The 115,343-nt window shown below is 37.7% G+C and carries 100 protein-coding genes and 2 tRNA genes (1 of these 102 running past the window's edge); 57 read left to right on the top strand and 45 right to left on the bottom strand.

Going from position 1 to position 115,343, the window contains the following annotated elements; genetic code table 11:
* Nucleotides 1–44 precede the first annotated feature (44 nt).
* A complete protein-coding gene (locus SOM16_RS12450) occupies nucleotides 45–344 on the top strand; it encodes a winged helix-turn-helix transcriptional regulator (RefSeq protein ID WP_341850291.1) in 300 nt (99 codons plus the stop codon).
* Between the two features lie 27 nt (nucleotides 345–371).
* Here the strand turns inward: SOM16_RS12450 and SOM16_RS12445 are convergent, their stop codons facing one another.
* The 3 genes from SOM16_RS12445 to SOM16_RS12435 are packed head-to-tail and all read right to left on the bottom strand — an operon-like array spanning nucleotide 372 to nucleotide 4,175.
* Nucleotides 372–1,355 carry an acyl transferase gene (locus tag SOM16_RS12445; protein ID WP_320464321.1) on the bottom strand — a complete coding sequence of 328 codons (984 nt, stop codon included), beginning with the start codon at nucleotides 1,353–1,355 and terminating at the stop codon, nucleotides 372–374.
* 19 nt (nucleotides 1,356–1,374) lie between these two features.
* Nucleotides 1,375–1,734 (bottom strand): hypothetical protein, encoded by a 360-nt coding sequence (locus SOM16_RS12440; RefSeq protein ID WP_320464320.1) that lies wholly within the window; start codon nucleotides 1,732–1,734, stop codon nucleotides 1,375–1,377.
* Between the two features lie 5 nt (nucleotides 1,735–1,739).
* Nucleotides 1,740–4,175: a penicillin acylase family protein gene (locus SOM16_RS12435; protein ID WP_320464319.1), complete on the bottom strand. Its 2,436-nt coding sequence runs from the start codon at nucleotides 4,173–4,175 to the stop codon at nucleotides 1,740–1,742.
* A gap of 195 nt (nucleotides 4,176–4,370) precedes the next feature.
* On the opposite strand from SOM16_RS12435, the gene SOM16_RS12430 reads away from it, so the two are divergent.
* The 9 genes from SOM16_RS12430 (at nucleotide 4,371) to SOM16_RS12390 (ending at nucleotide 18,392) form a co-directional block, all read left to right on the top strand.
* Entirely contained in the window at nucleotides 4,371–7,304 is a 2,934-nt protein-coding gene (locus tag SOM16_RS12430; protein ID WP_320464318.1) for a TonB-dependent receptor, read from the top strand.
* Nucleotides 7,305–7,447: 143 nt separating this feature from the next.
* Complete coding sequence (locus tag SOM16_RS12425) at nucleotides 7,448–8,074, top strand: hypothetical protein (protein ID WP_320464317.1); 627 nt, start codon at nucleotides 7,448–7,450, stop codon at nucleotides 8,072–8,074.
* A gap of 623 nt (nucleotides 8,075–8,697) precedes the next feature.
* Complete coding sequence (locus tag SOM16_RS12420; protein WP_320464316.1) at nucleotides 8,698–11,160, top strand: glycoside hydrolase family 31 protein; 2,463 nt, start codon at nucleotides 8,698–8,700, stop codon at nucleotides 11,158–11,160.
* A 59-nt stretch (nucleotides 11,161–11,219) separates the two neighbouring features.
* A complete protein-coding gene (glgB, locus tag SOM16_RS12415; protein ID WP_320464315.1) occupies nucleotides 11,220–13,181 on the top strand; it encodes a 1,4-alpha-glucan branching protein GlgB in 1,962 nt (653 codons plus the stop codon).
* Between the two features lie 412 nt (nucleotides 13,182–13,593).
* Nucleotides 13,594–13,926 carry an RNA polymerase sigma factor gene (locus SOM16_RS12410; RefSeq protein WP_320464314.1) on the top strand — a complete coding sequence of 111 codons (333 nt, stop codon included), beginning with the start codon at nucleotides 13,594–13,596 and terminating at the stop codon, nucleotides 13,924–13,926.
* Nucleotides 13,927–14,397: 471 nt separating this feature from the next.
* Nucleotides 14,398–16,413: a hypothetical protein gene (locus tag SOM16_RS12405; RefSeq protein ID WP_320464313.1), complete on the top strand. Its 2,016-nt coding sequence runs from the start codon at nucleotides 14,398–14,400 to the stop codon at nucleotides 16,411–16,413.
* An 8-nt stretch (nucleotides 16,414–16,421) separates the two neighbouring features.
* Nucleotides 16,422–16,886, top strand: a complete 465-nt coding sequence (locus tag SOM16_RS12400) for a DUF4304 domain-containing protein (RefSeq protein WP_320464312.1) — start codon at nucleotides 16,422–16,424, stop codon at nucleotides 16,884–16,886.
* 158 nt (nucleotides 16,887–17,044) lie between these two features.
* Entirely contained in the window at nucleotides 17,045–17,569 is a 525-nt protein-coding gene (locus SOM16_RS12395) for a hypothetical protein (RefSeq protein ID WP_320464311.1), read from the top strand.
* Nucleotides 17,570–17,957: 388 nt separating this feature from the next.
* Entirely contained in the window at nucleotides 17,958–18,392 is a 435-nt protein-coding gene (locus SOM16_RS12390) for a hypothetical protein (RefSeq protein WP_320464310.1), read from the top strand.
* A 701-nt stretch (nucleotides 18,393–19,093) separates the two neighbouring features.
* On the opposite strand, the gene gap is transcribed toward SOM16_RS12390, so the two are convergent.
* The 3 genes from gap to pfkA are packed head-to-tail and all read right to left on the bottom strand — an operon-like array spanning nucleotide 19,094 to nucleotide 21,933.
* Nucleotides 19,094–20,092, bottom strand: coding sequence for a type I glyceraldehyde-3-phosphate dehydrogenase (gene gap / locus SOM16_RS12385; protein WP_154279720.1), 999 nt, complete (start codon nucleotides 20,090–20,092; stop codon nucleotides 19,094–19,096).
* An 8-nt stretch (nucleotides 20,093–20,100) separates the two neighbouring features.
* Complete coding sequence (locus tag SOM16_RS12380) at nucleotides 20,101–20,943, bottom strand: hypothetical protein (protein ID WP_320464309.1); 843 nt, start codon at nucleotides 20,941–20,943, stop codon at nucleotides 20,101–20,103.
* A gap of 3 nt (nucleotides 20,944–20,946) precedes the next feature.
* Complete coding sequence (gene pfkA, locus SOM16_RS12375; RefSeq protein WP_320464308.1) at nucleotides 20,947–21,933, bottom strand: 6-phosphofructokinase; 987 nt, start codon at nucleotides 21,931–21,933, stop codon at nucleotides 20,947–20,949.
* A gap of 109 nt (nucleotides 21,934–22,042) precedes the next feature.
* On the opposite strand from pfkA, the gene SOM16_RS12370 reads away from it, so the two are divergent.
* The gene (locus SOM16_RS12370; RefSeq protein ID WP_154279717.1) at nucleotides 22,043–22,732 is read left to right on the top strand and encodes an NUDIX hydrolase; all 690 of its coding nucleotides are present in this window, start codon (nucleotides 22,043–22,045) and stop codon (nucleotides 22,730–22,732) included.
* Between the two features lie 185 nt (nucleotides 22,733–22,917).
* Here SOM16_RS12370 and SOM16_RS12365 read toward each other — a convergent pair whose 3' ends face one another.
* The gene (locus SOM16_RS12365; RefSeq protein ID WP_320464307.1) at nucleotides 22,918–23,778 is read right to left on the bottom strand and encodes a BadF/BadG/BcrA/BcrD ATPase family protein; all 861 of its coding nucleotides are present in this window, start codon (nucleotides 23,776–23,778) and stop codon (nucleotides 22,918–22,920) included.
* 219 nt (nucleotides 23,779–23,997) lie between these two features.
* On the opposite strand from SOM16_RS12365, the gene SOM16_RS12360 reads away from it, so the two are divergent.
* The 3 genes from SOM16_RS12360 to SOM16_RS12350 all read left to right on the top strand — a co-directional run bounded on the left by SOM16_RS12360 (nucleotide 23,998) and on the right by SOM16_RS12350 (nucleotide 27,257).
* Nucleotides 23,998–25,020, top strand: coding sequence for a GntG family PLP-dependent aldolase (locus SOM16_RS12360; RefSeq protein WP_320464306.1), 1,023 nt, complete (start codon nucleotides 23,998–24,000; stop codon nucleotides 25,018–25,020).
* A gap of 79 nt (nucleotides 25,021–25,099) precedes the next feature.
* Entirely contained in the window at nucleotides 25,100–26,611 is a 1,512-nt protein-coding gene (gene accC / locus SOM16_RS12355; RefSeq protein WP_320464305.1) for an acetyl-CoA carboxylase biotin carboxylase subunit, read from the top strand.
* Nucleotides 26,612–26,672: 61 nt separating this feature from the next.
* A complete protein-coding gene (locus tag SOM16_RS12350) occupies nucleotides 26,673–27,257 on the top strand; it encodes a riboflavin synthase (protein ID WP_320464304.1) in 585 nt (194 codons plus the stop codon).
* Nucleotides 27,258–27,408: 151 nt separating this feature from the next.
* Here the strand turns inward: SOM16_RS12350 and SOM16_RS12345 are convergent, their stop codons facing one another.
* Complete coding sequence (locus SOM16_RS12345) at nucleotides 27,409–27,837, bottom strand: hypothetical protein (RefSeq protein ID WP_320464303.1); 429 nt, start codon at nucleotides 27,835–27,837, stop codon at nucleotides 27,409–27,411.
* A 235-nt stretch (nucleotides 27,838–28,072) separates the two neighbouring features.
* On the opposite strand from SOM16_RS12345, the gene SOM16_RS12340 reads away from it, so the two are divergent.
* Complete coding sequence (locus SOM16_RS12340; RefSeq protein WP_320464302.1) at nucleotides 28,073–28,534, top strand: DUF4268 domain-containing protein; 462 nt, start codon at nucleotides 28,073–28,075, stop codon at nucleotides 28,532–28,534.
* Here the strand turns inward: SOM16_RS12340 and SOM16_RS12335 are convergent.
* Complete coding sequence (locus SOM16_RS12335) at nucleotides 28,531–29,682, bottom strand: tetratricopeptide repeat protein (protein WP_320464301.1); 1,152 nt, start codon at nucleotides 29,680–29,682, stop codon at nucleotides 28,531–28,533. The genes SOM16_RS12340 and SOM16_RS12335 overlap by 4 nt on opposite strands.
* Before the next feature lie 136 nt (nucleotides 29,683–29,818).
* Here SOM16_RS12335 and SOM16_RS12330 point away from each other — a divergent pair, with 136 nt between their 5' ends.
* On the top strand, nucleotides 29,819–30,115 hold the full coding sequence (locus tag SOM16_RS12330; protein WP_320464300.1) for a hypothetical protein: 297 nt from the start codon (nucleotides 29,819–29,821) through the stop codon (nucleotides 30,113–30,115).
* A 21-nt stretch (nucleotides 30,116–30,136) separates the two neighbouring features.
* Nucleotides 30,137–30,727 (top strand): porin family protein, encoded by a 591-nt coding sequence (locus SOM16_RS12325; RefSeq protein ID WP_320464299.1) that lies wholly within the window; start codon nucleotides 30,137–30,139, stop codon nucleotides 30,725–30,727.
* Nucleotides 30,728–30,782: 55 nt separating this feature from the next.
* Here the strand turns inward: SOM16_RS12325 and SOM16_RS12320 are convergent, their stop codons facing one another.
* The 3 genes from SOM16_RS12320 to SOM16_RS12310 form a co-directional block, all read right to left on the bottom strand.
* Nucleotides 30,783–31,709 carry a YihY/virulence factor BrkB family protein gene (locus SOM16_RS12320; RefSeq protein WP_320464298.1) on the bottom strand — a complete coding sequence of 309 codons (927 nt, stop codon included), beginning with the start codon at nucleotides 31,707–31,709 and terminating at the stop codon, nucleotides 30,783–30,785.
* A gap of 65 nt (nucleotides 31,710–31,774) precedes the next feature.
* On the bottom strand, nucleotides 31,775–32,176 hold the full coding sequence (locus tag SOM16_RS12315; RefSeq protein WP_320464297.1) for an META domain-containing protein: 402 nt from the start codon (nucleotides 32,174–32,176) through the stop codon (nucleotides 31,775–31,777).
* Nucleotides 32,177–32,294: 118 nt separating this feature from the next.
* Complete coding sequence (locus tag SOM16_RS12310; RefSeq protein ID WP_320464296.1) at nucleotides 32,295–32,702, bottom strand: DHCW motif cupin fold protein; 408 nt, start codon at nucleotides 32,700–32,702, stop codon at nucleotides 32,295–32,297.
* A 117-nt stretch (nucleotides 32,703–32,819) separates the two neighbouring features.
* Here SOM16_RS12310 and SOM16_RS12305 point away from each other — a divergent pair, with 117 nt between their 5' ends.
* A complete protein-coding gene (locus SOM16_RS12305) occupies nucleotides 32,820–33,608 on the top strand; it encodes a hypothetical protein (protein WP_320464295.1) in 789 nt (262 codons plus the stop codon).
* Between the two features lie 4 nt (nucleotides 33,609–33,612).
* Here the strand turns inward: SOM16_RS12305 and SOM16_RS12300 are convergent, their stop codons facing one another.
* From SOM16_RS12300 to SOM16_RS12280, 5 genes are all read right to left on the bottom strand, one after another.
* Entirely contained in the window at nucleotides 33,613–34,224 is a 612-nt protein-coding gene (locus tag SOM16_RS12300; protein ID WP_320464294.1) for an alpha-ketoglutarate-dependent dioxygenase AlkB family protein, read from the bottom strand.
* Nucleotides 34,200–34,448, bottom strand: a complete 249-nt coding sequence (locus tag SOM16_RS12295; protein WP_320464293.1) for an Ada metal-binding domain-containing protein — start codon at nucleotides 34,446–34,448, stop codon at nucleotides 34,200–34,202. Before SOM16_RS12295 ends, SOM16_RS12300 begins: the two co-directional genes overlap by 25 nt.
* A 2-nt stretch (nucleotides 34,449–34,450) precedes the next feature.
* A complete protein-coding gene (locus SOM16_RS12290) occupies nucleotides 34,451–35,302 on the bottom strand; it encodes a methylated-DNA--[protein]-cysteine S-methyltransferase (protein ID WP_320464292.1) in 852 nt (283 codons plus the stop codon).
* A gap of 82 nt (nucleotides 35,303–35,384) precedes the next feature.
* Nucleotides 35,385–35,741, bottom strand: a complete 357-nt coding sequence (locus SOM16_RS12285; RefSeq protein ID WP_320464291.1) for a hypothetical protein — start codon at nucleotides 35,739–35,741, stop codon at nucleotides 35,385–35,387.
* Between the two features lie 118 nt (nucleotides 35,742–35,859).
* Nucleotides 35,860–36,504 (bottom strand): hypothetical protein, encoded by a 645-nt coding sequence (locus tag SOM16_RS12280; RefSeq protein ID WP_320464290.1) that lies wholly within the window; start codon nucleotides 36,502–36,504, stop codon nucleotides 35,860–35,862.
* Between the two features lie 837 nt (nucleotides 36,505–37,341).
* Between SOM16_RS12280 and SOM16_RS12275 the strand changes: the two genes are divergently transcribed.
* Entirely contained in the window at nucleotides 37,342–37,686 is a 345-nt protein-coding gene (locus SOM16_RS12275) for a single-stranded DNA-binding protein (protein WP_320464289.1), read from the top strand.
* A gap of 63 nt (nucleotides 37,687–37,749) precedes the next feature.
* Here the strand turns inward: SOM16_RS12275 and SOM16_RS12270 are convergent, their stop codons facing one another.
* The 4 genes from SOM16_RS12270 to SOM16_RS12255 all read right to left on the bottom strand — a co-directional run bounded on the left by SOM16_RS12270 (nucleotide 37,750) and on the right by SOM16_RS12255 (nucleotide 43,866).
* Nucleotides 37,750–39,801: a TonB-dependent receptor gene (locus tag SOM16_RS12270; protein ID WP_320464288.1), complete on the bottom strand. Its 2,052-nt coding sequence runs from the start codon at nucleotides 39,799–39,801 to the stop codon at nucleotides 37,750–37,752.
* 78 nt (nucleotides 39,802–39,879) lie between these two features.
* A complete protein-coding gene (locus tag SOM16_RS12265) occupies nucleotides 39,880–41,199 on the bottom strand; it encodes a sorbosone dehydrogenase family protein (protein WP_320464287.1) in 1,320 nt (439 codons plus the stop codon).
* A gap of 124 nt (nucleotides 41,200–41,323) precedes the next feature.
* On the bottom strand, nucleotides 41,324–42,664 hold the full coding sequence (locus tag SOM16_RS12260; RefSeq protein ID WP_320464286.1) for an ankyrin repeat domain-containing protein: 1,341 nt from the start codon (nucleotides 42,662–42,664) through the stop codon (nucleotides 41,324–41,326).
* A gap of 23 nt (nucleotides 42,665–42,687) precedes the next feature.
* Nucleotides 42,688–43,866, bottom strand: a complete 1,179-nt coding sequence (locus tag SOM16_RS12255) for an ankyrin repeat domain-containing protein (protein ID WP_320464285.1) — start codon at nucleotides 43,864–43,866, stop codon at nucleotides 42,688–42,690.
* 353 nt (nucleotides 43,867–44,219) lie between these two features.
* Between SOM16_RS12255 and SOM16_RS12250 the strand changes: the two genes are divergently transcribed.
* Nucleotides 44,220–46,439 (top strand): NADP-dependent isocitrate dehydrogenase, encoded by a 2,220-nt coding sequence (locus SOM16_RS12250; RefSeq protein WP_320464284.1) that lies wholly within the window; start codon nucleotides 44,220–44,222, stop codon nucleotides 46,437–46,439.
* An 84-nt stretch (nucleotides 46,440–46,523) separates the two neighbouring features.
* Here the strand turns inward: SOM16_RS12250 and SOM16_RS12245 are convergent, their stop codons facing one another.
* On the bottom strand, nucleotides 46,524–46,934 hold the full coding sequence (locus SOM16_RS12245; RefSeq protein ID WP_414692256.1) for a transposase: 411 nt from the start codon (nucleotides 46,932–46,934) through the stop codon (nucleotides 46,524–46,526).
* Nucleotides 46,935–47,265: 331 nt separating this feature from the next.
* Between SOM16_RS12245 and SOM16_RS12240 the strand changes: the two genes are divergently transcribed.
* Nucleotides 47,266–47,673, top strand: a complete 408-nt coding sequence (locus SOM16_RS12240) for a hypothetical protein (protein WP_320464283.1) — start codon at nucleotides 47,266–47,268, stop codon at nucleotides 47,671–47,673.
* Nucleotides 47,674–47,733: 60 nt separating this feature from the next.
* On the opposite strand, the gene SOM16_RS12235 is transcribed toward SOM16_RS12240, so the two are convergent.
* Both SOM16_RS12235 and SOM16_RS12230 read right to left on the bottom strand, forming a co-directional pair.
* Nucleotides 47,734–49,554, bottom strand: a complete 1,821-nt coding sequence (locus tag SOM16_RS12235) for a DNA polymerase III subunit gamma/tau (RefSeq protein ID WP_320464282.1) — start codon at nucleotides 49,552–49,554, stop codon at nucleotides 47,734–47,736.
* Between the two features lie 321 nt (nucleotides 49,555–49,875).
* On the bottom strand, nucleotides 49,876–50,748 hold the full coding sequence (locus SOM16_RS12230) for an AraC family transcriptional regulator (protein ID WP_320464281.1): 873 nt from the start codon (nucleotides 50,746–50,748) through the stop codon (nucleotides 49,876–49,878).
* Nucleotides 50,749–50,923: 175 nt separating this feature from the next.
* On the opposite strand from SOM16_RS12230, the gene SOM16_RS12225 reads away from it, so the two are divergent.
* The 4 genes from SOM16_RS12225 (at nucleotide 50,924) to rplI (ending at nucleotide 53,053) form a co-directional block, all read left to right on the top strand.
* Nucleotides 50,924–51,517, top strand: a complete 594-nt coding sequence (locus SOM16_RS12225; protein WP_320464280.1) for a hypothetical protein — start codon at nucleotides 50,924–50,926, stop codon at nucleotides 51,515–51,517.
* A gap of 459 nt (nucleotides 51,518–51,976) precedes the next feature.
* A complete protein-coding gene (rpsF, locus tag SOM16_RS12220; RefSeq protein ID WP_320464279.1) occupies nucleotides 51,977–52,333 on the top strand; it encodes a 30S ribosomal protein S6 in 357 nt (118 codons plus the stop codon).
* Nucleotides 52,333–52,596: a 30S ribosomal protein S18 gene (gene rpsR, locus SOM16_RS12215; RefSeq protein ID WP_010599582.1), complete on the top strand. Its 264-nt coding sequence runs from the start codon at nucleotides 52,333–52,335 to the stop codon at nucleotides 52,594–52,596. The genes rpsF and rpsR overlap by 1 nt, the downstream gene beginning before the upstream one ends.
* Before the next feature lie 13 nt (nucleotides 52,597–52,609).
* Nucleotides 52,610–53,053, top strand: a complete 444-nt coding sequence (gene rplI, locus SOM16_RS12210; RefSeq protein ID WP_320464278.1) for a 50S ribosomal protein L9 — start codon at nucleotides 52,610–52,612, stop codon at nucleotides 53,051–53,053.
* Nucleotides 53,054–53,143: 90 nt separating this feature from the next.
* Here rplI and SOM16_RS12205 read toward each other — a convergent pair whose 3' ends face one another.
* The 3 genes from SOM16_RS12205 to SOM16_RS12195 all read right to left on the bottom strand — a co-directional run bounded on the left by SOM16_RS12205 (nucleotide 53,144) and on the right by SOM16_RS12195 (nucleotide 56,280).
* Nucleotides 53,144–54,499, bottom strand: coding sequence for an ATP-binding protein (locus SOM16_RS12205; protein ID WP_320464277.1), 1,356 nt, complete (start codon nucleotides 54,497–54,499; stop codon nucleotides 53,144–53,146).
* Nucleotides 54,500–54,756: 257 nt separating this feature from the next.
* A complete protein-coding gene (locus tag SOM16_RS12200; protein WP_320464276.1) occupies nucleotides 54,757–55,455 on the bottom strand; it encodes an SDR family oxidoreductase in 699 nt (232 codons plus the stop codon).
* A 42-nt stretch (nucleotides 55,456–55,497) separates the two neighbouring features.
* Nucleotides 55,498–56,280: a DUF1080 domain-containing protein gene (locus SOM16_RS12195; protein WP_320464275.1), complete on the bottom strand. Its 783-nt coding sequence runs from the start codon at nucleotides 56,278–56,280 to the stop codon at nucleotides 55,498–55,500.
* Between the two features lie 56 nt (nucleotides 56,281–56,336).
* Between SOM16_RS12195 and mtgA the strand changes: the two genes are divergently transcribed.
* Nucleotides 56,337–57,059, top strand: coding sequence for a monofunctional biosynthetic peptidoglycan transglycosylase (mtgA, locus tag SOM16_RS12190; protein WP_320464274.1), 723 nt, complete (start codon nucleotides 56,337–56,339; stop codon nucleotides 57,057–57,059).
* 109 nt (nucleotides 57,060–57,168) lie between these two features.
* Here mtgA and SOM16_RS12185 read toward each other — a convergent pair whose 3' ends face one another.
* Entirely contained in the window at nucleotides 57,169–59,589 is a 2,421-nt protein-coding gene (locus SOM16_RS12185) for an AsmA-like C-terminal region-containing protein (RefSeq protein WP_320464273.1), read from the bottom strand.
* A gap of 108 nt (nucleotides 59,590–59,697) precedes the next feature.
* Nucleotides 59,698–60,177 (bottom strand): ABC transporter ATPase, encoded by a 480-nt coding sequence (locus SOM16_RS12180; RefSeq protein WP_320464272.1) that lies wholly within the window; start codon nucleotides 60,175–60,177, stop codon nucleotides 59,698–59,700.
* A gap of 51 nt (nucleotides 60,178–60,228) precedes the next feature.
* Between SOM16_RS12180 and SOM16_RS12175 the strand changes: the two genes are divergently transcribed.
* A complete protein-coding gene (locus SOM16_RS12175; protein ID WP_320464271.1) occupies nucleotides 60,229–60,711 on the top strand; it encodes a hypothetical protein in 483 nt (160 codons plus the stop codon).
* Nucleotides 60,712–60,760: 49 nt separating this feature from the next.
* Here SOM16_RS12175 and SOM16_RS12170 read toward each other — a convergent pair whose 3' ends face one another.
* Both SOM16_RS12170 and SOM16_RS12165 read right to left on the bottom strand, forming a co-directional pair.
* Nucleotides 60,761–61,549, bottom strand: coding sequence for a (Fe-S)-binding protein (locus tag SOM16_RS12170; RefSeq protein WP_320464270.1), 789 nt, complete (start codon nucleotides 61,547–61,549; stop codon nucleotides 60,761–60,763).
* An 89-nt stretch (nucleotides 61,550–61,638) separates the two neighbouring features.
* Nucleotides 61,639–62,934: a (Fe-S)-binding protein gene (locus tag SOM16_RS12165; RefSeq protein WP_320464269.1), complete on the bottom strand. Its 1,296-nt coding sequence runs from the start codon at nucleotides 62,932–62,934 to the stop codon at nucleotides 61,639–61,641.
* A 229-nt stretch (nucleotides 62,935–63,163) separates the two neighbouring features.
* Between SOM16_RS12165 and SOM16_RS12160 the strand changes: the two genes are divergently transcribed.
* From SOM16_RS12160 to SOM16_RS12150, 3 genes are all read left to right on the top strand, one after another.
* Nucleotides 63,164–63,236: transfer RNA gene (locus SOM16_RS12160), tRNA-Phe, on the top strand.
* Nucleotides 63,237–63,360: 124 nt separating this feature from the next.
* Nucleotides 63,361–63,433: transfer RNA gene (locus tag SOM16_RS12155), tRNA-Phe, on the top strand.
* Between the two features lie 388 nt (nucleotides 63,434–63,821).
* Nucleotides 63,822–65,408, top strand: a complete 1,587-nt coding sequence (locus tag SOM16_RS12150; protein WP_320464268.1) for a S41 family peptidase — start codon at nucleotides 63,822–63,824, stop codon at nucleotides 65,406–65,408.
* Between the two features lie 117 nt (nucleotides 65,409–65,525).
* On the opposite strand, the gene SOM16_RS12145 is transcribed toward SOM16_RS12150, so the two are convergent.
* Nucleotides 65,526–66,128 carry a hypothetical protein gene (locus SOM16_RS12145; protein ID WP_320464267.1) on the bottom strand — a complete coding sequence of 201 codons (603 nt, stop codon included), beginning with the start codon at nucleotides 66,126–66,128 and terminating at the stop codon, nucleotides 65,526–65,528.
* A 72-nt stretch (nucleotides 66,129–66,200) separates the two neighbouring features.
* Entirely contained in the window at nucleotides 66,201–66,605 is a 405-nt protein-coding gene (locus tag SOM16_RS12140; protein ID WP_320464266.1) for a hypothetical protein, read from the bottom strand.
* A gap of 98 nt (nucleotides 66,606–66,703) precedes the next feature.
* On the opposite strand from SOM16_RS12140, the gene SOM16_RS12135 reads away from it, so the two are divergent.
* From SOM16_RS12135 to SOM16_RS12095, 9 genes are all read left to right on the top strand, one after another.
* The gene (locus tag SOM16_RS12135; RefSeq protein WP_320464265.1) at nucleotides 66,704–67,186 is read left to right on the top strand and encodes a GNAT family N-acetyltransferase; all 483 of its coding nucleotides are present in this window, start codon (nucleotides 66,704–66,706) and stop codon (nucleotides 67,184–67,186) included.
* 217 nt (nucleotides 67,187–67,403) lie between these two features.
* Nucleotides 67,404–67,871: a nucleoside triphosphate pyrophosphohydrolase family protein gene (locus SOM16_RS12130; RefSeq protein WP_320464264.1), complete on the top strand. Its 468-nt coding sequence runs from the start codon at nucleotides 67,404–67,406 to the stop codon at nucleotides 67,869–67,871.
* Nucleotides 67,872–67,884: 13 nt separating this feature from the next.
* Nucleotides 67,885–68,736 carry an alpha/beta hydrolase gene (locus SOM16_RS12125; protein WP_320464263.1) on the top strand — a complete coding sequence of 284 codons (852 nt, stop codon included), beginning with the start codon at nucleotides 67,885–67,887 and terminating at the stop codon, nucleotides 68,734–68,736.
* A 213-nt stretch (nucleotides 68,737–68,949) separates the two neighbouring features.
* Complete coding sequence (gene rhaT / locus SOM16_RS12120; protein WP_320464262.1) at nucleotides 68,950–70,041, top strand: L-rhamnose/proton symporter RhaT; 1,092 nt, start codon at nucleotides 68,950–68,952, stop codon at nucleotides 70,039–70,041.
* Nucleotides 70,042–70,067: 26 nt separating this feature from the next.
* Nucleotides 70,068–72,188, top strand: coding sequence for a bifunctional aldolase/short-chain dehydrogenase (locus tag SOM16_RS12115; RefSeq protein WP_320464261.1), 2,121 nt, complete (start codon nucleotides 70,068–70,070; stop codon nucleotides 72,186–72,188).
* A 192-nt stretch (nucleotides 72,189–72,380) separates the two neighbouring features.
* Nucleotides 72,381–73,661, top strand: coding sequence for a sugar isomerase (locus SOM16_RS12110; RefSeq protein ID WP_320464260.1), 1,281 nt, complete (start codon nucleotides 72,381–72,383; stop codon nucleotides 73,659–73,661).
* A gap of 17 nt (nucleotides 73,662–73,678) precedes the next feature.
* Nucleotides 73,679–75,058 carry an FGGY-family carbohydrate kinase gene (locus SOM16_RS12105; RefSeq protein ID WP_320464259.1) on the top strand — a complete coding sequence of 460 codons (1,380 nt, stop codon included), beginning with the start codon at nucleotides 73,679–73,681 and terminating at the stop codon, nucleotides 75,056–75,058.
* Between the two features lie 60 nt (nucleotides 75,059–75,118).
* The gene (locus SOM16_RS12100; RefSeq protein WP_320464258.1) at nucleotides 75,119–76,150 is read left to right on the top strand and encodes a GntR family transcriptional regulator; all 1,032 of its coding nucleotides are present in this window, start codon (nucleotides 75,119–75,121) and stop codon (nucleotides 76,148–76,150) included.
* An 89-nt stretch (nucleotides 76,151–76,239) separates the two neighbouring features.
* On the top strand, nucleotides 76,240–79,620 hold the full coding sequence (locus SOM16_RS12095) for a DEAD/DEAH box helicase (protein ID WP_320464257.1): 3,381 nt from the start codon (nucleotides 76,240–76,242) through the stop codon (nucleotides 79,618–79,620).
* Between the two features lie 254 nt (nucleotides 79,621–79,874).
* On the opposite strand, the gene SOM16_RS12090 is transcribed toward SOM16_RS12095, so the two are convergent.
* The 3 genes from SOM16_RS12090 to SOM16_RS12080 all read right to left on the bottom strand — a co-directional run bounded on the left by SOM16_RS12090 (nucleotide 79,875) and on the right by SOM16_RS12080 (nucleotide 83,322).
* Nucleotides 79,875–80,138 carry a hypothetical protein gene (locus SOM16_RS12090; protein ID WP_320464256.1) on the bottom strand — a complete coding sequence of 88 codons (264 nt, stop codon included), beginning with the start codon at nucleotides 80,136–80,138 and terminating at the stop codon, nucleotides 79,875–79,877.
* Between the two features lie 1,755 nt (nucleotides 80,139–81,893).
* The gene (locus tag SOM16_RS12085; RefSeq protein ID WP_320464255.1) at nucleotides 81,894–82,703 is read right to left on the bottom strand and encodes an SDR family oxidoreductase; all 810 of its coding nucleotides are present in this window, start codon (nucleotides 82,701–82,703) and stop codon (nucleotides 81,894–81,896) included.
* Between the two features lie 37 nt (nucleotides 82,704–82,740).
* Entirely contained in the window at nucleotides 82,741–83,322 is a 582-nt protein-coding gene (locus tag SOM16_RS12080; protein ID WP_320464254.1) for a thymidine kinase, read from the bottom strand.
* Between the two features lie 123 nt (nucleotides 83,323–83,445).
* On the opposite strand from SOM16_RS12080, the gene SOM16_RS12075 reads away from it, so the two are divergent.
* Nucleotides 83,446–84,660 (top strand): hypothetical protein, encoded by a 1,215-nt coding sequence (locus SOM16_RS12075; RefSeq protein WP_320464253.1) that lies wholly within the window; start codon nucleotides 83,446–83,448, stop codon nucleotides 84,658–84,660.
* A gap of 163 nt (nucleotides 84,661–84,823) precedes the next feature.
* Here the strand turns inward: SOM16_RS12075 and rodA are convergent, their stop codons facing one another.
* The 7 genes from rodA to purH form a co-directional block, all read right to left on the bottom strand.
* Nucleotides 84,824–86,086 carry a rod shape-determining protein RodA gene (rodA, locus tag SOM16_RS12070; protein ID WP_320464252.1) on the bottom strand — a complete coding sequence of 421 codons (1,263 nt, stop codon included), beginning with the start codon at nucleotides 86,084–86,086 and terminating at the stop codon, nucleotides 84,824–84,826.
* 1 nt (nucleotide 86,087) lies between these two features.
* Complete coding sequence (gene mrdA / locus SOM16_RS12065; RefSeq protein WP_320464251.1) at nucleotides 86,088–88,097, bottom strand: penicillin-binding protein 2; 2,010 nt, start codon at nucleotides 88,095–88,097, stop codon at nucleotides 86,088–86,090.
* The gene (locus SOM16_RS12060; protein WP_320464250.1) at nucleotides 88,097–88,612 is read right to left on the bottom strand and encodes a rod shape-determining protein MreD; all 516 of its coding nucleotides are present in this window, start codon (nucleotides 88,610–88,612) and stop codon (nucleotides 88,097–88,099) included. The genes mrdA and SOM16_RS12060 overlap by 1 nt, the downstream gene beginning before the upstream one ends.
* A complete protein-coding gene (gene mreC / locus SOM16_RS12055; protein WP_320464249.1) occupies nucleotides 88,605–89,444 on the bottom strand; it encodes a rod shape-determining protein MreC in 840 nt (279 codons plus the stop codon). Before mreC ends, SOM16_RS12060 begins: the two co-directional genes overlap by 8 nt.
* 59 nt (nucleotides 89,445–89,503) lie before the next feature.
* A complete protein-coding gene (locus tag SOM16_RS12050) occupies nucleotides 89,504–89,875 on the bottom strand; it encodes a four helix bundle protein (protein WP_320464345.1) in 372 nt (123 codons plus the stop codon).
* A 36-nt stretch (nucleotides 89,876–89,911) separates the two neighbouring features.
* Entirely contained in the window at nucleotides 89,912–90,934 is a 1,023-nt protein-coding gene (locus SOM16_RS12045; RefSeq protein ID WP_010601761.1) for a rod shape-determining protein, read from the bottom strand.
* 240 nt (nucleotides 90,935–91,174) lie between these two features.
* Entirely contained in the window at nucleotides 91,175–92,701 is a 1,527-nt protein-coding gene (gene purH, locus SOM16_RS12040; protein WP_320464248.1) for a bifunctional phosphoribosylaminoimidazolecarboxamide formyltransferase/IMP cyclohydrolase, read from the bottom strand.
* A gap of 384 nt (nucleotides 92,702–93,085) precedes the next feature.
* Here purH and SOM16_RS12035 point away from each other — a divergent pair, with 384 nt between their 5' ends.
* Nucleotides 93,086–93,310 (top strand): hypothetical protein, encoded by a 225-nt coding sequence (locus SOM16_RS12035; protein WP_320464247.1) that lies wholly within the window; start codon nucleotides 93,086–93,088, stop codon nucleotides 93,308–93,310.
* A 95-nt stretch (nucleotides 93,311–93,405) separates the two neighbouring features.
* Here the strand turns inward: SOM16_RS12035 and SOM16_RS12030 are convergent, their stop codons facing one another.
* Nucleotides 93,406–95,457 (bottom strand): tetratricopeptide repeat-containing sensor histidine kinase, encoded by a 2,052-nt coding sequence (locus tag SOM16_RS12030; protein ID WP_320464246.1) that lies wholly within the window; start codon nucleotides 95,455–95,457, stop codon nucleotides 93,406–93,408.
* 218 nt (nucleotides 95,458–95,675) lie between these two features.
* Here SOM16_RS12030 and SOM16_RS12025 point away from each other — a divergent pair, with 218 nt between their 5' ends.
* From SOM16_RS12025 to SOM16_RS12005, 5 genes are all read left to right on the top strand, one after another.
* Complete coding sequence (locus SOM16_RS12025; protein ID WP_320464245.1) at nucleotides 95,676–101,123, top strand: gliding motility-associated C-terminal domain-containing protein; 5,448 nt, start codon at nucleotides 95,676–95,678, stop codon at nucleotides 101,121–101,123.
* A gap of 18 nt (nucleotides 101,124–101,141) precedes the next feature.
* Nucleotides 101,142–102,116, top strand: coding sequence for a type IX secretion system membrane protein PorP/SprF (locus SOM16_RS12020; RefSeq protein WP_320464244.1), 975 nt, complete (start codon nucleotides 101,142–101,144; stop codon nucleotides 102,114–102,116).
* Nucleotides 102,117–102,119: 3 nt separating this feature from the next.
* A complete protein-coding gene (locus SOM16_RS12015; RefSeq protein ID WP_320464243.1) occupies nucleotides 102,120–104,060 on the top strand; it encodes an OmpA family protein in 1,941 nt (646 codons plus the stop codon).
* A gap of 118 nt (nucleotides 104,061–104,178) precedes the next feature.
* A complete protein-coding gene (locus SOM16_RS12010; RefSeq protein WP_320464242.1) occupies nucleotides 104,179–104,343 on the top strand; it encodes a hypothetical protein in 165 nt (54 codons plus the stop codon).
* Nucleotides 104,344–104,644: 301 nt separating this feature from the next.
* A complete protein-coding gene (locus SOM16_RS12005) occupies nucleotides 104,645–105,292 on the top strand; it encodes a response regulator transcription factor (protein WP_320464241.1) in 648 nt (215 codons plus the stop codon).
* Between the two features lie 2 nt (nucleotides 105,293–105,294).
* Here the strand turns inward: SOM16_RS12005 and SOM16_RS12000 are convergent, their stop codons facing one another.
* Nucleotides 105,295–105,873: a phosphoribosylglycinamide formyltransferase gene (locus SOM16_RS12000; RefSeq protein ID WP_320464240.1), complete on the bottom strand. Its 579-nt coding sequence runs from the start codon at nucleotides 105,871–105,873 to the stop codon at nucleotides 105,295–105,297.
* A 242-nt stretch (nucleotides 105,874–106,115) separates the two neighbouring features.
* On the opposite strand from SOM16_RS12000, the gene rpsT reads away from it, so the two are divergent.
* From rpsT to rny, 11 genes are all read left to right on the top strand, one after another.
* Entirely contained in the window at nucleotides 106,116–106,370 is a 255-nt protein-coding gene (gene rpsT / locus SOM16_RS11995) for a 30S ribosomal protein S20 (protein ID WP_010603296.1), read from the top strand.
* 72 nt (nucleotides 106,371–106,442) lie between these two features.
* Nucleotides 106,443–107,141, top strand: coding sequence for a RadC family protein (gene radC, locus SOM16_RS11990; protein WP_320464239.1), 699 nt, complete (start codon nucleotides 106,443–106,445; stop codon nucleotides 107,139–107,141).
* Nucleotides 107,142–107,472: 331 nt separating this feature from the next.
* Nucleotides 107,473–108,309, top strand: coding sequence for an endonuclease/exonuclease/phosphatase family protein (locus tag SOM16_RS11985; RefSeq protein WP_320464238.1), 837 nt, complete (start codon nucleotides 107,473–107,475; stop codon nucleotides 108,307–108,309).
* Nucleotides 108,310–108,320: 11 nt separating this feature from the next.
* On the top strand, nucleotides 108,321–109,073 hold the full coding sequence (locus SOM16_RS11980) for a prolipoprotein diacylglyceryl transferase (protein ID WP_320464237.1): 753 nt from the start codon (nucleotides 108,321–108,323) through the stop codon (nucleotides 109,071–109,073).
* A 6-nt stretch (nucleotides 109,074–109,079) separates the two neighbouring features.
* Nucleotides 109,080–110,474: a radical SAM protein gene (locus SOM16_RS11975; RefSeq protein WP_320464236.1), complete on the top strand. Its 1,395-nt coding sequence runs from the start codon at nucleotides 109,080–109,082 to the stop codon at nucleotides 110,472–110,474.
* Nucleotide 110,475: 1 nt separating this feature from the next.
* Nucleotides 110,476–110,664 carry a hypothetical protein gene (locus SOM16_RS11970; protein ID WP_320464235.1) on the top strand — a complete coding sequence of 63 codons (189 nt, stop codon included), beginning with the start codon at nucleotides 110,476–110,478 and terminating at the stop codon, nucleotides 110,662–110,664.
* Between the two features lies 1 nt (nucleotide 110,665).
* A complete protein-coding gene (locus tag SOM16_RS11965; protein WP_320464234.1) occupies nucleotides 110,666–110,857 on the top strand; it encodes a hypothetical protein in 192 nt (63 codons plus the stop codon).
* A gap of 244 nt (nucleotides 110,858–111,101) precedes the next feature.
* Nucleotides 111,102–113,501 (top strand): phenylalanine--tRNA ligase subunit beta, encoded by a 2,400-nt coding sequence (gene pheT / locus SOM16_RS11960; RefSeq protein ID WP_320464233.1) that lies wholly within the window; start codon nucleotides 111,102–111,104, stop codon nucleotides 113,499–113,501.
* A 31-nt stretch (nucleotides 113,502–113,532) separates the two neighbouring features.
* Nucleotides 113,533–113,823, top strand: coding sequence for a hypothetical protein (locus SOM16_RS11955; RefSeq protein WP_320464232.1), 291 nt, complete (start codon nucleotides 113,533–113,535; stop codon nucleotides 113,821–113,823).
* Between the two features lie 33 nt (nucleotides 113,824–113,856).
* A complete protein-coding gene (locus SOM16_RS11950; protein WP_088302948.1) occupies nucleotides 113,857–114,147 on the top strand; it encodes a cell division protein ZapA in 291 nt (96 codons plus the stop codon).
* A 304-nt stretch (nucleotides 114,148–114,451) separates the two neighbouring features.
* Nucleotides 114,452–115,343, top strand: partial view of a ribonuclease Y gene (rny, locus tag SOM16_RS11945; RefSeq protein WP_320464231.1) — the 5' portion only. Its footprint extends 680 nt past the window's final position; only the first 892 of its 1,572 coding nucleotides appear in the window; its start codon is at nucleotides 114,452–114,454; its stop codon lies beyond the right edge, outside the window.

The following is a 115,343-nucleotide window of genomic DNA, read 5'->3' as shown; positions in this document are numbered from 1 at the left end:
CCTATTCTAAAACTTGTTTCAAATTTTCTGATAATTTTTTAAGAATGTCTTTTCCAATTAACATAGAAAGAATTATTATTCCTAATAAAGGTGGTGCAATAGGTGGTGCAATGGGTGGTGCAATGGGTGGTGCAATAGGTGGTGCAATACTTGAATTAACGGAGAGACAAAATGAAGTACTATCAATAATAGCAGAAGATCCCGCTATTAGCTATAGATTAATCGCCAGGCATTTAAATATTAATGAATCAGCTGTGCTTAAGCACATTAATATTCTGAAAGAGAAAGGCTTTATTGTGCGTAAGGGTGGCACAAGGGGTAAATGGGAGATCTTGATTAACTAACTATTTTCTGAAAAACTTATGGCATAATTACTGCACCAACAAATTACAACCTCTAATATCCGCATTGTCAAATCGACCCAGCACTTCAAAATTCCCATCCGAATTTATTTTGCCCAGATCCTGAGTAGCAATAAACGCGCAAGAATTAACGTTCGCAAGGTCAATTACATTAATTCCACCCGTTTTTCCCTGTGCAATCAATGTTAAAGGGTCATTCGTATCACGAACAAGTATTTTCATCCAGCCCGGGCATTGGAAAACTCCTTCGCCTAAAGAATAGGCCTGAGAAAGTAATTCCGTCATGCCATATTCGCTATGGATCGCTGGCACACCAAATCCTTTGGTAAGTTGCTCATGAAGTTCTTCCCTAACCATTTCCTTGCGTTTTCCTTTCATGCCACCGGTTTCCAGCACAATAAGCTCTGGGAAATGGAGATCGAAATTTTCAATAAAATCCAACAATGCATAGGTAACGCCAATGAGGACTGTTGGCTGATTTTTGTTTTTAAGATCGGTTAACGTATGTAGGAGATCGTCATGATTGTAAAGAAAATATCCGCTTTGCGGGTGGGTACTTTTCTCTATCAAATCATTAACCATGTAAATTAGTGAAGAACCTGATCGTTGTTGGTAGGAGGGAAGTAAGGCTAAAAAACAATAATCAGATACCTTTCCATAAAACTGTTCAAAAGCTTGCAGATAACTTTGTTCATATAAACTCACATCGGTTACATGATGACTACTTTGAACCATCCCTGTTGTGCCCGAACTACTGAAAGTAATTTCTATTGGTTTCTGACTGCTTAAAACGGAATGGGTTTTGAAAAATCCAATTGGCAGAAAAGGGATCTGTTCAATATCCAGCACCTGATTTAAATCAATTTTTAAATGATAAATATATTCTTTGTAGACCTGGCAATTCACTGCCTGAAATTTGAAAGTAGCTAAAGCCTGCGCCTGAAATGCCTTTTCATCGTTAACTGAAAAGATGTTTTTTGATATAGAATTCACCTGGCAAAAGTACGAAGCCTTAAGCTATTTTTTCGTCAGTTTTTTTCGCAAGCATTGCCATTCTGAACTGATAACCACAATAACCACTAATTCCGGCAACAAGGCCACTGATTAATCCGGTAACCAGCAATAAAACCCACCAGACTTTAACGCCTGTCATTACCGCAACGCGGCTGGCAAGCAAATTATCATTTGGTAAACTTTTAAATAAGGAATAACCAATCCACAATAAGAAAATTGCAAAAAAAGATTGCCAGAAGGCAATTTTGCCTGTTTTACCAATAATGCCGCAAGTAGCAAAAGCGACCACGATGATTACCCACCAGGGTGCAATCATTTGTAAAAGGAAACAGATTATAGCGATAACAATGAAAACCATTTTTATTATTTAGAAATTTTTAAACGAGAGATAATTTTACCAGATTCATCATCTGGCGTTTGCATGTAAAACAAATCGTAAAGCTGGCCCTTTGCCCAGGTATCGATCATGTTATCATAAAACTTACTTCCGGGGTTGCCCGATTGGCCGCCTGGATAAACGCCATGCCCTTTAGGGTTTTTTCCAAGTTCAATCACCATTCTCCAGGATGGGCCATTTGTTTCACTTATTGCATTTATCGTACTTTTTGCACCGCCAATCTGCAATACTTTGGAACCAAAACCTGGTATTTTTGCCAAGTGCGGTACATTGGTTTGTTTTACGTTAGACCATCTCCAATCTTTATTTATTGGTCCAAATCTGCGTTCCAAACTGTCGCAACTATATTTAAATGCCTCATTAACTAAATCAGGCAATGTTTCCTGCGGGGTGGTATTTACATTATCATACCATCTTGCGTTTGGCTCTTTCAAAATCATTTCAACTGTGCGGTCTCTGGAAGGATAGCGCATAGGAATACCCTTCATTGTAAATTCATCATCCCAGATATTAAAGGCCAGGCGCTTGGTCCAGATCTCAAAAACACTTGCTGCAATTTCATCCGCATCATAACGTTTATTCCATTTTGTTAAATAATTTAAAGCCTCTCTTTGGGTGGCATTCAAATGATCTGCATTAAGCAGGGGCATCACAGCAGGCAGGAGGTTTTGAGCCAGAATGCTATAGTTATCAGTCTGCATCAGCCTGATGCTATCCATTGTAGCTTTGGTCATGGCACCAAGGCGATCATTAATTCTCTTCCCTCTTTCATAAGGGGCAAACTCCCAGTTGAGGTAGTAAGGATAAGTCTGATCCGTAGAGGATTGATTTGCAGAACTCACAAAACCTCTGGGTGGATTTTTTACAGTAGGGTTTTGAGCAGCCGGAATCCAGCCTTGCCAATCGTAGGCCGGGTCTGTTCCATCTAAAATAAACTTACCCTGATTTTTCCATTTGAGTGGGAATTTGCCATTTGGTGTAATGGCGATATCATTATCTATACTGGCGAAAACAAAATTTTGTGCAGGTGCGGTATAATAGGTTAATGCTTTTCTATAATCATTATAATTTTTGCCACGATTCAGGTAGTAAAAAGTCATGAGTTCGTTAGATTCATCATGGGCAATCCAACGGAGTGCATTACCTACCGGAATATTACCCGCTTTTACAAAGTTTGCTTTTTGCAGATAAACCACCGGGCCCTGGTGCGTGTAATACACCGTATCAATCAAGTCTTTGCTTCCGCGGATTTTAATTACCTCCAGGCGTTTAGTTGTTTTATTCCACTTGTTATTATACCAATATTCATTGTGCGAATTATCCTTAAATTTTACCTGGTAAAAATCAAGCACATCGGCGGCAACATTGGTTACGCCCCAGGCAATTTTCTGGTTGAAGCCAATGATAATTCCTGGTGCACCAGGAAGCGAAACCCCATAGGTATTTACCCCTGGCGCATGTAACTGAATCTGGTACCAGATAGAAGGGAGGCTCAAATCCAAATGTGGATCGTTGGCTAGAATCGGATATCCGGAGGCTGTTTTGCTCCCAGATAATGCCCAGTTATTGCTCCCAATACCTTCTACTTTCTCTTTTGTTCTTACGTCTCCGGTTTGAGATGCGATAAAGCTTTCCGGGGTTTTAGGAATCGGCAGTGGTGAAAAGTTCCATTTCGTGCCTACCGGGATAATCGGATCTTCTTTGTAAGGATAATCGGGAAACAGATCTTTGGTAATTTCCGAACCGAACTTTTTTAAGATATTGGTCATGTAGAATTCATCAGAACCCATCGCTAAAACAGCCGACATTTGTTTTAAGAGCAATGCACATTTTAAAGGAGTCCAGTTTTCTGGCTTAAAATCCAAGATTTTATATTCTATCGGATAGTTGGAATGGGATAAGGTTTTAATGTATGCATTAATTCCCTCCGTATAAGCCAGAATCATTTCCTTAGATTTTGGGTCCACCATCATTCCTTTTAACGACTTTTCTGCGCCGTACACCATGCCCATTCTGCGCTGGTAACGATCACTTTTCCGTGCAGGTTCTGAAACCACTACTTCACTAATTCTACCTGCGGCAAACCGGGTTTGAAAATCCATCTGCCAAAGGCGGTGCATGGCCGTTACATAGCCTTGAGCCAAATAAAGATCATGATCATTCTGGGCAAAAATGTGCGGAATCATCCGATCGTCGAAAACGATTTCAACCTTGTCAATCGCCCCCTTGATCTTCACCTTATGGTTGAACATAAAATGATTATTTTCTGCATTTTGCCAGAAACCCATAAATGGATTCAAAAATTTCAAAACCGGAGGAGCACTTCCAATTTTCGTATTAAAAAGGAAAGCAAGGCTTATGGGTATGATAATGCAGAATAGCGCTTTTAATTTGTTCATCATGGTTTGCAGAAATCTCAAGAGTACTCCGTTAAAGTAAACTGATGATTGATAATGATTGCAAAATACAACAAACTGAATGTCAATCAAAATTATAAATTCAATAGTGAATTATTATGCATACATAATTTGTTTTATTCGAAAAAAGAGTTTAAGTTTAGGTAACTAATACTACAAACAACCAAATTACAATCGTTTATGAGCAGAATTTATACACAGGTCTTCTATGTGTTATTATTTGTATGCGCCATTCATTCAGCGGTACAGGCACAAAGCATTACGGTTAGTGGAACCGTGAAAGACAGGCAATCAAAAGAAGGACTGGCTGGCGTAAGCCTTGTCATTAAAGGGCAGTCTGGCGGAACAGCATCGACTGCAAACGGAACATTTAGTTTTTCTACTACTGCAAAGCTTCCATTTACCCTGGTGGCATCTTATGTTGGCTATGGTTCGGTAGAACAACAAATTACAACGAATACTTCTGCTATTGTACTGGAGCTTGAAACGGCAGTAGTTCTAGGTGGTGATGTAGTTATTTCAGCTTCCAGAACACCAGAACGTATTCTGGAATCTCCGGTTTCCATCGAACGAATGAGTGCTGCTACCATCAGGGATATTGCTGCACCTTCATTTTATGATGCATTGAACAATATGAAAGGTGTGGAAAGCAGCATGCAGAGTTTAACATTTAAATCGATTAATACACGTGGTTTCAACTCCAACGGAAATACCCGTTTCAATCAATATATTGATGGAATGGATAATCAGGCACCTGGACTGAATTTTTCTGTAGGAAACATTGTCGGGATAACAGAATTAGATATTGATAATGTAGAACTTTTACCTGGTGCATCTTCTGCGTTATATGGCGCTGGCGGTATTAATGGAACATTGTTGATGACATCCAAAGATCCTTTTAAATATCAGGGACCAAGCTTTCAATATAAATCGGGTATCAACCATGTTAATGATGATAATAGCAGTGTGCAACAGTTTAACCAGCTTGATGTTCGGGTGGCAAAATCATGGAATAATAAATTTGGGGTAAAAGCAGCATTCTCCTTTTTACAGGCTAAGGATTGGATAGGGAACAATTTTTCCAATTTCGATCGTAATTCCAGAACGGCAAAAAGTGGCGACCGGAATAGTGACACCAATTATGATGGAATCAACTCTTATGGTGATGAAGTGAGCCAGAACATGCGCAACGTGGCCTTAAGTGTTCAAAATGCAACAATTGCTGGTATAAACGCAGGTTCGGGCGGAGCAATTCCAAATATTAAAGCATTAATGGATGGTGCTTTTGGAGCTACAATTCCTAATGGACCGCAACAAGCAGGTTTCTTAGCTGGATTACCTGCTGCCTTAAGGCCAGCGGTGCAAAATTATCTTCCGTTTTATGTAGGCTTAAAAGCAAACCTAATCCCTGATCAAAATGTATCCAGAACGGGGTATAATGAAGAGAACCTCGTAGATTATGATACCAAATCCATGAAAGCATCCGGAGCACTCTACTATAACTTTACCAACACCATTCAGGCCGTAGCGCAAGCCAATTGGGGAACAGGAACTTCGGTTTATACAGGTTCAGATCGTTATTCGCTACGCAATTTTAACATTGGCCAGTATAAAATAGAATTAAAGGGGCAAGATTTTTATTTAAAGGGTTATACTACACAGGAGCGATCTGGTGATTCTTATATTTCTTCTATTCTGGGAAGTTATATTAATGAGGTTTCAAAACCATCCACCACCTGGTTTCCGCAATATATTGGCAACTATGTAGGTGCGAGGGCAGCTGGCCAAACTGATGCTGCTGCACATGCGCTGGCTAGAGGCGTGGCCAATCAAGGGCGTTTTATCCCTGGTACACCACAATTCGAATCAGCAAAAAATACAATTCTTAATAATACCATCAGCTCAACAGTAATTAATGCTGCAGATCCTTCAAAAAGTGTTTATGGGGCAAAATTTGATGATAAATCAAACTTATATCACTACGAAGGAATGTACAATTTCACCAATGCCTTTAATAATGTAGTGGAGTTTCAGGTGGGGGCATCCTATCGTTTATATGATCTGAATTCGGCCGGAACAATCTTCAATGATCTAAATGAATCAATTGATATTGATGAATATGGGGCATTTGCACAAATTGGAAAGAAGCTCTTTAACGATAAGGTAAAGATCACTTTTGCCGGCAGATATGATAAAAGCCAGAATTTTGAAGGTCGTTTTACACCAAGGGTTACAGGCGTTTTTACTGTAGCTAAGAATAATAACATCAGGGCATCTTACCAAACAGGCTACCGCAATCCAACCACACAAAATCAGTACATCGACCTTTCGGTAGGTGGCGGATCGCAACGTTTAATTGGCGGCTTGCCCGAAATCATCTTTGGTAAATATAAACTGGATACAAACAGACCGTTTACAGATGTAAGTTATCGTGCATTCCTGGCATCTGCAGCCACTGGTACACCAAACCCCGCATTGCTCCAACAATATACGTTAGATAGCAGAGGCGTTCGTCCGGAAAGTGTTCAGTCTTACGAATTGGGATATAAAGGTTTAATTTTGCCAAACCTCTTGGTTGATGCTTATGGCTACTATAATACTTACAAAGATTTTATCACCGCGGTTGATGTTTATCAGAATGTAGGTACACTTGCAAATCCAACTTTTGTTAAATTCGGGGTTCCGGTTAATGCCGAAGGCGAAGTAACTTCTTACGGCGCTGCTTTAGGTCTTGATTACCTGATTAACAAATGGACCATGAGTGGAAATGTTTCTTACAATCAGATTGGGGATTTGCCTGTAAATTACATCAATGACTTCAATACCCCGAAAATCCGGTTTAATTTAGGTTTAGGCAACCGGGAAATTATCAGAAACTTTGGTTTTAATGTGAATTACCGCTGGCAGGATAAATTTTATTGGAATTCATCATTTGCATCTGGAGATGTTCCGGCATACAGTTCATTGGATGCGCAGGTTAGTTTAAAAATTCCTTCAGTAAAATCATCTATTAAACTCGGCGGATCAAATGTGATGAATAAATATTATATCACCTCATATGGTAATCCGGCTGCGGGTGCAATTTATTATATCGCATATTCTTTTAATCCATAATAACACTATCGGTATGAAAAGCCCTCTATGCCTTTTTAAAGCATAGGGGTTTTTTTATGTCTTAGATTAATGGAATCAGGGCATTATTTTTGAGCATAGCTAAAAATCCTTTAAACTAAAACAAACCCCAATAACTGAACAACATGAAAAAAGTATTGACCATTTTCGCCATCAGTTTAGCACTGATAGCCTGTAACAGTAAACAAAAAAACAATAATTCTGGTGGTGAGCAAGATACCAGCATGACTTTAGCTGATAGACCTGTAGAAAAAAATCCAGCAGTAGAAGCAGATACGATTGTGTGGGCAAAAGTTCCGGAACTTAAAAATATTGGAACCTTTCCATTTTTTGCGCCCACAGGAGATGTGATAATTGCAGATGTGAAAAATGGCGCATCAGAGATTATAGATTATGCCCAGCTTAATAATTATACTGGCTCCGGAATTTATCCAACCAAAGGGAAACTTGGGCTAATGTTTTTTGAAGAGCACAATGGCAAGCCTTTTAATAAGTTGTTATTTGATGATACCTTCGATGATTGGGTGGAGAAATTGGGGGCTACACTTATTTATGAAGGAATCTTTCCAGCAGATGAGGGTGCCAAAAGTAAACTTAAAGAAAACCTCTATAACGGTAAAAAAAGAACTTTTTCTTTAGGTGATGACGAACCTTTTGCAGTATATGCCTTTAAAAATAATGGTAAAAAATACGTAATCAATGTGCAATCCAATTCTGCACAGGGTCAGGTCTATGTGATGGAGCTGGAGTAATGATATAATAGGTTAAAAGGCCGAGCAGTAAATTGAAGACAGTGGGCTAAAACCCGCGGGGATTCTTCGCTGCACCTGAATGACAGCGAACGGCAAAACCATGCTTATCCATCTCGCTATCGCCACCCTGCTATCCGGTCTGCGAAGTGATGGAAGGAGAAAACGTTTAAAGCTTTTTCCACAAAATTCAAACTACTATAACCCAAGGCAGCGCGTTCTCTCCCGATTCTTCATCGGGTGCTTGTGCTGCCGAAATAAAGCTTTAACGATTTCATCCGACAGCAGTTCCAAGCCTTGGGTTTTGGCTACCTTTTTGTCAAGAAAAAAGGTAGAAGCCCTTCGGCGGCCAGCCGAGGCAAGCCAACGCAGCAGAGAAAACAGCCCACTTATCAGCAGTTTTTTCTGGTTGGTGAAGTACCTGCAAAAAGGGACTAGCAAGCACAATAATCAAAGCCTACAGCATGCTTTTATTTCTCACCAAGAAAGTAGCTTAATGTGCAAAAAATGAGTATACCTTTTTTGTGATTTACTACGGGCCTTCTGTAAAATATTTGTATAATAGTACTTTCTTAAGCACATCCCAAGTTTAAGAGTTAAAAAAATAAATTTTGAATAAATAAAGGATGGAACAGCAAAACGATAAGCCGAATGAAGTTAATGAACTAATCGATAAGGAGCAGGAAATACAGCATTTAAATAATCCAGTAGATATATCGGTTAAGCCAATTGTTAAGCAATATCTTGGCGCCGTAAAGAAGGTAAAAAAAGAAGGAAATCGATTCTATTTCTCTGATGGCGATGCACGGGTTGAAATCCGGGTAGTAAGTGATGATATCATTAGGGTTAGACTTGCACCACATGGGGTATTCCTGGATGACTTTTCTTATGCTGTGCCTGAGGTTGATCAAAAGGTCTCTGTTTTTAAAATGCAGGAACATGAAGATCATTACACAATATCCACGCATTCAGTAACCTGTAAAATCGAAAAAGAAAACTTTCATGTTTCCTTTTCTGATAACATCACCAATATCGTAATGGTAGATGAAGCCAACTCCATGCACTGGGAAGAAAATGTGGATTTTGGTGGCTACTATATTTATGCAACAAAAAAATGTCATCCTGAAGAAAATTTCTTCGGTTTGGGGGATAAATCCGGAAACTTCAACCTTCGTGGTCGTCGCTTCGAAAACTGGAATACCGATGCCTATTCTTTTGGTTGGAACCAGGACCCACTCTACCGCACGATTCCATTTTATATCGGATTGCATAATCAGGCCGCTTACGGGATTTTCTTCGATAATACTTTTAAGTCTTACTTCGATTTTGGTGGCGAGGATGTAGATAAAACAAGTTTTTGGGCAGATGGCGGCGAACTTCAATATTATTATATCCATGGTCCGCACATTATGGATGTGGTAAAACGATACGCCAGCCTTACCGGAACACACCCTATGCCACCCAAGTGGACTTTAGGATATCAGCAATGTCGCTGGAGTTATTACCCTGAAACTAAAGTAAAAGAAATTGCGAAGCAGTTCAGGGATCGAAAAATTCCTTGTGATGCCATCTATCTGGATATCGATTATATGGACGGCTATCGCTGCTTCACCTGGAACAAAAAATATTTCCCGGATCCACGCAGAATGATCAAGGAACTTGCAGATGATGGTTTTAAAACGGTGGTAATGATCGATCCCGGAATTAAAGTGGACGATGATTATTGGGTGTTTAAAGAAGGAAAAGATAATAAATACTTCTGCAGAAGAAGTGATGATTACTTTATGGAAGGTCATGTATGGCCAGGCCGATGCCAGTTCCCTGATTTTACCAATCCAAAAGTAAGAAAGTGGTGGGGTAAATTATATGAAGAGCTGGTAGACATGGGCGTAGCAGGCTTCTGGAACGATATGAACGAACCAGCGGTTTTTGGTTCGGGCACTTTTCCTAACGATGTTCGCCATAATTATGATGGTTACCGTGGTTCTCATCGCAAAGCACATAATGTTTATGGAATGCAAATGGTTCGCTCTACGTACGAAGGGCTTAAGAAGCTGATGCGTAATAAACGTCCGTTCACGATTACAAGGGCCGGTTATTCTGGTATGCAGCGTTATGCAAGCGTTTGGACAGGCGATAACATTGCCACGTGGGAACACCTGAAAATTGGAAACATTCAGTGCCAGCGACTATCAGTTTCAGGTGTGCCGTTCTGCGGAACAGATATTGGTGGTTTCAGTGGTGAGCCAGATGGTGAATTGTTTACCCGCTGGATTCAGCTGGGAACTTTTTCTCCATTTATGCGTGCGCACTCTGCTGGTGATACTGCCGAGCGTGAACCATGGAGTTTCGGTGAGTTTTTTGAGAATATCAACCGTAAATTTATCGAATTAAGATATCGCCTGATGCCTTACCTGTATTCAGTTTTCTGGGAACATCACCGTTACGGTTTCCCGATTCTAAGACCATTGGTGATGCTGGAACAAGAAAATATAAGTAACAGTTTCCGTCAGGATGAATTCTGTTATGGCGATAAATTGTTAATCTGTCCTGTTTTAGAGCAGGGTGCAATTTCAAGACAAGTTTATCTCCCGAAAGGAACCTGGTACAACTTCTGGACGAATGAAGTGCTAGAAGGTGGAAACGAATATAACATTGAAGCAAAGATAGACAGTATGCCGATTTTTGTAAGAGCAGGTTCTGTTATCCCAGAATATCCGGTGATGCAATATGTTGATGAAAAAGCCATTAACGAAGTAGCGTTGAATATTTACAGCAGCGATTATGAGGTAAACTCTTACATGTATGAAGATCATGGAGATACCTTTGCTTTTGAGCAGGATATTTATCTGGAAAAAAAGTTCACCGTTAAAGCAGATGCCAACGGATTAAAAGTACATCAAAGAATTGAAGGGCTTTATACACCTAATTATGAATTTTATGCCTGCCAAATTATGGGCTTGAAATTTCAGGTTAAAAAGATCATTATAGATGACAAGGAAGTAGCCGATTATCTTGTAGATGATCAAAATGTGCTTCATTTTAAATGCCTTAAAAACTTCAGTGATATACAGATTTTAAGTCTGTAAATCTTTTAGCCCCAAATTCTGTTTAGTGTTTGGGGCTAATTATATCTAGCCTAATTACTATGCCAGCAAAAAAAGTTTCCAAGAATATAATAGCCGCACCTCTGATAGATACCAGTAAGCCAGTTTGGGAGTATAGCTTGTTTACGGATTATGATATTGATCTTTTCTCAGTTGGAAAGCATTTTAGATTGTATGAAAAATTGGGCTCCCATCTTCTAACTATAGAAAAAACGGATGGAACCTATTTTTCGGTATGGGCGCCAAATGCACAGCAAGTTGGTGTTGTGGGTAATTTCAACGACTGGGATACTGCTACGCATGCACTGAATAAAAGGCAGGACAAATCCGGAATCTGGGAAGGATTTATTCCCGGGATTTCAAAAGGAGCAGTTTATAAATATTTTATTAAGGGGTACGATGATTCGGAACACTTAAAGGGTGATCCTTATGCCAGGAAATGGGAACATCCACCACAAACAGCTAGTGTAGTTTGGGATACGGATTACGACTGGAAAGATAAATCCTGGCTTTTAAAAAGAGCGAAAATTAATGCACTTGATCAGCCTATTTCTGTCTACGAATTGCATTTAGGCTCATGGGAGCGCGATCCGGAAAATCCAAAACGTGTTTTAAATGCCCGTGAAGTTGCTACGAGATTAGTACCCTATGTGAAGGAAATGGGTTTCACACACGTAGAACTCATGCCGGTGATGGAGTTTCCTTACTTTCCAAGCTGGGGTTACCAGATTACCGGATACTTTGGTGCAAGTTCCCGTTACGGATCACCACAAGATTTAATGTTTTTAATTGATGCTTTGCACGAGGCAGATATTGCAGTTATTCTGGATTGGGTACCCTCACACTTTCCTGGTGATAGACATGGGCTTTATGAGTTCGATGGAACACACCTTTATGAGCATGCCGATATGCGGAAGGGATTTCATCCGGATTGGAAATCATATATATTCAATTACGACCGGAATGAAGTACGTTCATTTTTAATCAGTAATGCGCTATTTTGGCTAGACCAATACCATGCTGATGGATTACGGGTGGATGCTGTAGCTTCAATGTTGTATTTTAATTTCTCAAGAGAAGATGGTGATGCAGCAACGAATGAATATGGTGGCAGCGAAAATTTAGGCGCAATTCAGTTTCTGCAAGATTTAAATGTAGCCGTGTATGGAAATTTTGAGGGTGTTCAAACCATTGCAGAAGAAAGCAGCACTTATCCTGGTGTTACGCATCCCGTACATTCGGGGGGCTTAGGTTTCGGTATGAAATGGATGATGGGCTGGATGAATGATACGCTGAAATATTTTAAAATTGATACCCTGGCTAGGAAACACCATCATCATCAGTTAAGCTTTAGCATGACTTACGCTTTTACGGAGAATTTTATGCTTCCCTTCTCGCACGATGAAGTGGTACATGGAAAATCGCCAATGCTGTATAAGATGCCAGGAGATGACTGGCAGAAGTTCGCAAACCTAAGAGCACTTTATGGTTACATGTTTACGCACCCTGGAGCAAAGCTGTTGTTTATGGGCAACGAATTTGGAGATACCAGTGAATGGAACTTTACCCAATCATTAGACTGGCACTTGCTTCAGTTCCCCGGACATAAAGGAATGCAGGAAACCGTAAAGGCTTTAAATTTTCTATACAGAAAAGAACCAGCACTCTATCACTTCAACTTTAGTTATGAAGGCTTTGAGTGGTTAGATGCCGATAATACAAACGAATCTGTATTCGTGTTCATGAGAAAAGGGCCAAAAGCAAAAGATACCTTAGTGATTGCAATCAACCTAACACCAGTTGTTCGAGAACATTACCGCATTGGTGTACCTTTCAAAACCAAATGGAAAGAAATTTTTAATACTGATGATCTCGTTTACTATGGAAGTGGGATTAATAACAAAGGCGAAATTGTAACGAATAAAGAGGGGTACAGTAACCAGGAGTATTCTATTGATGTTACCTTGCCGCCTTTGGCTGTAATCATCTTTAAAAGTAAATAATCTAAATAAGAAAAGCCTTCCATTGCTGGAAGGCTTTCTTAAACTCTGGAGTGGAAGCTTCCAGAGAGGGTGCAAAGATACAATAATAGTTTTCTCCGGCAATAGCTATTTTAAAATAAGGTAAATATTTTTCTAAAGCTTCAATTTAACCCTTCCGTTAAAGGTTTTATCTTCGTTATTGACCAGGTTTGATCAAATGCTGGTATGCAAATCATTACTAACTTCTATGGAAACTTAACCTAATGTCTGTGGGATTTCTGCTTGGTAGAATAGATAATCGATCGTTCTCTTATAAACCCTTAGTATTCAATATAATGATAGGGCTTTCTTATTCCAATTGGTTGTTCGTTATTTAGCCTGGCCAACGAACAAATGAAACTTTATACTGTTAAGGTTTTATACTGATTAGCAAATGCAAGTTTCATTTAAAGTACCAAATCAACAAGAAGAAGACTCAGGCTTAAGTGTTTGGTTATCTGATCAGGAAATCTTTTTTGAACGTCTAAGATCACGGGATCCGGAAACATTTCGAATATTATATAAGAAATATGCTGCGGCGCTATTTGGTATGCTACTAAATAAAGTTGGAGATCAGTTAATAGCTGAAGCTATCCTGGAGAAAATATTTCTCGAAGTCTGGAATTCAATTCCTGCCTATGATGAAACTAAATTGAAAATCTTTACCTGGTTAAATCAAATTTTAAACCATCAGATTAGCCGCTATTATACCAACACTAAAATTTGATCTGAACCACCATTGTAGATCAGTCTGACTCTTTCCTGTATATTTCAAATTAGGCTTCTATCGATTGTTTTCCAGCCAATCGAAAAATTCACTTCTATAAGTCTATCTTATTTAAGGGTTGACAAGATAAAATTTAATATGTATTATAATAACGCTACTGCTGCATATTAATTCGTCTGTTTATACACTTGCTTTGATGGATCTCATCATTAATTTAAACAGTATATTGCCAGTTGGTGTAATTTTTTAATTAAAATTATCCACCTTATTGGTGTAGATTGAATTGTATTCTAATTTCATGTAAAATATGTTTAGGTATATTGTTGTAGTTTTTACGTATACAGTATATTTGATATTATCATCCCCCCCCGATAAGTTTGCCAAATATTTGTGTTTCGTTTTAATATAAAATAGCCATCAATAATTGGTTGTCATCCCGAACTAAGAATTTAGAATAGACAATAATTTAAAATGATGAAAAGTAAAACTAATGCATTCTACTCACCACTGAAAGTGTTTGTATTGCTTTATTTGGTTGTTCTGCTAATGGTAGCAGGTTGTAAAAAAGATCAATCTATTGGTGATGATGTTCCAAATACTACAATTAATCAACTAAAAGGCTGGTATGGTGCCGAAAAGGCAAAATCAAACAATAAATCTGGAGCATTACCTGGTTTAACTCCAGTGTGGGGTAAAGTTGTAGTGCTTGAAGATGAGGGGAATATGGTCTACGAAGTAGAACTTATAAACTCAAACCACTTATTTACAGCAGATAAAAGAATAGATAAGTCAAAGTATAAAGAATATGAAAAGAGAAATTCTTTCAGGCTTGTTCTTATAAAAGATAAAAATACAGCACAAGTTAGCGGTGCCTATATGAATATTCTTTTAGAGAATAATGATCAGGACTTACAAAAGGTGCATTATAAAAAGGCTACAAATTTTACTGGCACCATTCAATATTATAATATCAATGGAACTTATAACATGGGGTGGCATTACACTAAGGGCAGAATAGATAAGAAGTATATTTCTCTTTTAAGATCAGCCTCAGGTGCTTCAACAGAAAAAGAACCTGCCTGTGGCGTTTTCCCGGTAATGGGAACCATTTGTGTTGGAGGAGATGATGACCCGCCAGTTTGTACAACAAGTGTAGTTGGAACAACAGAAATTGACTGTTATCCAATTGAAGGAGGAGGCGGTACCGGTGGTGGGAATGGAGGAGGAGGTGGAAGTAGCGGAGGCGGCTTCGGGCCTGGTGGTAATGGGCCTGGTGGAGGCGGCACCAACAATTATGGCGTAGATCCAAATTGTGTGAACTGCCAGATTAGTGATAGTAATCTGGATGCGTTTCTCACGGCAGCCAGAGCAGCAGGGGTAACCGTAAAACCTGCTTTCCATACTACACTAACTACGCCAAATGGCTCACAATATGAAGGAATGATGACGCAGTTAACTGATGCCAATGGTGTGCTGATTGCCAGTTATTTTTCTCCAGACTCTAACTCTGGTCAATTTTTAACCGGGAACAGTTATAATATTGGTAATAATGATTCTTCAGGAACAATTAATACCAATAGCACTGCAATTACCGTATATGATTCGCCATTTGGTCAGACATTTAATTTTGTTTCGCTTTACCCACCTGATGCTTCAGGCGGCGGAACGGCAGTATATAGTCCAGATTATACTTATTACTACTCAGAAAATGAAATGATTGATTTTGTAAGTTTAATACAAGATCCAATTACCGGAAATGGAATCGACCTGTATTTAATACTGAATTATAAAGGTTCAAAATTATTAGATTTAAGCAAAAGAAGCACCTCAAATACGATTGATATAGGAAGCTATACCTTAATGGCACATTATGATAAATCTGTTGGAGGTAGTTTACTGTTTTATTCAGCAGCAAGGTTAGGTAACGGAGTTAAAAATGGTATAGAGTACATAATAAGAGCTGATCAACTGAATGCTTTTCGAGCGAACATAGCATATTATACCAGTGCAGCAGATTTGGTTTACATGAACGGGATTCCAAGTAAAGGAATGATCCAAACGATGGCAGGCGAGCGTATTAGCGGTTTGGGTAACTTGTGGGTTGATGCATTAAAATCTCCTGAATATTGGGTATATCTGATCAATTGTTTTATTATTGAGCCGTCTAATCCAAAAGTACGGGATGCTGTAGAAGAATCGATCCCTGTAGGAGCGGCTTATACCAGGTCTTCATTGGAATTTGGACAAAGAATGCATGCGGAATATAAATTAGCGGATGTAATCCCAGGTGTAGCAATAAAAGAATATCGAGGAATAAATGGTATTCGACCAGATTTTGTAGATTTCAATACGCGAACTATCTTTGAATTGAAGCCTAATAATCCAAGACAAATTTCTGCAGGAAATGCGCAATTAGCAAAATATAAAATAGTTTTTGAAAACCAATATCCTGGGACTACTTGGAATACAATCTTAAACACTTATTGATAAAGACGATGGAAAAAAAAGAATTAGTTCAATTTTTAAATGATATATTTTTCCCTATTGATTTTAAAAGAAAAGGAAATTATTGGGTGAACAATGAAAAGTTTATTAATAAGATAGTTAATCTACAAAAGTCTCAATATAGTAATGCCTATTATTTGAATTACGGTTACATCATTAATTCTTTGGAGCTTAATAATTTTAAAGAGCATATACCTTACAGGCTTGGTTCATCGGATTCTGAACAACAAAGAAAAATAACTGAATTACTTAATTTAGATACCAATATTATTGACAAACTGCGGCTTTCAGAATTGAGAAAAATTATAAATAATGAAATTGTATTACCAATGCAGTTAATCCATACAGAAGAAGATTTATTAGAGGTTTTAAAAGGAATGAGGTATCGTTATACAATTCCACCATTCGTTTTAAAATATTTTAATTTATCGGTGGATGACAGTGAAAGGTTATAATAGAAATGAAGAAATAAAAAATAAACTCTATCTCTTACAATCTATTGAATTGACCCCGACAAATGATAAATTTACTAACATACCAACGAATCTGCTTAAGATTCTGTCTGGCTCTGTTAATTTGGAATAGACTACCAACCCAAATACAGGCCAAGATTTTGAAGAGGTGCAATGATGAAATGATGAAAAAGCCTAAAACTAAACAAGTCAAATCGAAACAGATTGAGGAATGGATAAAAGAAGGAAGGGCAGTTCTAAGAAACGACCTAAGACCAGAATACATGGGCGACTGGTCTGATTATTATTTGTTAGATGATCTCGGTCTTTTAATTAGAGATACTTTTGAAAGGAAAAATGCAATACTTTATGAAAAATATTCTGAATATTTGATTTTTTCTGAAAAGAATAGAGAACGAGAAAATCGGGTCAACCAACTACCTATCTCACCTAGTGCATCACTCTCTGGATATATTCAGGTTTCAGTTAAAGAGTTTGAGTTAATGATCTCAGCTTCTGATAAGATGTTGGCCTCCGAGTTTTCAATATCAGCTAATCTATTGGACTATTCACTGGAAAGTCTTATCTATATTGATAAATCCATAAAAAAATACTTAAAAAGTTTGATTCCGGAGATTTTCAAGAGCGATATAGTTTGCTCATCTCAGCATATTGTGGCGAGGTAATAAGAAGGAAAATTAATGGAAATTGGAAAATTACTGGCAATGCTGAAGGAATATTAGACCAGATACTAATAGTAGAAAAAACTAATCAAGAATATTCATATCGCCCGGAAATCCCTATAATGCTAATACTTTCCGGAGATGCTCCTAGAGGCTCAAATCTCAAGATCGAAGTAGGTGCCCAATTGCACAAATATGGTTTTATAAAAGGAAATGAAGCGCATTATGGGATCAAGTAGTTTTGGAAACAAATTAGTATTGCTTACTTAAAATTTTGTCTGGCCCTGTTGATTTGGAATGACCAGCCAACCCAAATACAGGCTCAGATTTTGAAGAAGTACAATGATGAAGAAACATTATAATTAAGAAACCATGTATAAACTTTACAATTATGGAATACATTATTTATCAGAATGATAAAATAATGTTAAAAGGGAGTAAATCTCCATTGTTAATTAGCGTAATTTTATTCCTGACATCATTTTTATTTTTTCTATTACCAATCTACGGGATGACTTTAAATTTATTTCATGGAAATGGAATTACGTTTTTTTCTCTCATAATTATTGCTATTTTTTTCATGTTAGGATACTATCTGCTTCGAATATCATTATGGAATACTTTTGGTAAAGAGATTATTTGGATAGGGCATGAAAAAATTGTTTACAAGGCAGATTACGGTTGGTTCAAGGGTGATAAGAAAGAAATTTATTTAAAAAATCTCAATTACTTAATAAAGCCTTGCGAATTCGAAAAAAATAATATGAGGGTTTTAATATTAGAGTCTGATAAATCAAAAATCGAATGTGTTGTTCAATGCCAATAATAGAATTAGAGACTTTGCTAATTAATCTCAGAAATATAACTTAGACAATATCAGAACCAAGTCTTTATATTATAGTATTGACTTGGCTCGCCTGGTTATTATTTCAAAATTGTCTGAAAAAGAAAAAGGAGACCTCATCCAAGCGTCTCCTTTTTTTCTAACCAAATATAAACCTGTTATGAGCCAGGCTTTGTCTTTAATCCTCCATCTAAATGTTATTTTTCAGGAGAATGATTTATCTTTTTAATGTGAATAAACATTGTCTCGTTTATTACTCTACAAATATAGTAAAAAAAATGATAGTGTAAAAAATACACTATGAAATTTTTATATATTTTTTTTGTCATTTTTTATTTGCGCCTGCTTTTATGATAGAATCTGAGCTTAAAACTACCGCGATGCGAATATACATCGAAAATATGTTAAGTAAATGTTAAATTTATATAAAAAACATATTTTTGATAGCTATTTTCTTATAAAATTAGGGTTATTGCGTAATTGTGATTGAATTTAATGTGATTTCGATGTTATTTTTTTTATAAACGCTCTTTTTGCGTAGATTATTTAAGCCTTATTTGATTTTTAGCTCAAAATTATACATCCTTTTATTAGTGAAATTTATTTTTAAAATGAAAAAGCGACAAATGCCAATGGCATTGTCGCTTTTAAACTACTAAATTTAGTTTTATAGCTATTTTTTATTATAAACTTGCGTAGTATTCTACGAATTTTGCAAGTGCAGAAGAATATCCCCACTCATTATCATACCATGAAACTACTTTTACAAAGTTATCATTTAATGAAATACCCGCTTTTGCATCGAAAATAGAAGCGTGATCATCACCAATGAAGTCAGAAGAAACAACTTCATCTTCAGTGTAAGCCAATACGCCTTTTAGTTCACCTTCAGAAGCAGCTTTCATTGCCGCTTTAATTTCTTCGTAAGTTGCTGCTTTTTCTAAACGAACAGTTAAATCTACTACAGAAACGTCAGCTACAGGAACGCGGAAAGACATACCTGTTAATTTACCTTTTAATTCAGGTAATACCATACCTACTGCTTTAGCAGCACCAGTTGATGAAGGAATGATGTTAGAGAAACCACCACGTCCGCCTCTCCAGTCTTTAGCCGAAGGACCATCTACTGTTTTTTGAGTTGCAGTTACTGCGTGAATTGTGCTCATTAAGCCTTCAACGATTCCGAAGTTATCATTTAATACCTTAGCGATTGGCGCTAAACAGTTGGTAGTACAAGATGCATTAGAAACGATAGTTTGATCTGCCGTTAATTTATCGTGGTTAACACCCATTACGTAAGTAGGGATGTCGCTATCTTTAGCCGGAGCAGAGAAAACAACTTTTTTAGCACCAGCAGCGATGTGTTTTTCAGCATCAGCGCGGGTTAAAAATAAACCAGTAGATTCGATTACTACTTCAACACCAACTGCATCCCATTTCAAGTCAGCAGGGTTTCTTTCTGCAGTTACGCGAATGGTTTTGCCATTAACGACTAAGTTACCATCTACAACTTCAATTGTGCCATCAAATTTACCGTGTGTTGTATCATATTTCAACATATAAGCCATGTAATCTGGCTCGATCAAATCGTTAATTGCTACAATATCTAATCCTCTTTTTAATGCGGCTCTGAAAACCAGTCTGCCGATACGGCCAAAGCCGTTTATTCCAATTTTGCTCATTGTTTTTGTTAATTAGTGTAATGTTTTAATAAATTTAATATGGGTTCTTTAATAATAGATTTTATCTTTAGTTGATGTCTTTCAGCCGTAAGTTGCAATCGATCTTCCAATTCTGCCGCCACTTTACCAACGAAATGTAAATCCTCATTGCTGTGTTTTGCAACTATAGGTAATACATAGGTTTGAAAATATTTTTCAAATCCTTCATCAATTAAACTAAGGATGTAATCATGTTTAATATTTTGAGTAAAAAAATCAAAGAAAGAAGTTAAAAATATATTCGCCTGTGGCTTATTATAAATTCTTTCTAAAATTTGAGGGCGATCCAGATTGAAATTTCTGATGAATTTAGTTTCCAGTTCTTCTGGCAATTGCTTACTTAAAAAATTTTTAAGAAGTATTTTTCCAAAATAGTTAGATGAACCTTCATCACCTAGTATGTATCCTAAACCAAAGTTATTGTTATTTAGTCTCTTACCGTCAAAATAAGCGCAATTTGATCCACTTCCCAGCATGCCTACTATTCCGGGTTGATCATAACAGGCTGCCTTGGCTGCACCGAACAAATCGTTCTCTACGAAAACTTTGCTATATCTAAAGAATGATAATAAAGTTTCTGCGAGTTCATCTCTTCGATCCGCAGAAGAAGCTCCGGCAGCGAAAAAATAAATTTTCTTGATATTTTCAGCATTGTTTACCAGCACAACTTTTTTGTTCAGAATCTGAAGAATCATTTTTGGGTCTACAAAGGTGGGATTAATACCTGTTGTATTGCAATGCGCTATGACTTGCCCATTTCGTGTTAATTTCCAAAATGCGGTCTTCGAACCACTGTAAACAACTGCTACCATAAATTATATTGATAAAACTTCAGTCATTTCCATTAGATCGGGCTCCAGTTTAAAGCTATGCGCAGTAAGGGCTTCTGTAATACTGGTTAGCTTAATTGCATTTCCATGTAAACCCACCATTTGTTCTGTTTCACCTGCAATCAGTGCATTTACTGCGGCAAAGCCCAATCTGCTTCCTAAAATACGGTCGAAACTGCTTGGACTTCCGCCTCTTTGCAAGTGCCCGAGGATGGTTACTTTAGTATCATAATGATCAAAAGTTTCCTTTACCTGTTTAGCGATGTCATAAGCGCCACCCTGTTTATGTCCTTCGGCAACAATTACAATGCTTGATGATTTTTTGGTCGCAGCACCCAATGCCAGTTTAGTAATTAACTCGTCTACACTGGTTGCTCTTTCTGGTAATAAAACAGCTTCTGCACCACTTGCAATAGAACTTCTAAGTGCAATACAGCCAGAGTCTCTTCCCATTACTTCAATAAAAAACAAGCGATCATGTGCATCTGCAGTATCTCTGATTTTATCTATTGCTTCAATTACTGTATTAATAGCAGTATCATAGCCTAAAGTAAAGTCAGATCCAACCAGGTCATTATCAATTGTTCCGGGAATCCCAATTACTTTAACGCCAAAAGTTTCAGAAAAACGTTTAGCACCGGTAAAAGTTCCATCTCCACCGATAACCACCAGACCATCAATGTTATTTTTCTTTAAATTCTGATAAGCAATCTGCTGCCCTTCATCAGTTTTAAATTCTAAACAGCGTGCAGTTTTTAATATGGTTCCCCCTAAGTGTAAAATATTACTTACAGATCGGGCGTCCATTGGTTTTATATTGTCTGTGATCAATCCATGATAACCTTGCATTACACCAAACATATTGATGCCATGGTAAATTCCGGTACGAACAACAGCTCTGATTGCCGCATTCATTCCTGGGGCATCGCCACCAGAAGTAAGTACAGCTATATTTTTAATATTTGGCTCCATCTATGATACGAATATAGTGTGTAATTTTTACACTAAGTAATTTTTTTTATTTTTTTTACTTAATATTGAAAGTCATACCTTTATCTGCTTAAAATAACTAAATTTTACCTTGGAACAAATTTTACCTCATTTAGATTCAGTATTCTCGATAGATTGCGTTTTGTTTGGATTTGATGGTAAGGAACTAAAAATCTTACTCATCGAAAGAAATGAAGAACCATTTAAAGATTGGTGGGCTTTGCCCGGTAACATTGTTGGTGCAGACGAAAGCCTGGATCAATCGGCTTCTCGTATCCTATATGAGTTAACCGGCCTACGTGGTATTTATATGGAGCAATATTATGCTTTTGGAGATCCCGGAAGGCACCCGCAAGGTAGAGTAATTACACTGGCATATTATGCGCTGATTCGTTTGGGCGGTGATAAAGAACTTCGTCCAATTAGTACTTATGCTAAACGTGCGAACTGGTTACCCATTACCGATTTGCCAAAACTCGCTTTTGATCACCAGAAGATTTATGATAAAGGCTTAGAAAAAATAAAACGTAGGATTAAGCATCAGCCGATTGCCTTTGAATTGCTTCCTGAAAAATTTACTTTAACCCAATTGCAACATGTTTATGAGCTGATTTTAGGTAAAAAACTTGATAAGCGGAACTTTAGAAAGAAAATTGTCAGCTTCGGTGTGCTCAAAGAGTTAGATGAAAAACAAAAAGGTGTTTCTTATCGTGCTGCAACGTTGTATCGTTTTGATAAACGCAGATACGCCAAGTTGTTTGGAAAAGAGATTTCTTTTTAGGAGCGAAGAGTAAGGATTAAGGAGCAAGGATAAAGGAGCAAAGAGTAAGGATAAAAGAGCAAGGATAAAAGAGCAAAGATTAAAGACAAGGTGCTATATAAAAAAGGTCCCGATTGAATTTCAATCGGGACCTTTTTGGTTTAGTGACTTAAGACTATGGACTTTGGACTCCAGACTAAAGAAAACTAACCTTTTTTCGCAGTTTCTAAATGATAATGAACTAAATCATCTATAGGTGAGCGGATAATTTTACCCACACCCATTTCATAACGATCTGCTACAATACTTAAAATATCACGGAAGCTGTAACCCACAGAACCCACACAATTTAACTTGTGGTCTTTGTAGTTTGGATAGTGAATCACCAATGCCTCAAAAAACGAAGTAAAAGCGTAGTCTATTGTACTGAACGCATAGTCTTCATAGTTATCTTTAAAATCGTATAAAAATTTACTGAAGCTTGCACAGAAACGGTTCGGCAATGGCTTGTTGTATATATTATCAAAAATATCCTCGTTGGTTAAAGCATAATTATCATAAAAAGCCTCACGTAAACCTTTCGGCATATAACCTTTCATATAATCGCTCAAAATCCGTTTCCCGATATAGGAACCGCTACCTTCATCACCTAAAAAGTAACCTAAAGAATCAATATTCAAGGTAATGTCGTTTCCGTCGTATAAACATGAGTTGGTACCAGTACCTAAAATAGCAGCAAATCCTGGCTCGTTTCCAAGAAGTGCCCTGCAAGAGGCAAGTAGATCATGACCAACGAAAATTTCGGCATTAATGAAAATCTGTTTCATGGCATCGGCCACGATCTTTACATTACCGGGGGTAGAACATCCAGCGCCATAATAATAAACAGCGGTTAGTTTTTCTCTTTCCAAGTGGTCTGGAAGCGTTTCGTTTAAAGATTTTACAATGTATTCTCCTTTCGAAAAATATGGATTGTAACCCTCGGTGTTAAAGTAAATTTTTCTGCCGGCCTCGTTAATCAGACACCAGTTTGTTTTGGTCGATCCACCGTCTGCAATTACTATCATTTTATTTATTTTTGGTTTTAGCACGATAAAAGTATAAAAACTCTTATATTTTGTATCCTTTTTTTTAATAATTTTTTAACAATTTATTGTTGTTGAAATTTAAGTGTGTAAAAAATACACTATATAGGGGCGTTAATCGCGTTAAAAGCCTAATATTATACTAGAAAAGGCATTGGTCTTTTTTTTAATCGTCAAGAATATTTTACAATTTTAAGTCAAATGAATAATAACTTTTTAGATTTTAGGAGCGATACGGTAACCAAACCAACGGCCGGGATGCTGGATGCCATGATGAATGCAAAGGTGGGAGATGATGTTTTTGGGGAGGATGAAACGGTGGCTGCACTCGAAGAAAAACTATGCAATATCTTTAATATGGAAGCCGGATTATTTTGTCCATCGGGAACGATGACGAACCAAATTGCTATTAAATGTTTCACTCAACCGATGGATGAAGTAATTTGCGATCAAACGGCACATGTATATCGTTATGAGATTGGCGGAATTGCCTTTCATTCCGGCGCATCAGTGAGATTGCTTCATGGCGAAAGGGGAATTTTAACCCCGGAAATGATTGAGCCGGAAATTAATGAAGATAATATTCATTATCCAAATTCCAGTCTGGTGGTGTTGGAAAACACCGTGAACAAGGGCGGAGGAAAATGTTATGACCTTTCCCAAATTGCACCTATCCATCATTTATGTAATGTTAAAGGTTTGAAACTCCATTTAGATGGAGCAAGAATCTTTAATGCTTTGGCTAAAACCGGAGACAAGGCACAAGACTATGGGAAATATTTTGATGGCATTTCGGTTTGTTTATCTAAAGGACTTGGTGCGCCCGTTGGATCAGTACTTTTAGGAAGCAAAGATATGATCAGAAAAGCCCGTAAACTTAGAAAAGCCTTTGGTGGCGGAATGCGCCAGGCGGGTTTTTTGGCCGCTGCAGGAATTTATGCGCTAGATCATCATGTAGAAAGATTACAGAAAGATCATCAGCATGCACATGCCTTGGCCGAAGCTTTGTTAAGTACACAGTACGTGGTATCTGTATTGCCCGTTGAAACTAATATTGTGATTTTCGAGGTAGCAAAAGGAACAGCCGAAAAAGTTGTTCAGCAGTTAAAAGAAAAAGGATTACTTTGTGGTACAACAAGTGCCAGTACGGTAAGATTGGTTACCCATTTGAATCTTAGCCCCGAGATGATTGATCGTGCGATTGAAATAATATTACATTTGTAGTTATAGCTAAAGATCCACGGGCTGGAGCCCGAAGTCAATAGTTTCATCATTATCTGTATATACACAAAGTCTAGCCAAAATGCCTAATCCCGCCAAACTGCTCACTCCAATCTCCAAAATCCTCATCGCCAACCGTGGTGAGATTGCTTTGCGCATTATGCGTTCTGCTAAGGAAATGGGGATAAAAACTGTTGCTGTATTTTCTGAGGCCGATCGGAATGCACTGCATGTTCGTTACGCTGATGAAGCAATTTGTATCGGCCCGGCACCATCAAACCAAAGTTACCTGGTTGGCGAAAAAATTATTGATGCATGCAAAAGAACTGGTGCTGATGCCATTCATCCAGGTTATGGTTTCTTATCGGAAAATGCTGCCTTTGCGCAACAGGTAGCGGATGCAGGATTAATCTTAATTGGACCTTCGCCAGAAGCCATGGAGATTATGGGGAATAAATTATCAGCGAAAGCGGCAGCGTTAAAATACAATATTCCGATGGTTCCGGGAACGGAAGAAGCCATTAGCGATATAAACGAAGCAAAGAAAAGGGCTGTCGAAGTTGGCTTCCCTATCCTGATCAAAGCTGCGGCTGGCGGTGGTGGAAAAGGCATGCGGATTGTAGAAAGTGTTGATGATTTTGAAGAGCAAATGGACCTCGCAGTGAGCGAAGCAACATCTGCCTTTGGAGATGGCGCAGTATTTATTGAGCGGTATGTTACCTCTCCACGGCATATTGAAATTCAGGTTTTAGGTGATCATCATGGAAATATTGTTCACCTTTTCGAAAGAGAATGCTCGGTACAACGCCGACACCAAAAGGTGGTAGAAGAAGCCCCATCATCGGTATTAACGCCAGAAATTCGCGAGGAGATGGGAAAATGTGCAGTAGATGTTGCTCGTGCTGTTAATTACACTGGTGCGGGAACAGTAGAATTTATTCTAGATGAAAACCTGGATTTCTTTTTCCTGGAGATGAATACACGTTTGCAGGTAGAACATCCGGTAACGGAACTGATTACTGGTATCGATTTAGTAAAAGAACAAATTAAAATTGCAGCAGGCGAGGCGTTAAGTTTTGGTCAAAAAGATTTAAATATTATCGGGCATGCCGTTGAACTTCGCGTTTATGCAGAAGATCCTAACAATAATTTTCTGCCCGATATTGGCGTACTCGAAACTTATAAAACCCCAAAAGGAAATGGTGTGCGGGTAGATGATGGTTTCGAACAAGGCATGGAAATTCCGATTTTTTATGATCCGATGATTGCTAAACTCATTACTTATGGTAAGGATAGGGCAGAGGCCATCGCCAGAATGGTTAGGGCCATAGAAGAATATGAGATTACCGGGATAGAAACTACGTTGGCTTTTGGTAAGTTTGTGATGCAACATGAAGCTTTTAAAATTGGAAATTTCGACACCCATTTTGTGGCCAAATATTTTAAGCCAGATCAGGTAAAGGCTGTAGATGATGATGAAGCTTTGATCGCTGCGATTGTTGCCACTAAGTTCTTCGGGAAAAGCGTATTAAAAGTGGAACATAAACATGTTACTCAATCGTCTAACTGGAGAAAAAATAGATTAAAATATTAATACTGGTTTCTTAATTCTAACCAAGTTTAGGAGCTTAAGTGAATCTTAACAATTATAAATCATGTTTACTGGAATTATAGAAACGCTGGGCGAAGTTACCGCCATTAAAAACGACCATACCAACATTCATTTTACTATTTCATCGGCTATTAGCCACGAATTGAAGATTGATCAGAGTGTGGCACACAATGGCGTTTGCCTTACTGTAGTATCGTTATCAAATGACTCACATACCGTTACAGCGATTGATGAAACCTTAAATAAAACGAGTTTAGGCAATTTAAAAGTTGGAAGCCGTGTAAATCTAGAACGTTGTATGCAAATGAATGCCCGCTTAGATGGACATATTGTTCAAGGTCATGTAGACCAAACAGCAGTTTGTGTTAAAAGAGAAGAATTAGATGGCAGTTGGGAATACCGCTTCAAATATGATAGTGCCTCTGGAAATGTAACGGTAGAAAAGGGTTCTGCTTGTGTAAACGGGATCAGTTTAACGGTTGTAAATTCTACTGCTGATGAGTTTTCTGTATTTATCATTCCCTATACCTTCGAACATACCAATCTACAAGAGGTTCTGGTGGGTGATACCGTAAACCTGGAATTTGATATTATCGGGAAATACGTTGCCAGATTGATGAATAAATAGGTGATTTAATCATAAACGTATCATGTAAGTCTTTATAGGAAGCTGTGTTTATCGAAAGACCAATAGCGATTAATTACCGATCGCTATTGGTCTTTTGTTATCCAGGTGCGTTGGAAGTTATCTGTATTTTCAAAAGACTTGGTGCGATTTTTTATTTTGCCTTCCGGATATACACATAATCAACAGTGTAGGTAATATTATTGATTTGAAGAGTAGTCATATTTCTCAATTCGTTATTTACAAGGGTGAGGATTGATGTAGTACTTCCATTTTTCAACGAAATTTCGTTGCCTGTTCTCGAATACGTTTGTTCTGCTGAGTTCCAGTAATCGCAAGCTGGCCCGCCCGCAAAAACCCGGTAGGTGCCATTGTTTAAAAAGGTAAATTTTACTTCAGCACCTATACAACCACTTTGCACGATCCTGTAATTGGTTTCAGCTTTTCCGTTTATAACTATTGCCGGCGTTACTGTGGCTGTTGATAATGACCAATCGTAATCAGTAAGATCGTTGTTGGCTGCATTGTTTTTCTTACAGGCGAAGGCGAAGAGAAGTGCGAAAATAAAGATTAGTTTTTTCATGGTTTTATTTTTCTATAAAACGAATGAGGGACTCGTAACGCTACAGGCGGTCAGTTAATTATCATTACACAACAAGACCTGTTAACAGGATCTGATATTGTTTTGGCTTTCATAAGTGGTTTTAAGCTTGCAAATTGAGGTTTATTTTAAATATAAGGATTAATGCTTTAATATTGCAGCTTTTGGCAGTCGAGGCTTATTTAGCCTGAGTTTTATTGCAAATTACAATATTTATATGTACAGTAAAGATGAAGCCGCCAGGTTAAGGCAGCAGTTTTGGATTAGTTTCGGACAATACATGAAACCCGTTCCTTCGGCGGGTGGAAGCACCGTACATTGGATCAATTACAAAACAGGGGTAAAGAATATTTTCTTTAAGATGGACGTAGATAATAAAAAGGCAAGCATCGCCATTCAGCTTAGCCATTCAGATCCAGAGATTCGACACTTAATTTTTGATCAGTTTGAAGAATTTAAGCTCATGTTCACTAACACTGTAGGCGAAGAATGGGACTGGCAAAGAGATTTTACGGATGAATATGGTAAAGTGATCAGTCAGATTTCGCTCACCATAACGGGCGTGAGCATCTTCAACCAGCAGCATTGGCCACAATTGATTTCTTTTTTCAAGCCTCGAATCATTGCCCTTGATGATTTCTGGGATAACGTTAAGCCAGTTTTCGAAGACCTGGTTTAATCAGTAATATTTAACTGAGCAATCCGATCTTTCGTAAACTTAATTTCGTCCTTGTCATCTTCAGGATTAGGCTTGCTTTTCAGGTATAAATGATAATAACTAAGCGCCGATTTTCGCTGATTTAATTTAGTATCGTAAAGTGTCGCGAGCCGATAGTAGATCGTTGGATTAGCTTTAAATTGCAGTCCTTTTTTATAAGCTGAATTTGCCAATGCAAACTGACTGTTCTCTTCGTACACCAGCCCCAATAGCGCATAATAACTTGTTGTGTTTGGCGAAATGGCTTCATCAATTGTTTTCTTGGCATAAACAGCAGCCATTTTATAATTCTTTAAGTATCGAAAACTTAAACTGGTAAAATATAAGGTATTCTCGTTTTGCATCAGCAGGCTTTCGAGAAGCGAAAAAAGTTTGATCGCTTTGTTATAGCTTTTTGTATAATAATAAGCTTTCGCCACATCTTTAATTACACCTGCATCCGTTCCATCCTTCATTAATCTTTCTCCAGAGGTAATTACTTCCTGATATTTTTTTAATTGATTAGCAATGGGAAGTATCGCCCGTTGCAGTACCAGATTTTCACTATCAGCTTTAATAGCAATATTAAGCACTTCATAGGCCTTATCATAATTTTGGAAAACGGAATGTACTTCAGCCAGGTCACCGGCCACGTCTCCTTCATTTGGATTAATCTGGTTCGCTTTCAGCAGGTAAACAAATCTTAAAGAGTCTTTGGCAGATGGATATAAGTTGGTTAATAGTTTATAAACGTTGAAATTATTGCTGTCGATTTTCACAATTTCACTATAATATTTCTTTGCCTTATCGTTGTTGCCGCGTTTTGTACTGATATTGCCTAAGCTAAATAGAATGGGCAAACTCTGAGGCTGGATTTGATAAGCCTTGCTATAATATTTCTCTGCTTCAATGTTATTACCTGCCATTAAAAAACAATAACCTATTTGCGTTAAGGCTTTTATATCCTGGGTATCATCACCAAATATGCTTTTCAGGTATACTCCAGCATCAGCATAACGCTGGTTTTGGTATAAATCAAACAACCTATCCTTATCTACAACTGTTGCATTTTGTGCAAAGCAAAAAGAAGAGAATAAAGAGAATAGCAGGAGTGTACATAGATTTTTCATAACCAGATTTGTTTTTAACTAATTTATTAGTTGTTTTTGATTATTCCAAATTAGAATTGAACATTCTGTAAATAAAACAAATTGAAGACGAGTGGGTTTATAAAGGGAACAGTATAAAATTTAAAAAATAGAACCTATGAATACCTTACAGAAATTCGAATTGATGGAAAAAATTGTGCGTGAATTAGAGGATTTACAGAACTCTCAAACGGCACTTATTCAAAAGATCGGTAAAATTGAAGTGGATAATATTGAGTTATCCGATGCTAGATTAGAGAAAGATTTACCAGATATTCACCAAAATTTAGCTGATAACTTAGATACTATCTCAGGAATTTTAGATTACTTTGCAGGTAAGACACAAAATTTTGGCGATAAAAACAATGTTGATGCCTTGAAAGAACAAGAAGCAATCAACAATGCGACTAGCTAATTAACTTAAACCCTATTTTATATGAAATCTTTATCATTAACTATTGCCTGTTTATTTGTATGCTTTTTTGCAAGCGCACAGTTATTACCAACCTTCCAGCTAGGATTAAAAGCCGGAGCAAATTTTTCTAAGTTTGATAGCGATAATACTTTCAGTAGTGATAATCGTGCTGGTTTTTATGGCGGTTTATGGGCAAGAATTGGTGGGGCAGGTATTCATTTTCAACCAGAACTTTACATTTCAGGGAAGAAAACGAATTTAGTTAGTGATGCAACAGGCCAGGTAAATAAAGTAAGCTTTACAAGTTTGGATGTTCCATTATTGGTTGGAACCAGAATAGGCGCTTTAGGTGTTGGCGTAAGATTAAATACAGGACCAATGGTTTCATTTATTTTAGATGAGAAACAAAGTTTCGGTCAGGCTACCGGCAATGTTTTTAATGGAAACTTCAAAAATCAGGCATTTGCATGGCAATTTGGCGCAGCACTCGATATTAAGAAATTAAGTATCGATGCACGTTATGAATTGGGCTTATCTAAATTAAATAAAGATGGTTATCCGGGAACAAAATTGAGTTTGTTTACGGTAGGTTTAGGATATAGAATTTTTTAATCTGATACTAGATCATTAATATTAAAAAAGGGCAAACATTAAGTTTGCCCTTTTTTTATGTCGTTTTTTCTGTGTCGATTTCCGTAAGCTCATAAGCATATGATCCATTTTTCGGGATAATCGGCGTTTCCCTGCCAATACTTAAAGCCTTAATGTAAGATGCACCAAAATAGAAGATGAGCGATGAATAAAATACAAAAAGCATAATTACAATAATAGATCCTGCTGAACCATAGATATTGCTAATGTTGCTCAACGGCAATAGAATTCTCAATATGTATTTGCCTGCAGTAAACAGACAACCAGTAAGTAAACCCCCAGAAAATGCGGCCTTCCAGGTTGGTCTGCCATTGGTTAAATACCTGAATAGCGTCGTAAACCAGGTGGTTACGATAATTACAAAAATAATCTGATTAAGTATTGAGGTAAGAACCAGGCTAAACGATGGTGAATTGGTTTTTAAATATGCACCGATAATGGCCTGGACACTATCTGCTAATAAGCCTATAAAAAACAAGATTCCAGCGAATAAAATGATCGTCATGGATATCCCTCTTGATTTCAAGGTTGCTAATATTCCCTTTTTATCTTTTTGTCCAATGTTCCAGATTTGTTCTAAAGAATTTTTGATCACATTAAAAAGCGTAGTCGCCACGAAAAGAAAAAAGACGAAACTAAATAAGGTGATATACCATGCCTGATCAATTCCCCTGATATTCCGAAGGGTTAACTTAATTTGTTTGATGCTATCCTCATCCAGGATATTGGCCAACCGCTCAAAGATATTAGTGAATAATGTACGCTTATCTGTAAAAAGCCCGAACAAGCGAATCAATATAATAAGAATTGGTGGTAGGGCAAAGTTGGTGAAGAACGCGGTGGCTCCCGCCAGGCGTAGCGGATCATTCTGTTGAAATAAAACGAACGCATTTCTTCCGGTTAGGAAAAAAAAACGTAATTGACCTGTTAGTTTAGACAGCATGCTCAGTTAATAAGAGACCGAAATTACTGAAAATACTTTGTTTCGCTCCATTTGCTTATAGATTGTTAGTTGGCAAGTTTTTTAAATACAAGCAGTTTCTTATCTCCGTTTAGTAACTGGAGTTCATTCTCGTTTATTTTAGCATCTGTTACCTGATTAATGGCTTGCACATAGGCCCGTTCGGCAGCATCGGTTTCCTGGCAAAACATCCTGGTACTGATAATATCTTTCAATGCAATTTTTTGGTCTTTAACTTCCACCTTGCCACCATAACTGTTGCAAAATGATTTACCACTGATTTTTAAGCTGTCGGCAAAAAAAAGCGTCGCTTTAGTGGTTGCAGGAAGCGTTAAGCCAGGTAACTCAATTAACTCCCATTTTGTGTTTGTTAATTTTTTCGGATCATTTTTTTCTAAACAGCTACTAAAAAGGCAGATAATGATTCCGTAGACAAATAAATTTTTCATAGGTTTTGTGATTTGGAAAACAGCAACAATAATTAATCCAAGAAATATTGCGAAGTAAGCGGTGCTCTGTCTCACCTAAGCCTAATTGTGTTAATAAAGGTTGAAGAGGTGTGAATTTTTATCGGGCTTTTGGCTTTAAAAAATTACCATCAACAATCAACAACTTTACGCCTCCTGCAGATATAGACCTGTGGCTGCTTAAATCATCTGATACCACATAAGTCATTCCCTTCGTTAGGCTAAAGGTACTTCCATCTTCCATTTCGCTTACGAAACTTCCTTCAAGGCATTGTACAATATGTCCCTTTAAACACCAATGGTCTGCAAGGTAATCTGGCGAATATTCTACGATTCTAATTCTTAAACCATCGAAATGCAAGGTTTGCCACGTAGCTATGCCCCTTGTGCCTATATGTTCGGTTTTTTCAACATGGTTCCAGTCAATACTGGTAAATGGAATAGTATACATCTTATTTTGGTATAGGGTGAAGAGGTTATGGTCATTCCATACATAATAGATTGACATAAACACGCTCCATATTAACTTCAATTCTACATAAAAATCATATAAAGTTGAAAATTTAATCGGAGGAAAGAAATAAAGATAATAAATTAGCAAAAAAAAAGCAAAAACCTTAAGTCTATGAAAATTACCGTATTAGCCCTTTTACTTTCCGTTAGCTTATTTGCTTGTAAACCGGGTAAATTAGAAACTGTTTACACCCCAAAAGCTTATGCTAATGATGATTTTAATGAGTTTCCAAAAGTTAAAAATCAAACTTTAAATATTGTAACCATAGCACCGGAAACTCCAGAAGGTAAGGAAAGTTATACTGTATCTTTTAAAGATACAACAGTAGCTGTTCAGGATAATCCAAAGCCATTGGCAAATAAGTTTAAGGAAGCAAGATTTATCAATACTCAAAAAACAGCGGTATTGGTTCAGGTAGAAGATGGTACAGGTTTGGTTTCTCCTTTTTATGTGGTTTCAATAACAGATGGAAAAGTGAGCGTAACGAGTTTGAATAGGGCTTCGAATGGTAAGAACGATAAAAAATACACAAAGGGCATACAGGAGATGAGCCTGAGTAATATAATAGTAAACAACGATTTTGCCATTGCACTGGTAAATGGAAAGATTTATCCAATCAAAAGGCAGCAGGAGGGAGAGCGTATTCAAGGCGATTTCTTATTCAATTCTTCTGATAAAAAAACGCTGGTTTTTGTAACAGGAAACTCCCTTTACCAGGTAAACTATCGCACCGGAGAGACCAATAACCTTTCGCTTCCTGCAAAAGTTGCTCAATCTGCTGATGTGGCGAATGAAATCAGACAGGGTTACAGCTGGGCTACCAATGCTAAAGGAACATCGTTTTTAAAGCAAAATCCAGATGATAATCGGATTGTTGACATAAGCGAATTTAAGAAGTAGTCAATTATCCGGCAACCATCGATCGAAAGGTGAGGTTTACCCTTGCCGTAGCAATCTTTTTTGTTGGAGGTAAACGATGCAGCCAGTTTGTTTGTGTTGTATCTTTCATCTCCAACAAACTTCCATTTTCTAAAAATATGCCAATTGTTTCTTTGGAAACCTTATGTTTAAAAAGAAACTTTCTTTCTGCACCAAAACTCATCGATGCAATGCTGGTACTTTTGCCGAGGGCCTTCTCATCATCGCTGTGGTAAGCCATGCCTTCGTTACCATTGTGGTAAAGGTTTAACAAGCAGGAATTATAAGTCGAACCTGTATATTCTTCGGCGATGTTTTTAAGTTCCAGCAATTCTTTTGTCCATGGCAAAGCATGTTTTGTTGATCTTGAATAGGTGTATGCGTATTCACGATCTCCATACCAGGCCACCTTTCTTTTGGTAATGATGTGTTTTCCCATGATAAACGCTTCATCGTTCTTCCATTCAATAGTACTTATCAGCGCTTCGAAATAGGAATTGGCCTTTGCAACTGGAAATAGTTGTCCGAAATAGTGCACCGTGCCATCATAAGGCAAGAAGTTTTTATTTTTATCTATTGTTGAATTAAATAAATCCATCGTTTATATTTTGTGTGTAAACAGTGCGCGCAAGGTCTGAAGCCTGCATCAATCGCTTGCTTTTCTGACTGAAAGAATACCCTGTTTTCTCTCTTCATCTTCTTGCCAGACTTACATTGCAGGCTACCGTAAATTTTTAGTTTAAGATTTCCTCCAAAACAAACTTCTTTATTTTTTATTTTATTTGTTAAGTCGGCGGATGATAAACTAACATGTTTTAACATCTTTATAGTGAATTGATCTCTATTTTTGCTGCTTCCCAACCAATAATGGCCGTTTTACGATTGGTACCCCAGTGATAGCCTCCTAGTGCGCCACTGGCCTGGATTACCCGATGGCAAGGAATTAAAAAGGCAACAGGATTATCGCCAATAGCAGTGCCTACCGCTCTTGATGCTTTAGGATTATCTACCTTTCTGGCAATGCTCCCATAAGTTGATAACCTCCCCATTGGGATTTTTAAAAGCGTTTCCCAAACTTTTAACTGGAATGCGGTGGCTTTTAAATGTAGCTTCACCTGGTTTAGCTTCGTCCAGTCGTTTTGGAAAATCAAAAGTGCATTTTGCTGAATGGGATCAAATTTCCGGGCAAATTTAGCCGCTGGAAATTTAGCTTTTAACTGCATCAACGCAATTTCCTCTTCTTCAGAAAAAACGAGATGGCAAATTCCTTTTTGTGTTGAGGCTACAATAATAGTTCCGAAAGGTGTTTCTGCAAAACTATAATTGATCACTAAATTTTCGCCCCCGTTTTTATATTCCCCAGGTGTCATCCCCTCAATATTTACAAATAGATCATGTAGTCTGCTGGTTCCTGATAAGCCGGTTTCTAATGCTGTTTCAAATAGCGATGCCTGATTTTCTTTCAGACATTTCTTAGCGTATCCAATGCTGATGTATTGAAGAAATCTTTTCGGACTTGTGCCTGCCCATAGACTAAATAATCGTTGAAAATGATAAGGGCTTAAATTTACTTTCTCAGCAATTTCTTCCAGACTTGGTTGACTTTTAAAATTTAATTGAATAAAATTTATAGCCTCTGTAATCCGCGTAAAGTTGATTTCTTCTTGTGCTTTCATTACTTTATTAATTATACACAAAACTACAACGGTAAGTAGACTTTATACACCCGATAATTGCTATGTTTTACAGAATAATAGCTTATAACTTCTCCGCTCTCTTTACCAGTAAAAATTCTTCGTTACTTAACGCCAAGTAACCAAATTCATAACAAAATACATACTTGTTACCATTTTTAGCCTGATAAGTATGTGTATGGTATTCGAAATTAAAACCAGCGGTGAGCATCTTTTTTTTCGAGACCTTAACCTTTCCGTCTGGATTAAACGTCGATAAGAGTTTCCTGTTTTTCTTGAGAATTACATTAATGCTATTAAACACCATTCCATTTTCGCTTTTAATGCGATTGTTGTAATTGTTTCTGCAGCTATCATCACAAAATTTTTTATCGGTTCTGCCTTTCACAGCATCACCACAGTCTAAACACAAGCGTTCCATAATAAATAGATTAAAATATTATGGGATGATGTTTAAAACTAATAAAAATTTATTTGCGGGCAAAATATGATATATATATAGTGTTCTAGAGTTCAGGTTTTGTCGATATACCTCAAGCTCATTTTCCTCCAATCCATACATTGCCTTTTTTAAAGGAATATAATTCTTTAATGCCGTCAATCACTTCGATTTTTTCAGTTCTATGAGGTCTTTTTAATAATTTTCGAAACCACCTATTTGAATCTTCAAAGTCTTTGAAATTTGCATATAAATCTTTAGTTCCAACAGTGATGTTATCATAAATATCTTCGTCTACATGAAGTTCCCATTTCAAGACTGACATCTTTGATTTTAGGTTTCCGTAAGAATTTAGGTTGATTTCTTTTGCTTTGTCGGGTTTGCGTAAGGTAGTTTCATAATAGTCAAGACTATCGCCCATTGCACAAACTACTTGTGACCTAGAAAAGCGATGTTCATAGAGCCAAACCTTTAAATAGTAAGGTTCATTGAGATCGTCTAGTTGCTTTTTCCAACTTTTGTATATCTCAAGAAGTGCATTCAAAATTTTCTGTCTTGTTTTTCCGTATGGTTCTGGAAAGGAACTTTTAATAATTGGAATATCGCACCATGGATGAACATCGATATCAATCCTTCCTCTCTGATTTCGTTTTATATAATCAAGATTTAACTTCAGGTTCTCATTCTGCCATTTAATAATTTGTTTATGGATTCTATTATGCCCTCGTATCTTATTTAACTTCATATCGATTTTACTTGGTCGTCAGGAGAACTTTACTACAGGTTTTTTAACATACATTTTTACCTTCGATTTGTTGAAAATTCCTCTTTATTTGTCGCATGGCGATAGCGTTAAATATGGAATGAAAAGCTGATCTTATATCATATCGTCCTAACGTTGTCTTGTTTATAAAGAGGCGATCGTTATCAAAGATTATGGTAAGCCGTTTTCCCCAGGTGAGCGTCCCTGTTGGTGTGCTACATCTGATAATATGTTGCCCGGAATCATTGATCTTCAATTCCGGATATCTCGACTCTAAAATGTTAAACAGTATAGACCTGTTTCCTGTTTGGTTTGATCCCTTAATAATCGTCAGGTGATTCATGAAATAGAAGCTAGCCGTCATGAATATCCAGAAGAATACGATCAGAAAACCTCCAATCATGGTAATATGACTATGTTGATTTGATAATGGTAAGATTGGGAGTGCAAGCAGAATAATCCAAAGTAAATTTTCATAGCACCTGTTGAAAAAGAATTCGGTATTGTAGCGATAAATTAGTTGAGATCTTTGAATACTGCGGTGCCTGTTGATTTGAGATCTCATAAGTAAATGTAGAAAAATTCTCTCAATTTAAAAGGCTATGGATTTGAGGCCAGATATCATGGCTGGTTTAGCTTTAAAATACTTTTAAATATTTTGTTTTTTATTGCCAGAAGGATTTATCCGTGTTTAAACGTTTATAAACGACTATAAATATTTAACACCCGAATAAATTTTTTCACTGTTTGCACCTTTGTTTTGTCGGTAGCGAGGAATCTACCGTTCATTAAACAATTAGAAACTTAAATTAAAAGATCATGGAAAGTGCAATCAACAAAGTAGTATTAAGCGGTTTTGCAGGAGCAGATGCGGAAGTAAAAAATGTATCAGGAAGCCAAAGATTAGCTCGGGTAAATCTTGCGGTAAATGAATATTACAAAAACGCATCTGGCGAAGAAATGAAACGAACAAACTGGTTTTCGCTAACATTCTGGAATGATAAAGCTGACCTGGCTTCCGCTCAAATTAAAAAAGGTACCAGATTAACTATAGAAGGTAAATTAATAACAGGATCATACGTAGCCAAAGACGGAACTAAAAAATTTACTACAGATATTGTAGTGAACGAGGTGGTTATCAAAGAAATTGATTTAGCCAATTAGTTAGCTGTTAATGATTTATTGGATAAGGTAATCAAGCGGGGGAAAGCCTGATTACCTTATTCACTAAAGTTTAATTGATGTTCCAAGGTAATAGTTCACACCTGCTGTGGCATTATAGTATCTGCCACCCATTGCGTTTAAATCATTTCCTAAGCTGTACTTTTGGTTTAACAGGTTATTCACACCGCCAAAAACTTCAAATTTAAGATTTTTGATATGGATGTCGCGCATCCCTGTCTTAAGTTCAACCAGGTGATAATTCTTCGCAAAAACGGTGTTGCCATCATTAAGCGGAATACTCGAAGTATAATTGTGTTGGGCAAATAAGAATAAGCCTTTATTAAACTGAAAATCTAAACTGCTTACCACAACATTTGCTGGTACACCTGTTAACTTGTTTCCATCAAAATTCAAATTGCCAGCTGTAAATTCCTTAAATCTGAAACGGCTGTAAGTATAATTGCTTTTTATTTCAACTGCATTTAAAAATGAAGCGCTATTTCTAACAATCCAGAATGCAGTCTCTAATTCAAGCCCCTTTTGCGTGGTTCCGCCAGCATTGATGAAAAATTCTGTATCATTTGCATTCAGTCTCCTTACAATCGCGTCATTTAGGTTAAATTGAAATACATTAGCTGCTAAATGCAAACGATTATTTTTTAAATGATACCTGAAGCCTGCTTCATAATTCCAACCAAGTTCTGCCTGAAGATTGTTGTTAATATTATTATCTGAAGCCCTCACCTCAGCAATTGTAGGCGGTGAATACCCTTTACTTACAGATGCCCTGATGGATAATTCATTACTGATTAGATAGGATGTTGCCAGTTTTGGCATAAGTTCAGTATCAAATTTTCTTTCTTTTGAAGCAATAACAGCAGGGACGAAACTTTCATATTTGTATTTATAAAAGTTTAAGCTGGAAGCCAGTTCAATTAAAAGCTTATTGCTGATATCCAAATTTAATCGGAGAAAGGCAAAATTTTGATTGGCTTTTAAATGATCAGAAGCTTGCATTGCAGCAGGTGAACCAGCATTGTTGTCGAAATTTTTTATTTCTGTTTGGGTTGCACCGCTTTCTAATCCCAGTTGTGCATTAAACTTTAAAAGATCGTTGGTTTGTTGATAATCAACAAAGGTTCGCAATCCTAAAGTGCTTTCATACCGTTTTTCGTAATTGGTGATAAAAGGATTTTTAAAGTCGGTATAACTTCCAAACAATGCTATTACATGTTTAAAGTGCTTACTAATTTGATAGTTATTTGATAAACCTCCAAATAGCGTTTCATTATAAATGGCAGCTTTTTGGGCTATTGTGCCTGGCAAAGTGGCGCTTGCAGGTCTGGCTGCTTTTGGATTAAGCTCAAATTGGGCAAGTGTTAAGCCGCCAGGGGTTTCATAATTCAGGTCGCTATAAAAAGCGTACAGTTTTAAGTTCCCTTTATTGCTATAGTTCCATAGGTGATTGGTTTGGAAGTATTTTCTTTCCATAGCACTATTCTCCCGGAAACCATCGCTTCGCTGGTAACCTTGCATAAAGCTGAAACTATAATTTTTGTATTTCTGCTGAATGGCAGCTGTTTGGTGAAACAAGCCATAAGAACCCGCAGTAACAGCTGATGTGATGTTACTCTCGTTTATCTGTTGTGGCGAAATTAAAATCGTTCCGCCTGTATTGGCACCAAAAATACTGGCCTCCGGACCTTTGTAAACTTCAATACTTCCGAGAGATAAAGGATCTATTGCATTTAAATAGGTGTTTCCTCCTGCATCTGTAAGGGGGAAATCATCAATATAAATTTTAATATTTCTGATTCCAAATGGCGAACGCAGCAGACTGCCGCGCAGGGATAGTCGATAACTGCCAGGTGATCGTTCTTCCATTCTTAAGCCGGGAACAATATTGAATGTGCTTACTAACGAACTATTTTGCTGATTTCGGATTAGGTTACTATCAATTAAACTTACTGCCGAAACGGATCTTAACAGGGATTGATTATTATAGTAGCCACGAACAACAACTTCATTTAATCTTTTAGTAGAATCAGTTTTACTTATCTGCGCGAACGTGGTAAGGGAAAGAAATAAGGAAATCGAAGTAAAAAGTATTTTCAATATTTTAAAATTTAGTAAAAATAACAAGGAGATGCATGCTTCCACCATCTCCTTGTATTTTATTGAACGGATAATTAGTTATTTTGCTGCTACTCTCCAAACAACACCACTTACATCATCGGCAACTAATAAGGCGCCATCTGGCGTAAGGGTTACGCCAACAGGTCTGCCATACACATCTGCCTTTTCTGAATCAGCAACAAAGCCTGTTAAAAAATCTTCAGGTTTACCTGTTGGTTTTCCATCTTTAAATGGTACGAAAACAACTTTGTAACCTGCAATCTTTGAGCGATTCCATGAACCATGCTGCCCAACAAAAGCTCCACCCTGGTATTTAGAAGGATATTTGGTGCCTTTATAAAAAGCTAAACCCAAAGATGCCGTATGTGAGCCAACCGGAACATCTGGTGCAATTGTTTTTTTCACCAACTCCGGATTCTTTCCTTTCAGCCTCGGATCTTCATTTTGTCCGTAATAAGCATAAGGCCAGCCATAAAAGGCACCTTCTTTTACACTGGTAATGTAATCTGGTACTAGATCATCTCCTAAACCATCACGTTCGTTTACAGCTGTCCAAAGCATATTTGATCCTGGTGCCCAATCTATTCCGACAGGATTACGTAATCCAGCAGCAAATATTTTCTCACCTGTACCATCTGGATTAATCTCTAATATATTCGCTCTTCGAACTTCATTGTCCATCCCATTTTCGCCTACATTACTACCTGATCCTACGGTAACATAGATTTTGCTTTTATCAGCATTAGCGATTAAGTTCCTGGTCCAGTGATTATTATATCCTCCGGCAGGAAGGCTCATGATTTTTTTGCCTGTAGAGGTGATTTTAGTATCACCAGTTTTATATGGGTATTGCCAAACACCATCGGTGTTTGCTACATAGAAAGAATTTCCAATAATTAACATTCCGTAAGGCTGATTTAAGCCTGTTAAAAAAGTAGTGGTTAATTCTGGTTTACCATCTTTGTTGGCATCTCTATAAAGTAAAATGGTATTTGCGCTTTGTCCTGCAACTTCAGATTTTGCTTTTCCCGTTACGGTGTTGGCAATTTTCTCCTTTGTAGAACGTTCCGAATTTGAAAGTGCTACCAGAACATCACCATTTGGTGCTACAATGGTATTGCGTGGACTTTTAATATTCGTTGCAAATCTGGTTACAACAAAGCCTTCTGGTGCTACCGGAGTTTTATTTTCAGGCCAGCCTAATACTTTGCTGAATTTATTTTTGGAAGCAGTAGTGTCTGGAGCGGGCAAATTAAGTGACTCACTTGTTGTGTTAACAGTAGTATCTGAACCTTGCGGTCCTGATTTTGAGTTCGATTGGCAACTTGCGAGTAAAGCCACTGAGAATATGGAAGCGTAAAAATAATATTGTTTCATGTTTTTCTTTTTTCGTGAATAAGAAGATTTTCAAAATGATAACATTTTAAATGAAGAGATGTTTTTTAAAAAAAATCCTATTCAAATCATGGAAACGAATAACAAAAGATTATTTTAATGAAGTTTAGCTACTTAAAATCTTTCCTTTTTCTACATCAAATTCTTCCTGCGATAAGATTCCGGCATCAAGCAATTCTTTCAAATCAAGCAAAGCCTGTTTTTTTGCTGATAAGTCTAATTTTGGTTTTTCATCAGTAACTGGAGTTTCTGCAGGTTTAGTAAAGGTTGCCTGTGTTGCTGGATTATACTGCAGGAGTAATACCGTAATCTCATTAAAGCCTTTGATGTTTGCATAATCTATAGCCTTTTGCTCTTTCGCATTTACCACGTTTCCATCTGCCTGATGCTCTAATAGCAATTTTACAATATCTTTTTTACCATTTGCAGCCGCATAGTGTAATGCGGTGTTTCCGCTTTCATCTTGGATGTTGATATTGGCACCTTTTTCAACTAATAACTTGACCATGCTTACATTTCCACTTTTCGCAGCTACGTGAAGCAAACTTTCGCCACCATAACTATAATCAGTGTCTAGCGAGAAGGTACTTGCTGATGATAGATTCGTTGCACTTTCTACCCAATCCAGGTAAGAATACATTGATGTTTCATCACCAGAAATAGGTTTAGCATAATTTACATCGACACCATTTTCCAGAAATAGTGCTACAATTTCTTTCTGATTATTTGCGCAAGCATACCAGATTGGAGATTGGTCATTCTTAGAAGATACCAATACATCAGCACCTTTATCCATCAACAATTTGATCAGCATCCTGTTGCTATCGTAACAAGCCTGAAGTAGTGCACTTTCGCCATTATGGTTAACGTGATTAATGTTTGCTCCATTTTCTAAAAGGAGTTCTGTTACCGGAACATTTTTAGAAGCTACAGCAAAAATCAAAGGGGTGTTTCCGCTTTTGTTAGTTGTATTTACATTTGCGCCTCTGTCTAATAACAGCTTAACGATTTCTTTATTCCTCCAGCTGGAAGCGATAAGGAGTGGTGTTTCTGCTTCATTGTTTTCTTCATCTACAGCCAGGCCATTATCCAGTAATTTTTCCAGCACTTCAATCTGGCCGATTCTTGCAGTTAAATGAAGCAAACTGTTTCCGGCCAGATCCTTTATATCTGCTTTAGCACTCTGCGATATAAGATACAGTGCCGTTTGCTTCTGCTTTTGCAGACAGGCAAAATAAAGCGGTGTTTCGCCAGCATGGTCTTCATAATTTAAATCGGCTCCGGCATTAATTAGCAACTGAACCAGATCGAGATAGCCGCGATGTGCTGCATAATGCAAAGCTGTTCTCCCTTTTTCATCCGTATAACCTACTTCTACTTCACCGTTGGCTAATAAAAGCTCCGCTATTTTTCTTTTGCCGCTTTCGCAGGCAATTATAAATGACATCGACATATTTTTCCTGAATCAGATTAAGCGTTTTTCATTAATAGTTCTACTGTTTTGATCTTCAGATTATCATCAGAAGCGAGCATCAGCGGGGTTTTATCCTCGTCGTTGCTAATGGAAGCATCTGCTCCGTTTTCCAACAATAGTTTTACTTTCTTATAAGTTTCCTTAGCCTTCTCTGCTTCAAAATTTACGTTGTAACCGCATACTTTATGAAGTAGCGTATTGCCATGATCATCTTGATGGTTAACGTCTACATTTCCTGAATCCAAAACTGTTTGCAGAATTTCAGGTTGCTTCTCTGCGATTAAGTCTAATGGTGTTTTGTCTTTACCATAATAGGTACTGGCCTGGTAAAGATCTGCACCATCGCTAATCATTGAACCTAAAAGCTCCAGGTTTTTATCACTCGCATACATCATTCTCAGGTATTCGAATAACAGACTTACGCCGGCCTTATTAATGGTTTCAAAATCAGGACTACCAAAATCTCTCAATTTTTGATAAAGGTTAAGGTCTTGTTTGTGTGCTACCGCATAGAAGAATGCAGAATTTCCATCCTGATCGATTTCATTTGGATTGGCCCCGTTTTGCAATAGAATATCCAAATAATCCGGCTTATTAAATTCTATAGCGGTGATAAGTGGTGTTTTCCTCACAATATTTGGAGCGTTTACATCCAGTCCCTCATTTATTAATAATTCCAGGTAGGAGATAGAAAGCTGTGGCTTCATCAGGTTGGTTTTGATTACCTGGTGAATGAGATTTTCTTCTGCATTGTTTGTGAAGTTAACATCACATCCGGCATCAATCAGTATTTTAATCTTTTCTACAGTGGCTCCCTTTTCTAGGAAATAGTTAATCAGTGTTTTAGCCTCAACCTCATCATTAAGATTATCGAATTTAGATATGAAATCCTGGAAGAATCCAAGCGCTTTTTCGTCGTTCTTTAAATTCCAAACTACCTTACCAAAAACACTTTTATCGAAACTGTCAAATTCATAAACATCGGTTTCGATCCATTTACTGGCAACTAATTCATTGATGAGTTCGTATTGTTCATTACTAAATAAACGTTCCAGGATTTGTGATTTCTGGTGTTCAGGAATATTTTTTGATAATTTTTCGCCAGACTGGATAGCAGATAGTGCTTGTTCGAACTGTCCCTGCAATAATAATTGTTCTAAATTCTGTTCACTCATAGATATAATTAGTATAGTTTAACTTAAGAGCTACGCGTTGTAGCGCGTCTAATGAGGGAGATAAGCTCGCCGTCATAGTTGCCCGTTTGATTCGTATTTATTCTTTAACAAATCATGATCCAATTATAAAGCTCAACCATTCGGATGTATATATTGATGATCAAAAAAAGGAAATGAATGGCCTTGTGAATTGAAAAATAAGGGTAAAAATTAATTTTTTGTAAAACACAAATAACATTGCGATGTTCCTTAATTCATTCGATTATTTTATCTTTAGGCGATTTTAAGAAAAGGTCGGTTTACAATTTTAGCCGATTAAATAGTTAACCTTATAAAGCAAAATCAATATAAACATGTCAAGTACATCAAAAATTATCTACACCAAAACCGATGAGGCGCCAATGCTGGCAACCTATTCACTTTTACCAATTGTACAAGCTTTTACCGCATCAGCTGGTATTGATGTAGAAACCAGAGATATTTCTTTAGCAGGAAGAATTTTGGCAAACTTTCCTGAGTATTTAAAAGACGATCAAAAAATTGGCGATGCTTTAGCTGAACTTGGTTCATTGGCCACTACACCAGAAGCTAACATCATCAAATTACCTAATATATCTGCATCTATTCCACAATTAGTGGGTACCATCACCGAGTTACAAGCTCAGGGTTTTGCCATTCCAAATTATCCGGATAATGCACAAACGGAAGAAGAAAAAGCCATTAAAGCTAAATATGCAAAAGTTTTAGGTTCTGCAGTGAATCCGGTTTTACGTGAAGGTAACTCAGATCGTAGAGCTCCAAAAGCAGTTAAAAATTATGCAAAGCAAAATCCACATTCGATGGGTAAATGGTCTGCAGATTCAAAAACTGTGGTTGCGAGCATGACTGAAGGCGATTTTTACGGTTCCGAAAAATCTGTAACCGTTGCTGATGCTACTCAATTCAAAATTGAATTTGTTGCGGCTGATGGAAGTGTAACAGCATTAAAAGGCTTATCTCCTTTAAAGGCAGGCGAAGTGATTGATAGTTCTGCTTTAAGTTTATCGGCTTTAAAATCTTTTGTTGCTAAAGAAGTAGAGGCTGCTAAAGCTGCAGGTGTTTTATTATCTGCTCACTTAAAGGCTACAATGATGAAAGTATCGGATCCTATTATTTTCGGGGCGATTGTAGAAGTTTATTTTGCCGATGTTTTTACTAAATACGCAGCTCTTTTCAAAGAAATCAACATTGATACCCGCAACGGTTTAGGTGATGTTTTCGCAAAGATTGCTGGTCGCCCGGAGCAAGCTGAGGTGGAAGCTGCTATTGCTGCAGCGATTGAAAATGGCCCAGCTTTAGCTATGGTAAATTCAGATAAAGGAATTACGAATCTTCATGTGCCTAGTGATGTGATTGTTGATGCTTCGATGCCTGCAATGATTCGTACTTCAGGTCAAATGTGGAATAAGGATGGTAATGCTCAAGATACTATTGCATTGATTCCGGATCGTTGTTATGCTGGAGTTTATACGGCAACAATTGATGATTGTAAGGCCCATGGTGCTTTCGATGTAACCACAATGGGCTCTGTTCCAAATGTTGGTTTAATGGCTCAAAAAGCCGAAGAGTACGGATCTCATGATAAAACTTTTCAAGCTGCTGCAAATGGAACTATCCGTGTAACAGATGCTGAAGGTAAAGTTTTCTTCGATCAAAAAGTAGAACAGGGTGATATTTTCCGCATGTGCCAAACCAAAGATGCACCGATTCAGGATTGGGTAAAGTTAGCGGTTAACAGGGCTCGTTTATCTGAAACGCCTGCCGTTTTCTGGTTGGATGAAAACAGAGCACACGATAGAGAAATTATTGCAAAAGTTAATACTTACTTAAAAGACCACGATACTGAAGGCTTGGATATTCGCATCCTTGCACCAATTGAAGCAACCAAATTTACATTAGAACGTATCCGTAAAGGTGAAGATACTATCTCCGTTACCGGTAACGTACTGCGTGATTATTTAACTGATTTATTCCCTATTTTAGAGTTGGGTACTTCGGCTAAGATGTTATCTATCGTTCCGTTAATGAATGGCGGTGGTTTATTTGAAACTGGAGCTGGTGGTTCTGCGCCAAAACACATTGAGCAATTTATTGCTGAAGGTTATTTACGTTGGGATTCATTAGGTGAGTTTTTGGCACTTCAAGCGTCATTAGAGCACTTGGCTCAAACACAAAATAATGCTAAAGCACAAGTTTTAGCCGATGCATTAGACGAAGCAAATGCTAAATTCCTGGCAACTGATAAATCTCCGGGTAGAAAGTTAGGTACAATTGATAACCGTGGTTCGCACTTCTATTTAGCCTTATATTGGGCTGAAGCTTTAGCTGCTCAAACTAAAGATGTTGAATTGCAGGCTAGATTTGGACCACTGGCAAAAGCGTTGACTGAAAAGGAATCTAAAATTACCGAAGAGTTAATTGCTTCGCAAGGGAAACCACAGAACATTGGTGGTTACTATCATCCAAATGATGAATTGGCAAGTGCAGCAATGCGTCCGAGTGAAACATTGAATACTGCTTTAGCTTCATTGTAATCGCATCAGTTTTATAATTAAAGTCTCCAATTGAATGTAAATTCGATTGGAGATTTTTTTTATAGTATTAAATAAGATAAATTTTTATTCGTTCAGATAGAATTTATCGAGATCCCATTTCGCTGGGTTGTTCGAAATATTTTCAAAAGCCCTTCCGTCGCGAATGATGTGGTCGTAGAAGCGGGTTTGCCATCCAAATTCAAAATCCAATCTGTTGCAATATTTAGTTGCGGCAGATTTGTATGAGCCGATAATAGATGAAACGGTATTTTTTTCCTGATTTTGGAATCGTTGTTGGCCGGGAGATTTCAGAGACAGGGCATGCCCTGTCTGGACGATCGGGCCAGGATCCAATTTAGCCATCTCATTCAAAATCAAAATCCCATGCACATGATTTGGCATTACAACAAATTCCCCTAGTTCCACGTTTTTTCCATGATTCTTGATTTCGTACCACGTCAAATTAGCAATTACACTTACATTTGATAACACCATTTTCCCATTCTTGACCGCCCCAAAATAGTGCCGTCTATCTTTAGTACAAATGGTGATAAAATACGCACCCTCGTTGGCATAGTCCCAGCTTTTAAACGCGCAGAAGCGATTCTATATTTGTTCTGATATTTTTCCGTCATAGATTAAAGAATTATCAGGCTGTATAAATCGTTTGATTGTGGTTGATTTATAGGGAGGATACCTCAAGGTAAGAAGTATTTGATCATTAAAAAACTTGATGGGAATAATAATCCATTTAAAATGCATGATCTCTCAAAAACCATCTGCGAAACCAGTTGTTGTTATAACAAATAATATAGGAGATATAACCATGTCAGATAACGAAAATAAAGGATCGCAAGATAAAATACACAGTACTACGGAGAGCAGTGAAATAAATAAGGAAAACTTATCATTCGACGAAGTTAAACAGAGCTATGAATTGGACGTGAAAGACGATGATGAAGATTATGATCATCCAATGGGTTATGAAACAGTAGCCACTGGCGCAAAGGATGACGACTCTACCTACGACGAGGCAAACCCGTATGTAGGGGATGAGTATGCGAGCAATGAAGATATTGCTGATGATAATTTAGAAGAATTGGGCATGCATGTAGATAATGGCGAAAGTGTTAAGCTTAAAACAGAAGATGAAATTCTGGCACGTACGCCTGAAGATGATCGTAATGATTTAGATGAGGAAGGTTATCCGATTAACAACGAACCTGAAAAATAGCTTGTAATTAACAATTTTCAGTTAGCGGGTTTATGCCGTTAACTGAAAATTGTTAACTGATTAAGGGTTAATATCTAAATTAAATCGCTTACGCAACTCATCTAGTTTTGGATTTTTGGTTACCAGATAATCATATTTTTCCCGGTTTCCATAAAGCCTGTTTTCAATTTTCCGCTCAACCAGTTTAAATGTAATGTCTACCGCAAAGTTATTTAACTGGTTTCGTAAATAATTCATTAATTCAACAGATTCCTGAACAACAAATTGCTCCTGAGTTTTGCTCTCCACTGAAATTTCTATCAATACCGGACTGATTAACTTCGGTGCGAAGTTATTGAGAATGGTGAACAAATTAATTTTATCCGCATTCTTTAAAATCTGAATATATTTATTCCAGATCTCTAGTAATTGATCATAAGTAAAGGATTCCCGGGCTTCGCCTGTCGCTTTTTTTGGACCACTTTCTTCCTCACCATTAGCAAGACGCTCCAAATCATTTAATGATGGAATTAAGGTGCCTACATTTTTTTTAGGAATGCTGATGCTGATGGAAGTTGCGGATGCAGCCGGGTTACTTTTTGGTGCTTCTTTGTGTTTTCCTTCTAGAGAAATACTCGCCGGAGTTGTAGGTTTAGCTAAGCTTTCGGGGGCGTGAACAGCTTGTTCAATGTCCGCTTTTAGCTTTGGGCTTTCTGCTTTTTCAGCTATGACATCAGTTTTTTTTTTATCCTGATCTTGGTCAGTTGCTGTGTTACTAGGGTTTAAAGGCTGTTGAGCTAATTGGACGACGGATCGAATGTGACACATCTTAATCAAAGCCAGTTCTACCTGTAAACGCTGGTTTTTGGAATTCTTATAATTTAAATCGCAAGTATTGGCTAAATTTAAAGCCGTTAACAAGAACGATAATTCTGTTTGCCTGCACTGATCTAAATATTTCTGTTTGATATTCTCACTTACCTCTAACAATTTTATGGTTGCGGCATCTTTACCTACCAATAGATTACGGAAGTGCGTAGCCAAACCATTAATAAAATTGTTTCCGTCGAAACCATTGTTCAAGATCTCATCAAACAGCAATAAAGTCTGACTAACTTCAGCAGCTGTTAAATAGGAAGTAAGTTTAAAGAAATAATCATAATCTAGAATATTCAGGTTATCAATTACTGCTTTATAGGTGATGTTCTTATTCGCGTAACTGGCAATCTGATCGAACATGGAAAGCGCATCACGTAGACCGCCATCTGCCTTTTGAGCAATAATGTGTAATCCGTCTGATTCGAAAGCAATATTTTCGCGTTGTGCAATCGTAGCCAGGTGATTAGAAATGTCGTCTACCTGAATGCGGTTGAAGTCAAAAATCTGACAACGTGATAAAATGGTTGGTAATATTTTATGCTTCTCAGTAGTTGCTAAAATGAAAATAGCGTAAGAAGGTGGTTCTTCCAGTGTTTTTAAAAATGCATTAAATGCACTTTGAGATAACATGTGAACCTCATCAATAATATAGATTTTATACCGGCCAGCTTGTGGTGGGATCCTAACCTGTTCTATTAAACTACGGATATCATCAACAGAGTTGTTTGAAGCCGCATCTAATTCATGAACGTTAAATGAATGACCGTTTTGGAACGACAAGCAGTTGTCGCAAGTTCCGCAAGCTTCCATTTCTGCTGTAGGGTTAGTACAGTTTATGGTTTTAGCCAGGATTCTGGCACAGGTGGTTTTACCAACACCCCGAGGACCGCAAAACAAAAAGGCCTGAGCAAGCTGGTTATTTTTGATGGCATTCTTTAACGTACCGGTAATATGCTGTTGCCCAACAACGGTTTCAAACGTTGCCGGGCGATATTTACGGGCAGAAACAATAAAATTTTCCATCGGCACGAAAATAGGAAAATTTTTAGATGTTGTTTGGTTGAAAAGTTTAAATGTGGAAAAGTAGGAGCGTTGACCTGGCGAAGATCTGGTGAGCCAGTAAGTTAGAAGTATGCTTTTATAAATTTATTACAAAATATTAAAATTGAGAACCAGGATTTGAAACATTAGACTTTAAAAGTTAACCTTGCTACTTGATACTTACTACCTGATACTTGCTACTCACTACTTGCTACTTACTACTCCCTACTTGATACTTAATACTTGCTACTTAATTCTCACTACTCACTACTCGATTCCCCACTTGCTACATCCAAACCAACCCTATTTAATAATCGATTTCAATTCATTTCTGTACTCAGAAGCACTTTTTCCGGTAAACTCATGGAAAATTTTATTGAAATGGCTGAAATTATTGAAACCACTTTCATAAGAAATGGCCGTAATGCCCATGTGTTTTTCTGATAAAAGCTTAGAAGCATGTACCACACGGTACTCATTTACAAAACGGGTAAAAGTTTTTTTAGTAATTTTTTTGAAATACCTGCAAAAGGATGGAACTGTCATGGCAGACATCTCGGCAATATCTTCAAGGCTGATTTGTTCCTGAAAATGATCCTTCACATAATTGAAGATCATATTAATTCGGTCATTATCCTGAATTTGTGTTTCTATAGAAAAGCCCGAAGCATTTAGAATAGTAAAGTCTTTGGTAACTTCTAATGATTTAAGTACGCCAAGTAACGTTAACAATTTATTGAAAGGATGTTGAAACTCCATGTCTTCGATCAACTTTCCTACCTCTTTTTTGGTTTTCTCGCCGAAGGCAATGCCACCTTTGGCTTTATCAAACAGTTCTGCAATCCATTTGGCTTCCTGCATGGTCATAAAGCCTTCGCCCAAAAAATCTGGCTTCATTTGAATTACCGTTTCATTCTTATTTCCGGTGTGCGTATCTGTGAAACCACAATGTGGAAGGTTACTTCCTATTAATATCAGGTCACCATCAGTATAATAAGAAACGTGGCTTCCAATCTGCCTTTTACCAGCGCCGCCGTTTACAAAAACCATTTCTATTTCCGGGTGATAATGCCATAAGTGGGCCTTATTATTCTCGTTTTCCACGTATTTAGAATAATAGAAAGAACTTCCGAAGGACGGTTCTACAACTTCAAAGCTTGGTTTTAAAGTTTTCATAGGTTTTGCTTAACAAAAATAACAATAAATATGCTGTATTGATGTTCTGATGACAGAAAAGAATAGTTAAGGTTAATATTGCATATATATCGGTGAATATGGTTTCTTTTTCGCTATTAAAAGCAGCGTAATTTTACATTATAAATTAATTGTTCACGTATAAAGCTATTTAATTATGAAAAAGTTCTTACAAATCGGCCTGATCGCAGCGTTATTTTTAACTGCAACCACTACTTATGCAAAAGATGGTGATTTTACCTTGAAAGTTAAGGGTGAAAATGAAAAGTTTCTTCGTTTTTCTTTCGAAGGGAATGAAAATGTTAACTTATCTTTCATTGGAAGTAATAATGAAGTATTATTTCAGGAAAATATTCAGGCAAAAGCTGCTTCCAGCAAACTTTATGATTTAAATGCCTTGCCAGAAGGAAAATATAATATCAGAATTGAGTCGGACACTAAATTGGCTAACTACAAGGTTGTAATTGAGAATGGTAAAGCAACCGTTTCTGAACCAGTATTCTCAGATCTTTTTCATCCTTTGATTAAAAAAGAAGGTGATTTTATTGTTTTAAAAGTAGAGAATGAAGAAGGAAATCCGATTGAAGTTCAGGTGATGAATGAATATAACGACAGTGTGTATACTGAAGTTTTCAAAAATAAATCAGACTTACAAAGAAAGTTTAATATCAGTAAAACTGATTCTCAATCTTTAACATTTGTTGTTAACGTTAAGGGAAAACAATTTACTAAAACGATAGAATTATATTAAGGTTAAACATTGCTAATTGATAGGGAGATTACTTAAAAGTAGTCTCCCTTTTTATTTATTTATGTTCTTAAACTTAAGTATGAAAATTTTTTCTGTTGATGAGACATCAGGCCGATAGGGTAATGGTATAAGCTTACACTTGGAGTTATAGCATAAAGTCAAGCGTCAGCCCATAGTTTGGTTTATTGTTTTTAGTTTAAGTTTTAGTCTTTCCGCTTTAGTCTTTCTGCTATTCCCCTTTCCGCTTTGTCTTTAATCCTTGCTCCTTATTCTTTAATCATTCGGCTTTCCGCTTTAGTCTTTCCCCTTTGTCTTTAATCCTTGCTCCTTATTCTTTAATCATTCGGCTTTCGCTTTAGTCTTTTTCAATTAAAGCTTTGATTTTAAGAAATATATTGTTACTTTTGCATCCCCGTAATATACCTCGGGATTAAAAAATTAAAAACATAATTTATAACAATGAATCAGTACGAAACTGTTATCGTTCTAACCCCATTGTTATCTGAAGAGGCTGCAAAAGAGGCATTAGCTAAATTTAAAGCAGTTCTTACTGATAATGATGCCGAAATTATCCAAGAGGATAATTGGGGTTTGAGAAAATTAGCGTATCCAATTGAGAAAAAATCAAATGGATTCTTCAACTTAACTGAATACAAAGCTTCAGGTGATTTGATCGCAAAATTAGAGCTTCAATTAAAACGCGATGAGCGTGTGTTACGTTTCTTAACTATCCGTTTAGACAAACATGCTATTGCTTACAATGAGAAAAAGCGTAGTGGTGCTTTTAACAAAAAAACTAAGGAGGTTGCAGCGTAATGGCAAGAGAACAAATTCAATACGTAACCGCCCCTAAAGTAGAGGATAACCGTAAAAAATATTGCCGTTTCAAGAAAAACGGAATTAAATATATCGATTACAAGGATGCAAACTTCTTGTTGAAATTTATTAACGATCAAGGTAAATTATTACCACGCCGTTTAACTGGTACTTCGTTAAAATTCCAACGTAAAGTGGCTCAGGCAGTTAAACGTGCCCGTCACATCGGTTTGTTACCTTTCGTTGCAGATCAATTAAAATAGGAGGCTCAGAGATATGGAAATTATTTTAAAACAAGATATTAAAGGCCTTGGTGAGAAAGATGATGTAGTTAATGTAAAGCCAGGTTATGGCCGTAACTATTTAATCCCTCAAGGATTTGGAGCACTAGCTACAATTTCTGCTAAAAAAGTATTAGCAGAGAACTTAAAGCAAGCTGCTTTTAAACAAGATAAAATTAAGAAAGATGCTGAAGGTATCGCTGAGCGTTTAACTGCTGTTAAACTTTCTATCGGTGCTAAAGCTGGCGAAAGCGGAAAAATCTTTGGAGCAGTTAACACGATCCAAATCGCTGAAGCATTAAAAGCACAAGGTTTTGATGTAGATCGTCGTCGTATTACTTTCGAAACTGAACCTAAATTTGTTGGCGAATATGTTGCTAACTTAAACTTACACAAAGAAGTGAAAGTTCAGGTTCCTTTTGAAGTAATCGCTGAATAATCTTTTTTATTTAGATATTGAAAATCCCGATGAAAATCGGGATTTTTTTTTGGGCCAAATTTTAATAGGTGTCATTGTAATTAACTGGTATTACAATTGTTGCGCTGTTAACCATGCTATGTACGCTGATATACGTGTACCAAGGTAGTAAGGGAGATTTAATAATAGATAAGGCTTTCCTCTCGGTGTAATTGTATTTTCTAATTTGAAGACTCCGCCGTAAATTCTGATGGCAAAATGATGATCAGCCTCATCTACAAACTGATGGAGAGACTTCAAGCTCCCCGTACTACCTGATTTAATCTCAATCGGGATTACCATATTATTATACGGGTATATTAAATCAACTTCAGCACTTGATTGTTTTTTTTCTCTTACCCAAAAATTAGGTTTATGAGAAGATATGTGCGCTATTGAAATTAATTCTTGTGTAAATAAATGGGGTATAACCGCACCTTTATATGTTGAACTCAAATCATTTAAGGCTAGCATTTCTCCCTGAATCTGCAATGAATAGTTTACTAATCCAGTATCTAAAAACTGTAGCCTTGGCGATTTTTTTAAATCAGGTACAATTGGAATCTCTGTATTTGTAGAGGGATATATTAATCGAATAATCTTTGCATCATCTAAAATTCTAAAAGCTTCTCCTATTTCTCTGGATTTGTAATTTGAGTTACCAAAGCCTTGAAAAACAATCCGTTTGTCTAGAAATAAGTGTGCAGATGCCATAATATGATTAATAGTTCTTCTGGCAGTATCATTGTTGGTGTATTTTTCAATATCATTTTTATAAGTAGCCCAAATACTTTCATATACCATAGGAAGATCTGAAAGACTTTTGTTTTCGATATCGGTTTTGATAACTTCTGGCATTCCTCCAATAATGGCATATCGATGAAAAGCCTCCATTAATAATTTGTGTGCAATTGGCTTAACTGGAGTTTTAAGAAGCTGTGTGAGCAAATCAGTCTTCTGATTTGCCTGAAGGTATTCCTGGAAATTAAATGGATGCAAGTATAGAAATTCAACTCTGCCTACAGGAAAGCTTTTTACTTTTTGCAATACAAATTCTAATAGCGAACCTGCACTTATAACGTGTAAATCCGAAACTTCTTCATAGAAATATCTAAGCATTTGTATTGCTTTAGGGCTTTCCTGAATTTCATCAATAAATAGTAAGGTTTCTCCAAGCTTATCAGATTGAATCTCATAACTCAGAAATAAAGCTTCAACAATACTTTGTATATCGTCAAAATCGTCAAAATATTGACGGTGAATTGGCTTCTCTAAATTAAGAAAAATTGAATAAGAATAATTTTTCGCAAAATCTCTTATTAATGTTGTTTTCCCTACCTGCCGTGCCCCTCTTATAATTAGTGGTTTTCTTTTTTTGCTATTTTTCCATTGAATCAGATTATCTTCAATTGATCTTTTAAAAGCCATGATTTCTTAATTTGTAACAAAGTCAGGGCAAATATAGAAGTTATTTGTAACAAAGTCAGGGCAGTTTAAGTAGATTCTTGTAACAAAGTCAGGGTTGTTTTAGGTTTTATTTGTAACAAAGTCAGGGCAGTTGAATAATTCCATGTAATAATATCAAAAGTAATTAATTTTTAACATTGAAATTTAGATGGATAAATTGAAATAATATAAGATGAAAAAAGGTATTTTTACTCCTTTTTTCATCTTATATTCAAGAGTTAACCTTTCGGCGTAGTTGGTCTGATTTCGATCTTACTTGGTAGCGTTCTCGCGGGCATGGCCAACAAATCAACAATCAGTTTACCCATATCTTCTGGTTGAATTTTCCAGGCATCGTTTTCAGCATCCGGACTATGGTCATTAAAATAAGTAGCCACAGAACCCGGCATGATTGTACTTACCTTTACCCCATACTTTCTTAAATCTAACATTACGGATTGCGTGAAACCCGTTAATCCAAATTTACTAGCGTTATACGCAGATCCGCCAGCGAAGAAATTTGTACCTGCTAAACTGGAGATTGTAAAAATATAACCCTGGTTCTTCTTGATTTGGTCTACACTTGCTTTAATGCTATAAAAAACGCCAGTTAAATTAGTGTCAATAATATCATTCCATTGTTCAACCTCTATTTCATCTATTGGTGCAAATGCACCTACACCAGCATTTGCAATTAAGATATCCAGCTGCCCCCACTTTTCAATGATTAAATTTACTGCACTTTGCTGCGATTGAAAACTCTTAACATCAGCCTCTATGGCTAATACATCTCCATGTTCTACAAGCAGCGAAGCTGCCTGGTTTGCACTGTCTATCGTTCGGCTCGTGATGGCTACTTTATAGCCACTTTTTAAGAGTGATTCGGCTATTCCAAATCCAATTCCTTTGCTTCCGCCTGTAATTAATGCTACTTTCATAAGTTATAAACGTATTCAACTATAAAATGTTTATCATGGGGTTCAAAGTTTTTTAATGAAAATATCTTTAAAATCTATCGGTTGTCCTTCACTTTGTAAAGCAATAAAACCACTTTTAAGGGCTTTCCCATCAACCTTTATTTTAGTGTCAAAGCCTTTTGCCACACCACCACCAATTTGCGGCTTGCTGTATTGTAAAACGGTATCGCCGTTAATGATGTGTTTAACAATCGAATCTCCTAACACAATTAATTCTGCAGAAACCCATTGATCGCCATCATAAGTTTTTGATTTAGAATCAAGGCAATGGTCTGGATATAATTTTCCCTGGTAAAATATTTCGGTTCCCGGTGAACACATATTGCCTGTCGGTCTTGGTCTTCCATCACTTAAACCGCCCAGAAACTGCATTTCTACTGAAATTGGCCAGTCTTGTTCTTTCGGCATGGTGGCCGGATCCTGGCTATGAAACATTACACCACTATTTCTTAAAGTATAATCAGGTGCGCCTTTCTGTAACTGACCAACAAAGCGATACTTTAATTTTAAATGATAGTTAGCAAATGGGGTTTTATAATACAGATGTCCAAATTGATCGTTGAAATCTCCATAACCGTCGTAATTAACCCTGATCATTCCATCCTCTACACGAAAGGTATTGGCATAATTTTCATTGTATTCGTGATGATGGATTTTGACATTCCAATCTTTTATATCCTTGCCGTTAAACAGGGAGGTCCATTCATTTTTTTGCTGAACATTTTTCAGGTTGGTTGTGCATCCTAAAAGGGTGGTTAATACAATCAGATAAATTAATTTTTTCATAGCAATATTTATTGGCAAAATACGAAAAAGGAAATAAGTGTTTATACCTTTGTGCCATGGCTAAAAAACGAGCTCCTCAATCGAAAAAAAGGAATCCACTTTTGAAGAAGATAATCAATATTGCAAGTAAAGTTTTCCTTTATTTTTTGCTTGTTTCTGTGATTTGGGTAGTGGCTTATCGTTTTATTAATCCGCCTTTAACACTGCTGATGGCACTTCGTAATATTGAGCGGAAGGCTGATGGCAAATCCTTCAAAACAGAAAAAAAATGGGTAGATTTTGAAGACATGTCTAACAATATGAAACGTGCGGCAGTTTCTGCTGAAGATCAGCTTTTTCTGAAGCACATTGGCTTTGATATGAAGGCAATAGAAAAAGCCTTTGCCAGCAACGCAAAAGGTAAAAAAGTAAAAGGTGGGAGTACCATTTCTCAGCAAACAGCTAAAAACGTGTTTCTTTGGCCGGGAAGATCATGGGTAAGAAAAGGTTTTGAAGCCTATTTTACTTTATTGATTGAAATCTTCTGGAGTAAAGAGCGAATTTTAGAGGTTTACCTAAATGTTATTGAAATGGGAGATGGCATTTATGGTGCCGAGGCAGCTGCCCAGGAATACTATGGTAAATCTTGCGTTAAATTAACCAAGAGGCAGGCGGCGCTTATCGCAGCTTGTTTCCCAAATCCACTTAGGTGGACACCAAAAAATGCGACACCTTATATTCGCCACCGTCAGTATTTGATTTTGAGGAATATGAATAGGCTGGGACCGTTGGATTTTTAGTCTTTATCGTAAGTTCTTAGTCCATAGTCTAATCGTCATGGCATAAATTATTGAGAGGAGAGACTTTCAACTTATGACTCAGGACTAAAGACTCCGAACTCATGACTAACTACTCGTGATCCTTGTTCCACCTGATTTTAATCCCGCCTTTGTCATCATCAATGGCTTTTAAGTGAAGTACAATACCACGCATTCGCGCTTCCCGTTTCTCTGCCTTAGTGAGGTTTTCATCGCCTTTGGGGTTTCTTAATGGAATATCCATTTCTACATTCGTGCCATAACCTAGCGCATAAATTCCCTTAACATTAAAATTCATCGCGCTGGAGTTAATCTGCATCGGACTGATTTCTATTTTATCCCGGCGAATTGTAAGCGTACCATCTAACTTTTTAATTTCAACATTAGAAAAATTTCTATTTGCAAAAGCAAACTTGCCTACGTTAACCATTGGTTCAAAATTTACCAACGCCGCATTATTTAAATTGAAAATTACTTTGCCATTTATGGAACGGGGAACAATTTTGCCTGAATGAGATATTTTACCTGAAATATTAACTAATGATGATAAGTAGCCTTTTAGGTTCTTATTGGTGATTGTATTCTGTCCGAAGTTATCAAAGGAGTAGAAGAAGTCCTTTACACTTACATGACTAATCTTCGAACTGAGTTGAAAGGTGTTGGAGCCGGGCTGCTGAATAACGCTCCCATTCATCCCAATTAATCCACCCGCGTGTTCTACACTTATCTTATTAAAATATATTCCTTCTCCGCGGAGTGAAATATCGGCAGAGAGGTTTTTTGCCAAAAATTTATTGTAAATGGCCTTGCCCACGGTGAGGTTAATGTTCATTTTTGAAACTTCGAGTACATTACTCAACTCTTTTGAAGCTGCTTTCATCGATTTGCCTGCCGGTGCTTTCTTTTTCGTACTCCTCGGTCCTAAAAATGGAAGAAACTCATTAAGGTAAAGCTGTGGGCTATGCATTTTTAAATTAACCAGAATTTTTTCGGGATCTGAATAATATAAGTTGGCGAAATTGGCAATGGTACAACTTACATTTAATTCACTTTTTCCAAGCTCGAAGTGCCCATTCTGAATGGAAAGGTCATTCTGATCGAAATTAATATTCAGCGCGCTTTTTACCAGGTGAAGTTTCCGTGGCAAATACGTAATATCTGCGTTTGCAATTTTAATGGCTCCAGAAACAATTGGTTTAGTGAAAATGAAGTTATCAATATCTGCCTGGCAATACAATCTTAAATCAGCGGTTCCATCTTTAAAATCGAAATCTTGTGTACCCAAAGAATTATTAAGGTTTGTTAACGGAAATTTTGAGGTTACTAAACCCGTGGCTATAGGTCTCGCCAAATTGTTAACGGTAAATGTGTCTATCTTAATTGGCGCATTAAAGTATTTAGCTGTCAACCGGTGGAGCTTTATTGATGAATTTTCATCGCCAATGATACCCCCAACGGTGTCCTGATTTGTAAAAGAGCCATCAAAGCTGGCAGCAGTAAGTTTTCCTGCCGGAATAGAAAGGATATTATCACGAACCTTAATGCCAACTTTGATTAAAGGATCACCATATTTGCCAGAGCCGTCATCAATGATATTTCCACGGATATCCACAGGTTTTTCAATGCCAAATTTGAGGAGTTTGGAAGATATGTTGGGCGAAAGAAGTAGCGCAACTTCCTTAAATAAAATCTGATCAACCGCTATACTGATGGCGAAAGCTGATTTTCCCAAATCAATTTTAGCGCCGATTTTGAAGGGGTGACCACCAATATTTAGATTTTCCGGATCAAGGATGACAGCATCAAGATCTCTGCTATAGTGTGCAGACAGCGTACCGTCTAAAGTTTTCCCTTTCAGGAAACTACCTTTTCTGGTGTTGAAAGCGAAGTTATTAACCAGTGTTTTAAGTTTGATCTTTCCCGTCCATCCGCTATCCGGGTATTGCATTCTACCTTGAATCTGATCTATATTAAAATTAAAGAGCTTAAATCGCTTCTGATTATCAAGGATTAAACTTAATCGATTGAAATCTATCTTTTTTACTTCTAGTGCTGAAGATTTTGGCGAAGATTTTTCTTTTTCATTTTTAGGTTTGCTTTTAAAGATGCTGGTATTGCTATAGCCCGTAGAATCTGTGTAGATATAAACTGCTGCATCATTAATGGCAATTCTGTTGATATTCACATTGCCCACAATAAGTGAAAGGATGTTGAGGGAAACGTCAATATCTTTTGCTTTGAGCAGATTGTGTTGATGTTGCGCCCATAAGCTATCTCTCAGCAAAACATCATTCAAAGAAACGGAAACACCAGGAAAGCTTTTTAAAAGTGTGGGCTCCATGCTTCCTGCAGTAATCTCTCCGTTTAAATTTTTATTAAGCTGAGCGAGAATAGTAGATAGAATTTCTTTCTTGTTGCGACTAATATAAAAAGCTCCTGCAAGCCACGTTAAGATAACCAGAATTACAAGTGCAGAAAGTATACTTAAGGTGATTTTGAGCCAGCGCTTCATAGATATTATTCGATTTATTGATACAATATATTTTATCGTACAATTGTTTTAAAGCACTGTAAAAAACACGATCAAAACAGCATTACTTAAGGCTAACTCCGGAAAAGTTTACAGGAGGTGCGCAAAAACTGAAGAATGCCAGCTATCGCGAAATGGAACTTCCCATTTGGCATTCAACTCTTCGAGGTTTTGAACCATGTTATTAAAAACGATAGTGTCTGCTGTTATCTGTTTGATGTTTACCAGGGTTTCAAAATCCTCTTTGCCCTGAACTTTCACTTCATCATCAACTTTATAAGCGATGTTGAAGCGATTGAAAAGATCAACATGAAACGTTTGTTCTATTTCCTTAATTAGTCTTACGGAACTATCGATAGAGCATCCGGTTACTCCAGCCTGACTTTCATCCACAGTTAGCATAATAAAATAGCCATAACGAATTTCCGCTTTTGCTAGCAGTTCATTGCCATGTGCTTTCCATTGATTAGTAAAAGCTGATAATGTATTTAATATTTCTGTTTCTTCATTTGCCGTGAACTTACGGTCGCTTTGATAGATCCAGACTCTAGATTGTGGAGAAAAACTCATATACAAATTTATAATTTTAATTAAATTGGATTACCCTAAAATCATCCCCTAATGAAAAAGTTTACATTGTGCTTGAAAATATCACTTCTTTCAGCTACAGCGGTGTTTCTATGCGCTTTTTCAGATCCGGAATCAATGGAACAATACGTTGGTTTCTTACAAAAATCTTTTATCGATCATTATGACAGCAGTCAGGAAGTTAAGCAAATCAAACGTTACGAGCTTAATATTACTAACAATGGCTTCTGTAGATACAGGCGATATTTTAATAACGGAAAAACGGAATATTTCGCATTCAAGCTGGCGAAATTTAAGGATCTGGATTATTTAGGCAATACAACTGCCGGTAAATTATACCTGCGTACCAAGGGTGATGATGTAATTGTTCAAACCTATAAAGATAGGGGAGGCGATGTTGATTCGATGGCGACGGAAGTGGTAATTCCTGTTAAAAATATGGAGGCTGAAGATTTAAACGCGATCCGGGAGAACCTAACCAAGATTTGCGGTTTACCTCCCGTAATTACGCCTTAGCGATTAGAAAATTTAAACCACGCAGGTTTGGAAAACCTGCGTGGTTATTTTATAAGCCATTTGCCCTTGCTGTAATTTCTGCGATATCTAAAACCTTCACTTCCTGTTCTTTATCTTTTAATTTGATGCCATCGCTTAACATGGTCATACAGAAAGGACAGCCCGCTGCAATTACCTGAGGATTAGTTTCCAAAGCTTCTTCAATGCGCTCTACGTTGACGTCTTTCCTGCCTTTTTCTGGCTCTTTAAACATTTGTGCGCCACCGGCACCGCAGCATAAACCATTGCTTTTGCAACGTTTCATTTCTACAAGCTGGGCATCCAAAACTTCCAGCGCTTTTCGTGGTGCTTCGTAAACACCGTTTCCACGACCTAAATAACAAGGATCATGGAAGGTAATTTTCTTTCCTTTAAAACTTTCGCCTCCTTCGGCTTTTAATTTTCCTTCATTAATCAAATCCTGAATGAGCTGCGTATGGTGAATCACTTCATAAGATCCGCCTAAACCTGGATATTCATTTTTAATGGTATTGAAACAATGCGGACAGCCGGTTACAATTTTTTTTATGTTATAGGCATTCAAGACCTCAATATTCGTCATGGCCTGCATCTGGAAAAGGAATTCATTACCAGCACGCTTTGCAGGATCGCCGGTACAACTTTCTTCCGTTCCTAAAACAGCATACTTAATACCCACATGATGCAAAATCTTGCAAATGTCGCGGGTGATTTTTTGTGCCCTTTCATCGTAACTTCCTGCACATCCAACCCAAAATAATATCTCTGGTTCTTCACCTGCGGCCATTAATTCGGCCATTGTAGGTACTTTAAATTCCATTTTTTTAGCTAATATTTAGTATCAAGATTTTAGTATCAAGACTTGGAGTGCACTTGATAGACTTATGACTCCAGACTATTGACTCTCGGCTAACTTTCATTTGCCCAGTTGAAACGATCTGCTGGAGAGTATTTCCATGGTGCCTGGTTGTTCTCAATATTGCCAAGCATTGCATTAATGCTTCCCGGTGCTTGCGATTCTTCCATTACAGCAAATCTTCGTAGTTCCATAATAATTTGAAGCGGATCTATATTTACCGGGCAAGCTTGCACACAAGCGTTGCAACTGGTACAGGCCCAGATTTCTTCTCTGGTGATATAATCATCTAATAAAGATTTACCATCCTGATGATCTGCGCCATTTTTATCAATATTCTTCCCGATTTCAGTAATCCGATCGCGGGTATCCATCATAATCTTTCTAGGAGATAGCAATTTACCTGTAATGTTTGCCGGACATGAATCGGTACATCGCCCGCACTCGGTACAGGTATAGGCATTCATCAAATTCACCCAGGATAAATCTGTAGCATCTTTAGCTCCGAATTTTCCTGCCTCAGCTTCTGCTGGCACAAAGGAAGGATCCAGCATGGCTTTAACTTCGTTGGTTACAGATGCCATATTGGTGAATTCTCCTTTAGGTTCCAGATTAGAAAAATACGTATTTGGAAAGGCAAAAAGGATGTGGAAATGTTTTGAGTACGGCAGGTAATTCAAGAAAGCCAGGATTCCGATGATGTGAAACCACCAACAACCCCTTTCTATCGCTATCAAAGCATTTTCGGAAGATGGCAAAAGATTGGTCAGGTATTGGCTAATTGGAAATGCTCCAGCATTAGTATAGTGCGCTGCTCCTAAATCCTGCAATTTAAAATCGGCAGCATTCATCATTAAAAAAGCGGTCATTAATAAAATTTCGGTGATCAGGATGTAATTTGCATCTGATTTTGGCCAGGATGTCATTTCTACACCGCTAAAGCGCTTCAACTTTAATACAGTCCTCCGGATCAGGAAAATTACACAAGCTACCCAAACGGTTAGCGCAAGTATTTCGAAAGATGCGATCAGGAAATCATAAAGTCCGCCGAGGCCATGAAAAATCCGGTGCGTTCCAAAAAGACCGTCGATCATAATTTCGACTACTTCGATGTTAATGATGACAAAACCAATGTAAACGAAGAAGTGAAGGAAAGCAGGAATGGGTCTAACCACCATTTTTGACTGACCAAACGCTACGCGAAGCATCGTCATTAACCTTTTCTGAGGTTGATCACTTCGATCAACTGGTCTACCCAGACGAATATTACGAATAATTTTTCGCGAGTTAAATGTAAACAGCACAATTGCTGCAAGGGTTATTACTAGAAAAATGATCTGAGCCACCATGCACTATTAGATTGTTTAACGCTAAAATAGGATATTAATCTAAATAAATTACTATGCATGCATAAAAAAATGTTTAATTTTAATTGTTTGTATTGATTCTAAGCTAGTTTTGGGGGCGATTTTTTAATACTTGAAATTTAATTAATTGATAATCAGTATTAGATTGAAATAATTGAAAAAAAGTTTTGCTTTTGAAAAAAGAACGCTACATTTGCAATCCCAAACGGTTGGTGCCTTAGCTCAGTCGGTAGAGCAAAGGACTGAAAATCCTTGTGTCGCTGGTTCGATTCCAGCAGGCACCACAACCTAAAGCCTTACAGAGATGTAAGGCTTTTTAATTTCCTTCACTGGAAATTGTTTGGGAATAATTTTTTCGAATGCTTTTTGTATTTGAAAAATAATACTAGTTTTGCAACTCCAAAACGGGGTGCCTTAGCTCAGTCGGTAGAGCAAAGGACTGAAAATCCTTGTGTCGCTGGTTCGATTCCAGCAGGCACCACTCCTAAAAGCCTTTCAGAAATGAGAGGCTTTTTTGGTTTCGATACCAACTTTATGATATTTTTAACACCTAAGAAACCTAAGTGTGATCCTTAATTTGGCTTGATAAATAACATATATTGATCTGAGATGTAAGTTGTTATTTTTTTAAAAGAAAATAGCTAATTATTCAGGTTAACGTATTTCAATTTTATTTTAAAGTTCCTGGCAATTCGATTCTCAGTTGAAAGTAATTTATTGATTAAAGGTTGGTTTTTATCTGCACTTAACTGACTTGTTACAATATTTTAAGATAAATTTAGTTCGTGTTAGGTTACATGTACGTGTTTAAGGGCAACCTATCTGAGCCTGTTCTCGTATATCTATAAATACATACAATAAGAAATTCTATGAAATATAATAAATATAGTTACTTAACGGTACTCATACTTTTAAGCATCAGCCTATTTGTAGCTTGTAAAAAAGATAGTTCAGCGCCAGAGCAGCCTCCGGTTACGGCCAGTGCAAGCAGAGATGAGCTAACAAAAGACTCAATTTTTCTTTATACTAAAGAACTCTATTACTGGAATACTTCATTGCCAACATACGATATATTTAAACCGAGAAGCTTTAGTTCTAAAGAGGCCGAACTTTATGCCTTAACACAATATTCATCAGATCCAGCTACTGGAAAACCATACGAGTTTGTGAACGGCTCCAGCAATCCAAAATATTCTTTTTTCGAAGATGTATCTGCCACGGGTAAGGTATCTGCCTTAAAAGCAGATGTTAGTGGAACGGCTAATGATTATGGCTTTTCATTAAGCTATCAAAGTATCAACGACCTTCGTGTGAAATACGTTTATCCAAATTCTCCGGCAAGTTTACAGGGGTTAACCCGGGGTTGTAAAATCACCAGCATTAATGGCAGAACTAATTTATCTTACAGCAACGCAATTATCAGTTTTTTAAATGATGCCATCTTTGGTACCAATCCAACTATCGCGTTAACATTTGTAGGAATGGATAATGTAACCAGAACAGTTACTGTAGCTTCGGCCACTTATACTGAAAATCCGATCTTATTTACAAATGTGTATACTGTTGGCGCGAAAAAAGTAGGGTACCTGGTATTTAACAGCTTTACTAGTAATATAACTCCGGCATTGAGAAATGTATTTGCAAACTTTGCAACGCAAGGTGTTACCGAACTTATCGTAGATTTAAGGTATAATGGTGGAGGCTTTGTTTCTACAGCAACAGATATGATAAACCTCGCAGCCCCAATCAATCAGAATGGCAATGTGATGTACACCACCCAGTATAATAGTTTGCTGCAGGGCTTAACTACCGCACAAAGAAAAGCATCTGTACTTTCTCATCAGCCTTTGTTAGATGGCGATAATAAATTGCAAACTTTCACTACGGGGGTGAATGGAAAATTTGCGACCTATGCTGATATAGATTATTCTGCGACTTCAACAGATAATATAGAGCGCTTTGCCAAATCAGGATCTTTAGCGCTTTCCAGAATTTATTTTATAGTAACCGAGTCTACTGCATCAGCAAGTGAGTTGGTAATCAACAGCTTAAAGCCGGTAACCGATGTAAAAATTATTGGTGAAACTACTTATGGTAAGCCAGTTGGATTCTTTCCTATCAGGATAGATAAAGTAGATATGTATGTGCCAGAGTTTGAGACCAGGAACCAAGCGGGGGCTGGTGGTTATTATGCTGGATTATCTGTTGATAAAGAAGCTTTTGAAGATCTGACTAAAGCCTGGGGAGATGAAACGGAGACTTTGTTAAGTTACGCACTTTTATATGCCAGAACCGGAAGCTTTGTAACCAGTGCGGCGAAATCGGCAAGCTTAAAAGCTTCTTCTACGGTAATGCCGGAGCGGTTATCATTAACGGAACGCAGAAAGCTTACCTTAAGTCTGGATCAGAATAGCTATCATGATATGTTGCTAAAACCAACAAAGAAGTTTAAGTAAGTTATGATGCAAAGGTTGTAAACGTATCATAGGTGCAAAATGTACTATCACAAGAAGGGCGATTTTCAATATGAAAATCGCCCTTCTTGTTTAAAAACAAACGCTCAATGGCATTTGCTACAGTAAAATTTTACTGCTGATATCCTTATTAATGGTAATGTAACCCGGATATTTAACTGGTGTATTACCCAGCATAAACGTAGGTTTAATTTTGATGGTTAGCAATCCCAGTTTCTCGTCCTTAGATGATGAACCTTTTTTAGCAGCCTTAACGATATCATTAAAAACATTTCCGTTAGATACCAGTCCATAAATATTACTTACCAATTGAACAGGAACCGTAACCGTTTGTCCTTGCGCAATACTTACGTTCTGATTTACAATTCCCTGTGCCAGATCAGTGTTATTAACCAAAATTTTATATTCAAACTGATTTATCGCCGCCAGGTTACTTGATGGATTTGTAATCTCCAGATTTAAGTTTGCCCTTAATGGGATGTCTTTTCTTAGCAACCCAAGCGCTACACCCGGTAAACTGGTCAAGCTAAAGGTTTGTTGTTCCATCAGCTGTTTAATATCTGTACCTGCAATAGAAACCTGCTTTACACCTGTAACTTTATAAGTGCAATCTTCCAGCGCTTTAATCTGCTGTGCCTGCCTGTTAATACCGCAACCAAATATAGTGATGGTAAAGAGGCAAAGCCATAGTGTATTTTTCATGTTAATCATAACGGTAATTTAGTAAAACTATTTCAGCAGCAATCATGCTTTAACAAAAATTAGCATATAGCACTATGGTGTTACCGTTTCAATCCCGTTATGTTCATTATCAGAATCAGCATTTTCACCACCAGTTTCTTCCGTTTCGCTGCTTTCTTTCTCCTCGTCAGGCACATTTTTTTCCGGAGATGATGCCTCATCTGTTCCAGATTGGTCGGCATCGGTAGCTGGCTTTTCAGCACCCTCTTCGCCTTCGGTTACTTTCTTGCCTTCTTCCTGTTCTTCTTTCGGTTCATTTACTGAATCATCTGATGGCTGTTCTTCTTCAACATCAGCCGGATCTTCAGATTTGCCCGGTGTAACTTCCGCTTGGTGTGCCGACGGAACTACTGTTTCAATATCCATTTGAACATCATCGGTAGGTTTTGGTTGCTCATTGGTGTTTTCACTGGCTGTTTTATCTTTTTCGTTTTCCATAGTATGATCTTTCTTTAATAAATGAATTCACACCTAATTTTGTTTGAATTTTCTTTAATGACTGGTTAGCGATTTATAACTTTGGCAAAAAAGATGCTATGGCCATTACTTACAGAGAAATTAGGGAAAAGGATAATCAAGAACTTGCTGAAGTAATCCGGACGATATTAAGGGAGTTCAAAATAGATAAACCAGGTACTGTTTACACAGATCCCACTACTGATCATTTATCGGATGTTTTTAAAACGGAACAATCTGCTTATTGGATTGCTGAAGAAGATGACAAAATTATCGGCGGTTGCGGAATCTTTCCCACAGCTGGCTTGCCTGATGGTTGTGTGGAATTAGTTAAACTTTATACGTCTGCAGCTGCAAGAGGCAAAGGCGTTGGTAAAATGCTGATGCAGAAAAGTATTGAGTCGGCTCAGCAATTTGGTTACAATGAAATTTACCTGGAGTCTTTTCCAGAATTAACCACTGCCATTGGCATGTATGAAAAAGCTGGTTTTAAAAAGCTATCGGCTGCACTAGGCAATTCTGGTCACTTTGCGTGTAATGTTTGGATGTTGCTGGTATTATAATTTCTTAAAGCTCACCCAGCGGTATAAATAATCTATTGGGAGAATTTTTTAAGTTATTGGAACAAAGAAATTTAATATAAAAATCATTCTAATTCGTATTTAAGCTAACTAGAGGCGTATGTGAATTGCTTAGGGTGCATGGCGATGTTTATAATTTATGGTTTTAAACCGAGCCTTTTTTCTACTTTTGCTGCCGTAAAGATTAAACCAACAAACCATGCAGGAAACAAATTCACTTAATCAGGTTGCCGAATTTCACACTACTTTTAAACATCCGATTTTGGATTCACCGGTTATTCCATCGAAACAACGGGCGAACCTAAGGATTGCGCTTTTGGCTGAGGAATTGAAGGAATTACAAGAAGCGGTAGAAAATGATGATTTGGTAGAAGTGGCCGATGCCTTATGTGATTTGCAATATGTGCTGGCGGGAGCCATCCATGAATTTGGTTTGGGTGGAAAGTTTAAAACATTGTTTGATGAAGTGCACCGTTCTAATATGAGCAAAGCTTGTAAAACAGTAGAAGAGGCGGATTTAACTATTAAACACTACTTCGATAAAGATCAAACCGAATCTTACTATAAAGAAGTTGATGGCTTGTTTTTAGTTTTTAGAAAAGCGGATGATAAAACTTTGAAGTCGATTAATTATTCACCTGCTGATTTGAAATCAATTTTAATTTAAGCACAACTGGAAATTGAAAAGACTTAAACAAATTGCCAATTCGTTAAAAGCCACCGCAGAAAATCCGGATAATGCGCTAATGCGTGAATTTATTTTCTACTCTCCAAAGATGCCCCTGCGGATTCATCAGGAAGAGTTGATTGCTTCTGCAAAATTCTTTTCACTCGAAGTTTACGATCCTTATTTCACACAATCCAAGCTGGGAATTAATTGCTTCAGCTGGGGCAATGGAAAAACAAAAATACTTTTAACGCATGGCTGGGCATCGAAAGCATTAGATTTTTATGAACTTATAATCGAGCTGCTCAAAATAGAGGATGTGGAAGTGATCGCTTTTGATGCACCTGGAAATGGAAGTTCGGTATCTGACCTATCCAACCTCATGTTTTATGCTGACGGGGTAAAAGCAATTGCATTAAATTACGCAGTTCCGGATTTTGTAATAGGCCACTCGCTAGGCAGTATGGCAAACGTAATTGCCTTGCAGGACCTGAATCTGTCGCCAAAAATGCTTTTGAGCATTGCACCATTAATCAGGCTTAAAGAAAAGTTTGCACAAAGCCTTACCTCAGTGGGTATTGCAGGTTTTCATCAGGATCGTTTCTTTGATAACTTTGCCAAAGAATTCCCTGTTCGTGCCAGTCATTTTGATTTGGTTGGTCTCTATGAAGGAAACCGCAATTTCAATCATTTTGTGGCTTTCGATCCGGAGGATGATATTTCCATTTACCCATTTCTAAAAGAGTTTTTAGATAAATTTCCTGAGGTTAATGCCAAAGTTTACGAAGGTGTTGGTCATTACAAAATTTTGAAATCTGCCGATGTAATTAACGATCTTGTTGAAAAGATAAGTTCGGTGAAATAATCAACTTTCGAAGTCTCTAGTGCCAAAAGCGCAGAAAGATTTCGAAAGTTTGGAGAAGAAACTCGCAGGAGACTGATGAAGTTTCCCCTACGCACAGGCCAGCTAAACTTCGTCAGTAAAGAGAATAAAATTGTTGTTACCGACATAACAGTGCATAACAGTTAAACATGTCGTATTTTCTATTTTGGACCAACCAAATATCCAATATAGAGCATGCAGGCATTTTTAGGCGTAATTTTTCATTTCTTCGGCGGGTTCGCGTCGGGGAGTTTTTATATTCCATACAAGAAAGTTAAAGGCTGGGCCTGGGAAAGCTATTGGATAGTTGGAGGAATCTTTTCCTGGCTTATTGTTCCGCCATTAGCTGCTTATCTAACCATTCCAAATTTTAGTGATATTATTGCTACTACGAGTGGAAATATTCTATTATTAACCTATTTCTTCGGCGTACTTTGGGGCATTGGCGGCTTAACTTACGGCTTAGGCGTTCGTTATCTCGGCGTATCACTCGGAAGTAGCATTATCCTGGGTTTATCGATGGTAATTGGTTCCATTTTGCCCTCTATCTATTTTGATATTTTTCCACAGGAAGGAAAAGATACCTTCACCATGTTTTTGCATACCGATTGGGGCAGGATGGTGATGTTGGGGCTTTTTGTCTGCATCATTGGTATTGTAATCTGCGGTAAGGCAGGGGTGATGAAGGAGAAAGAAATTAAGGCAGACATCACAGATCCGCACGGGATGGAAGTGAAGACAGAATTTAAATTCGGTTTGGGTTTATTTGTAGGGATTGTTTCAGGTGTGTTAAGCGCTTGTTTCAACTTCGGTTTGGAAGCTGGTAAACCAATGGCCGATGCTGCCAATCAAATCTGGAAGGCTGCAAATCTCTCAGAAACAGGGAATTTCCTCTTCCAAAACAACGTAACGTATGTAGTTGTACTTTGGGGTGGTTTAACAACCAACTTCATTTGGTGTATGATTCTTAACGCCAGGAACAAAACCTTTGGAGATTACACTAAAAAATCAACACCGCTACTCAAAAACTACATTTTTTCTGCATTAGCTGGAACCACCTGGTTTCTGCAGTTCTTCTTCTACGGAATGGGAGAAAGCAAAATGGGGAATGGAGCCAGTTCATGGATTTTACACATGGCTTTTATCATCCTGATAGCAAATGTTTGGGGTTTGGTTTTGAAAGAATGGAAAGGCGTATCAAGAAAAACATTAACAACCGTAATCGTTGGTATAGTAACCATTATCGTTTCTGTACTGATTGTAGGTTACGGTAATTCAATTAGATAAAATTTAAAAAAAGTAAACATTAATACATGTCTGTTAAAGAAACAAATTATAAGTACGTAAGCTACTTATGGGATGAAGAAGAAGCCGCAAAACTGGCTGGAGATGAAGTTGCATTGTTGATCTATCGCTCTAATTTATTGGGTGCAGATTTACGCCTGACCAATTATGGTGGTGGTAATACCTCATGCAAGTTAATGGAGAAAGATCCACTTACCGGTAACGAAACCGAAGTAATGTGGGTTAAAGGATCTGGTGGCGATTTAGGTACCTTAAAGAAAAGCGGTTTAGCTGCGCTTTATGTAGATCGCCTGCGCAGTTTGAAAAATATTTACCGCGGCGTAGAACACGAAGATGAAATGGTTGAATTATTTAACCACTGTATTTTCGATTTAAGCTCTAAAGCACCATCAATCGATACACCTTTGCATGGCTTCTTGCCCTTCGCGCATATCGATCACCTACATCCGGATGCAGCCATTGCGATCGCTGCGGCTAAAGATGGAAAAAAGATTACCGAAGAATTATTCGGTGGAACCATCGGTTGGGTAGAATGGAAAAAACCAGGTTTTGAACTGGGCTTGCAATTAAAGCAGTGTTTAGATGAAAATCCGGGCATTCGTGGCATCATGTTGGGTTCACATGGTTTGTTTACCTGGGGTGATACTGCTTACGAAAGTTATTTAAATACCTTAGACGTAATCGAAATCTGTTCAGATTACCTGGCGCAGAATTATGGTAAAAAAGGACCAGTATTCGGAGGACAAAAAATTGAAAGTGCAACAGATGTTAACCGCAAAAAACAAGCGGCTGCGTTAGCGCCTGTGCTGCGTGGTTTGTGTTCTTCTAAACAACACATGATCGGTCATTTTACTGATGATGTACGCGTATTGGAATTTACGAACTCCAACGATCTTTCGCGTTTGGCTCCAATGGGTACCAGCTGTCCGGATCACTTTTTGAGAACAAAGATTAGTCCTTTGGTTTTAGATTTAGCCATTGATGCTGATCTATCTGATGTAAAAGCAATCAAAGAACAATTATTGCCAGCTTTTGAGGCTTACAGGGCAATGTATACAGACTATTATGAAACCTGTAAACATCCAAACAGCCCGGCTATCCGTGATACCAATCCGGTAGTGATTTTATATCCGGGTGTAGGAATGTTTACATTCTCAAAAGATAAACAAACGGCGAGAGTGGCAGCTGAATTCTATATCAATGCCATTAACGTAATGAAAGGTGCTGAAGCCATTTCAGAATACACTTCTTTACCTCACCAGGAAGCATTTAATATTGAGTATTGGTTATTGGAAGAGGCAAAACTACAAAGAATGCCTAAACCAAAACCACTTACTGGTAAAATTGCCTTAATTACGGGTAGCGCAGGCGGGATTGGTAAAGCTATTGCGAAGAAATTTGTTGCTGAAGGCGGTGTGGTGATTTTAAATGATATGAACGCAGAGCGTTTGGAAGAAGCTGGAGCTGAGTTTGCAAAACTCTATGGTAAAGATTCTTACAGCACGGTAACTTTAAATGTAACCAGTCAGGAAGATATTGACGGTGCTTTTGATGCTGCGGCATTGGCTTTCGGCGGAATTGATATTGTGGTTAATAACGCAGGTTTATCAATCTCGAAAACCATTGGTGATCACACGGAGAAAGATTGGGATTTATTGTATGATGTATTGGTGAAAGGACAATTCTTCATCACGCAGGCTGCAACAAAAGCGATGCAAAAGCAAGATGTTGGCGGAGATATCATTAATATTGTGAGCAAGAATGCCTTGGTAAGCGGACCAAATAATGCGGGTTATGGTAGTGCAAAAGCTGCACAGCTCCACTTAAGCAGGTTAAATGCTGCAGAATTGGGCGCAGATAACATTCGTGTAAACGTTGTTAACCCTGATGCGGTAATTAGTGATAGTAACATTTGGGCTGGCGGATGGGCCGAAGGCAGAGCAAAAGCATATGGTGTAACGGTTGCGGAATTACCTGCTTATTATGCCAAACGTACTTTGTTAAACCAAATTATTTTACCTGATGATATTGCAAATGCTTGTTTCGCTTTTGTTGGCGGATTATTGCAGAAATCTACAGGTAATGTGTTAAATGTTGATGGCGGTGTGGCTATGGCGTTTGTAAGATAGTACCAACATCTGGCATTTCTCTTTAGCGAAAGGCTGATCAGAAATGCCTTTAAAGATAAGTTAGTTTTAGTAAGTCGTTTTCATGGTCTGTGGTTTCCACAGACCAAAAATGACTGTTAAAATAGATATCCATTCACTGGATAAATAATGGCGGTTTTCGCCGAAGATTAACCAAATAAAGCAAATATTGCAATGAATATTGAGCAGAACCAAATAGAAAAACATAACGACTCCCTTTCTACATCACACCAGCGCAAGCTGGATTTTTTAAAGGAAGACTGGTCGCATGTTAACCTTGAAAGCGTTATCCAGAAATTAGTAGATTTTCAAATTGCCATTCCGAGTTGGGCTTTAGGTACCGGCGGAACCCGTTTCGGCCGCTTTGCCATTACTGGTGGTGAGCCAAGAACAATAGAAGAAAAAATTGAAGATGTGGGTTTGTTACATGCGCTTAATGGTGCAAGTGGTGCAATTTCACTCCATATTCCATGGGATATTCCTCAAAATGCAGAAAGCTTAAAAAGTCTGGCTTCCAGCTATGGCTTAAAGTTCGATGCCATGAATTCAAATACTTTTCAGGATCAGGCAGGTTCTGCACATAGCTACAAATTTGGATCACTTCAAAATGTAAACAAAGCTATTCGGAAGCAGGCTATCGAACATAACATTGAAGTAATTAAACACGGCATCGCCTTAGGTTCTGATGCGTTGACAGTTTGGTTGGCAGATGGATCTTGTTTTCCAGGACAGTTAAACTTCCGTAAAGCGTTTGAAAATACCCTGGAAAGTTTACAGGAAATTTATGCCGCATTACCGGAAGACTGGAAAATGTTTGTAGAATATAAAGCCTTCGAGCCTAATTTCTATTCTACAACCGTGGGCGATTGGGGGCAATCATTATTGTACGCCAGCAAACTGGGTAAAAAAGCCTATACACTGGTAGATCTGGGTCACCACTTGCCGAATGCAAACATTGAGCAGATTGTCGCTTTACTCTTGATGGAAGGAAAGTTAGGTGGTTTCCACTTCAATGATTCAAAATATGGTGATGATGATTTAACTGCAGGAAGTATCAAACCTTATCAATTGTTCTTAATTTTTAATGAATTGGTTGAAGGTATGGATGCAAAAGGCATGAACCACGCTAAAGATTTAGGTTGGATGATTGATGCTTCCCATAACGTTAAAGATCCATTAGAAGATTTATTACAATCGGTAGAAGCGATTATGATTGCTTATGCACAAGCTTTGTTGGTAGATAGAAATGCGTTAAACGCGGCTCAGGATAATAATGATGTAGCTAAGGCACAAGAAATTCTACAAAATACATTCCGTAGTGATTTGAGGCCTTTAGTAGCAGAAGCGAGATTAAGAGCAGGTGCAGCACTATCTCCAATTGGCTTATACCGTGAGTTGGCCGTAAGAAGTAATTTAGTTGATCACCGTGGAAATACTGTAGCTACAGGTTTATAATCGAAGATAAAGTAAAGATGCCTAAACCTGTTATAGCCATATTTGATGTTGGAAAAACAAACAAAAAACTATTTTTAATCGACGAGAATTATAGCATTGTTTACGAAAGATCTGCCCGTTTTGTAGAAACTGTAGATGAAGATGGTGAACCATGTGAAAACCTGGAAAGCTTAAAGTCATCCGTTTACGATTCGCTGAACCAGGTTTTTCAAATGAAAGAGTTTGACATCAGGGCCATAAACTTTTCTACTTATGGTGCAAGTTTCGTATATCTGGATGAAAACGGCGAACCTTTAACACCGCTCTATAATTATTTAAAGGAATATCCGGAAGCATTAAAAACAGCTTTTTACAATAAGTATGGGGGAGAGGAAAAAATTTCCCTGGAAACGGCTTCGCCGGTTTTGGGGAGTTTAAATTCTGGAATGCAACTCTACCGCTTAAAAAATGAAAGACCCGAACTATTTGATCGGGTGAGATATGCCTTGCATTTACCACAATATTTAAGCTATTTGCTAACAGGCAAGGCTGTTGCAGATATTACAAGTATTGGTTGCCATACGCAGCTTTGGGATTTCAACAAAGATGCCTACCACCAATGGGTTTTAGAAGAAAAAATTAGTGATAAATTCGGTGAATTTACACCTGCCGATGCTACCTTGAAAACGACTATCGAAGGAAAAGAAGTGAGTGTTGGTGTTGGATTGCACGATAGTTCTGCGGCGTTGATTCCTTACCTGGCAAACTTTAATACACCATTTGTATTAATCTCTACTGGAACCTGGTGTATTAGCTTAAATCCTTTCAATCAAGAGCCATTAACGGCCGATGAATTGAAGAAAGATTGCCTTTGTTACATGCACTTTAAAGGGAAAGCTGTAAAAGCATCCCGGATTTTTGCAGGTAATGAACATGAAATTCAACTCAAACGGATTGCAGCACATTTTGACCGTGCAGCTTACCTGTTTAAACACCTGAAATTTAATCCAGGCCTGGTTTTGAAGCTGGTAAATAAAATACCTGAAAATCAAAATGCGCAAACTGAATTTTCATTGGTTTCTGCATTTCCGGCCAGGGATTTAAATACTTTTCAAACCGCAGAGGAGGCCTACCACCAGTTACTGCTGGATTTGGTTAAGCAACAGGTTTACTCGCTTAAATTAATTTTAAATCCGGGTGTAACCAGGATATTTGTAGATGGTGGTTTTGGCAAAAATGCGATCTATATGCATTTGCTGGCCAGCGCCGTACCAGATATCGAGGTCTATGCCTCATCGGTATCTCAGGCTACTGCAATTGGAACCGCACTCGCTATTAATAATGTGTGGAACGACAATCCAGCACCAAGCGATATGATTAACTTGAAGTACTATTCCGCAATTCAGCGAACGATATGACAAAAAGATCTGCTCTGGTAGCAGATTTTTTTTTATATTCGAAACCCAAGCCAAAGTCATTTGAAACCAGAAGATATCCTCGATTACATTCAAATTGATGAGTATTCATCAACCCCAAAATATAAGCAGTTAACCAATGCTATTTTGAATGGAATTGATATGGGTAAGTTAAAAAAAGGGAGCCTGCTTCCTTCTATTAATGAGCTCAGTTTCAGCTTGGAAATGTCTCGGGATACCGCCGAGAAAGGTTACAGAAATCTTCGTAAGCTTGGTGTGGTAGACTCCGTGCCAGGAAAGGGATATTTTATCATTAATACAGATTTTTCCAGGAAGTTAAAAGTTTGCCTGCTTTTTAATAAGCTCAGCACGCACAAAAAAATCATTTACGACTCTTTCACCAAAGCCATTGGAGAGCGGGCAGCAATTGATTTTTATATCTACAATAATGATTACGTTTTCTTTAAGAAGATGGTGATGAGCAAAAAGGATGACTACACGCATTTTGTAATTATCCCGCATTTTTTAGAGGGTGGAGAGAATGCCCACGAAGTGATCAACACCATTCCTAAAGAGAAGTTGATTATTTTGGATAAACTGTTGTCTGGCGTAACTGGCGACTATGCTGCAGCTTATGAAAATTTTGCACAGGATATCTACGCGGCTTTAGAACAGGCATTAGATCGACTTTCCACTTATACCACGCTCAAAATTATTTTTCCAAAGGGCAGTTACTTTCCTCAGGAAATTCTTACTGGATTTTACAGATTCTGCCAACAGTATGCCTTCGCACACAAAGTGATTCATAACATCAAAGACGAAGAAATCAACAAAGGCGAAGTGTATATTAATTTAATGGAAGATGATTTGGTGACGCTGATTGAAAGGCTGATAGTGCTGAAGCTTAAGATTGGGAAAGATGTAGGCGTGATTTCTTATAACGAAACACCATTAAAAAAAATAATTCTGGATGGCATTACCACCATCTCTACAGATTTTACCAGTTTAGGTACACAAGCAGCAGAGTTTGTGCTAAATGGAAAAACGGAAAAGGTTGCTGTTCCGTTTTACTTAAATCTCCGGAAGTCGCTCTAGACAATCTGCTTAATTGAACATGGAGAGAAATAATCTTTCATTTTTGGTTGCAATATAAATGCTATTTTTACCTTAATAAATTGAGTTAAATGAGGGAAGAGCAAGCAGATCAGTTAAATACTTCAAATCCATACGATTATGTATTGCATGATTTCAACCTCAAAGATTTAAACGGCATATTTATCCTCAAACACCTGAGTCAGGAGGTGCATACTGATGCAAGGGGCTTCTTTAATCTCCATCCGGAACAGATCGAAATTGACTTTGCCGCATTTAGTCATCCTGAATCTGATGCGGTATTTCCTATCGTTCAGGTGCAGCAAAATAAAACATCTGTAAAGCTATCTTGTCGGTGTAATTCGCTTAAAACACGACTTTGTATGCACCAGGCACAAGTTTTATATAACATTTTGCATCGTGAAGATCTTGCTATTTTTTTTGATGAGCGATTACGCAGGCAAAAATTATACCTACTGGCGCTAGATTATGGACTGGAAAAGGAGCGCGATCTGGATGCGGTTTTTGTCATTAGTCACAACGATGGAGCCTTACAAATAAAACCCAAAATTGCTGCTTTACAGCCTTTCAATAAGGAAGCGAAAGAACAATTAGCGGCGTTGCTTTTACCGAAAGAAAAAGCAAAAAATCTGCTGAAACCTGTTCACAATTTGGGTAAAACCATTCTCGTGTTTGGTCAGCATCGTTACTACGGCAACCTGTCTATAGAATTATATGAGGGGGAAAAAACAAAGGCAGGGAAGATCAAAAATCCTCTACAAAAGATAAACTTATCTAGCTTTTTGTTTAAAACAGATGATAGTGATGAATTGAAATTTTTCAGTGGCATTTCCACTTTCCAGGCTAATTATAACAATGATCAAACGGGAGAAGAAATTGAGGCGCTGAAAGCCATTGTAAAGAATCCAAAAAAGATTCCTTTCTATCTTCAGGATCCGAAGCAAGCTAATGTTCAGGCCACCACGATCATGCGTGTAAACGTTCACTTTCTTGATCTTGATTTAAGATTATCAGTAAATCAGCTGAATGATTTTTATGAAATTACCGGTCGTTTAACCATTGAAGGGAAATCTTACGAACTGGATCAGTTGGTTTTGGTTCATCAATACTTTATCCGCCTGAAGGATCAATTATACCTGATTACCAGACCTGATTTCCTGCGGGTGATCAGCTTTTTTAAAAAGCAGAGTAATCGCTTAATTCTGCACAAAACGAAGTATCCCGAGTTTCAGAAACTGATCCTAATCCAATTGGAAGGGAGCATTAAGGTAGATTACACTTATCTGAAAGCGGCTACGCCAGATCAACTGGAAGAAAAAGGTTTCGATCTCGAAAACGAGCAATTAATTTATCTTTCAGAATCTGAAGATTTTATTTTACTTACCCCGGTGATGCGTTATGGAAACCTGGAGATTCCGGTGCTTTCGAAAAGGCAGATTCAGGCCCAGGATAAGTTAGGGAATGTATTTACTTTGCACCGTGATGAAGCTGCGGAACTGCAATTTATTTCTAATGTTCTCCGGCAACATCCTCACTTTTACGATCAGGAAACTAATGATTCGTTCTATTTACACCGGAAACGTTTTTTAGAGGAAGGATGGTTCCTGGATGTTTTTGAAGTTTGGCGAAATAAAGGCATTCATCTTTTAGGCTTCAATCAACTTAAAAATAATAAGCTCAATGAACATAAGGCACAAATCAATATTGAGGTACTAAGTGGTACGGATTGGTTCGAAACCAAAGTGAAGGTTAAATTTGGTAAACAGCAGGTGGCATTGAAGCATTTGCATAAGTCGATTAGAAACAAGAATAAATTCGTTACGCTGGATGACGGCTCACAGGGTATTTTGCCACACGAATGGATTCAGAAATTCACCGACTATTTTAATGCAGGAGAGGTAACGGACGAGGCAATTTTAACACCGAAGATTAGGTTTGCTACCTTAAATGATTTGTATGAGGATGCGCTTTTTGATGGCGAGGTGAAAAATGAACTCAAGCTTTACCAGCAAAAGTTCGAAGGAACAGATGTTATCCAGGAGGTGGCGGTTCCAAGTGCATTAAATGCTTCATTAAGGCCTTACCAGAAAGAAGGGCTTAACTGGCTGAATTTTCTGGATGACTTTAATTTCGGTGCTTGTTTAGCCGATGATATGGGGCTGGGAAAAACCATCCAGATTCTCGCCTTTATCTTATTGCAAAGAGAGAAGGTAAGCCACAATACCAATCTGGTAGTGGTTCCGGCATCGCTCATTTTCAACTGGAAAGCCGAGGTAGAAAAGTTTGCACCTTCCATTACCGTCAAAACTATTTATGGCAATGAGCGGATCAAAACAACAGAAGATTTTGATCAGTTCGAAATGGTGATTACTTCTTACGGTACCTTGCTTTCAGATATCCGTTTCTTAAAAGATTATCGCTTTAATTATATATTTCTGGATGAATCGCAAAATATCAAAAATCCGGAATCTCAACGCTATAAGGCGGTCAGGCTTTTAAAATCCAGGAACAAAGTAGTGATGACTGGTACACCTATAGAAAATAACACTTTTGATTTGTATGGTCAGCTATCTTTCGCTTGTCCGGGTTTATTTGGTAGCAAGCAGCAATTCGCTGATTTATATTCTACACCAATTGTTCAGTTTAAGGATAAGAAGCGTGCAGCAGAATTACAAAAGAAGATCAGGCCATTTTTGATGCGACGTACCAAAGAACAAGTGGCAAAGGAGCTTCCTGATAAAACGGAAATTGTTTTGTATTGCGAAATGGGTGCGGGACAACGAGAAGTTTACGAGGCGAATAAAAAGGAAATTCAGGATTATATCCTTGGAAAAACTGAAGATGAATTGCCTAAAAGTGCCATGCATGTTTTGAAGAGCATCACCATGCTGCGACAAATTTGCAATTCAGCAGCATTACTGGCCGATGGAAAATCTTATTTGCAGGCCTCTTCCAAAATTGATGTCTTAATTGAGCAGATTGAAAACAAATCAAGAAAACATAAAATACTGGTATTTTCTCAGTTCGTAACCATGCTTGATCTGATCAAAAAGGAATTAGAAAAGAGAAGCATAAAATATGAATACTTAACTGGACAAACCAGAAAGCGGGAAGAAACAGTGAAATCCTTTCAGGACAATGCGGATATCCCGGTGTTTTTAATCAGTTTGAAAGCTGGTGGAACTGGATTAAATTTAACGGAAGCGGATTATGTATATCTGGTTGATCCCTGGTGGAATCCAGCAGTGGAGAACCAAGCCATTGATCGGGCTTACCGGATTGGGCAGCATAAGAATGTGATGGCCGTGCGGTTGATTTGCCCAGATACTATTGAGGAAAAGATAATGAAACTCCAGGCCTCAAAAAAGGATTTGGTTAATAATTTGATTCAAACTGATGGCGGGTTTTTTAAGGGGTTGAGCAAGAAGGAGTTGTTGGGTTTGTTAGGGTGATTTAATATTGACAATCGTCTATCGGCTGTTGTCATCACTTGCCGGAAACTTTTCCCGCTGCGCTGGCTTGCCTCGGCTGGCCGCCGAAGGGCTATTTTCTTTTCCTTGATGAAAAGAAACAAAAATCAAGGCTTGGATCTGATGTCGGATAAACTCGTTAAAGCTTTATTTCGGCAGCACAAGCACCCGATGAAGGATCGGGAGAGGACGCGCTGCCTTGGGTTGTGGTAGGTTGAAAGATTGTGGTTGAAGCTTTAACGTTTTCTCCTTCCATCATTTCCTAGGCCGGATTGCAGGGTGGCAATAACTTGAGGAGAATTAGGATGCGGAATTAGATTTATAACAAGAATAGCGATCGCTATCACTACCAACAAGGCCAAACCACTGTTTCTTCGTTCTGCTTTTAGACCGGCATGGTCAACACCTGCCGAGAACTTTTTCCCACTGCGTTGGCTTGCCTCGGCTGGCCGCCGAAGGGCTTCTACCTTTTTCTTGATAAAAAGGTAGCCAAAAATCAAGGCTTGGACCTGATGTCGGATAAACTCGTTAAAGCTTTATTTCGGCAGCACAAGCACCCGATGAAGGATCGGGAGAGGACGCGCTGCCTTGGGTTGTATTGGGTTGTGTTGGGTTGAAAGATTGTGGTTGAAGCTTTAACGTTTTCTCCTTCCATCATTTCCTATGCCGGATAGCAGGGTGGCAATAGCATGATGAGAAAGTATGATGGAGACTTAGATTTATAAGTGGTTGAAGCTTTAACGTTTTCTCCTTCCATCATTTCCTAGGCCGGGTAGCATGGTGGTAATAGCATAACAAGAATGGCGATCGCTATCACTACCCAACAAGGCCGAACCACCGTTTCTTCGTTCTGCTCTTAGACCGGCATGGTCAATTTTTTGGGATGGCAATGACTAAGCCCAGCTACTGACTTGGATAAAAAAATTGCGAGCCGGCAGTTTTGTTTCTTTTGCTGTCAAAAGAAAAAAGGCCCGTCCGGCCAGGACACGATAAGATCCTTTAAACCCAAAGCGTAAAAGATATTTTTTTGTAGCATTCCTCTATCGGCTGGTGTCATCACCTGCCGAGAACTTTTTCCCACTGCGTTAGCTTGTCTCGGCTGGCCGCCGAAGGGCTTTTACTTTTTTGCTTGATCAAAAAAGTAACAAAAAAATCAAGGCTTGGACCTGATGTTGGATAAATTCGTTAAAGCTTGAGGGCGGCAGCACAAGCACCCGATGAAGGATCGGGAGAGGACGCGCTGCCTTGGGTTGTGCTAGGTTGAGAGATTGTGGTTGAAGCTTTAACGTTTTCTCCTTCCATCATTTCCTAGGCCGGATAGCAGGGTGGCAATAGCATGATGAGAAAGTATGATGGAGACTTAGATTTATAAGTGGTTGAAGCTTTAATGTTTTCTCCTTCCGTCATTTCCTAGGCCGGGTAGCAGCATGGCAATAGCATAGCAAGAATGGCGATCGCTATCACTACAGAACAAGGCCAAACCACCGTTTCTTCGTTCTGCTCTTAGACCGACATGGTCAATTTTTTGGGATGGCACTGACCTAGCCCAGCTACTGACTTGGATAAAAAAATTGCGAGCCGGCAGTTTTGTTTATTTTGCTGCCAGAAGAAAAAAGGCCCGTCCGGCCAGGACAAAATAGAATCTTTTTAACCCGAAGCATAAAAGACATTTTTTTGTAGCATTCCTCTATCGGCTGGTGTCATTACCTGCCGAAACTTTTTCCCACTTCGCTGCCTTGCCTCGGCTAGCCGCCGAAGGGCTTTTACTTTTTTGCTTGATCAAAAAAGTAACAAAAAAATCAAGGCTTGGAACTGATGTCGGATAAATTCGTTAAAGCTTTGAGGGCGGCAGCACAAGCACCCGATGAAGGATCGGGAGAGGACGCGCTGCCTTGGGTTGTGGAGTATGAAAGATTGTGGGGAAGCTTTAACGTTTTCTCCTTCCATCATTTCCTAGGCCGGATAGCAGGGTGGCAATAGCATGATGAGAAAGTATGATGGAGACTTAGATTTATAAGTGGTTGAAGCTTTAACGTTTTCTCCTTCCGTCATTTCCTAGGCCGGGTAGCAGGGTGGCAATAGCATAGCAAGAATGGCGATCGCTATCACTACCCAACAGGGCCAAACCACTGTTTCTTCGTTCTGCTCTTAGACCGGCAAGGTCAACACCTGCCGAAAACTTTTTCCTGCTGCGCTGTCTTGCCTCGGCTGGCCGTTCACTTTTAAAGGGCAATTATAATCTCAAGTACCCAAGTCTAAGCTATTTCCTCTTGAAACTCATACTGCAAATATTCAGGAACATTTATACTTTCAATCACCTTCCAAGCTTTTTTCTCCGCAACGAATTCAGGAATTGCTAAGCCAGCTTTTTTCGCGGCTGCGGTATAGAAATCTTTTCTCGTTGGATGCAAAGGCGAACAGGCATTGTAAACTCTGCCGAAAGCCTGCTTCTCCGTAATACTGATTGCAATATTTACCGCATCAGTTTGGTGAATTAAATTTACTGGTGCTAAACCATTTGGAATATCAGTTTTCCCCGCGAAGAACCTGCCTGGGTTACGGTCTGGACCAATTAATCCTCCAAAGCGGATGATCGTAAAATCATCCGGATGCTGGCCTTTTAACATATGCTCAGCCTCTACAATCACTTTACCAGATTCAGTGTCTGGGTTTGTTTGGGTCAATTCGTTTACCGCTTTATTTTCATCGCCATAAACGCTGGTAGAACTGATTAGTATAATGTTAGCAATCCGATCTTTTGCAGCATCTAAGATCAAAGCGATCTTTTGCGCATAATCATAAACTTCAACTGAATTTCGTTTTGGTGGAATGCAGATAAATAATACGTCTGCATCAAAGAATTCAAGATCAGCTATGACCTGATCTGATGTAAAATTCACCAAAAAAGGTTGAATTTTTTCTTCGGCGAGTATAGCAAGTTTTTCTGGTGTAGTGGTTGATCCATTAACCTCATAACCCAACGAAATTAACTTTTTTGCAAATGCAAATCCAAACCAACCGCAGCCCAAAATAGCTATTTTATGTATTTTCTTTAATGTAGACATTACTTATTTAATTGAAGATGACTGATCAGATTAACAATTATCCTTTTTCTAGATTATAACAAGCGCGGCAACGCGGCTCATAGCTCTCTTTTTCGCCTAATAAAACGGTAGATTCATTTGCCACTGTTCTATAACTAAAAAGGGCTGGATTGCCACAGCAAACGCAAACCGCATTCACTTTGGTAACGTGTTCTGCAATCGCCATTAGTGCCGGCATCGGACCAAACGGTTTTCCGGAGAAATCCATATCCAGGCCGGCAACAATCACCCTGATTCCTCTTAGTGCCAGTTTATTACACACATCAGGAAGTTCGTTATCAAAAAATTGTGCTTCGTCAATGCCCACAACCTGCGTATTGGTGCCTAGTAATAAAATTGCAGAAGCATTATCAACCGGGGTAGAATTGATCGAGTTTAAATCATGCGAAACTACAGCCGTTTCGTGATAACGGGTATCCGTTCTAGGCTTAAAAATCTCGACATTTAACTTAGCGATTTGGGCTCTTTTTAAACGTCGGATTAACTCTTCCGTTTTGCCGGAAAACATCGAGCCACAAACAACCTCAATACTACCTGAAAATTCACCTCTTCTCCTAAAATTTTGTTCGCTAAATAACATGCCCGATTTTTTATGCCCCTATGTACGCTCTATTAATTTAAAACCGAACAAATATGAGAATTATGTGTTATTTTTGGGTACATAGTTACCAACATAAATCAGCACAAAATCCGTTTTAAGTTTATGATGAATCAGCAAAGTATCTTTAAGAAAGTCGGCAGTATTTTAACAGAATTAAATGAGCAATATGAATTTCTGGCTCAAAACCCACAACAGTTAAATCATTTAGAGCTAGAATTGTTTTTAGCCAATGCAGATTTTCTTGCTGATCATGTACGGATTGTACAGAAACTGAATGCCATAAATGAACAGCCAGTGCCGGTAGCAAACCAGCCTTTACTGGAAGAACAAAATACCATTATTTTACCTGAAGCTCCTCAGAGTTATATCGAAAATGATCAGGCTTTTGCGCCACAAGAGCTTGAAGAAGTGGTTACTGCAGAGGAGCAAGAAGAACGTATAGATGTAAAGCCAGAACAGGAAATTCTGGACGATGAGCAGATCAAAGAGGAGACGGCTAAAGAGGTTTTAGCTCATGATTTCTTTAAGCCAGATCAGGATAGCCACAGTTTCGAATTTGTGTTAGGGAATCATAGTAAGGATGATCAATTCGACTACGAAGCAAAAGCTGTTGAAGAAATATTTGACAGACCATTGAGTAAGGTCGAAGAAGAGATTCTGGCTCAGAAAAAGAAAATTCATGAAAAAGAGGAATTGCCAATAACCATTCAGGATGAACGCACACTTAAGGAGGAAGATGAAATTGGACCTGAACCATTTTTAATTCCACATGAGGAAGAAGAAGTAGTTAATGGACCTGAATCTATTGCTCAAGCGCCTGTAGTTGAAGAAACAAAAACTCCCGAATCTGTTGCTGAGGAACCAATAGTCTCCAGATCAGAACCCATTCCGGCTTTAAAAGATGTGGAAATGGATGAGCCTATTATATCTCCGCCAGTAGCTGATAGGCCAATCTTTACTCCTGAAGCTGTTCCGGTTAAGCCTGTTGAACAACCTATAGCTGCGACTAATCCAGCACGAAGTTTAAACGATTTGTTGGCTAAAACAAATGCACAAGGCGATGAGCCCGTGAAAGCACCAATTGCTGATTTAAAACAGGCGATAAACCTGAATGAGAAATTGTTGTTTATTAAGGATTTATTTAAAGGATACAACTTGGCTTATTCTGAAGCAATCGATATCGTTAACAAGATGAATAGTTTTGAAGCAGCTAATAATTTTCTTCAAAGCAATTATTCACTGAAATACGATTGGGCGAGCAAACAAGCTACGGTAGATCAGTTTTATGAATTGTTAAACAGGCGGTTTAGTAGGTAAGTTGTAGGTTGTAAGTTATAGGTTGTAGGTCTGGTGCGTTATTAATACGAACAAAGAGTAAGGATCAAGGAGTAAAAACCTAATCCTTGATCTTTATTCTTTGCTCTTTTTTCCTTACTCTTAGTTCATTGCTCTTTGTTCCTTTATCTTTCCTCCATGTTTCTTAAAAGAATCCCATTCTGTTTGAATCCAGTTTTAGGAAAATAAATAGTAGGATCGTAAAGCTCCAGAGTGATGAGCCACCATAACTAATCAGTGGAAGTGGAATCCCAATTACGGGGATAATTCCAATCGTCATGCCGATATTGATAAATACGTGGAAAAACAGGATACAGGCTACACTATAGCCGTATACCCTGGAAAATGTAGAGCGCTGTCTTTCCGCCAGGTTGATTAATCTCAGTAACAGGAAAATATACAGCGCAATTACCACAGAACAACCCAAGAAACCCCATTCTTCACCTATAGTAGAGAAAATAAAATCGGTACTTTGTTCCGGAACATAGCCGTATTTGGTTTGCGTTCCTTGTAAAAATCCACGTCCCATAGCCTGACCAGAGCCAATGGCAATTTGCGATTGAATAACGTTATAACCTGCGCCTTTGTTATCGGTTTTTAAACCCAACATTAATTCAATCCTGCTTCGCTGGTGTGGCGCTAAGACCTTTTCGTAGGCTACTTTTATCAAAAATAAATAACCAATAGCCAATACGGTTACCAAAACTGTGGAGAAGATAATTTTCTGCTTCCTTCTATTGTTATAGATAAAAAGCCCTGCAACTGTAGTGATGAGTAAGATTAGGATGTAGGTGGGTACAAGGAAATCAGCGATAAATAATACAATCATTCCCAGAAATATCAGGAGAAAATAACCAGATAATCCTTCCCGGTATAAAGGAAACATAAAGGCTAAAAACACCAGGGCGGAGCCTGTATCTGGTTGCAGCATAATTAATACTAAAGGCGCTCCTACAATCAGGGCTGCAATTCCAATCGACTTAAAATCCCTAAACTTGGGGTTAAAGCTCCCTACATATCTGGCCAAGAGTAGGGCCGTACCGAATTTAGCAAACTCTGCAGGTTGCAATTTAAAGGAGCCAATGGCTATCCAGGCCTGGTTGCCGGCAACCTTATTCCCAATTACTAAAACAGCCAAAAGCAAAACCAGCGTGCCGCCATAAATAAAAGGAGAGAAGACATTAAATATCCGGCCATCGAAAAGGAGGATGGCAAGCCCGAGCACTAATCCGGTAAGCACGTATATCAGTTGCTTTCCATAAAGTGTATTGAAACTGAATACATCCGATTTTTCAGGTGGAACCGATGCGAAAATATTGATAAAACCAACTGCACACAAGGCAATATAGATTAATACAGTAATCCAATCCACATTAAAAAAGAAGCGGTTGCTCTGTTGTTGCTGCATGCTAATTGTTGGTTACTGGTTTATCAGTGACTACTGGTTTTAAAGTTTTTGGCTTCGTGGCAATCGTTTGTGTTACCGTTGCGGCTTTTATTCTGATACTATCCTTTACTCTTTTAACAGAATCTGTTTTTTTAATCAATAAGCTATCCGTCTTGGTTAATTTTACAGCCTTTGTTTTTTCTTTTAAAACTGGTAAAAGGTTCTGATTTTTCATCCACTCAGCCTGTGCCGCTCTGGAGCCTGTAACCTCACCTTTCAAATATTTTTCAATCATGTAACTGGCAATTGGCGCGGCATAAGTGCTTCCAAAACCAGCATTTTCTACAATTACAGCAATGGCAATTTTTGGATTATCCCTTGGGGCAAAGCCAATAAAAACGGAGTGATTTTTACCATGCGGATTTTGTACTGTTCCTGTTTTTCCGCAGAGTAATACATCAGGTATTCTTGATAAGATGGCCGTACCCCAACTGCTGTTTACTGCATCCTGCATGCCGTCAATAACGGGTTCAAAATGTTTGGCATCAACACCAACGTATTTTTTTTCTACGTATTCTTTCCTAACCAGGTTTTTATCGCCCATTCCTTTAATTAAGTGCGGCTTAATATAGTAACCACGGTTGGCGATAATGGCCATGGCATTAGCCATTTGTAGTGGGGTAGCGGTAATTTCACCCTGCCCAATAGCTTGCGAGATTACGTTGGTATATCCCCATCTTTTTCCATATGCTTTATCATAGTGTTCGGCACTATAGAAAAACCCTTTTCTTTCATAGGGCATATCGATATCGAGTTTTTCACCGAAGCCAAACTTTGCCACTTTATCCCGCCACTCCTGGTAGGTTTTTCTTTGGTTTTTCATGCCATTTTTAGTAATCAGCTTCTGAAAAACATAACAAAAATAAGTATTGCACGAACGGGCAATTCCCCTGCGCAGACTAATCGGGCCATCAAAGTGTTCGCAACCAATTTTCCGGTTTCCGGCCTGGTAATAATGAGGGCAAAAGAAAGTAGTATTGGGATCAATCACACCTTCCTGTAGTCCAATCAATGCATCAACAGGTTTGAAGGATGATCCTGGCGGATAATAACCCATTATCGGCCGTACTAAAGATGGACGATAGGGATTACCCACGATAAATTCCATGTAGTTATTTCCCTGATTTCTACCTACCAAAAGATTAGGGTCATAACCAGGGCTACTGATAAAAGATAATATTTCGCCAGAAGCAGGCTCTATGGCTACAATGGCACCTACTTTATTTTTCATCAGCTCTTCTCCAAGCTTCTGAATCCTCATGTCGATTCCGGAAATTAAGCGCTCGCCAGATACTGCGTTTATATCATACTTTCCATCGGCATAACTTCCCTGTGGTGTATTATGTGCATCATAAACGGTATTGATAATGCCTTTTTCACCTCTTAGCATATCTTCATAAGATTTTTCCAGACCGCTTTTACCTTTATAATCGCCAGGCTTATAGTAACCTTCAGAATTGGCGATATCAGCACTGTCTACTTCCTTTACGTAACCAAATAATTGTCCGCCTACGCTATCTGGATAATGCCTGATGGTTCTGTCTTGCGTTCTAAATCCGGGGAAACGGTAAAGTGTTTCTTGCAGGCGTGCATAACTTTGAACAGAAATTTGTTTTAAGAAAGGGGTAGACTGATAAGTAGATTTTCCTCTTGCTTTTTTTAAATTCTTGCGTACATCTGCTACAGAAATTTCCAGTGCCTGTGCCAGCGCTAAAGTATCGAAGGTCTTTACCTCGCTGGGTGTAACCATTAAATCGTATACAGGCTCATTCTGAACGATCACTTTCATGTTTCGATCTAGAATGGCGCCACGTGCAGGGTATTTATAAATTTTACGTAAAACGTTACTCTCTGCAGAAAGGAAGTATTTATCGCTCACAATCTGGATGTAGAATAATTTTCCCAGTAAAACGAGTGCGATTACGATGAATAATCCTTGAATGATATATTTTCTGTTAAATAATTGATCCATTAGCGGGAAGTTCTTTTATAGAAGATAAACTCTACTAAAAAAATAATAAGCAGTGTAAAGATACAACTTAAGCCGCATCTCATTAAGGTATAACCGATTTCAGTTAGCCTAAATGTTTCTAAAAAGAACAGCACCAAATGATGGGCAATAACACAAAGAAAAGCATAAAGTGAAAACCACTGGAAACCCATATAACTTAACGATGGTTCCGGGTCATCAATTGCATCACGGTTTAAACTTATCGAAATAAATGATACTCTTACAAAGGCCAGTACAACACATGCGGTAGCATGTACACCCATGGTATCATAAAATGCGTCGAGCGTTAAGCCCGTTCCGAATGCCAGTAAATAAAGCAAAATATTGGGTATTCCGAAGGGCAGGAGCAATAAAAAGAGGACGTAAATAAATGGAGTGGAAAGATCGTAAAAACCCATGTTTTTGAGCAGGAAAATCTGAACAAAAAGTAGTATGAACCACCTGATTATATTTACGATTATGATTCTGCTATTCATTAGGTTTAACTAAACTTTCTAAAGCCTTTTGTTCATCCGCCTTTTTATCTTTTATTACGTAAACATATTGCAACGTACTAAAATCGGTAACTAAATTTACTTCACCAGATAAGAAATTATCATTGGTGGCCACATTTGGTTTGATAATTTTCCCTACAAAAATACCGGCAGGGAAAGAGCCGAAACCTGAAGTCACGACCGAATCGCCAACGTACATTTTAATGTGATTGGGCACCTCCTTGATAAAAACTTTTTTGATATCGAAATTGCCATCACCCCAAACTAAAGAGCCTAGAGCATGGTTTTTCTTCAGCGTTACGCTGATTCGGGTATCTTTGTGAAGCAGCGACTGGATAGTGGCAAGGTGTTCGGAAACATCACGGATAAAGCCGACCACACCACGTTGGGGTGCAATTACAGCCATTCCGCTTTTAATTCCATCAACACTCCCTTTATTAATCGTCATGATGTTGTTGCGTAATGTGATTGAGTTTTTAACCACTTTGGCAGCGAGATAAGTATATTGCTGATCTGTTAAGGTATCTACAATTTTTACATCTTTAGCGGTATCTACTGTGGTTATGGCCAAAAGCTGTCCTTTAAGTTTTGCATTTTCGGCTGCTAAACTATCATTCACCATTCCGAGATTTAAATATCTTTTAAAAATATTTAACCTTTCATATGCATTGCCCACCACTTCATTAGAAGAATTCAGGGTTACGCTTCTTTGATAGGAATTGTTTTTTACGGTGAGGTAAATCCCGATTAGGAAAAAGATAATAAATAAGAAAAATGCGTTGTATCTACTGACGAATATCCAAAGGTTACGCATGCTTATTTACGGATTTAGATTTACGATTTAAGATTGCCTGCATAGTTTCCAACCCAGATTTAAGATGTTTTACGATTTTGTTCGTTTTTTCTGATAGTAATAATGGAAGAAACTATAATTGAAAGTAATTCATTTCCTTCTTTCCAGTTTTTAAGCATCTCTACTTTCAAATCAGGGTTAAATTCTTCCAACAACTCAAGAAAAAACATCGATTCATCTAATTCTTCTTCTACAATTTTTAGTTTATTCAAAAAGTCAGCTGTAGATTTGGCTCTACATGCTGCCCTGTAGTTTGCACCTACAGAGCTTGAGCATCGAACCAGTTGATTTGAATAATTTTTATTTAAAATATTGTAAGGTAAAGAATTGATTAACTTTCCTATTGAGATAGAATACGCCTTGGTTCTAATTTTTAACGTCTCGCTATTCATCAATCGTCAATCTAAAATCTACATTCGTAAATGTGCTTATTGCATTAAGAATTTATAGCCACCAATGTTTTTCAAGGCGATACCTGTCCCACGAACTACGGCACGAAGTGGATCTTCGGCAACGTGTACTGGTAATTTCGTTTTTGCAGCCACACGTTTATCCAAGCCTCTTAATAACGCTCCACCACCAGTTAAATAAATACCAGTCTGGTAAATATCTGCAGAAAGCTCCGGAGGGGTAATCTCTAATGCTTTAAGAATTGCTTCTTCAATTTTAGAGATCGATTTATCTAAGCAGTGCGCTATCTCTGTATAAGAAACGGTGATTTGTTTTGGCACACCAGTCATTAAATCACGACCCTGAACGGCGAAATCTGCAGGTGCATCCTGTAATTCAGGTAAAGCAGCACCTACTTCAATTTTGATTTTCTCTGCAGTACGGTCACCAATCATAATGTTGTGCTGGCGACGGATATAGTTTACAATATCAGAGTCGAAGTTATCTCCCGCAACGCGGATAGATTGATCGCAAACAATACCAGACAGGGCGATAACGGCAATTTCTGTAGTACCACCGCCTATATCGATAATCATGTTACCCATTGGTTCTTCTACGTCGATCCCAATACCTACAGCTGCCGCCATTGGCTCATGAATTAAGTAAACTTCTTTTGCTCCGGCAATTTCAGCAGAGTCACGCACGGCACGTTTTTCTACTTCCGTAATACCCGATGGAATACAGATTACCATTCGTAAAGATGGAAACATCCAGCCTTTACCACCATTTAACATCCGGATCATTCCTTTTATCATCGCTTCAGCAGCGTTGAAATCGGCAATTACACCATCTTTTAGCGGACGAACGGTTTTAATATTATCGTGGGTTTTACCCTCCATTTGCATCGCCTGTCGGCCAATAGCAATAACTTTGTTTGTCGTACGATCGAAAGCGACAATAGATGGTTCATCCACTACCACTTTATCGTTATGTATAATCAGGGTATTCGCAGTACCTAAATCGATGGCTACTTCCTGCGTAAACCAATTGAATAATCCCATGTATGAGTTATATTTTCTTTAATTGTTAAATCTATACTATTCCTAATGTAAAAATAGGTTTTTTATTGTTTAGTCAATTAGATTGTTGGTTTTTTAGTTGCTTGGTTTTTTAGTTCGCTGAATTTATAGGTGGTTTAATTTTGCATGTCCAACCTAATTAACTTTTTTGTCTTTTAGGGCTTTTGTTTTTAAATCTCAACCGCCTAAACAACTAACCATCTAAACAACTAACCAACTAAACTAATGTTTAAAGTGTCTAACACCTGTAGTTACCATTGCAATTCCTTTTTCGTTTGCTTTTGCTACGGAGTCTGCGTCTTTAATTGATCCACCTGGTTGTAACACAGCAGTAATTCCAGCTTCGGCAGCAATTTCAACACAATCCGGGAAAGGGAAGAAGGCATCCGATGCCATTGCACAACCAGCTACACTGAATCCGAATGAAGCTGCTTTGTCGATCGCTTGTCTTAAAGCATCCACTCGTGAGGTTTGACCAACACCGCTTGCAATTAGTACATCGTTCTTTACTAAAACAATGGTATTGGATTTAGTATGTTTCACAATTTTATTAGCGAAATATAAGTCTTTTAATTCTTGTTCGGTTGGCGCCTTTTCGGTAACAGTAGTCATTTGCGCCGGGCCCTCGATAATTAAATCTTTATCCTGCTCAATTACACCGTTTAGTAAGGTTTTGAATTGTTTTTTGCTCAATTCAACTTCGTTGCGTTGTAAAATTACGCGGTTTTTCTTTTTGCTGAATAATTCTACCGCTTCTGGCTGGTAAGCAGGTGCAATCAGCACTTCGAAAAATAAGTTGTTAATTTCTTCAGCAGTGGCTAAATCTACCTCCACATTGGTAATTAAAACACCGCCAAAAGCAGAAACCGGATCGCAAGCCAATGCATCAAGCCAGGCTTGTTTTACCGTTGGGCGGGAAGCAATGCCACAAGCATTGGTGTGTTTTAAGATGGCAAATGTTGGATCTTCAAATTCATCGATTAAGGCCACAGCCGCATCAACATCTACCAGGTTATTATAGGAAAGTTCTTTCCCGTTAAGTTTAGTAAACATGGCATCTAAATCGCCGTAAAACACGGCACCCTGGTGTGGGTTTTCACCGTAACGAAGTGTTTTTGCTTGTGTAACGCTTTGTTTAAAAACATCAAGAGGCTCTTCTTCATTAAAATAGTTGAAGATGGCGGTATCATAATGAGATGAAGTATGGAAAGCAGTTTTAGCATAAGATTTACGTTGTGCTAAAGTGGTTTCACCATTTTGTTCTTCCAGTTGCGTTTGTAAAGTTGGGTAATCGTTTTTTGAGGCGATAATCACCACGTCGTTAAAGTTTTTGGCTGCTGCACGAATTAAAGAAATGCCACCGATATCAATTTTCTCGATGATTTCTTCTGGTGTTCCACCTGCTTTTACGGTTTCTTCGAAGGGATATAAATCAACAATAACGAGGTCTATTTCCGGAATCTCGTATTCAGCAATTTGTTCCTGATCGCCGGTTAACGCCCTGCGATTTAAAATTCCACCGAATACTTTTGGGTGTAATGTTTTTACGCGACCACCTAAAATTGATGGGTAGCCAGTTAGATCTTCAACAGCTGTAACTGGTAAATTTAAATCTTTAATAAATTGTTCTGTTCCACCGGTAGAGAATAATTGAACCCCCTGGGCGGCTAACAATTTTACCAATGGCGCTAAACCATCTTTATAATATACTGAAATTAAAGCGTTTTTAATCTTAATTGACTGACTCATTTACTGTGAATTTTGAGCCGCAAAGGTAGTGAAATACGATGATTTTTTTGCTACGTTTCTTTGTAAAAAATCATCTAAATCCTGATTACATGGAACCGCCTATTCTATTGCTCTAAATTTTTATAAATTCCATAAAGTTAAACCCCAATAGCTCAAAAGAAAACTGGGAAAATGCATATTGATGTTGTAGATGATCATCCTTTAATTTAAAGTTTTCTTGAAAAGCTTTGGCTTAAATTTACGCCGTTAAAATAGTTTCACTTTATCCTAATGGGAAGATTTTTCAAAAACTTTACCAAATGAAAACGCTTATGTTTAATATTGGATTTGTTTTTGCCCAATGTAGTGGCTTGGCGGTTTTGGAAAAAACGAAGCATCAAATCAATGGCTGAACTAAAAATATCCGTGTTTACTTCTAGCATCGATAAAAATCTTTTCGATAAAAGTTTTGATTTAGATGCAAACGCCTTTTTATCTAAAGGTATTTCGGCGGAAGCGCTTGAGCATGTAAATGCAAATATCGCTCACGGTCAAACTCAATTCTACCTTTTGATGAAATTGAAAAGCCGATTTTATCGTCGATGCAACTTAAAATTTTACAACAAATAATGCTGAATTAAGCCGCAAAAGATACTGCCTTAAGTTTTAATATGGATTTTGAAGCCATTCAATTTTATAGTAAACAATTGCAGGGCTTCAATTAGTTAGGCCTTTAATCTTAATGTCTTGCTGTCTGCTAAAGGAATTAATGCCGTCAAATTGGTTCCGTTCTTGTTGCTTTTGATGAGGATTTTGCCACCTAAATTTTCAACTCTGGAGATGTAGTTTTTTAAGCCAATACCATCACTATTATTTAATTCTCCAAATCCTTTTCCGTTATCGCTAACATTAACTATGCAATTTTTAAGGTCGAATTTAATGTTGATAAATGCTTTGCTTGCTTCAGAGTGCTTGATGATGTTGGATAAACATTCTTTTATAAAATAATAGATATTCTCCGAAAGTTTGGGTGATAACATTGTTTCAATTAACGATTCATCATAATCAGTTATCAACTCAATCAAATTCAAATCTTTAAAGCGATTTTTGATTTTTGCCAAATAAGTATTGATATCATAGATAAAATCTTTCTCTTCAACAGGGCTTTTACTTAATAGATGACTAAAGTTTCTAGTTTCGGTATAAATACTGTCAATTTCTTCTTCAATTATATTTAGGGTGCTGAGCTCTCTATCCGATGTTGATTTTTTTCTTTTATCGTTAACAAGGTATTTTAAAGCAATTAAGCTGCCGCTCAAATTATCATGCAGGTTTTTGCCAATCGTTATCCTTTCTGATAATGCAGCTTCAATACATTCGGCCTTAATTTTAATATCTTGTTGCATAATCTGTTCATTCATTAACAATATTTTTTGTGCATAAAGTGTTTCTTTACTTTTTTCCTGAATTTTATTCACCCTAAAGCGGTAAAAAAAGAATATTAAAATTAAAATGATTAAACCTAAACCACCAAATATGATAAACTCGTTTTGGCGTTTTTTAAACTTGGCTTCTTGTTTCAGGCCTTCGATGGTATTTTCCTTTTCCGCCCATAAAAATTTTTCATTCGCGAATAGAACAACGCCACGATATTTGATCAAATTTACTTTCTTTTCATAGTCAATATAATTCATAAGCCAAAAATTTGCATTTTTATAATCTCCTAAACGTTCGTATGTTTTGTAAAGCTCTTGAAGAATAAGTGTGCTGTAGAAATACAATTCTGGTTTTTTTTGCGAGGCTATTAAAAGTGATAAACCTTTTCTATTTTTATTTAACTTAATTAGCGCCAATCCTTTAATGGCAGTTTTTCTTAACTTATTAACATTTGCATCTTTTGCGTTAAAGTTCACCGCTAATGCTTCATTTGCATATGCTAAAGTACGTTTGTAATTCTTTTGAGCATAACAGATGTAAGCTTGCGTCTCCAAATATTCAGAAAGTAATTTGCCATTTAATTTTGAGCGATCAACACTTGTCAAAAAAGATATCGCCTCTTTTAGTTCTGCAGGGTTTCCGCTTTCGAAATATTTAATCAGATATGAAGTAGCAATGGTTATTTTAATATAATGTTGATCAAATTTTAAATAATGCTCGGATGTTTTGATCGAAAAATCATCTGCTTTCTTCAAATTAGAAATTGAACTATCAGGTAAGTTAAGCTTTCGATAAATATTAGCAAGTACTTTGTAAGCATTCGGGACTACTCTTTTATCTTTCAATCGGTTTTTTAATTTTAAAGCTGAATTAACAGCATTTATTGCCTTCTCGTAGTTGAAATTTTGTTCTTGTAAAAAAAGTGAAGCCGAAACGATTAGGGAATTAAATATTTCTTTTTCATAACCAGATGGATTATTTCCAATTAAGCTAAAAACCTGGTTCAAACTTTCATGAACAACAGCAGGCTGTTTAACCTGGTTAAAATCATAGATAGCTAAAGAATAAAAGCCCAGAATTTTCTCTCTCTTTTTATTGGTTTTACCAAGCTTTTCTTTTAAACCAATAGCAGCAAGCCTAAAAGCCTCATCATATTTAGCATCAAAAAAGGCACTTTTATTCAATAAATCCGAAGCCTCTTTAATACTTAGTGCATTCCTGTTTTTTGGTTTCAGCGAATCTGGAAGCGCTTTATAGAGCGAATTACTAAGCTGTGCTTGTGCTTGGTTAAAAAAACAGCATAGCAATACAATGGCTATTCTAAACGGTTTACAAAGCATGAAGAAAAGGCGTTATAACAGTGAGATTGATACACGAAATTACCAATAATGAGGCATTATAAACACCCCAAATTTGGGGTATCGTTTTCACTTTTTTGGGAGGCTAAGTGCTTTTCATTTTAAAACACATTTGTACTATCGTATTCTCAATCAACCAAGTGGATCAAAATCGCTTTCCCCATCTATCCGAGAATGCAGTCACATTAAATAAAACGAATATGAAACAATTTGTACGCTATGTTTTTCTTGTACTATTAATTGTGAGTGGGTTTTTGGCTAACGCTACAGAGAACGTTCCAATTAAGAGATCTGAAACGAGTAGATTAGCTAATGCAGCAAAGCCTTTTAGCCAAAATGCTAAAAAGAATGCTTTAAGGAATTTGAAAACCAATCGGGCAATTTCAATTAGCCTGACCAAAACCGACGAAACTTGTACGAGTAATGGTACCATAAATGCCACTGTAAGTGGAGCACCGCAAGGTGCCACGGTTACTTATAAGTTGACAAGAGACGGTGCCCCTAATTCCTTAATTACTACTACAATGCCTGTTTCTGGCTTAGTGGCAGATACTTATCATGTAACTGCTTATGTAACAACAGAAGCAGAAGGAAATGCAAAAGTAGAAGAGGCTACAGCAACCACTACATTAATTAATACTTACAAGCCGATATTGGCATCATCTACTGTTGCAAGCGCACCATGTGCTACTGGCACTGGTAAAATTACTGTTAACGTTACTCAAGGTGTTTCAGGGAATAAATATGTTGTAACTTCGGCACCAGCTGCATATAACCAGACATTGCCATATCAGCAAAGTAGTAATGTTTTTGATAATATGCCTGCGGGTACTTATCAGATACAGGTTTACAATACCTGTAATGAATACGTAACCATTACAGCCACTGTTGATGTACTACCTCGATATTTATCAGTTTACCCACTAATTGAATATCAGAGTTGCAACAGTATTCTAGTACGATATGGTTTTTCGGCAATTGGTAATCAATCAGTAAAATATCCATTTACTATTAAAACAGATTTGTATGATAGTAATAATGTGCTGGTAGGTACTCAAACCACAGTTTTTCAGGGAACTACAGTTCCAGGAGCTAATCCGACATTAACTCATGCTGTAACTTTAACAAATGCACTTCCATCATTGCCTTTAAGGATAAATGCAAAGTTAACAGATGCATGTGGCGATGTTGTTAACGGACAATGGACAAAAACAAATGAACTAAGCTTAAAAGCAATTTGTCCACCATCTTCAGGTTTTAAATGGGATATGACAGCTTTTGCAAGGCCACGTTCTAATGATAGAAGGCCTGTTATGCTTTATCCAATTACAATAAGTTACGAAAAAGTAGGTGGCGGTGGTGCGGGTTCGGTTGTAGAAGCAGATGACTGGCTCGGTACGGTTACAGGCTTAGAACCCAATCAGCAATATAACGTTTCAATAACCGATGCATGCGGAAGAACGGTAACTGGTCAAGTGAATTCAACAGGCTCTGGTACCGGACAAAAAGCTTTTGTTAATGTTTATCCAGCATGTGGGCCAGGAAACTGGGTGCCACAATTTGGTACAGAAAATATTCCTGGAAATAGACGTATTGATAATATTCGAGTGATTGAATCGCCATATACCTCAGGTAATTGGGCTCCAGGATATACGTTTGCCGGAGACAATAACTTATATTCATTTACAGCAGGACAAATTAGAGAAGGACGTTATGTATTTAGCATAACAATGGGATGTGATGTTGATGTCATCACTGTTAACGCAGTTGGTGGAGGTATACGTTTGACTGATGCAATTTTAACCCCAACAGTTAGCACATGTAATGCTTCCAATGTTGATATTAAATACAGTTGGCTTCAAGGCGGTGCTGATGTTCCGGTTCCGTCTATATATAGTTCAAATGGTTTTTCATTCCGTTTAAGAGATGTGTCCTTGCCAGCAGGTGCTGACAATCCGATTCCTTATCAAGCGAGTACATTATTTACTGATATTCCTAACGGAACCTACGATGTAATCATGTTTGTAAATAGAAGCCCCAGCACACAATGTGATAATGTAATAGGTAAAGTTACTATAAATAACAATGGTCCAAAAATTTCTCCTCCTTTCGGGTATCGTTGTAAAGCCAATGCGGCGTCAACTCCATTTAATGTAAATGTAAATGCTGTGGGTACTGGTGCATTACAATATGCAATAAGCGCTAAAAACGGTGAGGATATAAGTCCGGTTGTGTTTCAAGCTTCAAGCGAGTTTAATAATTTGTCAGAGGGTGTTTATACGATTTTGGTAAAAGATAACTGTGCCACAGCAAATACCACTTTTTCTACTTATTCAATCTCAAATCCTAATATACGTAAAAGCGGGCTTTGTCCTGGAAACGCTGGTTCATTAATCGTTAACGCTGTTCCGGGTTATACTTACCAATGGTCTAAAAATGGAGTTCCATTAGTAGATGGTGGAAACTTAACTGGCACGCAAACTTTTGAGCTAAAGTTTGCCACGTTTACTGTTCCTGCCGATGCTGGAAATTATTCTGTTAAAATAACCTACAAAAACTGTGTTGATGAAATTTATGATATTGAAATTAAAGATGAAAGCCCTAACGCAGGAACAGATGTAGCCACTACGCTATGCTACTCACGCCCAGTTGTTGGTATCAATTTAGATAATTTACTTTCAGCTACAGCTCAATCAAACGGTGTTTGGACAGAGGTAAATACCACAGGGAAATTGAATGGCAATATTTTCGATCCAACAGGGATAGATCCAACCATAGGGCCTTTCCAATTCAAATATACCGTAAATGGTTTTTGTAATTTAGTTGATGATGCAATCATTGCCATCAGTTTTAGTCAAACTGTTGCACCAACAGGTGTAGCCACTCAGGAGTTTTGTAACAAAGCGGGTGTAACTTATACTTTAGCTGATATTTTAACTACAGGAACAGCTATCAAATGGTATCCAGATGCAACAAGCACCACCGCATTACCATTAACAACAACATTAACAAATGGCCAAGCCTACTATGCCACACAAACGGTTGCAGGTTGCGAAAGCTTTGACCGTTTGATGGTAACACCAACATTTAAAGATTGTGCTACTGATGTTGCAATCACTAAAACAGACAACAAAACGACATTTACGCCTGGGCAACCAGTTATTTATACGGTAATAGTCAAAAATAATGGTCCAATAGATGCGTTGGATGTAATGGTTACAGATGCTTTGCCTGCCGGGATTACTACTGAGCAGATGAGCTGGAGCGGAAACGGAGCAACGGGAACAGGTGCATTAAACAATACGATTACCAACTTGGCTAATGGAGCTGAAATGGTTTATACGGTTACTGTAAATGTACCATCAAGTTTCACTGGCGATCTAGTTAATACGGCAACTGTAGCTTCAAAAACTGCCGATTCAGAGCCTGCCAACAATACGGCAACTGATACCAATACGCAATTATCATCAGCTGATATTGCAATCACCAAAACAGATAACAAAACAATATTCACGCCTGGTCAAGCGGTAGTTTACACTGTTACGGTTACCAACAATGGCCCTAGTAATGCAGATAACATTGTGGTTACAGACGCTTTGCCAGCAGGAATTACAGCTTCGCAAATGAGCTGGAGTGGAAACGGAGCAACCGTAACAGGTGTATTAAACAACACGATTGCCAATTTGGCCAACGGAGCTGAAATGGTTTATACAGTTACCGTAAATGTACCATCAGGTTTCTCTGGTAATTTGGTAAACACAGCAATTGCAACTTCGCCAACGCCAGATGCAAATCCTGATAACAATACGGCAACTGATACTAACACACCGTTGTTAGCTGCAGATATTGCAATCACCAAAACAGATAATAAAACAACATTCACGCCTGGTCAGCCAGTAGTTTACACGGTTACGGTTACCAACAACGGTCCGAGTAATGTAGCTAATGTTGTGGTTACAGATGCTTTGCCGGCAGGAATCACGGCTACGCAAATGAGCTGGAGTGGTAACGGAGCAACTGGAACTGGGGCATTAAACAACACGATTGCCAATTTGGCCAACGGAGTTGAAATGGTTTATACGGTTACCGTAAATCCATCTGCAGCTTTTGCAGGGAACCTGATAAATATTGCTACCGTTACTTTGCCAGCTGGAATTACCGATCCAAATCCTGAAAACAACACGGCAACGGATACCAATAGTCCAACTCCAATAGCTGATATCGCTATAAGTAAAACAGATAATAAAACAATGTTTACGCCTGGTCAGCCAGTGGTTTACACAATTACGGTTACCAATAATGGGCCGAGTAATGCAGCAAATGTTGTGGTTACAGATGCTTTACCTGCCGGAATCACTGCTGCGCAGATGAGCTGGAGTGGAAACGGAACAACTGGTATAGGTGCATTAAACAACACGATTACCAATTTGGCAAATGGTGCAAACATAGTGTATACGGTTACGGTAAATGTATCGTCAGGTTTCACTGGCAATTTGGTAAACACAGCGACTGCAGCATTACCAGCAGGATCAACTGATCCAAATACTGGTAATAATATTGCAACTGACACCGATACGCCAGATCCATTGGCAAATTTGGTTACGGTAAAAACGCTTAAAGATCCTACTCAAACCAAATATTATCCGGGTGATGAGGTGAAATATATCGTTAAGGTAAGTAACAATGGCCCAAGTGATGCCAAGACAGTTAACATTATTGATAATGCACCAACTGGCACATCAATTAAATCATGGTCTGCAGCAGGCATAGGTGTAACGCCCTCAAATGCAAGAGGTAGTGGAAATATTAACGAAACCATTTCAAATATGCCAAATGGTGCGGTATTAACTTATGAGGTTTCGGTTTTAACCCCTCTTAACTATACAGCAACCTTTAGAAATTTGGTGGCAGTAACTTCAACCACACCAGATCCAACACCGGATGTGATCTCCAACCCAGATCCCACTTGCCCAACTTGTATCCCATCTCCGTTTGTGGAGCCAATATTCAGGATCGATTTAAGCATTACCAAAAAATCGGAAACTGCTCCAGTTGGAGTAGGCTATGAGTTCAAATATACCATCCAAGTGAAGAACAATAGTTTGTTCGTAGCCAATGGTGTTGTAGCCACCGACGTTCTTCCTTCGGAAATCAGTTACGTGTCTAATCAAACCTCAGCTGGTACTGCAGATTATCAATCGGGTATGAGAACCATGAATTGGAACATCGGAACCTTACAGCCTGGTGCTACTGTAACATTGACTTTGACGGTTAAAGCAGACAAGGCAGGGACAGTAGTCAATACCATTACGGTAAAAGGCAATGAGGTAGATCCAGTATTGAGCAACAATACGGCAACCGATACTAAAGAAGTATTGGATTTCAAAATTCCTAATGTAATTACGCCAAATGGCGATGGTAAAAATGATACGTTTCGTATTGGTGGACTGGCGCTTTATCCAGAAAATACCATGGTTATTTTCAACAGATGGGGTAATGAGGTTTTCCATAGCAATGGCTCGTACCAAGATAATTGGACTGGTGAAGGCTTAAATGCAGGTACGTACTACTATTTATTAAAAGTAAAAGATAGAAGTGGCAACTGGCAAGCCTTTAAGGGATACATCACACTATTAAAAAATAATTAATCCGAAAAACAGTCAAAGATGAAAAAAGGAATAATCATATTGGCGCTTTTGGCCCTTGCACAAATTGCAAGGAGCCAGCAAGATGCTCAATACAGTCAATATATGTTCAACGGGATTTACATAAACCCAGCTTATGCAGGTTATAAGGAACAAACCAATTTACATAGTTTTTACCGCAACCAATGGACTGGGATCACTGGTTCGCCAACCAGTATGAGTTTGGCTGTAGATGCCAGTGCAAATGATGGCAATGTGGGCTTGGCCTTGCAGTTGGCTTCGGATAAATTGGGTGCACAAAATACAATTTCAGCCTATGCAAACTATGCGTATCGCATTAGAATGAATGCAGATGGAAGTTCTCGCTTAGCCTTTGGATTGGGTCTGGGTGTGATTCAGGCAGGATTAAATGGCGATATGCTCGATCCCCTGGATCGGGGCGACCAGTTTATCCCTTTGGGCACAGAAAAACAAATTGCTCCTGATGCAAGAGCAGGTGTTTTTTATGCTGATAACCGTTTTTATGCTGGTTTTAGTGTAGATAACCTTATTGCACAGTACATTTTGGAAGATCGCAATATGAGTATCAGTTTCCCAACGCCAAAGCCTCATTACTATTTAACAGCAGGTATGCTTTTGCCATTAAGTACTGATATCTTATTGAAACCATCATTTTTATTAAAAGATGATAGGGGCGGGCCAACCAGTTTGGATTTGAATGCTTTTGTTTTATTGAGTGAGCGAATTTGGCTTGGGGGAAGTTACCGAACCGGCGTAAAATTGTATAGTAAGGATTACTTACAGAAAGATCTCGATAAAAAGAATTCTGTAGTGGCCATGACAGAAATTTTCGCCACACCACAACTTCGTTTGGGTTATGCTTTCGATTACAGCTTAAGTAAATTACAAGGTTATAGCGGCGGTACGCATGAAATATCGATAGGCTTCTATATCAAACCTAAAAAAGTAAGAATGTTAACGCCAAGATATTTTTAAGAGATGAGAAACGCAATCAAACTAAGCATAATCTTAGTATTAGTAATAGCGCAAGGGCAATTCGCTAAAGCGCAATATGTAATCAAAGAGGCTGATGTTCAGTATGAGCTTTTTAATTATATAAAAGCAATAGAACTATACACCTCCGCGTATCAAAAGAAGAAAACCACCCACGCTGCTGAGCGATTGGCAGAAAGTTATCGTTTAACAAGAGATTACAAACAGGCAGAAAGCTGGTATGCAATTTTGGTAACTATGGAAGGCTCGAAACCTGATGCAGTTTTAAAATATGCAGAATCCCTACGCCACAATGCAAAATACTTGGAGGCTAAAATACAATTTAATAAATATGCAGATTTAGACAAAGCAACTACAGCTGCACAACGTTCATTATGGTCGGCTTCTTGCGATTCGGCCGTTAAGTGGATGCAGAACCCAAGGTCTGTAACCATTAAAAATGAACAGGGCTTAAATTCAGCACAATCTGATTGGGGAGCGGTTAAATATGAAAGCGGATTAATTTTCACTTCGGATAGAACCAATAAATCCGCAGAAGCGAAAGCAAATACTAATCGCCCGTTTTTAAAATTTGATGGCAGTAAATTGCCTGATAGGAATACTTACGGATGGACAGGGAATGGCTATTTACGCTTGTATCAAAAAAACGGTGACAGCGTTAGTCTTTTTCCAATCAATCCAGGAACCAACTATCACATTGGGAGCCCAAGTTTTACAGCTGATGGAAATGAGTTTTTCTTTACATTGACGAGAATCCCTGATCACATCGAAAGGAAAAAAGGAGAACCATCAACCATCAATATCGAGCTTTATTCGAGCGAAAAGGTTGATGGTAAATGGGCAAAACCAAATGCTTTTAGGTATAACGCAGTTAATTCATATTCGGTGGGCGATCCTTTAATTAGTGGCGATGGTAAAACGCTTTATTTTGTATCGAACATGCCTGGAGGAAAAGGTGGAACTGATATCTATAAATCGACAAGAAATAGTGATAGCACTTGGACTGATGCTGTAAATTTAGCTGAATATAATAGCATTGGCAATGAGCGCACACCAATGATTGATGCCGATAATAATTTTTATTTCAGTAGCGATGGCTTTGCTGGTATGGGTGGGTTGGATATTTTCAAAGCAGAAGGTAATCTTATACAAAATATGGGTTATCCAATTAACGCTGCAGATGATGATTTTGCATTTAGCTTAAGCTCTAAAAATGAGGGTTATTTATCATCAAACAGAGCAGGTGGGCAGGGTAGTGATGACATATATAGTTTCGTTGAAAAATTAGTGGTGAGCTTTAAATTAGAGGGAAAAGTATTTGATAAGCAAACGAATGAGCCTTTAGCAAACGCAATTGTAAGTTTAACAAAGCAGGATGGAAACACCTTGAAAACTTCAACTACTGATGATGGAAGTTTTAAGTTTAATTTAGATGAGGAAAGCGATTATGCCATTGAGGCTGGTAAAACAAATTACCGCACTGCCGCTGGAGAACCGCTAACGACAAAAGGATTGACAGAATCAACAACGCTGAAAAGAGATATGTTTTTAGAGGCTATCGTAATTGGCAAAGCCATCAAATTGGAAAACATTTATTACGATTTCGATAAATCGGACATCAGGCCCGACGCTGCGGTGGAGTTGGATAAGTTAGTTACCATTATGAAAGAAAACCCAACCATTTGGATTGAGCTTGGCTCGCATACCGATAGTCGTGGTAACGATCAATATAACCAATGGTTATCGCAAAGCAGAGCAAATTCTGCGGTACAATATATAATTGATAGAGGAGTGGATAAAAGCCGCATCTCAGCTAAAGGTTATGGCGAAAGTATGTTGGTTAACAATTGCTCAAACGGAGTGAAATGTTCTGCCGCAGATCATCAATTGAATCGTAGAACAGAATTTATCATCACAAAACAATAATATCTCTTTTCATATTATGTAATAATGCATCCCAATTGTGTGGATGCATTATTTTTTCCAATTAAATTTAATCAATATTAGTCGGTGAAATAAAAATATTAGTTGCTGATGATCACCAATGATTAAACATGGGCTTAAGCTTGTACTGAAGAGCATTTGTTCAAAATCTACAATATTAGAAGCAGAAGATTTAAATAGCGCAACCACCTTAATTTCTGGGAATGATATGAGTTTAATTGTTTTTGGTATCAATATGCCCGGAACGGAGAAATTGGAAGAATAGATTCAGTTCATCGTTAAGGAAACAAGAGGGGTGATTATTTCTGGATAGGGCAAAAGTAGTGCTCGTATTAGTAATTTATTGGCTGCGGCTGTATTTATATTCAAAGATTCTTCAGTAGCTGAAATTAAAGAAGTTTTTTCTGCACTTATTTCTAACGATAAACAAAAAGTGTAACTGGGGTTGTGGGTAAAATTGAGGTTTATTTTCTACGTTAATCCCCATTAGTCTAAATCCCAAATTATTATTGTGGAGTTTAAACCTCATTTTTTGAATGTGGTGCCGTTTTTGTAAGTACTTGGTAATGAACATCTCCATTCTCGACGATCATAAACTTTTATCTGAATTGCTCAAACTCTCACTTTCCGAGTTTGATTTTATCGAATCGATACGAGTTTATAATAATCCGGTATTTTTCTTTGCCCATTTAGATGTTTTAAAAACTGATGTTCTTATAATGGATATGTTAATGCCAGAAATGAATGGCATTGATGTAATTAATGAAATAAGAAAAACCAAAGGAAAAAGAGTTTTGAAAATTCTTGTGCTTTCTACTGTCACTACATCAAGTGTTATTAAAGATGCATTTAAAAGTGGTTCAAATGGCTACTTATGTAAGGATGCATCAATTGAAGAATTGATTAGGGCAATGCAATTTGTTGATAAAGAAGTTGATAAAATCTATATTGGCGAAAGTCTGAAAGACATTCTTATCCAGTCGCAACTGTTCGAATCGATAAAGTTTAATTTATCTCCAAGAGAGAAAGAATTGCTGCAAAATGTTTGTACGGGCAAAACAATAAAGGAAATTTCGTCTGATTTGGATCTAAGTATCAATACGGTTCAGAGTTATATGAAGCAATTGATGCGAAAAATGGAAGTGAATAGAACTCCTGATCTTATTTTAAAAGCCATTAAATATGGCTTATTTCATCCCGATTATATCTTATAATTCTACTTCTTAACTTTTTTAACCACAGCCTCTACAATTCTTGGATAATGGAGGTGCTCCAATTGCTGTCCTTTAAACTTCACCATTTCGAGGTTATCGCTTTTATCTATTTTGTACCTGGCCTGGTAAATGTATTCACCCTCATCGTAATTTTCATCAACATAATGAATGGTAATGCCGCCTTCACTTTCGCCAGCAGCAATTACAGCATTATGTACATGATCTCCATACATGCCTTTCCCTCCGAATTTTGGTAGGATAGCCGGGTGGATATTTACAATTCTGCCCGGGTAAGCGGCAATTAGATTTCGAGGGATCAGCCAAAGGAAACCTGCCAGTACAATAAAATCAATATCAAGATTCTTCAACAGGTCTATTATTTCTTCTGTTTTATAGAATTCTTGCTTATCAAAAATATGGGTAGGGATTTCGAAGTTATCAGCCCTTTGCAATACATAAGCATCAGCGTTATTGGTAAGCACCAGCGAAATTTCTATATCGTTACTGCGTTTAAAATGCTCCATTAGTTTTTGGGCATTAGAGCCAGAACCGGATGCAAAGATGGCTATTCGTTTTTTCACTCAAAATGTGTTTGCCCCAAAAATAGCATTTTTGCCCATGTTTTCGGTATTCAAATTAAATTTTATTATTGCTGGTAACGTGTTATTAATGAATAAATTTATCGTATTTTCGCAGTTCGGATTTGATGTTAAATAACAGAGAATAAAAAAATTAAAATCTTTTGTGTTTTAAAAAGATAAACTCTATATTTGCAACCCGAATTATAGGAAACGATTAAAGAAAAATAAAAGGCTAAATAGAAATGGCAAATCATAAATCTTCATTAAAGAGAATTAGAGCAAACGCAACAAAACGTTTACGTAACAGATATCAGGCAAAAACTACACGTACTTTTATTAAAAGATTACGTGCTGCAGAAGATAAAAAATCTGCATCAGATTTATTGCCTAAAGTAATCTCTATGTTAGATCGTTTAGCTAAAAAGAACATCATTCACAAAAATAAAGCGGCTAATAATAAATCAAAATTAACGAAATTCGTTAACGGTTTAGCATAATCCAATTTTTTTACGATATTAGTATCAGGCATCCCAACCAAACGTTGGGATGCCTTTTTTTTGTCGAAAAAAATGGAGAACTACGATCAGAAACTTGGTATTAAACTTTGGGCAGAGGAAGATCGCCCGAGAGAAAAATTATTACAACATGGCAGAAGGTATTTAACGGATGCCGAATTAATCGCTATCCTGATTGGATCAGGAAACAAAAATGAAACCGCCGTTGATTTAAGTAAACGCATTTTATCATTCTACGATAATAGCCTCACTAAGATTGGAAAGGCATCTATCCAGGATCTTTCTAAATTTAAAGGAATAGGCGAAGCTAAAGCAATTTCTATCATAGCTGCGCTAGAACTCGGACTCCGTAGGAAGGAAACCCAGGAAGAACAGGTTCTACAAGTTACCGCCTCGAGCGATGTTCATCAGTATATGCACCGAACTTTTACAGGTCTTAATCACGAAGAATTCTGGATTTTACTGCTTAATCGCTCTAATCATGTTATCGGCAAGCACCTTATTAGTAAAGGCGGTCAGGCAGGTACAGTTGCCGATCCTAAAATCATCTTTAAAATAGCACTGGAATACAATGCGGCTAATATTGTGCTGGCCCATAATCATCCATCAGGAAGTTTAAAGCCTAGCGAAAGTGATGATAAACTAACTAAAAATCTTATTGCCTCCGGAAAGATGCTGGGACTTTATGTAGTGGATCATGTGATCTTTGCAAATAACCGATACTATAGTTATAAGGATGACCAGATGTTGTAGGGACTATGTTTATAAGATCAGGGTGCACTACGATTAAAGGATTAAAAGATCAGGGTGTAAATAAACTTATCTGCTTACGAAATTTCAAAAGCCTGTGCGTTGAAGAATTTCGCAAGTTTTGATGATCGTACTGTAGAACTTTCGAAGTATTACCCTCAACAAAGACCAACAAACATCATGAGGTTGATGTTCATTCGTGAAATTTAAGCAGTTCATTAATATATGGAATCATGATGTTAACGTTAACCCAGGTGTTTATAACAACTTCAATACTTAAAACTGATTTAACATGAAATTGGTAATATTTGCAAATTGAAACTTTAATCACATTATGAAAGCACTAAAAATTATTACAGCATTACTTCTTCTTTCTACACTTGCTTTTTCACAGCAAAAAGGAACGCCGATTAATATCATTACTTATAATATTCGTTTAAATGTTGCCTCTGATGGTGTAAATGCCTGGCCGAACCGGAAAGATAATGTCAAGGCTTTAGTTAAATTTCATGATGCCGATATTTTATGCGTTCAGGAAGCTCTCCCAGAGCAGTTTGATGCTTTATTAGAAAAATCAAATTTTGAAGTGGTGGGTGTTGGTCGCGAGGACGGAAAGCGTAAAGGAGAGTTTTCTGCGGTGTATTTTGATAAGGATCGTTTTACTAAAAAAGATGGTGGAACTTTCTGGCTCTCACAAACGCCTGATGTACCTTCGAAAGGATGGGATGCGGCTTTAAACAGGGTTTGTAGCTGGGTAAGGTTATTTGATAAATTAAATAAGAAGGAGTTTTTGGTGTTTAATACCCATTATGATCATATTGGCGTTCAGGCGAGAATAGAATCTGCGAAGTTGTTGAAACAGAAAATTCAGCAGATTGCGCCAACATTGCCTGTTGTTTTTACAGGTGATTTAAACGTAACTCCGGAAACTGAAGCTATATCTACTATAAAATCTTTCCTTACGGATGCAAAAGAAATATCTATAGAACCTGCTTACGGGCCGAACGGAACATTTAATGCATTTGATTTTAACAGCGATCTGAAAGATAGGATCGACTATATTTTTGTGAATAAGGGTTTCAAGGTGCAGAAGTTTGCCGTTTTAAGTGATAGTAAAGATAAAAGATATCCATCTGATCATTTGCCTGTTTTTGCGAGGCTTTGGTTTTAACTTACTTTATATTGAATTCTAGTAGTCCTTTTCCATTTCGTTTTGAACTTTTTGGTAATCAATATCATTACCATTATATTTTTGAAACCCTTGCCTTCATAGTAGGTGTAAGGGTTTATTACTTTTTAAAGAAAGGTATTGCAGATCCTATTTCTGATGAGAATCGGTTATGGATTATGCTTGGGGCTATGCTTGGTGCACTTATCGGCTCACGTGTTGTTGCGGTTTTGGAAACTCCAGCGGTTTTGAACCATCTGAGTTTTTCGTTTATCTATCAAAGTAAAACCATTGTGGGCGGCTTATTGGGTGGCTTATTCGGCGTAGAGATCATTAAGAAGATTATTGGAGTAAACATTGCTTCAGGCGATATATATGTCCTTCCAATTTTAATTGCTTTATTTATTGGTCGCATTGGTTGTTTCTCTATGGGTATTGATGAGCCCACTTACGGGGTTCCAACTGCTTTATTTACAGGGATGGATTTGGGTGATGGCATCATGAGGCATCCGATTATGCTTTATGAAATGCTTTATTTGATAGCGCTCTTCTGCCTTTTCAGGGCGCTTAAAAATAAAAGCCTGATTAATGGTGATCGCTTTAAATTGTTTATGGTGCTGTATTTTCTGTTTCGATTTTTAATTGAGTTTATAAAGCCTTATCAATCATTATTCTTAAATTTAAGCAGCATTCATTGGTCGGCAATATTAATTTTTGCGTATTATTATAAATTCATCATCAGGATTACGAAAACTATTTTCACTTAAAGGGATATGGCGAATACGCGAGATTATATTTATTACGATTATACAAAGAGTCTTTGTCCGGAATGCCTTCAGCTTTGTGATGCAAAAATTGTGTTTCAGGATGCGAAGGTTTTTATGTTGAAAAATTGCAGAACACATGGCGATAGTAAAGTGATGATTGCCGATGATGTGGAATACTATAAACAAATTAGAAATTACAATAAGCAATCAGAAATGCCACTGAAGTTTAATACGAAAGTGCATTATGGTTGCCCATATGATTGCGGCCTTTGCACCGATCACGAACAGCATTCTTGCTTAACGGTGATCGAAGTTACCGATCGTTGTAATTTAGCTTGCCCTACCTGTTATGCAATGTCATCTCCAAACTATGGCAGGCATAGAACTTTAACAGAAATCGAACGTATGATGGATGTGGTGGTGGCTAACGAGGGAGAGCCTGATGTGGTTCAGCTTTCTGGTGGTGAGCCTACTGTTCATCCGGAATTCTTTAAAATTCTGGATCTGGCTAAAACCAAGCCGATCAAGCATTTGATGGTAAATACCAATGGCATCAGAATAGCCAAAGACATCAACTTTGTAGAGAAGTTGGCTTCTTATATGCCAGATTTTGAGATTTATCTTCAGTTTGATAGTTTCAGTCCGGAGGTATTAACCAAAATGAGGGGTGAAGATTTAACTGAAGTTAGAAAGAAAGCAATAGACCATTTGAATCAATTCAATGTTTCGACTACATTAGTGGTGACCTTACAAAATGGCCTGAATGATCATGAAATTGGTGATATCCTCGATTATGCTTTGAAGCAACGTTGTGTTCGTGGCGTTACTTTTCAGCCTACACAGGTTGCTGGCCGGAATGATGATTACAACGACCAGCAGGGCAGGATTACCTTAACTGAGGTAAGGCGCAAAATTTACGAGCAATACCCAACCTTTACGCCTCAGGATTTAATTCCTGTACCATGTAATCCTGATGCACTTTGCATGGCTTATGCCTTAAAAGTAGGGGATGAGGTTTTTCCGATGACGCATTTGATTAACCCGGAAGATTTATTGAACAATTCTAAAAATACCATTGTTTTTGAGCATGATGAAAAATTGAAAGAACATATGCTTAATTTATTTAGCACGGGTGTTTCTGTAGATTGTGCTGAAGATACTTTTGGCGAACTGATGTGTTGTTTACCTCGTGTGAAATCAGATAACTTGAGTTATGATAATCTGTTTCGTATCATTATTATGAATTTTATGGATCCCCTTGATTTTGATGTTCGGGCGGTGAAGAAATCTTGTGTTCATATTGTGAGTGATAAATACAAGATGGTGCCTTTCGAAACCATGAATATTTTTTATCGCGATAATAAGATTGATGCCATCAGGGAAAAATTAAATATGAATTGATATGATTTTAGTTTTGTTTTTTCTTTATGGACTGGCCATCGTAGGTTTGTTCATTGCTGGGATCATCACCATTATTGTGAAATCATCAAATAATCAGCCTGTAAAACTTGGTGTTCAAATGCTTATTGCTTCGATTGTTTTAGTTGTAATAGGTGGAGGTGCCTGTGCAGTAATATTAGCTAATTCTTAAAATGGGACTTATCATCTATTGGCTTATTGTTGTTGTTTTATTTATAGTAGGCGTTGTTCAGGTGATTATTAAATCTGTAAAGAACGAACCGGTGAGATCTGGATTAAGATTAATTATTGCATCAGTTATTATGCTGGTTATCGGAGCGGGCGCTTGCGCGGTGATTCTATCCAATTTGAAAATGGGGCATTAGGGTAGTAAAATCTAATCAATATTATTGATTTTAGTTTTACCTTTTCTCCCGCAGATTTAGATGATTACGGCAGATTTTCCTTGCAGTAACATAAAAAATCATAATTGACCAGCTTAGTATTATTGCTCGAAGATTTCTTGTTTAGTTTTCTGCTTTAAGCTTTTAATAATATCTTTGCATTTTATGAAATTAACGTATCAAGAGTTGTCTTAATTCCTGGTACTTACTTCTTGATACTCTAAAAATGAAAATATCATATAACTGGTTAAAACAATTCGTTCAAATAGACAAAACGCCACAAGAACTTTCACTAATTTTAACCGACATAGGTTTAGAGGTGGAAAGTGTGGATAAGGTTCAGCCTGTTGTGGGTGGTCTGGAAGGTTTGGTTATTGGAGAAGTTTTAACTTGCGTACAACATCCTAATGCCGATCGTTTGCGTGTTACTACAGTAAATGTTGGTGGTAAAGATAATCTTCAAATTGTTTGTGGTGCCCCAAATGTTGGTGCCGGACAAAAAGTAGTTGTCGCAACTGTGGGTACAACGGTTTATCCATTGGAAGGTGAGCCTTTTAAAATTAAGGAATCAAAAATAAGGGGTGAAGTATCTCAGGGAATGATTTGTGCAGAAGACGAAATTGGTCTCGGTAAATCTCACGATGGAATTATGATTTTAGCTGAAGATACGGAAATCGGGATTCGTGCGAAAGATCATTTTAAAATGGATGATGATTTTGTTTTCGAAATCGGTTTAACACCAAATCGTGCCGATGCAGCCTCACATTTAGGTGTAGCAAGAGATTTAGCTGCATACTTCAGAAGTGAATACGAGTTGCCAGATCTTTCTGACTTTAAAACAGATAACGAAAATTTGGTTATTCCGGTAGAAGTTGAGGATTTAGAAGCTTGTCCGCGGTACAGCAGCGTAACCATTTCCGGTGTTACCATAGCTGAATCTCCAGATTGGTTAAAAGATAAATTAAAAATAATTGGCCTTCGGCCGATTAACAATATCGTAGACATTACCAATTACGTATTGCATGGTTTTGGTCAGCCGCTACATGCCTTCGATGCAGATAAAATTGCCGGTGGAAAGGTGATTGTGAAGAAGTTAGAAGAAGGAACGCCTTTTGTAACGCTTGACGGCATTGAACGTAAGTTAAGTGCTAACGATCTGATAATCTGTAATGCAGAATCACCAATGGCGCTAGCCGGTGTATTTGGAGGGAAAAGTTCAGGAGTTGGTACTGAAACTAAGAATATCTTCTTAGAAAGTGCTTATTTCAATTCTGTTTCTATCCGTAAGACTGCGAAAAGACATGGTTTAAAAACGGATGCATCGTTCCGTTACGAGCGTGGAACAGATCCTGAGATAACGGTAACGGCACTTAAATATGCCGCTTTGTTAATTCAAGAACTGGCCGGTGGAACGATTTCATCATCAGTTTCTGATATTTACCCACATCCTATCCGTCCTTTTGAGTTCGAAGTAAGTTATACTAACATCAATAAATTAATTGGTGCTCAAATTCCCTCAACAGAAATTAAGCACATTATTACTGCTTTAGGTATTACTGCAACCAGCACGTCTGATGATACTTTGGCTTTGAGGGTTCCATCCTTCAAGGTAGATGTAACAAGAGAATGTGATGTTACAGAAGAAGTATTGCGTATTTACGGTTATAACAACATTGCTATTCCAGCTAAAGTAAATGCATCACTTTCTTATAGTGTAAAGCCGGAGAAAGAAAATACGCATAATGTAATTGCCGATATGTTAACGGCCAATGGCTATGCAGAGATTTTGTGCAATTCGCTTACTAAATCTACTTATTCAAAAAATCTGGATGAAGCGGTCTTTATTTTGAATCCGTTAAGCAGTGATTTGAATGTAATGAGGCAGCAGATGTTAATGCCAGCTTTGGAAAGTGTTGCTTACAACCAGAACCGTAAAAATGCTGATGTTAAATTTTACGAGTTTGGTAAAACCTATCATTTAATTAACGATAAGTATGTGGAACGCCCAAGGTTATTGTTATTAATCTCCGGAGCGAAACAAGGTGAACAGTGGAATCAAAATTCGAAACCTGCAACGTTTTACAATTTAAAATCGGCAGTGGATGCGATTATCTCCCGCTTAGGCATTTCAAGTTATCAAACGGATGCGCTTAGTGATGAGAATTTCGCTTATGGTATTAAGTATTTCAGGGGCGATAAAGCCATTGTGAGTTTTGGTGCAGCCACAAAAGCCGATCGTAAAGTGGCAGATGTAAATGCAGAGGTTTTTTATGCAGACTTTGATTGGGCTGCTATTTTAGATATTGTTAAGAAAAATAAAATTGTTAACAAAGAGCTTTCTAAATACCCCCAAGTGCGTAGAGATTTATCCTTATTGATTGATCAGGCAGTAACTTTCGATACTTTAAAAGGGATTGCTTTTAAGACTGATAAAAAGCTGATAAAGGACGTAGGCGTTTTTGATGTGTATGTTGGCGATAAATTACCAGAGGGTAAAAAATCTTATGCCTTGAATTTTATTTTACAGGATGAGGAACAAACCCTAACAGATAAGCAGATTGAAAGCACTATGCAGAAGCTAATTGCAAATTTAACCCAGCAAGCGGGTGCAGAAATTAGGAAATAAAATATAAATTCGTATTTTTAGAAATAAATTCATGACTTCTGTTGCAGATCAATTAGATAAGGTATTACAAAAAACAACACGTTTAATCGAGTTATGTAATGCATTACAAGAAGAAAATGATTTATTAAAGCTTGAAAATCAATCGTTAAAAGTTGCCGTTGATACTTCTAAAACACAGCGCGTAGATCTTGAAGAAAAATTAAGGGTTACAAAACTGGCAAAAAGTATAGAAGGTACAAGTGAGAAGTCGCTTGATATTAAACAAAAAATTAACGATTTTGTGCGGGAGATTGATAAAAGTATCGCATTGTTAAAAAAATAAATGATGCGTAGAAATCAGAAACTAAGCTAACAAATGGGAGAAATCTCGATTAAAATAACTATTTCCGACCGTATTTATCCTTTAAAGGTAAATACTGAAGAGGAAGAAATTGTGAGACGGGCAGCTAAAATGATCAATGAGCGCATAAAAGATTATCAAGATAATTATGCGGTTAGGGATAAGCAGGATCTTCTTTCTATGGCGGTATTGCATTATGCAACTGCTGTATTGAGAACGGAAAACCAGGTGCAAAACCAGGATACTGCAGTGGCCGATAAAGTTGAAGAATTGGATATTTTACTTAACGGTTTTTTCAAAAAATAAAGGTTCGTTCTTTGGACACCTCATTACACTGAACTTAGTTCAGTGCTTATTAATAAGTTCCTGGTCGCTCGCGTTCGGGATTGGATGATGGTGTACGATAATTAGCATAAAGACATAGCCGCGGCTAGTTTTTGAGTTTCAAAATTTATAAAACTTAACACTTCAATATCTATGGGGTTAAGAGGGCGTATTTCATCTGCTTTATGCACCTGAAAATGGCTTAAATCCCAATTATGCTTAGTTGAGGTTTAAAATAATGAGACTTTAAAAATTAGTTGCGGTTTTTTTTTACTTAAAAAACAAAATGGAGATAACGGAAATTCTAGGATACATATTTGCCCTAATAGCAGGCTTAGGTATCGGTATAGCGGTAGGTAGATTCCTACTTCGCAATTTGCTCAAAGGGCAGGAAGTTGCAGCGCAAAACAAAGTTAAAAAGATTTTAAAAGATGCAGAGAACAATGCAGAAATCTTAAAAAAGAATAAACTTTTAGAAGCAAAAGAGAAATTTTTGCAATTAAAGGCAGAGCATGAACAAGAAGTTAATGCCAAAAATAATACCATCAATCAACGCGAAAATACAATGAAGCAGAAAGAACAATCTGTTAATCAGCGTATGGAAAACTTTAATAAAAAGGAGCAGGAGCTTGATAAGCAAAAACTAAATCTTGAAAAACAAACTGAATTAGCCGTTAAAAAACAAGAAGAAGTTGAGGTTTTAAAAAATCAGCATTTAACGCAGTTAGAAACGATAGCAGGTTTATCAGCTGAAGAAGCGAAGAACCAGTTGGTAGATAATTTAAAGGAAGTTGCCCGTACACAAGCCATGATCCAGATTAAGGATATTGTGGATGAGGCAAAATTGACAGCCAGTAAAGAGGCTAAAAAAGTGGTAATTCAAACCATTCAACGTACGGCTACAGAAGCTGCGATTGAGAATTCGGTTTCGATTTTTCACATAGAAAGTGATGAAATTAAAGGCCGCGTAATTGGTAGAGAAGGTAGAAATATCCGTGCCTTAGAAGCGGCTACGGGAATCGAGATTATTGTTGATGATACACCAGAAGCGATTATTTTATCTGGTTTTGACCCGGTAAGAAGGGAAATTGCCCGTTTGGCTTTACACCGTCTGGTAACTGATGGTCGTATCCACCCGGCGCGTATTGAAGAGATTGTTGCGAAAACCAAAAAGCAAA

The organism is Pedobacter sp. CFBP9032 (assembly GCF_034045265.1).
In the GTDB taxonomy this organism is placed as follows: Bacteria; Bacteroidota; Bacteroidia; order Sphingobacteriales; family Sphingobacteriaceae; genus Pedobacter.
The sequence above is the reverse complement of the archived record's forward strand: the minus strand, read 5'-3'. Positions and strand labels throughout refer to the sequence as shown.

Excerpts from the sequence above, each read along its gene's own strand:
- SOM16_RS12450 (WP_341850291.1), top strand. The coding sequence starts at position 45 with ATGTCTTTTCCAATTAACATAGAAAGAATTATTATTCCTAATAAAGGT.
- SOM16_RS12440 (WP_320464320.1), bottom strand. The coding sequence starts at position 1,734 with ATGGTTTTCATTGTTATCGCTATAATCTGTTTCCTTTTACAAATGATT.
- SOM16_RS12435 (WP_320464319.1), bottom strand. The coding sequence starts at position 4,175 with ATGATGAACAAATTAAAAGCGCTATTCTGCATTATCATACCCATAAGC.
- SOM16_RS12430 (WP_320464318.1), top strand. The coding sequence starts at position 4,371 with ATGAGCAGAATTTATACACAGGTCTTCTATGTGTTATTATTTGTATGC.
- SOM16_RS12425 (WP_320464317.1), top strand. The coding sequence starts at position 7,448 with ATGAAAAAAGTATTGACCATTTTCGCCATCAGTTTAGCACTGATAGCC.
- SOM16_RS12420 (WP_320464316.1), top strand. The coding sequence starts at position 8,698 with ATGGAACAGCAAAACGATAAGCCGAATGAAGTTAATGAACTAATCGAT.
- glgB (WP_320464315.1), top strand. The coding sequence starts at position 11,220 with ATGCCAGCAAAAAAAGTTTCCAAGAATATAATAGCCGCACCTCTGATA.
- SOM16_RS12410 (WP_320464314.1), top strand. The coding sequence starts at position 13,594 with ATGCAAGTTTCATTTAAAGTACCAAATCAACAAGAAGAAGACTCAGGC.
- SOM16_RS12405 (WP_320464313.1), top strand. The coding sequence starts at position 14,398 with ATGATGAAAAGTAAAACTAATGCATTCTACTCACCACTGAAAGTGTTT.
- SOM16_RS12400 (WP_320464312.1), top strand. The coding sequence starts at position 16,422 with ATGGAAAAAAAAGAATTAGTTCAATTTTTAAATGATATATTTTTCCCT.
- SOM16_RS12390 (WP_320464310.1), top strand. The coding sequence starts at position 17,958 with ATGGAATACATTATTTATCAGAATGATAAAATAATGTTAAAAGGGAGT.
- gap (WP_154279720.1), bottom strand. The coding sequence starts at position 20,092 with ATGAGCAAAATTGGAATAAACGGCTTTGGCCGTATCGGCAGACTGGTT.
- SOM16_RS12380 (WP_320464309.1), bottom strand. The coding sequence starts at position 20,943 with ATGGTAGCAGTTGTTTACAGTGGTTCGAAGACCGCATTTTGGAAATTA.
- pfkA (WP_320464308.1), bottom strand. The coding sequence starts at position 21,933 with ATGGAGCCAAATATTAAAAATATAGCTGTACTTACTTCTGGTGGCGAT.
- SOM16_RS12365 (WP_320464307.1), bottom strand. The coding sequence starts at position 23,778 with ATGATAGTAATTGCAGACGGTGGATCGACCAAAACAAACTGGTGTCTG.
- SOM16_RS12360 (WP_320464306.1), top strand. The coding sequence starts at position 23,998 with ATGAATAATAACTTTTTAGATTTTAGGAGCGATACGGTAACCAAACCA.
- accC (WP_320464305.1), top strand. The coding sequence starts at position 25,100 with ATGCCTAATCCCGCCAAACTGCTCACTCCAATCTCCAAAATCCTCATC.
- SOM16_RS12350 (WP_320464304.1), top strand. The coding sequence starts at position 26,673 with ATGTTTACTGGAATTATAGAAACGCTGGGCGAAGTTACCGCCATTAAA.
- SOM16_RS12345 (WP_320464303.1), bottom strand. The coding sequence starts at position 27,837 with ATGAAAAAACTAATCTTTATTTTCGCACTTCTCTTCGCCTTCGCCTGT.
- SOM16_RS12340 (WP_320464302.1), top strand. The coding sequence starts at position 28,073 with ATGTACAGTAAAGATGAAGCCGCCAGGTTAAGGCAGCAGTTTTGGATT.
- SOM16_RS12335 (WP_320464301.1), bottom strand. The coding sequence starts at position 29,682 with ATGAAAAATCTATGTACACTCCTGCTATTCTCTTTATTCTCTTCTTTT.
- SOM16_RS12330 (WP_320464300.1), top strand. The coding sequence starts at position 29,819 with ATGAATACCTTACAGAAATTCGAATTGATGGAAAAAATTGTGCGTGAA.
- SOM16_RS12325 (WP_320464299.1), top strand. The coding sequence starts at position 30,137 with ATGAAATCTTTATCATTAACTATTGCCTGTTTATTTGTATGCTTTTTT.
- SOM16_RS12320 (WP_320464298.1), bottom strand. The coding sequence starts at position 31,709 with ATGCTGTCTAAACTAACAGGTCAATTACGTTTTTTTTTCCTAACCGGA.
- SOM16_RS12315 (WP_320464297.1), bottom strand. The coding sequence starts at position 32,176 with ATGAAAAATTTATTTGTCTACGGAATCATTATCTGCCTTTTTAGTAGC.
- SOM16_RS12310 (WP_320464296.1), bottom strand. The coding sequence starts at position 32,702 with ATGTCAATCTATTATGTATGGAATGACCATAACCTCTTCACCCTATAC.
- SOM16_RS12305 (WP_320464295.1), top strand. The coding sequence starts at position 32,820 with ATGAAAATTACCGTATTAGCCCTTTTACTTTCCGTTAGCTTATTTGCT.
- SOM16_RS12300 (WP_320464294.1), bottom strand. The coding sequence starts at position 34,224 with ATGGATTTATTTAATTCAACAATAGATAAAAATAAAAACTTCTTGCCT.
- SOM16_RS12295 (WP_320464293.1), bottom strand. The coding sequence starts at position 34,448 with ATGTTAAAACATGTTAGTTTATCATCCGCCGACTTAACAAATAAAATA.
- SOM16_RS12290 (WP_320464292.1), bottom strand. The coding sequence starts at position 35,302 with ATGAAAGCACAAGAAGAAATCAACTTTACGCGGATTACAGAGGCTATA.
- SOM16_RS12285 (WP_320464291.1), bottom strand. The coding sequence starts at position 35,741 with ATGGAACGCTTGTGTTTAGACTGTGGTGATGCTGTGAAAGGCAGAACC.
- SOM16_RS12280 (WP_320464290.1), bottom strand. The coding sequence starts at position 36,504 with ATGAAGTTAAATAAGATACGAGGGCATAATAGAATCCATAAACAAATT.
- SOM16_RS12275 (WP_320464289.1), top strand. The coding sequence starts at position 37,342 with ATGGAAAGTGCAATCAACAAAGTAGTATTAAGCGGTTTTGCAGGAGCA.
- SOM16_RS12265 (WP_320464287.1), bottom strand. The coding sequence starts at position 41,199 with ATGAAACAATATTATTTTTACGCTTCCATATTCTCAGTGGCTTTACTC.
- SOM16_RS12260 (WP_320464286.1), bottom strand. The coding sequence starts at position 42,664 with ATGTCATTTATAATTGCCTGCGAAAGCGGCAAAAGAAAAATAGCGGAG.
- SOM16_RS12255 (WP_320464285.1), bottom strand. The coding sequence starts at position 43,866 with ATGAGTGAACAGAATTTAGAACAATTATTATTGCAGGGACAGTTCGAA.
- SOM16_RS12250 (WP_320464284.1), top strand. The coding sequence starts at position 44,220 with ATGTCAAGTACATCAAAAATTATCTACACCAAAACCGATGAGGCGCCA.
- SOM16_RS12245 (WP_414692256.1), bottom strand. The coding sequence starts at position 46,934 with ATGGTGTTATCAAATGTAAGTGTAATTGCTAATTTGACGTGGTACGAA.
- SOM16_RS12240 (WP_320464283.1), top strand. The coding sequence starts at position 47,266 with ATGTCAGATAACGAAAATAAAGGATCGCAAGATAAAATACACAGTACT.
- SOM16_RS12235 (WP_320464282.1), bottom strand. The coding sequence starts at position 49,554 with ATGGAAAATTTTATTGTTTCTGCCCGTAAATATCGCCCGGCAACGTTT.
- SOM16_RS12230 (WP_320464281.1), bottom strand. The coding sequence starts at position 50,748 with ATGAAAACTTTAAAACCAAGCTTTGAAGTTGTAGAACCGTCCTTCGGA.
- SOM16_RS12225 (WP_320464280.1), top strand. The coding sequence starts at position 50,924 with ATGAAAAAGTTCTTACAAATCGGCCTGATCGCAGCGTTATTTTTAACT.
- rpsF (WP_320464279.1), top strand. The coding sequence starts at position 51,977 with ATGAATCAGTACGAAACTGTTATCGTTCTAACCCCATTGTTATCTGAA.
- rpsR (WP_010599582.1), top strand. The coding sequence starts at position 52,333 with ATGGCAAGAGAACAAATTCAATACGTAACCGCCCCTAAAGTAGAGGAT.
- rplI (WP_320464278.1), top strand. The coding sequence starts at position 52,610 with ATGGAAATTATTTTAAAACAAGATATTAAAGGCCTTGGTGAGAAAGAT.
- SOM16_RS12205 (WP_320464277.1), bottom strand. The coding sequence starts at position 54,499 with ATGGCTTTTAAAAGATCAATTGAAGATAATCTGATTCAATGGAAAAAT.
- SOM16_RS12200 (WP_320464276.1), bottom strand. The coding sequence starts at position 55,455 with ATGAAAGTAGCATTAATTACAGGCGGAAGCAAAGGAATTGGATTTGGA.
- SOM16_RS12195 (WP_320464275.1), bottom strand. The coding sequence starts at position 56,280 with ATGAAAAAATTAATTTATCTGATTGTATTAACCACCCTTTTAGGATGC.
- mtgA (WP_320464274.1), top strand. The coding sequence starts at position 56,337 with ATGGCTAAAAAACGAGCTCCTCAATCGAAAAAAAGGAATCCACTTTTG.
- SOM16_RS12185 (WP_320464273.1), bottom strand. The coding sequence starts at position 59,589 with ATGAAGCGCTGGCTCAAAATCACCTTAAGTATACTTTCTGCACTTGTA.
- SOM16_RS12180 (WP_320464272.1), bottom strand. The coding sequence starts at position 60,177 with ATGAGTTTTTCTCCACAATCTAGAGTCTGGATCTATCAAAGCGACCGT.
- SOM16_RS12175 (WP_320464271.1), top strand. The coding sequence starts at position 60,229 with ATGAAAAAGTTTACATTGTGCTTGAAAATATCACTTCTTTCAGCTACA.
- SOM16_RS12170 (WP_320464270.1), bottom strand. The coding sequence starts at position 61,549 with ATGGAATTTAAAGTACCTACAATGGCCGAATTAATGGCCGCAGGTGAA.
- SOM16_RS12165 (WP_320464269.1), bottom strand. The coding sequence starts at position 62,934 with ATGGTGGCTCAGATCATTTTTCTAGTAATAACCCTTGCAGCAATTGTG.
- SOM16_RS12150 (WP_320464268.1), top strand. The coding sequence starts at position 63,822 with ATGAAATATAATAAATATAGTTACTTAACGGTACTCATACTTTTAAGC.
- SOM16_RS12145 (WP_320464267.1), bottom strand. The coding sequence starts at position 66,128 with ATGAAAAATACACTATGGCTTTGCCTCTTTACCATCACTATATTTGGT.
- SOM16_RS12140 (WP_320464266.1), bottom strand. The coding sequence starts at position 66,605 with ATGGAAAACGAAAAAGATAAAACAGCCAGTGAAAACACCAATGAGCAA.
- SOM16_RS12135 (WP_320464265.1), top strand. The coding sequence starts at position 66,704 with ATGGCCATTACTTACAGAGAAATTAGGGAAAAGGATAATCAAGAACTT.
- SOM16_RS12130 (WP_320464264.1), top strand. The coding sequence starts at position 67,404 with ATGCAGGAAACAAATTCACTTAATCAGGTTGCCGAATTTCACACTACT.
- rhaT (WP_320464262.1), top strand. The coding sequence starts at position 68,950 with ATGCAGGCATTTTTAGGCGTAATTTTTCATTTCTTCGGCGGGTTCGCG.
- SOM16_RS12115 (WP_320464261.1), top strand. The coding sequence starts at position 70,068 with ATGTCTGTTAAAGAAACAAATTATAAGTACGTAAGCTACTTATGGGAT.
- SOM16_RS12110 (WP_320464260.1), top strand. The coding sequence starts at position 72,381 with ATGAATATTGAGCAGAACCAAATAGAAAAACATAACGACTCCCTTTCT.
- SOM16_RS12105 (WP_320464259.1), top strand. The coding sequence starts at position 73,679 with ATGCCTAAACCTGTTATAGCCATATTTGATGTTGGAAAAACAAACAAA.
- SOM16_RS12095 (WP_320464257.1), top strand. The coding sequence starts at position 76,240 with ATGAGGGAAGAGCAAGCAGATCAGTTAAATACTTCAAATCCATACGAT.
- SOM16_RS12085 (WP_320464255.1), bottom strand. The coding sequence starts at position 82,703 with ATGTCTACATTAAAGAAAATACATAAAATAGCTATTTTGGGCTGCGGT.
- SOM16_RS12080 (WP_320464254.1), bottom strand. The coding sequence starts at position 83,322 with ATGTTATTTAGCGAACAAAATTTTAGGAGAAGAGGTGAATTTTCAGGT.
- SOM16_RS12075 (WP_320464253.1), top strand. The coding sequence starts at position 83,446 with ATGATGAATCAGCAAAGTATCTTTAAGAAAGTCGGCAGTATTTTAACA.
- rodA (WP_320464252.1), bottom strand. The coding sequence starts at position 86,086 with ATGCAGCAACAACAGAGCAACCGCTTCTTTTTTAATGTGGATTGGATT.
- mrdA (WP_320464251.1), bottom strand. The coding sequence starts at position 88,097 with ATGGATCAATTATTTAACAGAAAATATATCATTCAAGGATTATTCATC.
- SOM16_RS12060 (WP_320464250.1), bottom strand. The coding sequence starts at position 88,612 with ATGAATAGCAGAATCATAATCGTAAATATAATCAGGTGGTTCATACTA.
- mreC (WP_320464249.1), bottom strand. The coding sequence starts at position 89,444 with ATGCGTAACCTTTGGATATTCGTCAGTAGATACAACGCATTTTTCTTA.
- SOM16_RS12050 (WP_320464345.1), bottom strand. The coding sequence starts at position 89,875 with ATGAATAGCGAGACGTTAAAAATTAGAACCAAGGCGTATTCTATCTCA.
- SOM16_RS12045 (WP_010601761.1), bottom strand. The coding sequence starts at position 90,934 with ATGGGATTATTCAATTGGTTTACGCAGGAAGTAGCCATCGATTTAGGT.
- purH (WP_320464248.1), bottom strand. The coding sequence starts at position 92,701 with ATGAGTCAGTCAATTAAGATTAAAAACGCTTTAATTTCAGTATATTAT.
- SOM16_RS12035 (WP_320464247.1), top strand. The coding sequence starts at position 93,086 with ATGGCTGAACTAAAAATATCCGTGTTTACTTCTAGCATCGATAAAAAT.
- SOM16_RS12030 (WP_320464246.1), bottom strand. The coding sequence starts at position 95,457 with ATGCTTTGTAAACCGTTTAGAATAGCCATTGTATTGCTATGCTGTTTT.
- SOM16_RS12025 (WP_320464245.1), top strand. The coding sequence starts at position 95,676 with ATGAAACAATTTGTACGCTATGTTTTTCTTGTACTATTAATTGTGAGT.
- SOM16_RS12020 (WP_320464244.1), top strand. The coding sequence starts at position 101,142 with ATGAAAAAAGGAATAATCATATTGGCGCTTTTGGCCCTTGCACAAATT.
- SOM16_RS12015 (WP_320464243.1), top strand. The coding sequence starts at position 102,120 with ATGAGAAACGCAATCAAACTAAGCATAATCTTAGTATTAGTAATAGCG.
- SOM16_RS12010 (WP_320464242.1), top strand. The coding sequence starts at position 104,179 with ATGATTAAACATGGGCTTAAGCTTGTACTGAAGAGCATTTGTTCAAAA.
- SOM16_RS12005 (WP_320464241.1), top strand. The coding sequence starts at position 104,645 with ATGAACATCTCCATTCTCGACGATCATAAACTTTTATCTGAATTGCTC.
- rpsT (WP_010603296.1), top strand. The coding sequence starts at position 106,116 with ATGGCAAATCATAAATCTTCATTAAAGAGAATTAGAGCAAACGCAACA.
- radC (WP_320464239.1), top strand. The coding sequence starts at position 106,443 with ATGGAGAACTACGATCAGAAACTTGGTATTAAACTTTGGGCAGAGGAA.
- SOM16_RS11985 (WP_320464238.1), top strand. The coding sequence starts at position 107,473 with ATGAAAGCACTAAAAATTATTACAGCATTACTTCTTCTTTCTACACTT.
- SOM16_RS11975 (WP_320464236.1), top strand. The coding sequence starts at position 109,080 with ATGGCGAATACGCGAGATTATATTTATTACGATTATACAAAGAGTCTT.
- SOM16_RS11970 (WP_320464235.1), top strand. The coding sequence starts at position 110,476 with ATGATTTTAGTTTTGTTTTTTCTTTATGGACTGGCCATCGTAGGTTTG.
- SOM16_RS11965 (WP_320464234.1), top strand. The coding sequence starts at position 110,666 with ATGGGACTTATCATCTATTGGCTTATTGTTGTTGTTTTATTTATAGTA.
- pheT (WP_320464233.1), top strand. The coding sequence starts at position 111,102 with ATGAAAATATCATATAACTGGTTAAAACAATTCGTTCAAATAGACAAA.
- SOM16_RS11955 (WP_320464232.1), top strand. The coding sequence starts at position 113,533 with ATGACTTCTGTTGCAGATCAATTAGATAAGGTATTACAAAAAACAACA.
- SOM16_RS11950 (WP_088302948.1), top strand. The coding sequence starts at position 113,857 with ATGGGAGAAATCTCGATTAAAATAACTATTTCCGACCGTATTTATCCT.